Raw genomic sequence first — 115,343 nt, 5'->3', positions numbered from 1 at the left:
CGACGGGACGGGTCTGCGCAGCGGCGGCACCGACTCCGGTCCGGACGCCGCGGTCACCGGCGCCACCTGCATCTACGCCATCTACGACCCGGTGACCCGCCGCTGCACCATGGCCCGCGCCGGCCACCACCAGCCCGCGATACTGCGCCCCGACGGCACCGCGGAGTTCGCCGAGGTGCCGGGCGGCCCACCGCTCGGGCTCGGCGGAATGCCGTTCGAGACACTGGAGTTGGACCTGCCGGTGGGCAGCACGCTGGTGCTCTACACCGACGGGCTCGTGGAGGAGCGGCGCCGGGACATCGACGAGGGGCTGGACAAGCTCCGCGAGACGCTGGCCGGGCATCCCGACCGCACGCCCGAGGGCATCTGCGAATCGCTGCTCGGGGCGCTGCTCCCGGTCCGGCCCAAGGACGACGTGGCGCTGCTGGTCGGGCGCACCAAGGCGCTGGACTCCGACCGGGTGGCGAGCTGGGAGGTTCCGTCCGACCCCTCCGAGGTCGCCCGGGTCCGCTCGGAGGCGGTGCGCAAGCTCGCCGAATGGGGCCTGGAGGAGGAGGCGTTCGTCACCGAGCTGATCCTGAGCGAGCTGGTGACCAACTCGATCCGGTACGCGGCCGGCCCGGTCGGCGTCCGGCTGATCCGGGACCGGCAGCTGATCTGCGAGGTCTCCGACGACAGCAGCACCTCACCGCATCTGCGGCAGGCGGCGATGACCGACGAGGGCGGACGCGGCCTCTTCCTCGTCGCCCAGCTTGCGGAACGCTGGGGCACCCGCTACACCGAGGCCGGCAAGGTGATCTGGACCGAGCAGCCGCTGCCGGGGAACTGACTGCCGCACGCCGTACGGGAGTTGGAACGCACTCCCGTACGGCGCCGGCACGACCCCCGCACCGGGCCCGGTGGGCGGGGGCGGGGGTCAGCTCTCGGCGAGTTCGGCCAGCCGCGCGGTGAGGGTGTCGAGCGACTGGTACGTCGCGCCGAGGAGCGAGACGTGCTTCCAGCCGACCGTGCCGTCCGGAGTGAGCAGGAAGACCGCACGCCGCAGCCCGATGCCGGGCGCCGCGATCCCGTACTCGCGGGCGACCCGGCGGTCGACGTCAGCGAGCAGCGGGAAGCGCAGGTCGTGACGGCGGGCGAACGCCTCGTGGCTGTCGACGTCCTGCGGGCTGATCCCCCACACCTGCGCTCCGAGCCCGGTGAACGCCTCCAGCCCACTGGAGTAGGAGCAGAGCTGCTTGGTGCACACGGCGGTGTCGTCGCCGGGGTAGAAGGCCAGCACCAGCGGTGCGCCCCGGTGTTCGGCGGAGGCGTAGTCGGCGCGGACGAACTCGCCGTCCTTCAGGACACCGCCCGGGAGGGTGAAGTCCGGCGCGGGGCTGTCGAGTCGGGGCGAGGAAGGCACGGGTTCTCCCGGTGGAGTGAGGGGTGACGGACGGTGCGGCCGACGGGGCCGCGGGCGCCGGCGGAGCCGGAGCCGAGGGCAACCGTACGGACAACGGGTCTTCTCGGGTATTCGGAGCCGAACGCCGGACGGATCGCCGCGATTCTGCGGTTCCCGCGTTCCCGCGTTTCTGCGTGCCGCGATTGGTCGACAGCACCCCGCGCCCGTGACCATGTCGGCGCTTCCGGCGCCCGACCGCCCCGGAACAGGTGATTCCGGATCGACGGAACAGCAACTCCGGTGTCCGGTCAGCGAATTCGGTGGCACGCGCATCTGAATTGCCGCCCCGAGAAACAGCGGATTCGAAAATCTCTCACCGGCCCGTCGCCACTGGTTTCGACAACTGACGGAAACCGTGCGGCGCCGGCATCGCCCGTGCTCAGCCCTCACCCGCCCGCGGACAGCGACTCCGGACGGAGCGCCGGGTTTCCGCGCACTGGCACGCGACATGGAGTCAGATATGCCCAATTCCCCTTCTTTTACGGGCGCACAGGTCGTGATCTACGCGTGTTGACGTGCCGAAAAGCACGCTTGTACCGTCCGGTGCGCAAGATGCTCCACGTGGACACACCTCCCCCCATGCGGCCACATCCGCACGGCTTGGCCGCGGAACTGTCTAAGGAGATTTCTCATGGCGAAAATCAGGTCCGCCGGTGGAATCAAAAGACCCGCCATAGCTCTCGCGGCGGCACTTCTCACGGCCACCAGCCTCGGTGTGTCCGCGAGTTCGGCACAGGCGGCGGACGACAACCGCCACCGCGCCAACGCTGAACTGGGCATCAACTGCACCGTTCCGCCCCAGCACGACCCGAACATCATCCGCACCGTGTACGACATCGCGATGCAGCGCGGCGCCAACGAGAAGGTCCTCCTCTCCGCCTTCGAAGCCGGCTGGGTCGAGTCGCACATGCACAACCTCAACTGCGGCGACCGCGACTCCCTCGGCGTCTTCCAGCAGCGCCCGAGCCAGGGCTGGGGCACCCCCGAGCAGTGCATGGACCCGGTCCACGCCACCAACAAGTACCTGGACCAGGCCATCATCAACGACGGCAAGTACCCGGGGTACACCGCCGGTCAGCTGGCACAGAGCGTCCAGCGCTCCGCCTACCCCGAGCGCTACGACCAGGCCGAGGGCAAGGCTCTGGAGATGATCGCCGAGGTGCGCGGCTGACCCTCGCCGCCCCACCGTGCACCGTGCGAGGTGCGCCGTGACGACGGTGTCCGGGCGCCGGTCGGTCGGGAACCCGCCGATCGGCGCCCGCGTGCCGGGCCCCGCCCCCTCTCCCGGGCGGTGGCCCGGCACGCGCCGTGCGCCGGCCTCACACTCCGGTCGTGCCGTCGACGCCCTCGCGCAGCAGATCGGCGTGGCCGTTGTGGCGGGCGTACTCGAGCAGCACGTGCAGCATCACCAGCCGCAGCGAGACCTCTTCGCCGAGCCGCGGCGCGAAGACCACCAGATCCAGTGAATCCGCCTCCCCCTCGATCCGGCGGGAGTGCTCCACCTCCGCCCGCCAGGCGTCGAACGCCTCGGCACGGGTGGACCCGCGCGCGTCGTAGGCCGCCTGGAAGTCGAAATCCTCGGACCAGACCAGCGGAACGTCCTCCCCGTTCACGGTCCGGCGGAACCAGGCCCGCTCAACCTCCGCCAGGTGTCTGACCAGGCCCAGCAGCGAGAGCGTCGAGGACGGCACCGCGGTGCGCCGCCACTGTTCGTCGTCCAGGCCCCCGCACTTGAGCGCGAGAGTGGCGCGGTGGTACTCCAGGTATCCGCGCAGCATCTCCCGCTCCCCGGCCTTCAGTCCGGGACTCCGACGCTCGTCGGCCATCTCGCTCCTCCGTCCTCCCCGGCCCGTACGGGTGCGCGTCCGCGGCCCGCGCCGTACGCACCCCCGTGCCCGTGCCTGTGCGCGTCCCGCGGACCCGTACCGGGACGCGTCCGCGGGGCTTCGCCGGGGCGGATTCCGGTACGCGTTGGGAGGCTGTCGGAGGTGGCGCCTAGGGTGGCTCGCATGGCTTCCCAGGGTTCTTCCGCGCCGCCCCCCTCCTCCGAGCCGTACGCCCCGTACGAGGCAGGGTACGAGCCGTACGACCCGTACGACGAGCCCGGGTTCGAGCCGCCGCCGGACCCGGAGTACGACGCTCCCCCGCCGGACTTCGACGGCCCGCGGGAGGGATGGAGCGCCGCCGGGCCCGACGCCGGGCCCGCTCCCGAGGAGCGGGAGCTGCCCACCGACCCCCGCGAGGTGCTGAGCCGGGTCTTCGGGTACGACGAGTTCCGCGGCGAGCAGGCGGAGATCGTCGAGCACGTGGTCGGCGGCGGGGACGCCCTGGTGCTGATGCCGACCGGCGGCGGAAAGTCCCTGTGCTACCAGATCCCCGCGCTGGTGCGGGACGGCGTCGGCGTGGTGATCTCGCCGCTGATCGCGCTGATGCAGGACCAGGTGGACGCGCTGCGCGCGCTCGGTGTCCGGGCGGGCTTCCTCAACTCCACCCAGGACCTGGACGAACAGCGCCTGGTGCAGGCGGAGTTCGTCGCGGGACGGCTCGACGTCCTCTATCTGGCCCCCGAGCGGCTGCGCAACGAGGCGACGCTCTCGCTGCTCGGCCGCGGCCGGATCTCGCTCTTCGCGATCGACGAGGCGCACTGCGTCGCCCAGTGGGGCCACGACTTCCGGCCGGACTACCTGGAGCTGTCCCGGCTGCACGAGCGCTGGCCGGACGTGCCGCGCATCGCCCTGACCGCGACGGCCACCGAGGCGACCAGGACGGAGATCGCCGAACGGCTGCAACTGACCGCGGCGCGGCACTTCGTCGCCAGCTTCGACCGCCCCAACATCCAGTACCGCATCGTGCCGAAGGTCGACCCGAGGAAGCAGCTGCTGCGGCTGCTGAGCGAGGAGCACAAGGGCGACGCGGGGATCGTCTACTGCCTCTCCCGTGCCTCGGTGGAGAAGACCGCCGAGTTCCTTACCGCCCAGGGGATCGAGGCGCTGCCGTACCACGCGGGGCTGGAGGCCCGGACCAGAGCCGCGCACCAGTCGCGCTTCCTGCGCGAGGACGGGCTCGTGATGGTCGCCACCATCGCCTTCGGCATGGGCATCGACAAACCGGACGTGCGCTTCGTCGCGCATCTGGACCTGCCCAAGTCGGTGGAGGGCTACTACCAGGAGACCGGCCGCGCGGGCCGGGACGGCGAACCCTCGACCGCCTGGCTGGCGTACGGGCTCCAGGACGTGGTCCAGCAGCGGAAGTTGATCAACGGATCGGACGGCGACCAGGCCCACCGGCGGCGGCTGCTCTCCCATCTGGACGCGATGCTGGCGCTCTGCGAGACGGTGGAGTGCCGCAGGGCGAGGCTGCTCGCGTACTTCGGCCAGGCCCCGGCGGCGAGCGGCTGCGGCAACTGCGACACCTGCCTGTCGCCGCCCGAGGACTGGGACGGCACGGTCGCCGCGCAGAAGCTGCTCTCGACGGTGGTGCGGCTCAAGCGCGAGCGGCGCCAGAAGTTCGGGGCCGGCCAGATCATCGACATCCTGCTCGGCCGCAAAACGGCCAAGGTCATCCAGTTCGACCACGACACGCTGTCCGTGTTCGGTGTCGGCAGCGATCTGGCCGAGGCCGAATGGCGCAGCGTGGTGCGGCAGTTGCTCGCCCGGCAGCTGCTCGCCGTCGAGGGCGAGTACGGCACGCTGGTGCTGAGCGCGACCAGCGAGGACGTACTGCGCGGGGAGCAGCAGGTGCGGCTGCGCCGCGACCCGGTACCGGCCAGGGCGCCGCGTGCGCGCGGAGGTTCGGGCGGCGGGGAGCGGGCGGCCAAGGCGCCGGTGGAGCTGCCGGCGGAGCTGGCGCCGCTCTTCGAGCGGCTGCGCGCCTGGCGGGCCGGAGCCGCCAGGGAGCAGGAGATCCCGCCGTACATGGTCTTCCACGACGCGACGCTGCGGCAGATCGCCGTCACCGCGCCGACGGACCTGTCGCAGCTGGGCGGCATCAGCGGGATCGGCGAGAGCAAGCTGGCGAAGTACGGCGAGCAGATTCTGGAGCTGCTCGCCGAGGAGGCACCGGTGGGCGGAGGCGCGGAGCAGTAGTCCGGCGACGGCCGCACGTCCCCCGACCGCCGCCGGGCGGTGGTCGGGGGCCCGGGCACACGCGGCGGGGTCGGGCGGCTGCGCGATCAGCGCAGGGCGGTGAAGACCACACCCGCGACCGCGCCGCCCAGCACTGTGCCCACCAGCACCTGCGCCGGGGTGTGGTCCCGCAGCGACACCCGCGACCAGCCGACCAGGGCCACCAGCACGAACCCGGCCCAGAGCAACGGCCCGCAGGTCAGGGCGAGTACGACGACGCTGCCGGAGGAGACCGCCGAGTGGACGGAGACCTTCCACCACACGGTGATCACCAGCAGCACCGCCATCGCCGCCACCATCGAGGCGATCAGCGCGGTCAGCTCGGGCGGGGCGTCGAACGCCCGCATCAGCAGCGTCGCCAGGAGCACCGAGGCGACGATGAACGGCATCACCACCAGTCGGTGCTGCCGCGCGCCCAGATGCCGGTCCGCCCAACTGCCGCGCCGGATCCCGTACTTGATGAACAGCACCGGCAGCACCGCGGCGAACACCACGCCGAACGCGCCCCAGGCCAGACCCGCGGGGCCGTCGGCCCACCAGCCGACGACCAGAGTGACCGCGACGATCCAGTTCTTCGGCTCCAGCCCGTCGGTGACCCGTCGCGCGAACGACCGCTCGGCGGACGGCGACCCGCCGCCCCCGTCCGCGCCGCCGTCAGGCCCGCCCGGCTTGTCCGGCCCGTCTTGCCCGTCCGACCCGTCCGACACATCCCACTCGTCAGGCCCGTCAGGCCCGTCGGCCCCGTCCGGGTTCGGAGCCGCTGCCGAGCCCGTCCGGTGGTCCGCGGCGGGTCCCGTTCCGGCGCTGTTGCCGGCGGCCGGGACGGATGCGGCGCCGGACGAGCCGTCGGTGCCGGACGAGCCGTCGGTGCCGGACGCCGCGACGGACGGGCTCCCGGTGCCGGGCGCGGGTTCCGGCGTGGAGCCCGTGGCGGAGTGTGGCGTGGTCGTCACGGCTGCGTCGCCTCCTGGTCGGTGTGCTCGCGCACGAACTCCCGTACGGTCGCGCGGTGTCGGGCGTGTTCCAGCCGGATGAGCAGCCGCGCCTCGCTCTCCAGATCGTCCAGGCTGCCCCACACCGGCGTCGCACCGTCGTCGGGCTCCCTGGCGGGTGCGCTGCCGGGTTCGCGGCCGGCCAGCTTGGCGTGCCGGGCGACCTCCACCCAGCAGGCGTCGGCGAGAATCCGCCGCTCCGACTCCTCGGTCTCGGCGTCCGCCGCGGCCTCGCGGGCCGCCGCCCTGCGGTCCGGATCGATGTACGGCTGAAGGGCGAGCAGCGCGTCACGGATCTCCACGACGCGGCGGTGCAGCCGCAGCCGCAGCTCGTGCCGGCGCAGGCCCTCGTCGAGCACGACCTCGGGCACGGCGGCCGTCAGCTCGGCCCAGAGCGGCCGCAGCCGCCGCAGGTGCCGCCACTGCTGCCAGCCGCGCCAGGCGACGCCGGCGGCCGGGATGGAGGTGCCGAGGAGGATCAGCACGATCGCCGCGTGCTTGAGCAGGTCGGTGACCTCGGCGACCTGCGCGTCGGTGCCCGCGTCGGCGGTCCCGACCAGCCGCACCAGCAGATAGCCGGCGCGCAGCAGCGAGTAGAGCACCCCTGCGGCGCAGCCCAGCCCGAGCAGCCGCAGTCCGGTGCGCAGCCACCCGGCGGCGGCCTGTCGGCCGGCTCCCCAGAACAGCGCGGTGGCGGTCGCCATCGCGGTGCCCAGGCAGCCGAACCAGACCATCAGATACGCGGTCGCGGCGCCGGAACCGACGTTGGCCTCGAAGAAGTCCTCGGCCTGGCTCTCTCTGGGCATCAGGAAGAAGAAGAGTGTCAGCGCGACCAGTGCGACCAGCGTCGCGACGAGGCGTCGTCTGCGGCCGTCCGCGCTGTCCGGGCGGGTGATGCTGTGCACGAACTCCAGCAGCGCCGCGGCGGCGGTGATCCCGAGGAAGTGCTTGAAGAGGGTCGAGAGGTTGTTCACGCCGGTGCCGCCGTCGACGACGTCCATCACCGCCGGCAGCCGGAGCGTCATCGCCAGGGTCAGGGCGGCGAACGTCACCCACAGGGCGCGCTGGCGCGGAATGCGCCGAGCCGCGGGCGCCCGCCACAGCACCATGCTCCAGAGCAGGCACAGTACGGCGTACTCGACGAACTGCCGGGTGTCCACGTTGGTCCTCACCGTCTCGCCGGGGGTGTGCGGACCGCTCGGGCACGGTGCCGCTGGAGGTCGGGCCGGGTGGGCCCGGCCGCTCGGGGTCAGCCGCGCAGCGGGTGGCCGAACGCGTCGTTGAGCCGGTCCAGCACACCCGCGTGCCCGTCCGGGCCGCCGTCGGCGGCGCGGGTGGCGGCGTCGGGGCGCAGCACCCGGTCGCTCAGCAGGGTGGCGAGCAGCTCGGCGTCGCGCTCCTCCTCGTCGGTGTAGCTGGTGCGGCCGAGGACGTGCAGCAGCTGGTCGAGGTCGAGTTCGTCGTCGGCGTCGAGCTCGTCGCCCAGCTCCGCGCCGAGTCCCGTGGAGCCCACGGTGCCGCCGGCCGTCGGGGGGTCGGTCGGGTGCGCGGCCCGGGCCGGGTGCGCGAGGTCGGTGCGGGGGACGGCGCCGTCGGGCGAGCCGGTGTCCGTCGAGGGGCGCGGGGCCTTCGCGGGGGCCGCGTACGGTGCGAGCCCGCCCCGTACGGGGTCGGCGGCGCGGGAACGCTGCAGCAGGCGGCTGACGTAGCTCGGACGCTCCCGGTCGGTCGCGCCGTGGCCGAGCAGGAGGTGGGCCAGCTCGTGCAGAACGATCTGGAGCTTGTGGACCGGGCTCGTCGCGGGCTCGTAGAAGATCAGGTCGCTGGTGGTGGTGGCCACCCAGACTCCGCAGGGCGTGGCGGCGTCCGGCACTCCTTCGAGCGGGACGAGGCGCAGCGGGCGGTTGCGCCGAGCGGCGATACGCGCGCACAACTCGTCGAGGTCGAACGGCCGGGGTATGTCGACCTCGTTGGCGGTGGACTCGCAGCGGGCACGGCGACTGGTCTTGGACATACGGTCTCCTTCGGAGCCGTAGTTTAGGCAGCTAACCGGGCAACTCCCCAAACGCCCGGTTGGATTCAGTCACTGACGCTTGTTCTGTCGCCGCGGCCGGGCGAAGCGGTGTCGCTCCCCTCGACGGAGTCCACCGCGCCTCGTCGAACTCCGGAGGAATTCCCGGTGAAATCGGCGACTCGGATTTCACCCGCCTCAGTCGTGGCCGGCGGCCACCCCCGGCGCACCGGCCGCGGGCGCCTCGCCGGGCGGGCTCTCCGGCAGGCCCTCCAGACGCCTGGCCTGGTCGATCACTCCGCGGATCGCGTGCAGGCTCGCCACCGAGAGGCCGTTCATCCGGACCGCGACATCGCGCACGTCGTTGTCCCCGAGCGCGGCGACCAGATCGCGTTCGGCCCTGCTGAGTTCGATGCGCTTCTTCACCTTGTCGATCTTCGCGTCCACCCGCTCGGTGACGCTGTCGTCGATGAAGTACGCCACCGGCACTCCGAAGAATCCGGCGATCACGGTGAGGGTGCTGATCTTCGGGTCGGTGATCTCGCCCTTGCGGATCTTCTGGATGGTGGCGTGGGAGACGGTGGGCCCTTCCGCGCCGGCCTTCTCCTTGATCGCCTCGGCGATCTCCATGTAGCTCAGCGGTCCTCGCCCCGACGGATGCACCACCCTGATCAGATGGTCTAGCTTGTCGGCGATCGTGCGTCGAGCACCGTTCGCACCGCTGGCCATCCGCTCACCCCCTGACGTCTGCGCCGCGACTGGTCGACCGCGGCGGCTCTCAACTCAAGTTTACGCCCGCGCGGCGCAGGCGCCTCACCATAAAACCATCTTGACAAGAGGGCCCCACTTCGCCGTACCCTCTGCATGGCACGTAAAACGAAATAGTAGGCACATGCGTACGGCCACGGGGGTTCGTACGAAGTGCTTTCGTTTACGAGGAAGTTGGCCCGGTTCGGTCGTGAAGACCCTGCCGGGCCTTCATCGTTCCGCATCCGCCACCGAGCCCTCCCGGTCCCGCTCCGCCGCCCTCGGCCGCGGCTCCCCGGGCTCCCGCGGCTCTGCGGTCTCCCGCCCGTCCTCGTCCGCGGACGGCCCCTCGTCGGCGCTCCCGCGGACGCCGGGCCGCCGCCACAGCCGGACCGCGAGCACGCCCGCCAGGAGCAGCGCGAGAGCCAGCAGCACGCCGACGTCGGAGACCGCGGCCCCGGCGTCGCGCACCCACTCCTCCAGCCGCGCCTCCTGGTCCACGCCCAGGGGCCCGGAGAGCGCCGAAGTGCCCTGGAACCGCAGGAAGACGAAGCCGATCACCAGGAACATCCCGCCGGACAGCAGGGAGGTGGTGTGCAGCCTGAGCCGGCCGAGCCGCACCTCGCGACCGCGCAGCCAGCGGCGCCGACCGAGCCCGAAGCGTTCCCAGAGCAGCGCCAGCAGGAAGAGCGGCGCCGCCATGCCGAGCGCGTACACCGCCAGCAGCGCCCCGCCGTACACCGGCGAACCGTGCAGCGCCGAGATGGTGAGGATGCCGCCGAGAATCGGCCCGGCGCAGAAGCCGGCCAGTCCGTAGACCGCACCGAGCAGCAGGACCGAGAGCAACGAGGAGGGACGGATGCCGGCCGCGGCCTGCTGCATCCGCCGGGAGGCGAATCCCAGACCGAGGATCTGCGCCACACCGAGCGCGATCACCGTCCAGCCGCCGACCGCGACCAGGGCGTCCCGGTTACCGTAGAAGAGGCGGCCGGCGAACGAACCGGCGACTCCGAGCGGCACCAGGGTCAGACACAGCCCGACGAAGAAGGCGGCGGTGCGGGTCAGCAGCCTGGTCGGCGTACCGAAGGCGTAGGCGAAGAACGCCGGCAGCAGCAGGGCGCTGCACGGGCTCAGCAGCGACAGCAGGCCACCGAGGAGCGCGGTGAGATAGCCGATCTCCCCCATCAGGGCGCCCCGCCGGCGTCGGGCTCATCGGCGTCGCGCTCGTCGGAGTCGCGTTCGTCGGAGTCGGGTTCGTCGGCAGGGGGTGTGGTGGGGGCGTCCGCGCGTTCCGCCTGCTTCCGGGCTCGCTCGACGGTCTGCTCGAAGTACTCGGCGGACTGGGCTCCGAGCACCGGAGTGCCGTTGACCAGGAACGCGGGGGTGCTGGAGACGCCGAGGCCGTAACCCTCGTTCATGTCCTCGCGCAGTGCGGCGGTGGCGTCGGCGCTCTTCATGTCCTCGGCGAACTTCGCCAGGTCCTCGACGCCCGCCTCCTTCGCCATCTGCTCGACTCCGTCCCGGGAGAAGGCCCCGCTGTTCTTCTTCCGCTCCTCGCCGAACGCCACATCGTGGAACTGCCAGAACTTCCCCTGCCGGCCCGCGGCCCAGGAGGCCCGCGCGGCGTTCTCCGACTCCTTGCCGAAGATCGGGAACTGCCGCCACTCGATCCGCAGTACGCCCTCGTCCACGTACTTCCGCACCAGCGAGGGCTTGGTGTCCCTGGCGAACTTCCCGCAGAACGGGCACTGGAAGTCGGAGTACTCGATCATCACCACCGGGGCGTCGGCGGCGCCGCGCGCATACGGGTCGCTCTTGTCGCGGCGGGCGAGCGCGAGCAGCTCGGCGTCCGGCTCCGGCTGCTCGCCGGCCGCCTCGTTCCCCGAGCCGCTCGGCGCGGAGTCGGAGCTGTCGGAGTCGGACAGCAGGGACACGGCGGCGAGGGCCAGCACACCCACCAACGCCACCACCAGGAGCGAGAGCGAGAGCTTCCGCCCGCCTCCACCGCCACCGTCGCCGGTGGAGGGGCGGGACTTCGCCGAGGACTTCGACGCCGCAGCCGTACGGGGCTTCGACGCGGCAGCCGTGCGGGAGGCAGCTGTTTTCCCGGGCTTCCCGGGTTTCCTGGCTGGTTGAGACATCACTGGCGCTCCAAGGCCGCGCACGAGAGCGCAGCGGGCTGGGGCGGGAACGCGCGCGGCGGCCGTGCGCGGGGAGGTGCGCACGGGCGGCAGCGTCACGGCCCGAGGGGCAGATGGACTGGCGGGGCTGTGAACTGGACAAGCGACGGGCGTACGGGCCTACGGGGCGTACGGGGATCGACGCCGCGCCGGCGGGCGCACCGGTGCGTGCAGCTGCGAGGCGCGGGGAGAAGCCCCGCGGAGCAGCGGTGGCTGACGACAACGCGGCAGCGGCGCGAGCCGGGCGCCGTGTGCCCGGCGAGGACCCGAACGCCGAGCCCTAGATGCGCAGTACGGAGAGCTGGCTCAGTGTCGCGGCCGGCCGGTCCCGCCAGCCGTTGGCACGGGCTCGGTCGCCCGCCGCGGAGTCGGCGGCGCCGGCTTCCTGCGAGGACGAGCAGGAGGGCGCGTGGCCGTACTCGGAGGTGGGCGCGGGGGCCAGCGCAGGCTCCGGTTCGGGGAGCAGTCCGGAGCAGCGGCTCGGCGCCCCGGGGGGCTGCTCGGCGCTGGTGTCGCGGACGTCGGCCCGCTGCGCCGCCCGCTCTTCGTCGTGCTGCTCCTCGGCGTGCTGTTCCTCGGCGTCCTGCAACGCGGCTGCCGGGGCGGCGGGGCGGCCTTCGGCGGCGGTCGGGGCGGCGGCCCCGGGCCACGCGGAGAACGGGCCCGTCAGAAGGATCGCCGCCAACGACAGCAGCAGCGCGCACAGTGCCGGAAGCCTGTGCGCGCTGCTGCCGCCGCGCCGGAAAGTCATGGGCGACAGGATACGCATCCCCGGTCCTTGAGCCCTTCTGCGGGCCGCGGGGTGCGCGAGCGGTCCCGGCGGCACACCGCCACGAGCCGGGCGCACGACGCGGCGCAGGCGCGCACCAGCGGCGCGGGAAGACGTACGGGAGCGGGCCGGGCGCCGGACGCACGGGCGTGGGCCCGGGCGGGCACCGGGCGCGAGGGCCGGGCCGGCGCGGGGCGCGTGGGACGGGCGTACGGCCCGCCTGGGCGGCGCGGGGGCCGGGAGCGCGGGGGCCGGGCGTACCGGCGTGGGGCGAGCCACGGGCGCCGGGACCGGCGGGTGCGGGGAAGCGGGCGGCCCTCTCGGCCGGGACGGCGGTCTGGTCGAGAGGGCCGGGTGCGCGGCGCCCGCCGCCGGGGACGGGCGCGCTGGGGTTGCTCAGGAACGGTGGAGGTCACCGGTCTCGACGGCGCCGACGAACGTGCTCCAGGCTGCCGGCTCGAAGCCGATCGACGGACCGGCCGGGACCTTGGAGTCCCGTACCGCCACCGCCCGAACCGTCGGCGATTTCACCTCGACGCAGGCGCCGTTGCCGCCGGAGTAGGACGACTTCACCCAACTGTTGGTCCTGCCCTGCTGAATAGCCATGTTTGCTCCGGTCTTCCTGTGCGTTCCCAGGAGGGATCTACGGGGAGAGCACCAGCGGTCTGACTGGCACAACCCGACGCTACTGGGATCGGCACGCTCTCAGGACGGTCGTTCACTCGACCGGATGGCATATTCCCCGTGACTCTTCCAACCGACTTCCCACGGGTGTACCTTGGCCCGCCCACACCTCGGGCAGGCCTCGACGGCCGTCTCAACTCCCTCCGGAACCAAGGGAGTAGAGCGCTCCACAGCCGGCGGTCGGCCGGCCGGGAGGCTCACTGCTTCGCATAGTCCTTCGCCACGGCGCCGATGAAGTCCCTGCTCTGGTCCGCGTTGAGGGCCTGGGCGCGCAGATGCTCGTACATCACGCCGTAGCTGTGCACGTCGTTGGCCTTCTCCAGATAGAGGTCGCTGGTCACGCCCTCCAGATAGACCACCGTGGAGTCAGCGGTGTCGGGGAACTCCAGGATCGCGTACTGCCCGTTCACGCCGGGGTGCGCGCCGAGCGCGAACGGCATCACCTGCACGGTGACGTGCGGGAGTTGGGACAGCTCCAGCAGATGTTCCAACTGCTCGATCATGGTCTGCCGACCGCCCACCACCCGCCGCAGGGCCGACTCGTCCAGCACCACCCACAGTCGCAGCGGAGCCTTCGAGACCTGGATGCGCTGCTGGCGCCGCATCCGCACCTTGACGCGCTTCTCCACCTCCGCCGGCGAAGCCTCCGGCAGCGCACCCGCGATGACGGCCTCGGCGTAGCCCTGGGTCTGCAGGAGACCGGGCACGATCTGCGGCTCGTAGATGCGCAACGAGGCCGCGTCCGTCTCCAGGCCGATGTAGACGCTGTACGGGATGTCGCCGAACGCGTGCCACCAGCCCTGCTGCCGCGACTCCTTGGCCATCTGCATCAGGGACTCCACCACCCGGTGGTCCCCGACCTCGTACACCCCGCAGAGGTCGCGCACATCGCGCTGGCTGATGCTGCGGCGGCCGTTCTCCAGCCGGCTGATCTTCGACTGGGAGACCAGCAGACGTTCGGCGACCTCCTCGGCCGTCATGCCGCGCTCCTCACGAAGCTTGCGCAGCTCCTGTCCCAGTCGGCGCCTTCTGACGGTGGGGTTGATGTGGGCCGCCACTTGACGCGCACCTCCACTGAAGTGGGTTGATTACTGTTCAGCAGGGTGCCAGTAACTGTCCGGACTCGAAGGCGCTTTGGTAAAGAATCCGCTCGCGGTCGGTCAACTCCCGCGCAAGCGTACGAACTTGGCGTACGACCGCCTTCCGGGACACCGACGGCGCCTGGCGTACGGCCGCTCGTACTTGTGTCACGACTCCGGAGCGCACCGCTGCCACGCCCGCACCCGGGCCGACCGACGGTGTCGCCGGCCCGGCGCGCTCGACGGCGTCGCACGGCCGCCCGTACGCGTGTACGGCGAACACCGGAACGGAGGGCGCAGGGCGTGCGCCGGATCGCACAGGGGGCGCCCGACGGCACCCGTACGCACTCCCGGGCTCGGGCGCACGCCCGCACCTGCCCACGTACGGGCTCGGGCGCACGTACGGGCTCGGGCGCACGTACGGGCTCGGGCGCACGTACGGGGTGGCGGGCCGGTCGCTGTCCTGCGACCGGCCGCCACCCCGTACGCCTCGCGGCTCCCGGAGGTACCGGGCAATGCGCCTGGCGCGCTGCTCAGCGGGCGCCGGCCCGCACCATCGGCCCGTGCCGATATGCCTGGCCCGGCATTGCGCGTGCGGTGGCCGCGGGCGCGGCGGCCGGTGGTGCCGGACGCCCTCCGCCGCCGTTCACCGGCGCGCGCCGCGGCTGTGCGCCGACGCCGTTCTGCACGTCCATCACCGCGTGGGCGACGAGGCCGCCCATCGGGTCGTGACGGATCAGGTCCCGCAGCCGCGAGCGGCAGGAACGCCCCTCGTTGCCCGGGTAGAGATGTTTGCCGAGCCCGACCGCGTGGGCCAGGGCGGCGAGTGCTGCCGTCCGTGGGTCCGGCGGCACACCGGTGCGGATCGCCGCATCGAGCCGGGCCCTGATCTCCCGGCTGATGGCCGTCTCCGTCGCCTGGTAGCGCGTCGTCGGCAGCACTCCGCACATCTGGCTGCTCACGGCATGAACCATGCCGCACCGCTCCAGATGCGAAAGATAGGTCTGGCGCAGGCCGAGCCTCGGCCCGCCTATCCAGTGGACGGCGCGCACCGGGCTGCCACGACGGCGCAGCAACTCGAGCGCGGAGTCCAGGGTTGGATCTCCGGTCGGCCGTGGCATCACCACGGCAATGCGGTCCCCATCTGGGGCTATCCGTCCCGCCAGAGCCAGCTCCACTAGCTGCGCTCCCGCGAGACCGAGGTCGAGCGACTGCGGCTGCGCCGTGGTACCCGTGGCTGGGTCCAGGGCGAGCAACAGAAGCTCCTCCGGAATTGTTCTGCGGCTCCTGCCCATCCATGCCTCCCCGCGTGGATGAGTGACAGGGTGACCCCTCTCACAATGTTCTGTCGAGAGTGCCTGGTCGAAATGTGGGGAACCGCCAGTTATGTCGTTACCGTCTGGCAACCATGAGGCGGTACATAACGCCCGTTAGCACCCGCCACCCGGGTCGGGGCAACGGACACTGTTAACTGGTTACGCGTACGGCAGGCACTTCAGGAGGCACGGTGGCGGGCGAGTCCCCCGACAGGTCGAAGCAGCAGCAGTCGTCGGGGGAGACGACGCGACAGGGCGACACGGTTCCGCCCGAACCGTCCACACCTCCACAACCTGCGAAATCCCCCTCGGACCCACGCACGCTGCTGGGTCGGGAGGGCGACCGGGGCACCGACGAGGAACGCGGGAGCACCCCCTCCGCCGCCCCGACGGACACCGAAACGGACGCCGTAACGGACGCCGAGCCGGACGCCGACGCCGTGGACGCCCGCGAGAGCGCGAGTGCGGCGGACTCCGCAGGCAGCCCGGTGGACCAGCCGACGACGGCGTTCACCTTCCGGGCCCGGGATGCCGAGCGCGCGAAGGGCTCCGAGAGCCCGAACGAGTCGAAGGGCGCCGGAAACGCAAAGGGCGCAGAGGACTCGACGGACACCAAGAGCACGACGGACACCAAGAGCACGACGGGCACCAAGGGCGCGAAGAGCACGAAGAGCGAGAAGAGCGCGGCGGGTTCGAAAAGCTCGAAGAGTTCGAAGAGTTCGAAGCCGGCCGGGAGCGCCGCGAAGAGCGCCGCGGACGACTCGACCGACGCCGAGGGCGCGAACGGTCCGGCGGCGGCCAAGGGGTCGAAGCGCACCGCGAGCAGCAGCGGCAAGAAGCCGAAGGCAGCGGCGAGTTCGGGCTCGGGGTCCGGCTCCGGAGCCAAGGCCGACAAGCCGCGCGGCGCGGACACCGACACCGCCGACACCGACGGTTCCGGTGGCGACGAGGGCACGGCCCGCAAGCGCGACGAGCGCACGACCATGCTGCGCATACCGACGTCTGCCGCGTCCGCGGCAGCCGCGAAGTCCGAGGACACGGACGGCAGCGACGCACCCGCTGCCGAGCCGGAGGAGAGCGCGCCGCAGGAGACCGAGTCGTCCGGCGCGGCAGCTGCGTTCGACGCCCTGTCCCCCGAGCCGGAGAACGAGCCCGCCTCGGATTCCGCGTCCGAGGCATCTCCCGAGCCCAAGGCATCGCCCGAGCCCGAGGCGGACGCCGAGACCGGAGAGTCGGAGGGTTCGGGAGTTGAGCCCGAACGCGACCCCAACTCCGAGTCGGACGCGGAGACTGACACCGCATCAGGCGTCAAGTCCGCCGACGCGGCGGCCGAGCCGAAGCTCGCGGCCAAGTCCGAGGCCGAGACCGGGACGAAGGCCGAGCACGGTTCGAAGGCCGAGCCCGGGACGAAGTCCAAGGCCGGCTCCGAGCCCGAAGCCGCGTCGGAGACGGACAGCGAGAAGGAGAGCGACGAGGACAGCGACGAGTCCGGTACGGCGAAGCCGGCCGCGGCGGACGACGCCGAGAAGACGGCGACCGCGACTGCGGCGAAGGGGCCTGCTCCCGCCGCGAAGTCGGAGCCCGCAGAGCCCGACGCCACCGACACCGACGCGGCCCGCCCGGCGGACGCCGAACCGGACGCCGACGCCTCGCGCGCCGAGCCCGCTGCGGACGAGCCCGCCAAACCCGACGCCAAGCCCGCCTCCAAGCCCGACGCCAGGTCGGTGGAGAAGTCGACGGACAAGTCGACGGACGAGTCGGAGCGGGCCAGTCGCTTCGTACCGCTGCGGTCGCCCGACGAGCCGCCGCGGCCCCCTGCGGCGCCCGCGCAGCCGCCCGCGCCGCCCGCCGGTGCGCCGCTGCCGCCGGCCGAGCCGCCGGAGCCCGCGGAGGCCGAACGGACCCGTCAGCAGCCGCTGCCGCCGGTGCCGGGGCAGCGTCCGCTGGATCTGCTCGCCCAGCTGACGAACAAGCCCGCGCCGCCCGAGACCCCGATGCGGACCCTGGTACGCCGGGTCAAGATCTGGACTCCGCTGCTGGGCCTGCTGGTGCTCGTCGTCATAGGGGCGCAGTTGCTGCGTCCGCTGCCGGACCCCGAGTTGAAGCTGACGACGCAGGCGACGCACACCTTCGACGGTGAGAAGCCGGCCATCGCCTGGCCGGAGCGCGGCCAGGCGGCGCTGGAGGTGGAGGGGCTCGGTTCGCTCGGCACCTCGGGCGAGCAGAAGCCCGTTCCGATCGCAAGTGTCGCCAAGACGATGACGGCCTATCTGCTGCTGCGCGACCACCCGATGAAGGCGGGCGCGGACGGCAAGAAGATCCCCGTGGACAAGCAGGCCGAGGACGATGCGGGGCTGAGCGCGCAGGGCGAGTCGACGGTCGACGTCAAGGAGGGCGAGACGCTCACCCAGCGGGAGGCGCTGAACGCCGTGATGATCGCGTCCGCGAACAACGTCGCGCGTCTGGTGGCCCGTTGGGACGCCGGTACGGAGAAGGCGTTCGTCGAGAAGATGAACAAGACCGCCGAAGAGCTGGGGATGAAGAACACCACCTACACCGACCCCAGCGGGCTCCGGAAGGAGACGGTCAGCACCGCCCAGGACCAGGTGAAGCTCGGCAAGGCGGCGATGAAGCACGAGGCGTTCCGCGAGTCGGTGCGGCTGCCCTCGTACAAGGACCGCAACGGCAAGCAGCAGAGCAACTGGAACCGGCTGGTGCCCGAGTTCGGCACGGTCGGCATCAAGACCGGTACGACCACGGCAGCCGGCGGCAACCTGCTGTTCGCCGCGGAGAAGGAGATCGGCGGCACCCGACAGCTGATCATCGGTGCGGTGCTCACGCAGCACCAACCGCCCATCATCGACTCGGTGTTGGCGGCCGGGAAGGATCTGATCCTCTCCGCCCAGGACGCTCTGGAGTCGGAGGTCATCCTCAAGAAGGGTGCGGTGGTCGGAGCGGTCGACGACGGGCTGGGCGGCACCACGCCGCTGGTCACCGCCGAGGAGGTCACGGCCGTCGGCTGGCCGGGGTTGAAGGTCGAACTCGGCCTGGCCGAGGGCGAGAAGGGCCTTCCCCGCGAGGCGGAGGCCGGCACCGCGGTCGGCAGGGTGACGGTCGGCAGCGGGCCGGGGCAGGTCAAGGTCCCTGTGAGGCTGGCCGAGGAGCTGACCGAGCCGGGCACGGGAGCGCGCCTGACCCGCGTCTTCTGACGACTCGCGGTTCGGCCCGCAGCCGCCCGCCGCAGCCACTCACGGCGGGCGAGCGCCGGCGCTCGCGGCAGCCGCCCGCGGACGCCCGCAGCCGCCCGCCGACGCTCGCGGACGCTCGCGGGCGCTCGCCGACGCTCGCCGACGCTCGCTGACACCGAACTCCTCGCCGCCGCGCGGGAGTTCCGGAGCACAGAACGCCGGCCCGCCCCGGAGCACAGAACGCCGTCCGGTCCCGAAGGCACGGGGCCGGACGGCGTTCCCGCTTCTCAGGAACCGGCGGCGGGAGCCTGCTCCTCGGCGAGCTTCCCGCCGGGGCCCAGGGCCAGCTTCGCGAACCGTTCGCCCAGATGCTCGTGGGTGGCGGCGTCGGGGTGGAGCTTGTCCGGGAGCGGCAGCCGCTCGTGGTCCTGCTCGCCGTAGAGCTCGCGGCCGTCGAGGTAGTGCAGATGCGGGTCCTCGGCGGCGCGCTGCTCGACGATCCGGGCCAGTTCGGCGCGGATGACGTTCAGGGTGAGCTTTCCGCTCTCCACCTCGGCCGGGTCGCCGGTGGCCAGGAAGGAGAGCCGGCCCTCGTCGATCGCTTCGGGGTCGGGCGCCAGCGGGCCCGGGGTGTCCTCGTGGATCGGGCACAGGATCGGCGAGACGACCAGAATCGGGGTGTGCGGATGGCCGTCCCGCACGGTGTCGAGGAAGCCGTGCACGGCCGGGCCGAAGGCACGCAGCCGCATCAGGTCCTTGTTGACGATGTTGATGCCGATCTTGATGCTGATCACGTCCGCCGGTGTGTCGCGCATCGCCCGGGCGGTGCACGGGTCCAGCAGGGCGTTGCCGCTGAAGCCCAGGTTGGTGAGCCGGACGCCGGCGCTGCGGGCGGCGAGTGCCGGCCAGATCGTGGCGGCGCTCGTCGCGTTGGAGCCGTGGCTGATGGAGCTGCCGTGGTGCAGCCAGTGGCGCCCCCTCGCGGGGACGGGGTGCACGGGTGCGTCGGTGCGCAGCTCGACGAGGTCGGTGATCTCGTTGTACGGCAGCCAGATCTCGACGGTCTTGGGGCCGGGCGGCAGCGTGGCGAAGCGGACGGTGCCGGCCGGTCCCGGGATGAGGTCGGGGGTCCGGCCGCTCAGGTCGGTCAGGAGGACGTTGCCGCCCGTGGTGGACGCCGTGTCGTGCGGCACGCCGTCGACCAGCAGGTCGTACCGGCCGGCCGGACGCGGCGGTGCGCCCTCGTACGCCATGCCGGTGCGGACCGTGTCCAGTTCGACGGCGGACGCCTCGGTGCCGAAAACCAGGCGGACGCCCGAGGGTTGGGACTCGGCGACGCTGAGATAGCCGTCGTTGGCCTGCGCCCGCGCGCGGGCGGGGAGCCGGTGGGGACGCAGTCCCTGCGCGGTCCGCTCCAGTTCCAGGGCTCCGTGCAGATAGGTCTCGTCGGGGACCGTGCTGATCCAGCCGGCCTGCGGCGCGGCGCCGGGTGCTTCGTGCTCGTCGGTCATGGGCACAGCCTGCCAAGCCGGCGGGCGGGGCGCACTCGGGTATCCCGGGGGCGCACGCCCGGCTCACGTGTCCCGGTGCTCGACTTCCGGTCGTCGCACCGGCGTTGTTCCAGGTGGGCGGCGTGCCACGTACGCTCGAACCATGACCTCACACGCGCAGGTACCAACCGCCAACGCGATGCGCCGCGCGCTGCGCAGGGCCAGGGACGGCGTGGCTCTGGACACCACCGAGGCCGCGGTGCTGCTCCGGGCGAGGGGAGAGGATCTGACCGCGCTGAGCGCCATCGCCGCCCGGGTGCGGGACGCGGGGCTGGCGGCCGTCGGCCGTCCCGGTGTGCTCACGTACTCGCGCAAGGTCTTCGTGCCGCTGACGCGGTTGTGCCGGGACCGCTGCCACTACTGCACCTTCGCCACCGTGCCGGGCAAGCTGCGCAAGGAGGGCGAGGACATGTTCCTCTCCCCCGACCGCGTACTGGCCATCGCCCGTCAGGGCGCCGAACTCGGTTGCAAGGAAGCGCTGTTCACGCTCGGGGACCGACCCGAGGACCGCTGGCCGCAGGCGCGGGAGTGGCTGGAGTCGCGCGGCTACGACGACACCCTCGCCTATGTGCGGGCCGTCTCGATCATGGTGCTGGAGGAGACGGGCCTGCTCCCCCATCTCAACCCCGGTGTGCTGAGCTGGTCGGACTTCCAGCGGCTGAAGCCGGTTTCGGGGTCGATGGGCATGATGCTGGAGACCACCGCGACCCGGCTGTGGTCCGAGCCGGGCGGCCCGCACCACGGCTCGCCGGACAAGGAGCCGGCGGTGCGGCTGCGGGCGATCGAGGACGCCGGCCGGTCCAACGTCCCCTTCACCACCGGCATTCTGATCGGAATCGGCGAGACCCACGAGGAGCGGGCCGAGTCGATCTTCGCGATGCGGCGCATCCAGCGCTCGTACCAGGGTCTGCAGGAGATCATCGTCCAGAACTTCCGGGCCAAGCCGGACACCGCGATGCGGGGCACCGCGGACGCGGAGCTGACGGAGCTGGCCGCCACGATCGCGGTCGTCCGGCTGATCCTCGGCCCGTCGATGCGGGTGCAGGCGCCGCCCAACCTGGTGGGCCGCGAGTACGCGATGATGATCGACGCCGGTATCGACGACTGGGGCGGCGTCTCACCGCTCACTCCCGACCATGTGAACCCCGAGCGCCCGTGGCCGGTGATCGAGGACCTGGCCGAGCGCACCGCCGAGTCGGGTTTCGAGCTGCGCGAGCGGCTGACGGTCTACCCCGAGTTCCTGCGTCGCGGTGAGCCCTGGCTGGACCCCCGACTCACGCCGCACGTACGGGCGTTGGCCGATCCGCAGACCGGGCTGGCCCGGGAGGGGGTGAGTCCGAGCGGGCTGCCGTGGCAGGAGCCGGACGAGGTGTTCACCGGTGACGGGCGCACCGAGCTGCACCGCACCATCGACACCGAGGGCCGTACCGGCGACCGCCGGGAGGACTTCGACGAGGTCTACGGCGACTGGGAGGCGCTGCGCGAGCAGGCCGCGCCCGGAATGGTGCCCGAGCGGGTCGACTCGGACGTGCGGGAGGCGCTCGGTCGCGCCGCCGACGACCCCGAACGCCTCAGCGACGCCCAGGCGTTGGCGCTGCTGCACGCGGAGGGTCCGGCGCTGGAGGCGCTCTGCCGGATCGCGGACGAGCTGCGCGCGGACACCGTGGGCGAGGACGTGACCTACGTCGTCACCCGGAACATCAACTTCACCAACGTCTGCTACACCGGCTGCCGCTTCTGCGCCTTCGCCCAGCGCCGCACCGACGCGGACGCCTACACGCTCTCGCTGGACCAGGTCGCCGACCGGGCCGCGCAGGCGTGGGAGGTGGGCGCCGTCGAAGTCTGCATGCAGGGCGGCATCCACCCGGACCTGCCGGGCACGGCGTACTTCGACATCGTCCGGGCGGTCAAGCAGCGGGTGCCGGACATCCATGTGCACGCCTTCTCGCCGATGGAGATCGTCAACGGCGCGACCCGCACCGGGATGTCGATCGAGGACTGGCTCGCGGCGGCGCAGGAGGCGGGCCTGGACTCCGTCCCGGGCACGGCGGCGGAGATCCTGGACGACGAGGTGCGCTGGGTGCTCACCAAGGGCAAGCTGCCGGCCGCCACCTGGATCGAGGTGGTCAGCGCCGCGCACCGGCTCGGTCTGCGCTCCTCCTCCACGATGATGTACGGCCACGTCGACCAACCCCGCCACTGGCTGGGCCACTTGAGGACGCTGGCGCGGGTGCAGCAGGAGACCGGCGGATTCACCGAGTTCGTCACGCTGCCGTTCATCCACACCAACGCGCCGGTCTATCTGGCCGGGATCGCCCGTCCGGGACCGACGATGCGGGACAACCTGGCAGTGACCGCGATGGCCCGGCTGCTGCTCCACCCGCACGTGCCCAACATCCAGACGAGCTGGGTCAAGCTCGGCGCCGAGGGCGCGGCGCGGATGCTGCGCGCGGGGGCGAACGACCTGGGCGGCACGCTGATGGAGGAGACCATCTCCCGGATGGCGGGCTCCTCCTACGGCTCGTACCGCTCGGTGCGCGGGCTGGAGGAGATCGCGGAGCTGGCGGGCCGCCCTGCGGTTCCCCGCACCACGCTGTACGGCCGGGTGCCCGAGGAGCGGGTGGCCGCGGCCCGGGCGCGGGACGGGCAGTTGCCCGAGCTGCTGCCACTGGTGGAGGAGTAAGTTCCGGTTGTTCCCGAGGTGGCCGGATGTGCGCCGGAAACGCACGGCGCGGGCGAATGTTTCCCCATTTGCCAGAAGAAACTGACGGAACGTCTGCCATCACCGGCACCGCTCGCAGAAGTGCCGGTCTGCGCTCAGCCCTGTGCCCGGCTCCGCACTCGGCTCCGTTCCGCTCTGCGGTCGGCCCTGCGGTCGGCCCGGTGCTCAGCCCGGTGGTCGGCCCGGTGGTCGGCCCGGTGGTCGGCTCGGTGGTCGGCTCTGCACTCGGCCACCTGCTCGGCTCGGTGCTCACGGCCGGTGCTCACGGCCGCGTTCGCCGCCGGGCGCGGCGCCTACCGCCACTGCTGGACGACGCCCCCGAGAGCGGACACGATCCGTGACCGCAGAGCCGGGTCGCGGCGGCTGTCCCGGTTGAACTCGACGTGGACGAAGGGGACTTCGTACCGCTCCGCCACGATGCCCTGCTCGTTGGTGCGGCCCTCCAGGCGACACTTCTGCGACCAGGCGCGACAGACCGCGAACCCCTGCCGCGACAGGTCCGCGACCAGCGACTTCGCGGCCTTCTCGCCGTGATCGCCGCTCCCGGACGAGACGAGCGCGTCGAACTCGGGAACGCTGTCGTCGGCGAACCCGTGCAACTGGACACCGGGCAGCCCGCGCCGGACCGTCTCCCGCACGATCCGGTGGAAGACGGTGTCGGTGCGGTGCGCGACGTCCGCCGCGTCCGGCCCACCCGCGTCCCGGTGCGCTCCGGCGAGGATCAGGACCCCGCCGGGCGTGCCGCGCAGCACCTGCGCACCGAGCAGTTCGGTGTCCAGATCGGCCACCGGGTGCGGCACCTGCACCGTCCAGGCCGGAGCCCGGTCGAGGTCCAGATAGACCCTCCCCCAGCCGCGGGTGCCGCTGCCGTCCGCCTCCTCCCGCGCGTCGGCGACCTCCAGGCAACTCCGGCCGCTCTCCCGGTCCTTGAGCTCGGAGACGGCGTAGTCGACCTCCCGCAGCCGCTGCTCGGCGCGCTCGCGCTCGCCGGCCAGCAGCAGCCCGACCCCGTCCGCCAACGCGCCCCGTTCGGCGCGGGTCGGGTCGCGGTGGACTCGGCGTTCGGCGATGCCGGCGGCGAACTCCCGCACCCGCTCCGGCAGATCGACCGTGGTGGCGGCACTGCCGTTTCGCGCACTGTCCGCATCGCGGGACTCTCCGGTTGTGAGGATCATCACCGTCAGCGCCGCCGCGAGTGCCACCGCAGCCGCGATCACGACCCGTACGCGCATGAGTTGTCCGTACATATCGCTCAGACGGTACTTCCCCTCCGGGCTGCATCCAAGGTGGAAGCGTTCGCAAATGTGCTGTGGTTGTGAACCACATGTTCGGTTCATGGGGACGTCGTGCGGCAGTCACAACTGTCGAAGATCCTGTCAGCGAACACGGCGGCGAAATCCGCACCGTCGTTCGGTCAGTTCCCCCAGTTCCGTCCGCCCCACCGGTACCGGACCACCGGCTCACACCCTCCGACAGGCATGTCTGCACACACCGCACCCAGGCACGGGGACCCCCACCCCCACGCCCGCCCCCACGCCCGTGAATCGCCCGAACACCCCGCCCGACGCGCGGATCCCGACTCCACCCGACCCTCCCCGCCCGTCCCTCGGCCCAAGCGGCGGCACCGCATCCGCCGACGGGCCGACATGTCCCTGCTGGGCGGCATACGCCCTCCCATAGCGGCGCTCTCGGCCCTGCTCCTGGCCCTGGCCGGCACCACCGCGCTCAGCCTCGGCTCGGTCGAGGACAAGGCGCTGCCCGAAGCCGTCCTCACCTCGCAGCAGCACATCGCCGAGGACGCGGCCGTCTCGCTGCGCTCCTCGCTCGACGAGACCGTCACCGATCTGCGGCGCGTCACCGGACACTTGAGCTCCGGGCGGCAGGTCTCGGCGGACGAAGTGCTCGACGCCGTCGGCGAGACCAACCAGCGGCGCCGCGGCAGTGCCGTCGTCGACCTGGGCTCCGGCCGTCTGCTGGCCGCACGGGGCGAGGCCGTACCGCTGAACTCCTTCGACGCCCGTGAACTCGCCGAGCGGGACGAGTGGCAGCCGAAGCTCGTCGAACTGGCGGGCGGCGAACACCGGTTGCTCTCCTTCGGCCTCCTGGCCGGGCCCGGCCAGGAGCCGAGGCTCGCCGTCACCACCAACAGCCTCCGGCTGCCCGACAGTTACGCGGGCGGCGGCACCGGGGGCGAGCGGAGCGCCCGGGTGCTCACCGTCGTCGACGAACGGGGCGAGACGGTGGGTGCCGCCCGCGACCGGGACGCCCGCTCCGAACACCGCCAGAACGCCCGCGCGTTCGCCCCGGCCCCGAAGGACCCGCAGGCCCCGCACTCCCCGCAGGACCCGCGTCAGGACCCGGAGGACGGCTCCGACGCCGTCACCGCGGCACACGCCGCGGACCCGGTCCGGGCGAGCGGGAAGGACCCGTCGCCCTCCGCGGACCAACTGGCCTCCTTCTCCCGGCAGGCGGTGGAACGCACCGCGGGCCCCGCGTCGGGCGAGTCCGGGGCGGGGGTCGGCTTCCCCGGCCCCAGCGGCCATCTGCTGGGCGAGCGGACCGGCGGCGAACGGGGCGATCGCGCGGTCGCCGGCTACGCCCGGCTCACCGCCCCGCCGGACGGCCCGAAGTCGCCGGCCGGTGAACTCGGCCTGACCGTCCTCGCGATGACCGCCGTCGGCGAGACGGCCTCCGCCGGGATCGACCCGCTGTACGGGCTGTTCGCCGCCGGGGCGCTGCTCGGTGTCGGCGCACTGACCATCTGGCTGCTGGTGGCTCTGGTGCAGCGTCCGCTGCTGGGCCTGTTCCTGGAGAGCCGCAGGCTCGCCCGCGGCGAGCTCGGCCGCCCGGTAGCCGTTCCGCGCTTCGGCGAGGCGGCCCGGGTGGGGCGGGCGCTGGAGAGTCTGCGCCGCCAACTCCTCGGTGATCGCGACCGGGACGGCGACCAGGACGGCGACGGCGACGAGAACGGCCGAGGCGACCGGGACGGCCGTCGCGACGCGACCCGGACCCGTACGCCGCGCCGCCGCCCCGGCGCCCGCGCGCTGCTGGTGCTGTGCGGTGTGCTGATGCTCGTCTGGTGCGCACCGCTGGCGGCTCTCGTCAACCGGGCCGACACCGACGGCGTACCGCCGCAGCTCGTCAGCGACCAGCGCGATCGCACCGGCACCGTGAGCGACCGGGTGCGCCGTGCGCTCAACGAGGGCCACTCCGATCTGGCCTCGGTCGCCCGGCTGGTCGACGGCCGTGCGCCGCAGAGCCGGTTGGTGCCGCTGCTGGAGCGCACCATGCACGAGCACCAGCGTTACGAGTCGCTCTACGTGCTCGACGCCCGCGGCAACACCGTGGCGCACACCGGCAGTTCGCCCACCCATCCGGAGGGACGTCGACCCGCGCCGTCCGGCCTGGCCGTGCTCGGCGAGGGCGGCAGGGTGCCGGTGGTCGCCGGCTACGCCCCGGTGTCCGGCGCGCGCGGCCTGACGGTGGTCGGGGAGTTCCGGATCGCCCATCTGAACGCGCTGCTGACCCAACCCGGCCTCGGCCAAGTGAGGCTGGTCGACGAGCGGGAACGGGTCATCGGCGGCAGTTCCGGCTTCGTGGCCTTCGAGCAGTTGGACGACAGCCGGCTCAGCGCCCTGATGGCCGAGTCGAGAACTCCGAAGTCCGGTGCGGAGAACGGGCGTTCCACCGCCCACGAGCCGTCCGCGGACTCACCCGCGGGCGAGAACCGCAGCACGGCGGCCGACCCGGCGGCGCGGCCCGCCGCCGACGCCCGGGGGCCGGGCGGCGATCGCAGGATCGCCGCAGCCGCTCCGGTGCTCGGCGGCGGCCCCGCCGACAACCTCGGCTGGTCCACGGTGAGTTGGCAGGCCCCGGACGGACTGGCGCTGCCCGCCTACCAGTTGGAGAACCGTACGGTGCTGGTCGGCCTGCTCGGCCTCACCGCCACGGTGGCGTGCCTGGGCTGGCTGCACATCGTCGTCGTCCGCCCGCTGCGCGAACTGGTGGGCCGTGCGGAGGCGTTGGCCGACGGCGACCGTCGCACCGTGCTCTTCCCCCGCCACCACGACGAGGTCGGCGCGATCACCCGAAGTCTGGAGATCGTCCGACAGCGGCTCCAGGAACAGCACAAGCGGGGCGGCGCGGCTGCCGTCCCGGCCGGAAGGAACTGATCGCCCGTGCTCTTCCTCTACACGGTGCTCGTGGTGTGCTGCGCCGTCCTGCTGGTCGCCGGAGTCATCGAGCAGCGCCGCCACTTCGCCAACCTCGAACACATCCCCGTGCGGGTGCTGGTCAACGGAATCCGCGGCAAGAGCTCCATCACCCGGCTGTGCGCGGGCGCGCTGCGCGGCGGGGAGCTCGTCACCGTCGCCAAGACCACCGGCACCGCGGCGCGTTTCATCCATCCCGACGCCACCGAGGAGCCCGTCCACCGCAAGTTCGGCATCGCCAACGTCGTCGAGCAGATCGGGATCGTCCGCCGGGCCGCCTCCTGCGATCCGGACGCCCTGGTCATCGAGTGCATGGCGGTGATGCCCGCGCTCCAGGAGATCAACCAGAGCAAGCTGATCCGCTCCACCATCGGTGTGCTGTGCAATGTGCGCGAGGACCATCTGGAGGAGATGGGACCCACCCTGGACGACGTGGCGCGCTCGCTGTGCCGTTCGATGCCCGAGGACGGCATCTGCGTCACCGCGGAGAAGGACCGCTTCGCGATCCTCCAGCAGGAGGCGGACGCACGACGCTGCCAACTCCTGTACGCCGACCCGGAGTCGGTGAGCGACGAGGAGCTGCGCGGCTTCAGCTGGTTCACCTTCAAGGAGAACGTCGCCATCGCGCTCAAGGTCGCCGAACTGCTGGGGGTCGACCGCGCCACCGCGCTGCGGGGCATGTACGACGCGCCCCCGGACCCCGGCGTGCTCTCCGTCGAGCGCTACCGCACCCCCGAGGGCAAACGGCTGCGCTTCGCGAACGTCTTCGCGGCCAACGACCCCGAGTCCACTCTGATGAACATCAACCAGCTGCTCGAACTCGGCGCGATCCAGCGGCCGTTGAGCGTGGTCGTCAACTGCCGTCCGGACCGGGTCGAGCGCAACGGGCAGATGGGGGAGCTGGTTCCCGAGCTCGCTCCCGACTCCGTCTTCCTCATCGGCCACCCGACCAGGTCCGCCCTGGACGCCGTGCCCGCCGACTGGCGGCACCTCGTCGTCGATCTGGGCGGAGACCGGCGGGAGGCCGCGGAGTTCGTGCCCGCGCTGCTCGAACAGCTCCCCGACGGCGCCTCGTTGGCCTCGATCGGCAACATCCACGGACAGGGCGAGGCGCTGCTGGAGCACCTCCACGACCTCCCCTCCGACGAAAGCACCCCCGACACCCCGGCCCGGAGCACGCCCTCCGGGCCCGGGCCGCGTCCGTACGACCATCCCCCCACCGGTCCAGGAGAACCCCGTTGATCCCCGCAGTGCTCACCCCGGAGATAGCCGCCGTCGGCATCGCTCTGGGCCTGATGTTCTCCCTGGTCTGCTATCTGACCACCAACCTCTCCCCCGGCGGCATGATCACGCCGGGCTGGCTGGCCCTCACGCTCGCCGAGGACCTCCAGCACGCGGCGATGGTCGTCGGTGTCACCGCGCTCACCTATCTGTGCACGGTGCTCGTCCAGCGCTGGGTGATCCTCTAAGGCAAACGGCTCTTCGCCGGAGTCGTGCTGATCGGCGTCATCCTCCAGGCGACCCTGACCCTGGTGCTGCGGCACGAGTTCCCGCTGATGTTCTCCAACCAGACCCTGGGCTTCATCGTCCCGGGACTGATCGCCTACCAGCTGGTGCGACAGCCCAAGCTCCCCACCGTCATCGCCACCGGCTCGGTGACGCTGATGACCTATGTGGTCCTCACCGCCGGAATCCTGCTCGGTGTGATGCCGACCGCCTGACGCACGGCGTGCGGGCGCCCGCCCGCACGCCCGCGCAGACGCGCTCGCGCACGCCCGTACCCGCCCGCACGACCGCACCGCACGACCACGCCGTCTCGATCCACGGACCCCACGCCCTCGGAACAGACCGGAGCGAACCCGCATGACCACCAGGATGACCGTCAAGCCGCGCCCCGTACTGCACAGCGTCACCGCGCTGGCGCTCCTCGCGGCGGCCGCCTGCTTCACCCTCGAACTCCGCAGGACGGAGGCGGGGAACGCGCCCACCGCCCCCACGCTCACCGAGAACGCCCTCGCCGCGCCGCTCGCCGCGAACGGCGCGGCCGACCGCGAACCGCTCGACCGCAGCTGGCAGCGGCTGCGCAACCCCGACCGTTCCGTACTGCGCGGCGCCGACGGGGAGTTGCTGGCGACCTTCACCGACGGCGCCCGCACGGCCACGCTCACCGGACCGAGCCGCACCTTCACCGAGCCGGAGCACACCGGCGCCCGGATCGTCACCACCGACTGGGTACGGCTGCTGCCGCGGGCCTGGGAGCGTGGCGCCGAGCGGCAGCGGTGGTTCACCGACTGGCTGCGTCGGCAGCTCGGCAGCACGGAGGACGACCTCTTCGCGACCGCCTTCCAGTACACCGCGGGCGCCCCGGTCCGCAAGGACCGCAACGGGGTCCCGTACGCCGGCGACGCCTCGTTCGGACCGCTGCCGAAGGGCTCGCGGGACGCCTCGGACCGGCTGAAGCAGTCCGACTTCCCCGACTACCTCGGCGTCCCGCACACCTTCCCGGACGGCACCACCGTCCGGCCCGACCCGCGGCGCCACCGCTCGCTGGACTGCAGCGGCTATCTGCGCGCCGTCCTCGGCCACCGCGGCGGATACCCGCTGGCGCCGAACGACGAGGCGGGCGGCGGACTGCCGCGCACCGCCGACGCGATGGCGCGCTCCGGGCTCGGCACCGAGGTGGTTCCGCGGTCCGGCGGCAGCGCAGAAGGCACCGGTCGACCGGCTTCGCTCGACACTCTCCACCCCGGTGACCTGGTCTTCTTCGAACTGAAGCGCAACGGCGGGCGCCTGGACCACGCGGGGCTCTATCTGGGCCGGGACACCGACGGCCACCAGGTCTTCATCTCCAGCCGGTCCGAGGCCGACGGCCCGACCGTCGGCGACACCGGCGGCGCCTCCCGGCTCGACGGCGAGGGCTACTACGCACAGGCGTTCCGGACCGCCAGGCGCCTGTGACTCCGGTCCGCACGGCGGCCCGCACATGGTGGCGGCGATGTGACGCATCGCGCACATCAGTCACAAGCTGGTGAATTCCCCCGCCCCCGTGTTCCGACATCCGAACGTGTGTGCTTGGCTGACCGGCGTTCACTTGCCCGATGCAAGGAACCGATGTCGGGCAACTTGGCAGAAGGAGAACGCCGGTGCGGGGGAAACGGGGCCGCCGCGCCCTCTGGATCACAGTGCTGTGCATGGTCGTGCTCGCCGCAGCCGGTTTCACCGGCCGTCAACTGCTCGCGAAGAGCGAGGAGTCCGACCCGATCGTGGTGGGCTCGGGCGCGTACCCGACCTCGCTCGACCCGGCAGCCGCCTACGACGACGGCTCCTGGGCGCTGTACAGCAACATCTACCAGGGCCTGCTGACCTTCTCCCCGGGCTCCGCGCAGCCGGTGCCGGACGCCGCCGAGCGCTGCGGGTTCGTCGGCCGGGAGTCGACGGTCTACCGCTGCACGCTCCGCAAGGACCTGAGGTTCAGCAACGGCGACCGGCTCACCACCCACGACGTGCGCCACTCCATCGAGCGCATCACCAGGATCAAGCACGAGCAGGGCCCCGCGCAGCTCTTCGACACCCTCGACACCATCAGGACGCGGGGCCAGGACATCGAGTTCCGGCTGAAGACCGGGGACGCGACGTTCCCGTTCAAGCTGGCGGGCGCCGCCGGTTCCATCGTGCCCAGCGGCAGCTACCCCGAGGACGGCCTGCTCAGAGGAGACCGGGCGATCGGTTCCGGCCCCTTCGAACTGGCCGACTACCGGGCGAAGAAGCACGCCGAACTCGTCCCGAACGACAGCTACCGGGGAGCCCAGGACAAGGCGCCCGGACCGGTGGAGCTGCGCTGGTTCACCGAGGCCGGCGCGCTCAAGAAGGCGTGGGAGCAGCGCGAGATCGACGTCAACGACGGAGGTCTGCCGCCGGCCGAGCTGGCCGAGCTCAGCCCGTCCGACCCGGACATCACCCTCACCGAGCACTCCGGCACCGACATCCAGATGACGGTGTTCAACACCCGCGAGGACTCGGCCACGGCCGAGCGGCCGGTGCGCCAGGCGATCGCCACGGCGCTGGACCGGCAGCGGCTGGCCCGGAAGGTGCACGTGGGCACGGTGGAACCGCTGTACTCGCTCATCCCGCAGGGCATGACCGGCCACGGGACCCCGTTCTTCGACCGCTACCCCGAGCCCGACACCGCTGCCGCGAGAAAGCTGCTGGAGGAGGCCGACGTCACCACCCCGGTCGAGTTCGACCTCGCGTACAGCAAGGGACCGACAGCGACGCGGGAAGCAACCGAGATCAAGCGGCAGTTGGAGGCCACCAAGCTGTTCGAGGTCGACGTCCGCGGCTACGAGTGGGACGACTTCCTCAAGGGCATGGCCAAGGGCACCTACGACGCCTACAACCTCGGCTGGGTCGCCGACTACCCCGACCCGGACACCTACACCGGCTCGCTGGTCACCTCGGGCAACGCGACGCAGAACGGCTTCAGCAGCGAGGAGATCGACGGCCTGGTGGCGGAGGTCCAGCGCAAGCCCGAGCGCGACCAGACCGTGGCGGACTACCGGAAGATCCACGAGCGGATCGCCCAGCAGGTGCCGATGCTGCCGCTGTGGCAGGCCAAGGACTACGTGCTCACCCGGCCCGGGATCGGGGGCAGCCAGCACCTCTCCGACAACAGCGGCATCTGGCGCCTTTGGAAGCTGGAGCGGCTGTAGTGTCCGGACGGGGCTGCCGGGGCGACGGCGCGCGGCCCGCCGATCCGTCGGCTGGGCTAAGACGTCGCCCGGTGGTGCCAGTCGTTCACCCTGCGGGCACTCCCACGGTCCCCAACTGCCCTTGCACGCGGTACTTTCTCACCGTGCGCCAGATTCTTCATACTGTCTATCGGGTGGTCACCCGCCCCTCCCGACCAGCCGCCGTCGCCGCCGCAGCGCTACCCCTGCTGCTGGTCGGCGCGGTGCCCGCGCAGGCCGACGACGCGAAGCCGCCAGCCGAGATGTCCATCGTCGGCGGCGAGAGACTCGGTCAACCGGGCACCCAGATCGCCCCTCGAAAGGGTGCTCCTTCGCTGCCGAAGAAGAAGCTCAGCGCACGTGCCTGGGTGGTGGCCGACGCGGAGTCGGGCGAGATCCTCGCCGCGCACAACGCGCACTGGCGACTGGCCCCCGCCTCCACGCTGAAGATGCTCTTCGCCGACACCCTGCTCCCGAAGTTCGACAAGAAGACGAAGTACACCGTGCGCCAGGAGGACCTGGCCGGCATGGGCGCGGGCAGCAGCGCAGTCGGCGTCAAGGAGGACCACCCCTACGAGGTCGACGACTTCTGGAACGGCGTCTTCCTCGCCTCGGGCAACGACGCGGTCCACGCCCTGGTCGCCATGAACGGCGGGATGGCCAAGACCGTCCGCGAGATGAACGAGCGCGCCCACGAACTCGGCGCGGAGGACACCCACGTCGTCAGCCCCGACGGCTACGACGCCAAGGGCCAGACCTCCTCCGCCTACGACCTCACCCTCATCGCCCGCGCCGCCATGCAGAACCCGGACTTCCGGGACTACGCCGCCACCGTCCGCGCCAAGTTCCCCGGCGAGTACGGCAAGAAGGGCAAGCGCGAGCACTTCGTCGTCGAGACCACCAACCGGCTGATGCGCGGCGACTACGGCCTCGACCCGTACGAGGGACTGGCCGGCATCAAGAACGGCTACACCACCAACGCCGGCTACACCTTCACCGGCATCGCCCAACGCGGCGACCGCAAGCTGCTGGTGACGGTCATGAACCCGGACAAGGAGAAGAAGGGCGCCGACCGCAACGAGGTCTACCGCGAGACCGCGGCGCTCTTCGACTGGGGCTTCGAGGCCGCCGAGAAGGTGGACGCCGTCGGCGAGTTGGTGCCGCCGCGCGCCGAGCGGGAGAAGCAGGACGGAGAGCCCGGCGACGGCAAGGAACCCCTGAACGGCGAGCAGGTCGCCACGGACGCCGACCGCGCCTCCGGTGGTGTGGGGGTCGCGATCGGCGTCACCGGCGCCTCACTGGTGGTGCTGGGCCTCACGGGCTACGTCGTTCACCGTCGCTGGCCGCTCCAGGCCGACCGCTCCTCCTCGACCGGTCAGGCGACGAGCCTGCGGGACTGAGCGGGTCCGGACCGGCCGAGGAGGCTCCCGCAGCCGGGCCCGGGTCCGGGTCCGGGTCCGAAGAGGCGGGAGAGGCCGGAGCAGCGGGAGAGGTCGGCGAGGCGTACGAGGCCGGGGAGGCGGTGCCCTTCCCGGCCTCCGGCACGTCCGAGCCCTCGCCCGGTTCCGTCCCGCCCGGTTCCGGGCGCGCGCCGGGGCGCGCTCCCGACGGCGGCTCCGCGCCCGCGTCGCGACCGGCTGCTTCGACCGCCTCGATGGCCCGTGCCGCCTCCGCCGTCTCGGCGGCTTCCTCCGCCTCGGCCTCCGCCCGCTCTCTGGCCAGCTGCGGTCCGGCCGTCGCCGTCCAGGCCGTGCAGAAGAGCGTCAGCTTCGCCATCAGGCTGATCCAGATCAGCAGGGCGATCGGGATGCCGAACGCCCCGTACATGCTCTTGGCCGCGACCCCGCTGAGGTAGCCGCCGAGCAGCAGCTTCAGCAGCTCGAAGCCGACCGCGCCCAGCAGCGCCGCCCGCCAGACCGAGCCGCGCTCGGGCCGTACACCCGGTACCTCGGTCAGGACGTACCGCAGCAGCAGCACGTCGACCAGTACGGCGGCGAGCACCGGGGTGATCCGCAGCAGCCAGGTCACCACCGCGGACTCCACGCCCAGCAGGTCCACGGCCCAGTCCACGGCGCTGACCGCGAACGCCGAACCGGCGACGGACAGCACGCCGACGAGACCGAGGCCGACCAGGACGAGCAGGTCCTTCACCTTGCCCGCGAGGAACCCGACCTCCTCCTCGGGCAGCTGCCAGACCTCGCGCAGGCACTCCCGCAGCGCCCGCACCCAGCCCAGCCCGGTGAAGAGCAGCAGCAGCGCCGCGACCGAGCCGACGGCGCCCGCGTTGTCCACGAAGCTCTGGATGTCGATCCGGTCCGAGATGCCGGGCACCTGGTCGCCCATCCACTGCTCCAGGCGTCCCATCCGGTCCTCGCTCAGCGTCGCGGCACCCACCGCTGCCGCCAGGGCGATCATCGGGAAGAGCGCGAGGAAGCTGGTGAAGGTCATCGCGGCGGCGAGCCGGGTCCAGTGCGTGGCTTCCAGCCGCTCGTACGCGCGCCAGGGGTGGGTGCGCATCAGTCGAGCGAGGTGGGGTCCGACCAGGGGAAGTCGTGTCAGCCAATCCATGGCTGAGTGTCTACCCGATTCGCCGGCTCCCGGGGGTCAGCAACCTGCGCCGACGCACCCGCGGGCGGACGGGGCCCGCTCTCGGGCTCGACCGGCCCGCTCTGCGCGGGGACGCCGCCGGGCAGGCCCTCGGTGCCTCCGCCGCCCGGACTGCGGGCTCCCGGCAGCGCGCCGCGGTGGCCCTCCTCGGAGGGCTCGGTGCGACCCGCCCCGGCGGTCGGCCGGGGACGGCGCTTGCGGCGGTCCGCCCCGCTGGCTCGGTTGGCCCGCTCGACGGTGGTCAGGCCCGCGCCGGCGTCGGGCTCGTCCGGGGTGGGTCCGGTGTGCACCGCTCCACGGCTCGCGGGCGCGTCGGCCGCGTCGTGGAACCGGAACTCCCGCTGGAGCCGCCAGACTCCGTCGGCGCCCTGCTCGTAGAGGGCGAAGCCGGTCGCCGTCCAGGACGCCTCGAAATCGGCCAGCTCCTCGTACGCCTTGTCCATCGCCTCCTCGGCGATGCCGTGCGCGACGGTCACGTGCGGGTGGTACGGAAAGCTCAGCTCGCGGTCGAGCGGCCCGCCGGGGCTGCGCACCTGCTCCTGGAGCCAGGCGCACGCCGAGCCGCCCTCGACCACCTGGACGAAGACGACGGGCGACATGGGGCGGAAGGTGTCCGTGCCGGCCAGCCGCATCGGGAAGGAACGCCCCGCCTCGGCGATCGCCGAGAGATGCGCCTCGATCCGGGAACGCCCCTCGTCGTCCACCTCCGTGGGGGGCAGCAGGGTGACGTGGGTGGGGATGCCGTGCGCCGCGGTGTCGCCGTAGCTGACCCGCCGCTCCTGCAGCAGGCTGCCGTACGGCTCGGGAACGGCGATGGACACGCCGAGCGTGTGTGTCCCCACGGTGTCTCCCTTCTCGCTCCGGGTCCTGTGCCGGGGCCGGTCCTCTGCTGGCCAGTGTCCGCGATCGAGCGCCCCGGAGGGCACCGGTCGGTTGTGATTCACACGACGGTCACGCGATTCCCGCCGCCGTGGTACACGACCGGCACGCGACCGCGGTGCCGCCCCGGGGCCGCCACCGCGGTGGACGGCGCCGGGGCGGCGGGGTCAGGAGACGGGCGGCAGAAAACCGACCCGGTCGTACGCCCGGGCGAGGGTCTCCCCCGCCACCGCGCGCGCCTTCTCGGCGCCCTTGGCCAGAACGGCGTCCAGGGCGGCCGGATCGTCCAGGTACTCCAACGCCTTCGCGCGGAACGGTGCCACCCACTCGGTCACCACCTCAGCCAGGTCGGTCTTGAGCGCACCATAGCCCTTGCCCTCGTAGCTCTTCTCCAGGTCCGCGACAGTGCTACCCGTGAGAGTGGCGCACAGCGAGAGCAGGTTGCTCACGCCCGGCTTCTTCTCCGGGTCGTAGCGGATCTCCGAGTCGGTGTCGGTGACCGCGCTCTTGATCTTCTTGGCCGTCTTCTTCGGCTCGTCGAGGAGCCAGACGATGCCCTTCTCCGAGGACGCCGACTTGCTCATCTTCGACGAGGGGTCCTGGAGGTCGTAGATCTTGGCGGTGTCCTTCAGGATGTACGGCGCCGGCAGGGTGAAGCTCTCCCCGAACCGGTGGTTGAAGCGGGCCGCGACATCACGGGTGAGCTCGACGTGCTGGCGCTGGTCCTCACCGACCGGGACCTGGTCGGCCTGGTAGAGCAGGATGTCGGCGACCTGGAGGATCGGGTAGGTGAAGAGCCCGACGGTGGTGCCCTCGGCGCCCTGCTTGGCCGACTTGTCCTTGAACTGCGTCATCCGCGAAGCCTCGCCGAAGCCGGTGAGGCAGTTCATCACCCAGGCCAGCTGGGTGTGCTCGGGCACGTGGCTCTGGAGGAAGAGCGTGCAGCGCTCGGGGTCCAGACCCGCCGCCAGCAGCTGCGCCACGGCCAGCCGGCTGGACTGCCGGAGGGTGGCCGGGTCCTGGGGAATCGTGATCGCGTGCAGGTCGACCACCATGTAGAAGGCGTCGTGGGTCTCCTGCAACTGCTGCCACTGACGCACCGCACCCAGGTAGTTGCCGAGGTGGAACGAGCCAGCGGTGGGCTGGATGCCGGAGAGCACGCGAGGACGATTGTCAGCCATGGGGGACATTCTCTCAGAGCCCCGCGGCCGGTTGCCCCGGCCCGGGACCGTACCGGCGACGGGCGACGCGCGGCGTCAACCGGCCGTGGGGCGGCGGCGGTTGGGCGACGGGGCGCAGTTCCGCGGCGACGGCGGGTGCGGCGGGGCGACGGCGGTTCGAGGGGCGCGGGCGTTCGGGGGTCGCGCCGGGGTTCGGGGCGAATACGACATCCGGCGCGACCCTCCGCTTCCGCGACCTCCGGTGGTCGGTACAACTCCCGCGCGGGGTGCCGCTGGGACGTCCGCGCACGGTAGAAAGAGCACACCGCCTGCACGCCTGACGAGTAGGAGCAACACCATGCGTTCGAACGGCACCGACGCCACCCTGTCGGGCTCCGCCGCCCAGGGAGCCACCGCTCCGCGCGGCACCACCGAACAGCTGATCGCCACCGCCGACCAGCACAGCGCGCACAACTACCACCCGTTGCCGGTCGTCGTGGCCTCCGCCGAGGGCGCCTGGATGACCGACGTCGAGGACCGCCGCTATCTCGATCTACTCGCCGGCTACTCGGCGCTGAACTTCGGCCACGGCCACCCCCGGCTGATCGCCACCGCCAAGGAGCAGCTGGACCGGCTGACGCTCACCTCGCGCGCCTTCCACCACGACCGGTTCGCGGAGTTCTGCACCCAGCTCGCGGAGCTGTGCGGAATGGAATCGGTGCTTCCGATGAACACCGGCGCCGAGGCCGTGGAGACAGCGGTCAAGACCGCCCGCAAGTGGGGCTACCAGGTCAAGGGGGTGCCGGACGGCCGAGCGAAGATCATCGTCGCCTCCGGAAACTTCCACGGCCGCACCACCACCGTGATCAGCTTCTCCACCGACGAGGACGCCCGGGCGAACTTCGGCCCGTACACCCCCGGCTTCGAGATCGTGCCCTACGGCGATCTGGCCGCGCTGGAGGCAGCCCTCGACGAGCACGGCGAGGACGTGGTCGCCGTCATGCTGGAGCCCATCCAGGGCGAGGCGGGCGTGCTCATCCCGCCGGCCGAATACCTGCCGGGCGTACGGGAGTTGACGCGCGCGCGGAACGTACTGTTCATCGCCGACGAGATCCAGTCCGGGCTGGGGCGCACGGGCCGCACCTTCGCCTGCGAGCACGAGGGCGTGGTGCCGGACATCTATCTGCTGGGCAAGGCGCTCGGCGGCGGTGTCGTGCCGGTCTCCGCCGTCGTCTCCTCGCGCGAGATCATGAGCGTCTACCGGCCCGGCGAGCACGGTTCCACCTTCGGCGGCAACCCGCTCGCCTGCGCGGTCGCGCTCGAGGTCGTGGCGATGCTGCGGTCCGGCGAATACCAGGAGCGGGCAAGGGAGTTGGGCGACCACCTCCACCGCGAGCTGCAACTGCTCACCGGCACGGGCAAGGTCGAGGCGGTGCGGGTGCGCGGCCTGTGGGCCGGCGTCGACATCGCGCCGTCGTTCGGCACCGGCCGGGAGATCTCGGAGAAGCTGATGGCCCGGGGCGTCCTGGTCAAGGACACCCACGGCTCGACGATCCGGATCGCGCCCCCGCTGGTGATCAGCAAGGAGGACCTCGACTGGGGCCTCGACCAGCTGCGCGAGGTGCTGGCCGGCTGACCCCGGCCCCGTACACCCCGCGGGGCGTGTGCCCGGTAGGGCTGCACGCCCGGTAGCGCCGCACGGCGACGGGCTCCGCATCCGAAGAGGTGCGGAGCCCGTCGGCGTACGCGGGTGTCGGCGTACGGAGGCGTACGAGCCGGCCGACGTCGAGCCCGTCGGCGTGCGCGGGTGTCAGTCCTCCAGGTCCCAGAGCCAGCGGCTCCAGATGGCCTCGTTCTCCGCCGCCCATTTGGCGCCCGCGGCCTCCAGCGACATCTCGTCGTCGGCGATCAGGCGTGCCACCTCGTTCTGGTCCTCCTGGCCCCAGGTGAAGTTGCGCAGGAAGGCCGCGGCCTTGCCGCCGTTGCGGTCGAAGTCCGCGTTGTGGAACTTCTCCAGGTCCGTCTCCGGGTAGCCGCAGGCGACCTTCTTCGGGTCGGCGTCGCAGCCTTCGTAGTGCTCGGGGAGTTTGACCTCGGCGAGCTCGACCTCGGACTCCAGCCAGTGCGGGGTCCACCAGTAGGTGAGGAAAGGTTTCTCGTCCTTGGCGGCCTCGCGCATGAACTCCAGCTGCTTGTCCTCGCTGCCGAGATGTTCGAGTTCCAGGTCAAGTCCGAGGTTGTCGATGATCGCCTGGTCGTGCGACTTGTAGGAGGGGTCGCCCTGGAGAAGCAGGCCCTTCCCGCTCTCGCCGTCGCCGGTGGCGCCCGGACCTTCGGTGCCGGTGCTGTCGGGACCGCCGCTCTCGGCTTCGCCCGTGGCGGTGTCCTGGGGGCCGCCGTCGCCCGGGCCGCCTTCGCTGTCCTTGCCGCCGCCGTCGGCCGAGAAGAGCTCGGCCTTTTCGTTGAGCTTCTGCCAACTCGTCACATCGCGGTCGGAGTTGGCGAGATAGCGGGGCACGTACCAGCCGATCCGGCCCTTGATGCCCAACTCCCCCGCGGAGACGACGGACTTGCGCTTGCGCACGTAGGTGTCGCGGCGACCCGGGTGGTCCCAGTCCTCCAGCATGGCGTCCGCCTTGCCGGAGTCCAGCGCCTTCCACGCCTGCGGGTCGGCCAGCTCGGTGATCTCGACGTCGTAGCCGAGCTCCTTCTTCAGGATGTGGGCGGCCACCGCGACGTTGGCCTGACCACCCACCCACTTCGAGGCGATGAGGGTGACCTTCTCCCCGTCCTCGCTCGGTCCGCCGGAGGAGGTGCCCGCCCCGCAGGCGGTGAGCGCCACCAGTACCAGGGCGGTCGTGCCCGCTGCCAGCGCGGTGCGCACGCGAGGTGCGCGAAAGGGCCTGTGCGAATCGCGTATACCAGACATAGGTGTAGTCACCCAGGAGTGAGGGGTTGGCGAGCCCGAAGACTTTAGCAGGGCAGTACGTCGCACAGGGCGTCCAGTGCCCCTGGAAACGCGCGGTCGGTGGGCGCTCCGTACCCGACCACCAGAGCGTCGCGCGGCAGCGAGGGGTCGCCGGCGTCCGGCGGGAGGTCCGGGTGGCGGTAGGGGCCGAGTCCCTCCAGCTCCACCTCGCGCCAGCGTGCCGCCGCGACGACCGACTGCTCGGTGCCGGGCGGGAGTTGGACGACTGCGTGCAGTCCGGCGGCGATCCCGGAGACCCGGCAGTCGGGTGCCCGACGGGCCAGGGTATCGACCAGCAGATCGCGCCGGCGCCGGTAGCGCAGGCGGGCGGCGCGCACATGGCGGTCGTACCCGCCGGTCTCCAGCAGGTCGGCGAGGGTGAGCTGGTCGAGCACCGAGGAGCGGGACTCGCGTTTGACGGCGCGCACCGCGTCGAGCAGTCGGCGCGGCACGGCCATCCAGGAGAGCCGCAGCCCCGGCGCGAGCGCCTTGCTGGCCGTACCCAGGTAGACCACCCGGTCGGGGTCCAACCCCTGTACGGCGCCGACCGGTTGGCGGTCGTAGCGGAACTCGCCGTCGTAGTCGTCCTCCAGTACGAGTCCGCCGGCGGCACGCGCCCAGCCCACCGCCGCGGACCGGCGGCCGGGGTGCAGCGCGGCGCCGGTGGGGAACTGGTGGGCCGGAGTCAGCAGCACCGCCCTCGCCCCGGTCTGCGCCAACTCCCCGACGCAGGCGCCGTGTCGGTCCACCGGAAGCGGAAGGGTGCGGACACCGCCGCGCTCCAGCGCCTCCCGGTGCAGCCACAGCCCGTACGCCTCCACGGCGATCGGTGCGGCGATCAACTCGCCCAGTACGCCCAGCACTTCGGAGAACCCGGCACACACCACCACGCACTCGGCCTCGGTGCGCACACCGCGCACCCGGGAGAGGTAGCCGGCCAGCGCACGCCGCAGCTCCGGTCTGCCGAGCGGATCGCCGTAGGCCAGGGAGCCGGCCGGAGCGGCGGAGACGGCCCGGCGGGCGGCGGCGAGCCACGCCGCGCGGGGGAAGGACGACACATCGGGGCGGCCGGGACGCAGATCGTGCCGCCCGACCGGCGGGGGTGCGGGCTGCCCGCGGTCCACCGGCTTCGGCGGCACCGGCGCGGCGCCCGCCCCGTGCTGCTCGGCGACCCGGGTGGCCGCGCCCTGCCGCGCGGTCAGCCACCCCTCGGCGACGAGGTCCCCGTACGCCTCCACGACGGTGTTGCGGGCGATTCCCAGATCGGCGGCCAGATGCCGGGAGGAGGGCAGCCGGGTGCCGGGGGCCAGCCGTCCGCCGCGCACGGCCTCGCGCAGGGAACGGGTGAGGCCGGCCCGCAGTCCGCCCGCGCCGTCCAGATCGAGGTGCAGGTCCACTCCGAGCCCCGAAGTGGCCCGCCCGGCAGCGTGACTGGCCCGATTTTCCCGCACGGAAGTGGACCATACCGGCCGCCTCCGCGGGCACTAGCGTCGACGTCATGACCACACACCAGCACGGCCCCAGAATGGACTTCTTCGCCCACGCACCGAAGTTCTACAAGGCGATGGTGGCGCTGGACGCAGCCGCCGGAGCCGGGCTCGACCCCGCGCTCAAGGAACTCGTCAAGATCCGCGCCTCCCAGCTCAACCACTGCGCCTACTGCCTCGACATGCACGTGCGGGACGCCCGCTCGCAGGGCGAGCGCGAGGAGCGCGTCTACCTGCTGAGCGCCTGGGAGGAGGCCGGAACGCTCTACACCGAACGCGAGCAGGCGGCGCTGGCGCTGACCGAGGCGATCACGGTGCTGACCGACGGCTTCGTGCCGGACGAGGTGTACGAGCGGGCGGCGAAGCACTTCGAGGAGGGCGAACTGGCCCAGGTGATCGCGCTGATCATCACGATCAACAGCTGGAACCGGATCGCCGTCACCACCCGCAAGACCCCGGCGCTGGGCTGAACCGGCGCCGCGGGCAGGGCAGTTCGGCCCGCCCGCCGCGCCGCGGTGCGCGGCGGGCCGGTGCGGGGCTGGGCGCGGCGGGCCGGTGCGGTGCGCGCCGGGCCGTCGGCTCACGGGCGCGCCCGCGGGTGGACCCGTGAGCCGGGCTCAGGACCCGGGCAGCCAGGGGCGCCAGGTCTCGCGGTTCTCCCGCGCCCAACGGGCTGCGGCCTCGGGGCCCTTGAGATCGTCCGAGGCCATCATCCTGGCGACCTGGTTCTGGTCGTCGTCGGACCAGCGGAAGTTGCGCAGCAGTTCCGCCGCGGGTCCGCCGTACTGCTCGAAGTCCGCGTTGAAGAACTTCTGCAGGGGCGTGTTGAAGTACGCGCAGTCGGTGAACTCCGCCGGGACGTTGCAGCCCTCGGTGTACTCGGGCAACTCGACCTCGACCAGGTCCAGTTCGAGGTTCTTCCAGTGCGGCTCCTGCCAGTAGGTCAGGAACGGCTCTCCGGCCTCGTAGTGCTTCTCCAGCGTGGCGACGAGATCCTCCTCGCTCTCGGCCGGCTGGATCACGTACTCCAGGTCGAGGTTCTTGACCAGGTGCTTGTCGTAGGAGGTCCAGCTCTTCTCGGCGCCGATCAGTCGGCCCTTGTCGCCGGTGCCGGGCGCCCCGAACTCCTCGGTGTAGTCGTTGAGGTTCTCCCAGTCGACGACGTCCGGGTTGCTGTCGGCGAAGTACTTCGGCACGAACCAGCCGATGCGGCCGGTCACGCCCAGATCGCCGCCCTCGACGACGGTGCCGGTCCTGCCGATGTACTCGTCCTCCCTGGCCTGGTTGCCGAGCCAGTCCTCCAGGAAGGCGTGCACCGTACCGGCGTCCATCGCGTCCCACGCCTCGCGGGTCTCCATCTCCACGACCTCGACGGTGACGTCGAGTTCCTCGCGGAGCAGATGCGCCGCCACCGCGCCGTTGGCCCGGGCTCCGGCCCACGGGGCCACGGCGATGACCACCTTGTCGTAGTCGGCGCCGTCCTTCTCCTTCTTCCCGTCGGTGCACCCGCTCGCCAGCAGCGCCGCGACGACCACCACCGCGCCGCCTGTTCGTGTTCGCCGGTCGGCTCTCATCCCGTTCGTCGCTCCTCGGCTCCCCCGGCCGTCCCCCGCAGGACAGCGCTCACGTCTGGCCTCCGGTTCACCGTGCGTACCGGAGACCTTTCAGTGTGCGTCAGAACTCGCGTACGCGGCAGCCCTGTTGACGCTCGCCGTCGGATCGCGGGCGCCGGCCCCGGTCGACCGCGAGGGCGGGGCGGGCGGCGTCCGCGAACGGCGAACGGCGGTGACCCGCTCCCGCCGGCAGGGCCGGAGGAAGGCGGGTCACCGCCGTGTGATGCCGCTTCGGACCGGACGGACCGGGCCGGGCGCCGCGATCAGAGCAGGCCGAGACCGCGCACCGCGTCGCGCTCCTCGACCAGCTCCTGGACGGAGGCGTCGATGCGCGCACGGGAGAACTCGTTGACCTCCAGGCCCTGGACGATCTCGTAGCTGCCGCCCGAAGTGGTCACCGGGAAGGAGGAGATGATGCCCTCGGGCACGCCGTACGAGCCGTCGGACGGGATGCCCATGGAGGTCCAGTCGCCCTCGGGGGTGCCGTTGACCCAGGTGTGGATGTGGTCGATGGCCGCGTTGGCGGCGGAGGCGGCGGAGGAGGCGCCGCGGGCCTCGATGATCGCCGCGCCGCGCTTGGCGACGGTGGGGATGAAGTCGTCGGCCAGCCAGGCCTGGTCGCCCACGACCTCGGCCGCGTTCTTGCCCGCGACCTCCGCGTGGAAGATGTCCGGGTACTGGGTCGCCGAGTGGTTGCCCCAGATCGTGAGCCGGCGGATCTCCGAGACCGGGGTGCCGGTCTTCTTGGAGAGCTGCGAGAGCGCGCGGTTGTGGTCGAGGCGGGTCATCGCGGTGAAGCGCTCGGCCGGTACGTCCGGCGCGGCGGCCTGGGCGATCAGGGCGTTGGTGTTGGCCGGGTTGCCCACCACCAGGACCTTGACGTCGTCGGCGGCGTGGTCGTTGATGGCCTTGCCCTGGGGCTTGAAGATGCCGCCGTTGGCCTCCAGGAGGTCACCGCGCTCCATCCCCTTGGTGCGCGGACGGGCGCCGACGAGCAGCGCGACGTTGGAACCGTCGAAGGCGACGTTGGGGTCGTCGGTGATCTCGATGCCCTGGAGCAGCGGGAAGGCGCAGTCGTCCAGCTCCATCGCGGTGCCCTCGGCCGCGCCCAGGGCCGGGGTGATCTCCAGCAGGCGCAGCTTGACCGGGACGTCCGGGCCGAGCAGATGACCAGAGGCGATGCGGAACAGCAGCGCGTAGCCGATCTGCCCTGCGGCGCCGGTGACGGTGACATTGACGGGAGTGCGAGTCATGACGGTCTCCGTTGAACCTGACGATGGCGGCTGGATCACGATGATCCCTTGAAATCTCTCTACATCAAGAGATCCGCCCGTCAGGCTACCGTGCCGCGAACCGCGCCCGAACGCTGGGCGGCGGTGCGCTCACGACCTGCGGTTGTCGCCGGGCCCTGCGGTGGATTCCACGCCGTCGGCGCCGGACGGGAACCGGGTCCTACGCCCGGCAGCCGCCTGCCAAGGAGGGGGGAGCAGGCGGCTGCCATGGCGTGGGTGCCGCACCCGTGGGGGGTGTTATGCACATGCCCAGCCCCTGGGGTTCCATGCCTGCCAACTCCGCGATCTCCCTCGGAACAGTGAGTCCCGAGCCTCCCCCAACTCCGGGCGGGCAACGGGAACTTGCAGGTCGGGGCAGGTGTCGGGAGATCGCACGGCGCCACCGCGCGGTCGCCGGGACACAGCGAAGCGGCCCGGCGAAGGACCGGGCCGCTGTCATATTCACTCGTCGTCGTCGCGCTACGGGGTCGGCGTGGTACAGCCCGTGAGTCCGCCGGCGGTCTCCACGCACGCCTCGACCGCCTGCGCGCTCTTGGCCGCGACCATCTTGGTGTAGGCGCTGTTGGAGTCGGTCACCTCGTCGTCCTGCGACGAACCGCCCGCCTCCACCGTCACCGTCGTACCCGGGGTCGCGGTGCCGACGCGGGCCCAGGCCGCGTTGCAGACCTTGCTGTAGCGGACCTCGACATAGGCGTTGCCGACCATCGCCTCGGAGGTGGTCTCCGCGTACTGGCCGCCGCAGCCCATCAGCTCCGGATCCTCGCCCGCGCAGTCCTCGCCGACGCATTTGACGCCCTCGGGCAGCTCGGGCCGCTTCTCGCTCGGCGAGGCACTCGTATCGGGCTTCGCCTTGTCGTCACCGCCGCCGAGGTCCAGGAGGAACACCGCACCGGCGATCACCGCGAGCGCACCCACCGCACCCGCCAGCATCATCGCCGTACGACGCCCCTTGGACGGCGGCCGTCCCCCGTCCGACGCGGGCGTCGGCGGCCCCGGCGGACCGGGAGGCGCGGGGCTGCCGGCGACAGGGGAAGCCGCGGCAGGTGCGTACATCCCCGCCTCCGCACCGCCACCGGAACCGCCGACGCCGGAACGACGCAGAACCGTCGTGCTCTCGTACCCCTCGGGCGGCCTCGCGGGCACCCCGGACAGCCGCGCGGACCACTCGGGGCGGCTCGGCCTGGCGTCGGCGGGCGAACCGGCGGGGCGGCCGTCCTCGGATTCGGCCGGCCGTCCGTCCCGTACGCCCGCAGGGCCCGCGTCGTCGAAGGCGCCGGGGCGCCCGAAGTTCGCGAAGGCCGGGTCGGGGCGGTCCGCCGCCGCTCCGGGCCGGGAGTCGGCGTCGGACGCAGCCGTACGCGCCGCGCCGGTACGGACGGGCCCGCGCTCGTCGTCCTCGGGCACCGGCCAGCTCTCCGGCCACTCGGGACGGCCGGGCCGCTTGCGCAGATCCGCGGGGCCGGTGTTGGTCATGCTCAGCGGACCGCCCTCGGTCCCGCCCTCCTCCTCGGCAGCGCGCACGGACGCGTCGTCCGCCGGAGCAGCGTCGGCGTCGGCGGGAGCGGGAGCGGTGGGGACGGGCGGGGCGACGGGCTCGGCGCGGTCCTCGGCGCGGTCCCGGTCCTCGGCGCGGTCCCGGTCCTGCTTCTCGGCGGGGTCGGGTGTGGCGGGCGGCTCGGTGCTCGCCGCGGAGGCGTCGCGGTCACCGGCGGTCGCGTCGGCCTGCTCGGCGCGCTCGCTCTCCTGCGTACGCACGCCTGCGCCCGTACGGTCGCGGGGCGGCCGGACCGCGTCGAACGGCGACAGCAGCGCGTCGCGTTCGGCGCTGGAGGACCTCACTCGGGGAATGCGCACGGTCGCCGACGCACGCTCGCCGCCCGAATCGGCCTCGGAGGTCCGCACGGTCGGCCAGGGGGCCTTGGCTGCCCCGGGCCGACCGCCCTCGCCGGGCCCCTCGGAACCGCTCGCGCCGCGCCCCTCGGACCCGCTCGCACTGCGAGACGCTTCGCCGAGCCGCTCGGAGGCGTCCGCCTGTCCCGGCGCGGCCGACGGCCCCGCCCCGGTCGCCGCCGGGCCGCCGGCCGACTGCGAGGACGCGGCGGCGGTGGACGTCCGTGCCGCGGGAGGTGCCGGCGAAGGGGCCGCGGGGGGCGCCGAGTTCGCGGGCTTGGTGACGCTGACCGCCTTGCGGCCGGGCTTCACGGGCTTCTCCCTGCCCGACGCCCAGGACCGCTTACGGCCCTCGCCCTCGGCGCTCGCCTTGGCCAGCGCCTCTCTGGCCTGGGAGATGCGGATGGCCTCCATGGTCATGTCGTGCCGCATCTCGGCCCGGCTCCACGCACGTTCGGCCAGCTCCCACATGGTGGCGAGATGGCGCACGTCGGTGCCCGTGACCTCGGCGAGAGCCGAGACTGCACCCTGGGGCGGCAGCAGTCGCCCGTTGAGGTAGCGCTCCCAAGACGTCTTGCTGTAGCCGGTCTTGTCGGAGACGGCGGCCAGACTCAGCCCGCCGCGGTCCACGAGCTGCCGCATCTGTCCGGCGAACTCGCGGATTTCCGGGTCCAGCTCTTCAGGTAGCGCCTTCCAACGAGGCATCTGCTCCCCTCGCCCCCTACGTGCGGTTGTCACTGCCCCTCACGTCACTCGGCCAGGCGACCTGTTCGACGCCTGGCACGGAAGAGGGATGCTTGGCCCAAGTGTGCCACTAGGGACGACGGGACTCGTGCCCACTCGGTTGTATCCGGGTGCGTAACAACTCCGCACGCCCGCGCCCCGACTTGATCTGATAGTCGTGCACACGACAACACACCGGGTCGGGGTCCGCAACTCCCCCGCGGCACACCCGCTGTGGCCCGCCGCTCCGAGTCGGAGCAGCGGGCCACAGCGGTGTACGTCGAGCCGTCCGAGTCAGGCGGCGGCCATCTTCTTGCGGAGGTTCTCGTCCAGGGCGGCGAGGAACTCCTCCGTGGTCAGCCACGGGGTGTCGGCACCGATGAGCAGCGCGAGGTCCTTGGTCATCTGACCGCCCTCGACGGTCTCGATGCAGACCTGCTCCAGCGTCTCGGCGAACTCGGTGACCGCGGGGGTGTTGTCGAGCTTGCCGCGGTGGGCCAGGCCACGGGTCCAGGCGAAGATCGACGCGATCGGGTTGGTCGAGGTCGCCTTGCCCTGCTGGTGCTGGCGGTAGTGACGGGTCACCGTGCCGTGCGCGGCCTCGGCCTCGACGGTCTTGCCGTCGGGGGACATCAGGACCGAGGTCATCAGGCCGAGCGAGCCGAAGCCCTGGGCCACGGTGTCGGACTGGACGTCACCGTCGTAGTTCTTGCAGGCCCAGACGTAGCCGCCCTCCCACTTCATGGCGGCGGCGACCATGTCGTCGATCAGGCGGTGCTCGTAGGTGAGGCCGGCCTTCTCGAACTCGTCCTTGAACTCCGCGTCGAAGACCTCCTGGAACAGGTCCTTGAAGCGGCCGTCGTAGGCCTTGAGGATCGTGTTCTTGGTGGACATGTAGACGGGGTAGTTGCGGGCCAGGCCGTAACGGAAGGACGCCCGCGCGAAGTCGCGGATCGACTCGTCCAGGTTGTACATGCCCATCGCCACGCCGGAGCCCGGGAACTCGTAGACCTCGAGCTCCACCGGCTCGGAGCCGTCCTTGGGGGTGAAGGTCATGGTGAGGGTGCCCTCGCCGGGGACCTTCAGGTCCGTGGCGCGGTACTGGTCGCCGAAGGCGTGACGGCCGATAATGATCGGCTGCGTCCAACCCGGCACCAGGCGGGGCACGTTGCTCATGATGATCGGCTCACGGAAGACGACGCCGCCGAGGATGTTGCGGATCGTGCCGTTCGGCGAGCGCCACATCTTCTTCAGGCCGAACTCCTCGACGCGGGCCTCGTCGGGAGTGATGGTGGCGCACTTGACGCCGACCCCGTACTCCTTGATCGCGTTGGCGGCGTCGATGGTGACCTGGTCGTCCGTGGCGTCGCGGTGCTCCACGCCCAGGTCGTAGTACTTCAGCTCGACGTCGAGGTACGGCAGGATCAGCTTGTCCTTGATGAACTGCCAGATGATGCGCGTCATCTCGTCGCCGTCGAGCTCGACGACCGGGTTGGCTACCTTGATCTTGGACATGAGTGTGGTGTGTCCCTCTCGCGCGCGTCCTTCAGAGGTTTTCTGAATATCTCGCCATCAAGATACTCCAGCCGTCGCCGTGCCATGCAACCCATACCGGCCGGTTCTTCTGAAACGAACGACGTCTTCGCAGGTCAGACGCCATGCATCAGTTTGATCGGTGATCGATCACCCATCCGAAGCCGCCCGCGGAGGGCAGACACCGCCGACTCGTGCTTCACGGACCAGGCGCACTACCGCACCGTGAAGCGGATGATCTCCTCCAGGAACGGCAGTTCCAGCCAGGGGTCGGGCTGCGCCATCAGCGCCAGCAGCACGATCGCGGTGCCGAGCACCCCGTAGGTGACCAGGTCGGTGAAGCGCGAGCGCACCGCCAACATGCCGACCGACGGCATGAACCAGCGCAGCGCCACCGCGAGCAGCAGGAACGCGCCCACCAGCAGGATGCCGATGCGCGCCTCGACGAGCGTCAGCAACAGGCCGAGCGTCACCCCGCCGAGCACGGTGAGGATCGGCCACTGCCGGTACGGCGCCGGCGCGTCCCCGCCGACGACCCGACCACCGCCCTCCGGCCTGGCGGTGTCCCGGGTGAAAGTCGGAAAGCGCCGCGAACGCCTCGCCGGCGAAGCCGACTTGGCGGCCTTGGCAGGCTTGGCAGGCTTGGACTGCTTGGACTGCGTGCCGGGCTCGGGCTGCTTGTCCGGCTTGGACGGCTTGCCGGCCTCGGGCTGCTCGGCGGGCTCTGCCTGCTCGGCCTGCTCGGCGGGCGGGGTCGGCTGCTCGGTCGACTTCGCGGGCGCGGGCGGCTGCTGCGGGGCGGCGGGGTCCGTTGTCGCGCGGGCGGTGTCGGGGTCGTCGGGTGAGGTGGCGGCCATCGCTCAGCCCGCGTTCCGCTCGGCTGCCTCGACGACGTTCGCGAGCAGCATGGCGCGGGTCATCGGGCCGACGCCGCCCGGATTCGGTGCCACCCAGCCGGCGACCTCGGCGGCGCCCGGGTGGACGTCACCGACGATCTTGCCGTTCTCGTCCCGGCTGACACCGACGTCCAGCAGCGCCGCGCCGGGCTTGATGTCCTCCGGCTTGATCAGGTGCGGCACGCCCGCCGCCGCGACGACGATGTCCGCCCGGCGCAGCTGAGCGGCGAGGTCACGGGTTCCGGTGTGGCACTGGGTGACGGTCGCGTTCTCCGAGCGGCGGGTGAGCAGCAGCGGGAGGGAACGCCCGACCGTCACGCCCCGACCGACCACCACGACCTCCGCGCCCGCGATCTCCACGTCGTGGCGGCGCAGCAGCGCGATGATGCCGTTGGGCGTGCAGGGCAGCGGGGCCGGCTCGTTCAGCACCAGGCGTCCGAGGTTGACGGGGTGCAGACCGTCCGCGTCCTTGGCCGGGTCCATCAGCTCCAGGACGCGGTTGGTGTCGATCCCCTTCGGCAGCGGCAGCTGCACGATGTACCCGGTGCACGCCGGGTCCTCGTTCAACTCCCGTACGACGGCCTCGATCTCCGTCTGGCTCGCGGACGCGGGCAGTTCGCGCTGGATGGAGGCGATGCCGACCTGGGCGCAGTCGCGGTGCTTGCCGGCGACGTACTTCTGACTGGGGGCGTCGTCCCCGACGAGGACCGTACCGAGGCCCGGTACGACACCGCGGGCCTTCAGTGCCTCGACCCGGGTGGTGAGTTCGGTCTTGATCGCGGCAGCGGTGGCCCTGCCGTCGAGAATCTTGGCGCTCATGTGCCCATCCTCGCGGATGCGGGGCCCGCGACTCCACTCAAGGGTCCGCGGACGGCGGCGGGACCGCGGACACACCTCGAACGGGGCGCGGCCGACGTACCCGCGAAGGCCGTGTGTTGGCCGTGCGAAGGCCGTGCGTTGCGGCTCTGCCACGGTTCCCGGAGCCGGCTGGACACTGTTTGCCCGGCGGACGGATGATGAATCCCACTGCCGCGCTTGACGGGGGAAGGCGCGGCGACGATCGACGTTCACTCCCCGCACATGCCCGGCGGCGTCCGGGGCCGCACGGCCCGTGGACACGCCAACCATCGCCTGGAGGGACGAAGTTGAGCAACCACGACCAGAACCCGTACGGTCCGCCGCCGCAGAGCGGCCCGCCCGGCTCCTCGCCGTACGGGCCGCCGCACCAGGACCCGTACGGCGCGCCGCCCGCGTACGGGCAGTCGCCGTACGCCCAGCAGCCCGGGCAGTCGCCGTACGGCCAGCAGCCGTACGGCCCGCCCGGTCACGGCTACCCGCCGCACGGACCGATGGCGCCCGCGTCCATGCCGGGCACGGTGATCACGGCGCGGGTGCTGCTCTTCGTCGCGGGCGGACTGTGGGCGATCCTGGCGCTGTTCATGATCGGCTTCGCCCTGCTCGCGGGCGACATCGACGCCGAGGAGGAGTTCAAGGACCTCGCCGATGTCGCGGCCGGCATCGGACTGCTCTTCTTCGTGATCTTCGGTGGGCTCGCCGCCCTGCACATCGTGCCCGCCTCGCTCTTCGGCAAGGGCGGCACCGCCACCCGGGTGGTGGCCATCGTGGCCGCGTCGATCAACGGGCTGGTGGCTCTGCTGAGCCTGGCCGGTTCGCTCACCGATGTCGGCTCCGGCTCCAACTCCCCCGGCAGCCCGCTGATCTCGCTGGTGTGGCTGGCAACGGCGGTGGTCACCCTGGTCTTCTGCGCGGGGCCGCAGGCGAGTCAGTGGTTCAACCGTCCGAAGCTGTGAGCCTCGCCGGTGCGGGCGCGGCCGGCCTCCGGTGGCCGCGCCCGCACTCCGGCCGCGGCGGGGGCACGCGGCCGACCGGGGGCGCACGACGGCGGCCGGCGGCGTCGATCGGGGTGCGCGATCGTCGCGGGCGGAGTGGTCGCCAGCCGTCCGACTCGTCCTGAATCATCTGGCTGTTGGCTGAATCCCACGAGCTTTCGTACGACTTTCCCGGCTGTTCCGCAGCAACCGCTTCCCCTTGTGCTGTTCATCCCTACTCTGCGAAGTGAACGCCCCGACAAGGGCGACTCTCGGGGGAGGGGAAAGCATGATCAGCATCATCGTGGTTCCGGGGGGAAAATCGGAACCTCGCGACCAGATCCGTCTCGCACCCGGCCAGCGTCTGGACTTCGGCCGTGAACCGGGCCCCGCACGGGGCCACACCTCATCCGCGTCGTTCCGGCCGTCCGCACCGCTCACCGGCGGGACCGGCCGACCGGGACACACCGACGACCGCACAGCCGACGACCGTCGAACCGACCGCACCGACCGCACCGACCGCCAACGGAGCGGTCCGGAGCCGGAACGTCCGGGACCGGACCGCAGTCGGCTGGCTCTCGACCACGAGGGCGTCTCCCGGCTCGCGGGCACCATCACCGCCACCGGCTCCTTCTGGTCGCTGAGCAACCTCAGCCGCCACCAGACGTATGTGGTGGAGAACCCGGAGGGTGCGGGCGAGCACATCAAGATTCCGCCCGGCCGTCTCGAGGCGCCGGTGCCGTTCGAGTTCTCGCGCGTGGTGGTGCCCGCTCGCGACAGGCTCGTCACACTCGACGTCTGGGCGCCGCGGCACGAGTACGCCGACAGCTCCGCGGAACCGCTGCCCGGCGGCCAACTCACCGCACCCGCCTTTCCGTTGGACCGCAGCAAGCGGTACTTCCTGGTGCTCGTCGCACTCTGCGAGCAGCGGCTGAGGGGCGCACCGCACGCTCCGCTGCCGACCACCGGGCAGGTCGCCGAACGTCTGGGCACCGTCTGGCCGGCGGCGGGCCGCACCTCCGTGCAGTGGAACATCGACTACCTCGCCGTGAAGCTGCGGATCAAGCCCGGGCCCGAATCCGTCGACGGCGGCGGGCGGTTGAACGGCAAGAAGGAGACGCTGGTGTCACTGGCGCTCCGCTTCGACCTGGTGCGCGAGGACGATCTGGCGCTGCTCGGCCGGAAGGAGGCCGGGTGAACGCCTCGTGTGTGCCTGCCGGTTACCGAATCGGCAGATGGGTCGTCGAGGCACCCGTGGCGGAAGGAGCGTTCGGCAGCGTCTACGCCGCACAGCGCGCCGAAGAGGCCTCGGGTGGGGACTCCGCGGAACGGGCTGCGTCGGGCGGCGGGGACGCGGCTGTCGAGTACCCGGCGCGGGCGGCGCTCAAGATCCTGCCGACCGGCACCAGTACGCCCCGCCGGCTGCGTCATCTGCGTGAACTGGTGGCGCGCGAGGTCGAGTTGTTGAGCCGCGTCCGGCATCCACGGCTGATCCGGATGTACGAGACCCTGACCGTCGACGATCCGCACCGTCCCGAGCTGGACGGATCTGCGGTGCTCGTACTGGAGTTGGCGGCCCGCTCGCTCGGGGACGCGCTCGACGCCTCCGGGGGCACGGCGCCGCCCGGAGCGGCCCGGCTGCTGGCCGAGGTCTGCGAGGGCATGGCCCAACTGCACCGTGAGGGTTGGGTGCACGGAGACATCAAGCCCAGCAACGTCCTGCTGATGGACGACGGCGGCGTACGCCTGTCCGACTTCAACCTCGCCGCCGAGATGGAGGGCAGCCACGCCTACTCGCCCGCGTTCTCCACACCGGACTACAGCCCGCCGGAGCTGATCTGGTCGGAGTTCAGCGCGCGCGGCCAGCAGATCAGACCGACCGCCGACATCTGGGCGTACGGCGTGCTCTGCCATGTCGTGCTCACCGGCACGTATCCGATGCCCGGCGGTACCGCGAGCGCACGCCGGGAGGCGGCGGCCCGCTACGCGCGCGGCGAGGAGGAGCTGCGCCTGTGCCCGCTGCTGCCGGAGGACTGGGCGGCACTGATCGGCGACTGCCTGGCCCGTACGCACCAGGAACGCGCACGGTACGGGGCGGCCGAACTCGCCGCGCGGGTGGCCCGGTTGGGCGGCGGGCGGAGGGTGCGCACCGGACGCCGGCCGCGGCTGCGGCTGCCGCCCGGCCGCCGGACCCGGCTGGTCGCGCTCACCGCGACCGTCGCCACAGCCGTCACCGCGGGAACCGGGGCCGCGCTGGTCTACGAGCGCTCCGGCAGCTCCGAGCCCCAGGGCTACGAACGCTGCCTGGAGGGCAACGTCTGCTTCTTCACCGAGCCCCACGGCAAGGGCGACATGTGCGCATGGTGGGGCGACGACACGGACTGGTACCAGGGCGAGATCAAGTGCGGCTGGCACCCGGACACGAAAGTGGCGTCGGTGTACAACAACGGCAAGGACGTCGACCAGGGCGAGCAGTACGTCGACGTCTTCTACTTCGGCGAACGGGAGTTCGGCGAACAGGAGGGGTGCATCAGGATCGGCACCCGCAGAAACCTCGACGGCGAGCGGTCGTTCGCCTCCCACCGCTGGCAGGTCACCTGCGCCGACCCGTACGAGAAAGGACGCAACGCGCCACGCTGACAGCCGAGTCGGGGCACGGGACCGCCCAACTGCGTTCCCGCGCACGGGGCTTCACCGCGCCGCGGCTCTGCGCACCGCAGCGCGGGCCGGGCAACAGCCCGCCGGGGCGCGCCGGACCAGGCGCGCCCCGGCTCTGTCTCAGTGGAAGAAGTGGCGCGTCCCGGTCAGGTACATCGTCACTCCGGCCGCCTTCGCCGCCTCGACCACCTGCTCGTCGCGGACCGAACCGCCGGGCTGCACCACGGCCCTGACGCCCGCGGCGGTCAGCACCTCCAGCCCGTCCGGGAACGGGAAGAAGGCGTCGGACGCGGCGTAGGCACCGGCCGCACGCTCCTCGCCGGCGCGCTGGACGGCGAGCCGTGCGGAGTCGACACGGTTGACCTGGCCCATGCCCACACCGACCGTCGCCAGATCCCTGGAGAGCAGGATCGCGTTGGACTTCACCGCGCGGCAGGCGCGCCAGGCGAAGGCGAGCTCGGCCAGCTCCGCGGCCGGCAGCGCCTCGCCGGCGGCCAGCGTCCAGCTCGCCGGGTCGTCGCCCGCCGCCTGGAGCCGGTCCCGCACCTGGAGCAGCGCGCCGCCGTCGATCGGCTTGAACTCCGGCCTGTCGGCGGGGGCTTCGGGACAGCGCAGCACCCGGATGTTCTTCTTGCGCGCCAGGATCTCGACCGCGCCGGGCTCGTAGTCGGGAGCCACGACGACCTCGGTGAAGATCTCCGCGATCTGCTCGGCCAGCTCGGTGGTGACCGGGCGGTTGACCGCGATCACGCCGCCGAAGGCCGAGAGCGGGTCGCAGGCGTGCGCCTTGCGGTGCGCCTGCGCCACGTCCGAACCCACCGCGATACCGCAGGGGTTGGCGTGCTTGATGATGGCCACGCACGGCTCGTCGTGGTCGTGGGCGGCACGGCGCGCGGCGTCGGTGTCCGTGTAGTTGTTGAAGGACATCTCCTTGCCGTGCAGCTGCTCCGCCTCGGCCAGACCACCGGTGCCGTCGGTGTACAGCGCGGCGCCCTGATGGGGGTTCTCGCCGTAGCGGAGCACTCCGGCGCGGGTGTAGGTGTGCCCGTGGAAGTCGGGGAAACCGGACTCCTCACCCGCGGAGTCGGCCGCGTAGCCGACCGACGGCTCGGCGAACCACTCCGCCACCGCCACGTCGTAGGCCGCGGTGTGCTGGAAGGCCTCCGCCGCGAGCCGCTTGCGGTCGCCGAGCGCGAACCCGCCGCCCTCCGCCGCCGCCAGCACGTCCGCGTACCGCTGCGGGTTGACCACCACCGCGACCGAGGGGTGGTTCTTGGCCGCCGCGCGGACCATCGACGGGCCGCCGATGTCGATCTGCTCGACGCACTCGTCGGGGCCGGCGCCGGAGGCGACCGTGTCGCTGAAGGGGTAGAGGTTCACCACGACCAGGTCGAACGGCTCCACCTCCAGCTCGGCGAGCTGGGCGCGGTGGCTCTCCAGGCGCAGGTCGGCCAGGATCCCGGCGTGCACCCGCGGGTGGAGCGTCTTGACCCGGCCGTCCAGGCACTCGGGGAAACCGGTCAGCTCCTCCACCCTCGTCACCGGCACACCGGCGTCGGCGATCCTGCCCGCCGTCGAACCGGTGGAGACGAGCCGGACGCCGGACGCGTGCAGACCGCGCGCCAGCTCCTCCAGACCCGTCTTGTCGTAGACGCTGATCAGCGCGCGGCGGATCGGCCGCTGTGTCGCTTCGGCACTCATGCCGGAACCCGTACCTTTCGTCCCTCAATGCGATAGCCGTCGCGGGCGAGGCGACCCACGACATCGACGAGCAGGCGACGCTCGACTTCCTTGATCCGCTCGTGCAGCGCGGACTCGTCGTCCTCATCCCGGACCTCGACCACGCCCTGGGCGATGATCGGGCCGGTGTCGACGCCGTCGTCGACGAAGTGGACGGTGCAGCCGGTGGCCTTCACGCCGTACGCGAGCGCGTCGCGCACCCCGTGGGCCCCGGGAAAACTGGGCAGCAGCGCCGGGTGGGTGTTCACCAGCCGCCCGCCGAAACGGGCCAGGAACGCGCTGCCCACGATCTTCATGAACCCGGCGGAGACCACCAGATCCGGTGCGTGCGCGGCGGTCGCCTCCGCCAGCGCGGCGTCCCAACCGGCCCGGTCCGCATGGTCCTTCACCCGGCAGACGAACGTCGGCAGCCCGGCCCGGCGGGCCCGCTCCAGGCCGGCGACGCCGTCCCGGTCGGCACCCACCGCGACGATCCGCGCTCCGTACGCCTCCTCGCCGACCTGCTCGATCGCGTCGAGCAGCGCCTGGAGGTTCGTCCCGGAGCCGGAGACGAGGACGACGAGCCGGGCGGGGCCCGCTGAGGGCACGTAAGCAGCCACGACTAAGGCTCTTTCCGGCAGCTGGAACAGTAACTGTGCGATCGAACGAACGAAGCGGGTGCGTCCATACGGTTGACCCTACGAAGCCGCCGACCACCGGCAACGATACCGGGAACAGCTGTAGCCCCCATGGGACGGGTCCACCGACGCAACGGGTAGCGTCTGGCGTACAGCTCCGTGGCCCGATCGCTGCCGTTGCGCGCCCTTTGCCGCTCCGGCGGGCTCGGCGGTCGCGGGACACTCGAAGGGGAAGACACACACCACATGACGGACCGACGTCCCGCTCAAGGTCAGGCCGCGCAGGAGGACAACCCCTGGGCGCCGCCGCCCACGGACCGCCCCGACCAGCCGTGGCAGCCCAGGCAGCAGATGGGCCACGGAGGCCGGGGCGAGGGGCGCGACGAATCGGGCCACGACGGCTCCGGCCGGGACTCCTCGGGCCGGGACTCCTCCGATCGGGACGGCGACGGGCAGCGCGAGGAGTCCGGCCGCGCCAAGTGGGGAAGCCAGTGGAGCTCCCGTCAACCCGGCCGCGGAAACGGCGCCTTCGGCAGCAGCCGCGGCAGCGGCGACGACGGGGGGCGCGGCGACCGCAACGGCGGCCGACTGCGCTGGGACCCCAGGGACCCGGCCCAGCGCCACGCGCGCTACGCACTGATCTCCAGCATGTGGTCGGTCTTCTTCGCCCTCTTCAACATTCCGCCGGTCGCCCTGCTCCTCGGCGCCCTCGCGCTGTACTGGGGCATCAGTTCACTGCGCGGCGCACCGGGCGCCCAGTCCCGCCGGAACGCGGAGGACGGAGCGGGCGACGACCGCGGCGACAACCGGTTCGGCTTCGGGGACCGGACCCCGGCAACTCCCCACGAACCGCCCCCCGGTGGCGGCACACGGCACCGTCCGCAGCTCGCCGCCGCGATCGTGGGCATCGTCGTCGGATCGATCGGGCTGCTCTTCGTGATGAGCGCCTTCACGGTCCAGGTGGTCTACAAGGACTACTACGTCTGCGTCGACAACGCCCTGACCACACCGACCCGTCAGGCCTGCGACGAGCACCTGCCGAAGCAGCTGCGCCCCATCCTCGGCGAAGGCGACTGAGCCACCGACTCCACGTTCGCCGCGGGGCCGCGGCCGTCGGTTCGTATGCGCGGGTCCGTACGCGCGGGTCCGTACGCGCGGCCGGTCGGCGGTTCGTTTCCGCGGGGTGGGGTTCGCGGCTCGGTGCGGGTGGCGCGGGTCCGTTCCGCGCAACGGTGAGCGTCCCGCCCGCCCCGGCGCAGGGTGGGACGGCCCTGGTTCTCGGCGCGGTTCAGCCTGCCGCGCGAGGTTCGGCGATCCTCCGGAGTGCGGTGGACGGCCCCCGGACGCGACCACGGACAGCCGTCCCGCGCGACGGCCGCGCACGGCTGTCCCCGGCTGAACCGAGCGGCTGCGGGCGGTCGTTCAGGGCGACTGGTGGGTGAGCGGCGGCGGCTCCGGCGGCGGAACAGGGCGTACCGGCACCGGCTCCGGTACGGGCGGCAGGGGCGCCGGCGGTACGAGCGGCACGGCCGGCGGCACCGGCTCGACCGGCATCGCGGCTCCGTCCGACGACCCGGCGGACGTTGGTACCGCCCCCGCCCCGGACTCGACCGGCTCCGTCGACGCCGCCGTTCCCGTCGACCCCGCTGGGACTGCCGGCGCCGCCGAGGCTGCCGGCTCCGATCCCACCGGCGCTGTGGGCGACGTCGATTCCCGTGCACCGTCGGCGGGTTGAGCCGCCCCCGCGGCGCTCCCGAGATCGGGCATCAGACCGCCGGACCCGTCCTTCAACGCCGCCCAGCGGGTGCGCCGGCTGCGGGTCTCGTGCCACTCGCCGGACGCCTTCCGGCGCGTACGGCCGAGGCGGCGCCACCACGGGATCGTCGAGTCACCGGCGTCGGCCCCGTCCGCGCCCGCATCCCCGCCCGCGCCCGCGCTCCCGTCCGGGCCCGCATCCCCGTCCGGGCCCGCACTCCCCGGGCGCCGAGCACCCGCCGTACCCGCAGCGGCCGTGGCGTCCGTCGCGTCCGGGCCGCCGTGCGTACTCCCGCTCTCCCAGGCCCCGTTGACGGCGAGGCCGTCCGTGCGCGGCACACGTCGCGGTACGAGACCGGCCAGTGCGGCGAGGGCCCGGCGGCGGGCGAGGGCCAGGGCGAGCAGCGGATGCGGCTCGCGGATGCGCCACCAGCGGACCGCGTACGCCGTCGGCAGCGCGCCGAGGCAGACCCAGCCCAGGGCGGCGGCGCCCACCGCCCACCAGGTCGGCCCGAAGTCCGCGAGCAGTCCCGTGCCCAGCGGGCCGCCGGCCAGCGCGGCGAGCGCCGCGACGCCGAGTCCGCAGCCGACTCCCACCAGCAGCACCGCTCCGGCCGTACCGAGCGCTCCGTCGGCGCCGTGGCGGCTGCCGCGCACCGGCGAGGAGCCGCGCCCCACGGACAGTCCGGCGACCACTCCGGCGACCAGCGGAATCGCACCGACGCCGAGCAGCGCCCAGGTCACACCCGCGTTCTGTCCGGGAAGTGCCGCCAGCAGCGGGAAGTTCGGCAGCTGCGCGGGGGCGGCGGTGGCCAGCGGCGCCACACCGTGTCCGACGCCGGCGGTGAAGCCCGGGCCGAGGGCGTATGCGGTGCCCCAGACCGCCGCGTTGGGCGCGAGCAGCAGGCACAGCAGCGCCACCGCCGTACGTCCCGACCAGGAACCCGCGAGCTGGGCACCGGCCTCGGTCGCGGCGCTCCACTGCAGTACCAGCGGCACCGCTGCCAGCACCGCGCCGCCGACGACCAGCGCCGCGGAGGCCAGCACCGCGGCCCGCAGCGCGGTGAACAGCCGTTGCCACGGCAGCCATCCGGGCAGCAGTCCGGACGGCGGGCCCGGCCATCCGCGCCCGGCCCACACCCCCGCACCCACGCACAGCAACGTCAGCAGCGGTACGCACACCGCGGCGCTCCACGGCTGGGCCCGGAACGGACCGCCCTGGGTGTACCAGGTCGCGAGGGCCGCGACCAGCAGGTACCCGGCGCCCGTCCAGGCGACGATCCGCGGGCCCGGGCCCTCCAAGGCACGTACACAGCGGTAGAGCAGCACCGCGGGCAGGGCGGTGAGCAGCAGCGGAGTGAGACCGAGCGGGGCGGCGCCACCGGAGAGGGTCTCCGGACGCACCAGTTCGACGCCGTGGGCGAGCAGCCAGAGCCCGGCCGCCACCCGGAGTGCGTCGTCGGGCCCGCCGTGGGCGTGGGGAGAGCTGATCCACAGCATCAGCACCAGCATGGCGAGTGCCGCCACTCCGAGGGCGGCGGCGAGTACGCCCTCCGCCCACCAGGTCACGGGCCGCAGCCGGCCCAGATTTCTGAGGTGGCGTTGCATCGTTTGGCTCACATCGACATGCTGCCAACAACACCCGTTTCGCCCTGGTAGCGGGCAATTACTCGCTGTGTCGTTGAATATTCCGATATGCACTTTATTCGGACGGGCGGTAAGCGCCCGGCACCACGACGACCGCATCCGGCGGCCGTCGATGCACGCGACGGCGAGGGGCAGGCATGACGCTCGACGACCGCACGGAACCGCCCGCACCGGCGGACAGGCGGCAGTCCACAGGCCCGGACCGGCAGGTCAAGGCACGCAAGGCGAAGAAGCAGGCCCGGAAGCAGGCGAAACAGAACGCGAAACGGCGGGCCGAGCCGGACGCGAGCGCGGGCAAGCGCGCCGCGGACGCCGCCGGGCCCTCCGTACGCATCGGCTTCGAGGGACCGCGTACCAGCGCGCCCGACCCCGACCGCCTCGTGGGAGCGGGCACCCCGCGGTGGGCACGCCGCACGGATCCCGACCCGAAGGCCGACACCCACAGCACGCCGACGGACCGCGCTTCGAGAGGCCGCGTTCCGAACGACGGGGGCTCGAACGACGGGGGCCCGAACGGCAGCGACGGAAAGGCCGCCGACCGCGAGGACGTCCCTCCGAGGGCCGGGTCCGACCGGGACCCCGCGGGCGGAGCACCGAACGTCCCGGCCCCGGCCGACTCCCCGGCCCCAGCCGACACGACCGGACCGGCCCTCGTACCCGCGGCGGCGAACACCGGCACCGAGCCGCCCGCCGCATCGCGGCCCGCGCCGTCCGGGCCCGCCGAGCCGTCCGAGCCCGCCGAAACGGGCCCCGAGGACCGGAAGGTGCCGGTGAAGTCCGAGGCCACGGCAGCCGAACCCGATCCGGCGGCGCGGGCGTTCGACCTTCTGCACATCACCCACTCCCCCGCCCTCACCCGGCAGGCGTACCTCCTCACCGGCAACCGCGAGGTGGCCCGCTGGGCAGTCGAACGCGCCTTCCACACCGCCTGGGAACGGTGGCCCGAGGTGGCCCGGGACCCCGACCCGGCAGGTTGGACGAGAGCCGCGACCCACGAGTACGCGCTCTCGCCGTGGCTGCGCTTCTGGCCGGGCCACGGTGCACCGGACCCGTACGACGGTGCTCCCGAACACCGCGCCGTGCTCGAGGCGTTCTGGGGCCTGCCGCGCAACTACCGGCGGACCGTACTGCTGCACGACGGGATCGGGCTGAGCCTGGCCGAGACCGCGGCGGAGACGGAGGCCAGCACCGGCGCCACGCTCGGCAGGCTCCGGCACGGGCGGGAGGCGATGGCCGTACTGGTGCAGGAGATCGCGGACGCCGGCACGGCGAGCGGCGGAGACGGCGAAGACGGGCCGGGCGGCGGGTCGGACGGCGATCTCGGTTCCGAGCTGCGTGGTGCCGCCCTGGGCGAACTGCTGCGCCGGGCGGCGGCGGCGCACCGGGTGGGGCCGGACCGGACCCCGGCGGTACGGCCGGCCAGCGAGCACGTCACCCGCCGCGGCACTCTGGCCGCCGCCGGGCTGACCGCGGTGCTGGTGCTGACCACCTCGTTCAGCATCGCCACCGGTGAGAGCGGCGATCTGCTCCCCACCGGGCTGCCCGCCGCGGTCGCCCAACTCGCCCGCTGACCCGGGCGGTTGCGCGACCGCCGCGTCCGGACGACAGGCCCGGGCACGCACGCCGCGGCGCACCCGAAACGCGACGACGGCCCGTCCCCGAAATGGGGACGGGCCGTCGTCGTGGTGTCACTGCCGCGTGCACCGGCATCCGCCCGGAACGGACGGACGCACGATCAGCGCGTGATTCAGCCGCCGAGGATCTCGCGCGCGAGGCGGGCGGTCTCCGACGGGGTCTTGCCGACCTTGACTCCGGCGGCCTCCAGGGCCTCCTTCTTCGCCTGGGCGGTGCCCGAGGAGCCGGAGACGATGGCGCCGGCGTGGCCCATGGTCTTGCCCTCCGGCGCGGTGAAGCCCGCGACGTAGCCGACGACCGGCTTGGTGACGTTGGCCTTGACGAAGTCGGCCGCACGCTCCTCGGCGTCGCCGCCGATCTCGCCGATCATCACGATCAGGTCGGTCTCCGGGTCGGCCTCGAAGGCCTCCAGCGCGTCGATGTGGGTGGTGCCGATGATCGGGTCACCGCCGATGCCGACACAGCTGGAGAAGCCGATGTCGCGCAGCTCGTACATCATCTGGTACGTCAGCGTGCCCGACTTCGAGACCAGACCGATGCGGCCGGGCTTGGTGATGTCGGCCGGGATGATGCCGGCGTTGGACTGACCGGGGGTGATCAGACCCGGGCAGTTCGGACCGACGATGCGGGTCTTGTTGCCCTTCTTGCCGGCGTACGCCCAGAAGGCGGCGGAGTCGTGCACCGCGATGCCCTCGGTGATGACGACGGCGAGCGGGATCTCGGCGTCGATCGCCTCGATGACCGCGCTCTTGGTGAACTTCTCCGGAACGAAGATCACGGTCACGTCGGCGCCGGTGGCCTCGATGGCCTCCTTGACGCCGCCGAAGACCGGCACCTCGGTGCCGTCGAAGTCAACGGTCTGACCGGCCTTGCGGGGGTTCACACCGCCGACGATGTTGGTGCCGGAAGCAAGCATGCGCTTGGTGTGCTTCTGGCCCTCGGAGCCGGTCATCCCCTGGACGATGACCTTGCTTTCCTTGGTGAGGAAGATAGCCATTTTTGTGTCGGTTCCTCGTCTGTCCTCTTGGGTCCTCGTCTGGAATTACTTGGCAGCAAGCTCGGCGGCGCGGTCAGCGGCGCCGTCCATGGTGTCGACCTGCTCAACCAGCGGGTGGTTGGCGTCGGTCAGGATCTTGCGACCGAGCTCGGCGTTGTTGCCGTCCAGACGGACGACCAGCGGCTTGCTGACGTCCTCGCCCTTGGACTTGAGCAGCTCCAGGGCCTGCACGATGCCGTTGGCGACCGCGTCGCACGCGGTGATGCCGCCGAAGACGTTCACGAAGACGGACTTGACCTCGGGGTCGCCCAGGATGATCTCCAGGCCGTTGGCCATGACCTCGGCAGAGGCACCGCCACCGATGTCGAGGAAGTTCGCTGGCTTGACGCCCGCGTGCTTCTCACCGGCGTACGCGACGACGTCCAGCGTCGACATGACCAGACCGGCACCGTTTCCGATGATGCCGACCTCGCCCTCGAGCTTGACGTAGTTCAGGCCCTTGGCCTTGGCGGCGGCCTCGAGCGGGTTGGCCGCGGCCTTGTCCTCGAGCGCAGCGTGGTCGGCCTGGCGGAACTCCGCGTTGGCGTCCAGCGACACCTTGCCGTCCAGCGCGATGATCCGGCCCTCGCCGGTCTTGACCAGCGGGTTCACCTCGACCAGGAGGGCGTCCTCCTTGATGAAGACGTCCCACAGCTTCTGCAGGGCGTCGACGATCTGGTCCTTGACCTCCGCCGGGAAGGCAGCGGCCTCGACGATCTCGCGGGCCTTCTCCTCGGTGACGCCGTCGATCGCGTCCACGGCGATCTTGGCGAGCGCCTCGGGCTTGGTGGCGGCCACCTCTTCGATGTCGACACCGCCCTCGACGGACGCCATCGCCAGGAAGGTGCGATTGGTGCGGTCCAGCAGGAAGGAGACGTAGTACTCCTCCGCGATGTCCGCGGTCTGGGCGAGCATCACCTTGTGGACCGTGTGGCCCTTGATGTCCATGCCCAGAATCGCGCCGGCCTTCTCCACGGCGTCGGCCGGGTCGGCGGCCAGCTTCACACCGCCGGCCTTGCCACGACCACCGACCTTCACCTGCGCCTTGACGACCGCGCGACCGCCAAGCCGCTCAGTCACCTCGCGCGCCGCCTCGGGCGTGTCGATGACTTCACCGGCCAGCACCGGTACGTCATGCTTGGCGAAGAGATCCCTCGCCTGGTACTCGAACAGGTCCACGCGCGTCCGTCCCTTAATCAGTTGTCGCGGTCGTTGAGAGCGTGGGCGTGCCGCGTGGCCGCGACAGCGTCGACGCGGCATGTCCGTCTCGCAGGGTAGCCCGGTGCACGAGGTGGACATAAATCTCAGCTCGCCCACACACGGTGAGTCCTGTCACAGGGCCGCGGTCCGGATCGCGACGCGCACCCGGCGGCGAGGGCGCGCCGCCGGGTGAACTCGCAGCTGCGAAGGCTCAGTTCGCCGCGGGTATCGGCAGCGGTCGTCGCTCGATCGCCGCCGCCATCACCTCCGGAAAGTGGTCCGGCGTGCAGGCGAAGGCGGGCGCTCCCAGCTCCGCGAGCGCGGCGGCGTGCTCGCGGTCGTACGCGGGTGCTCCCTCGTCGGACAGTGCGAGCAGCGTGACGAACTGGACGCCTGCGCTCTTCATCGCCGCGACCCGCCGCAGCATCTCGTTCCTGATGCCGCCCTCGTAGAGGTCGCTGATCAGCACCACCACGGTCTCGTTCGGCCGGCTGATCTTGCTCTGGCAGTACGCCAGCGCACCGTTGATGTCGGTGCCGCCGCCGAGCTGCGTGCCGAACAGCACGTCGACCGGGTCGTCGAGGGCGTCCGTGAGGTCGGCGACCTTGGTGTCGAAGACCACCAGCCGGGTGCTGATCGACCGCATGGAGGCCAACACCGCGCCGAACACCGAGGCGTAGACGACCGAGGCGGCCATCGAACCCGACTGGTCGATGCAGAGGATGACGTCCTTCTTCACCGAACGGGACGCCCGGCCGTAGCCGATCAGCCGCTCCGGAACCACGGTGCCGTACTCGGGCAGGTAGTTCTTGAGGTTGGCGCGGATGGTGCGGTCCCAGTCGATGTCCTGGTGGCGCGGGCGCTGGATGCGGGCGGAGCGGTCGAGCGCGCCGTTGAGCGTCGTCCGGGTGCGGCTGGCGAGCTGCTTCTCCAGCTGCTCGACGACCTTGCGCACCACGGCTCTTGCCGTCTCCTTGCTGGATTCCGGGATGGCCCGGCCCAGCGAGAGCAGGGTGCCGACCAGATGGACGTCCGCCTCCACCGCCTCCAGCATCTCGGGCTCGGCGAGGAGCGAGGTGAGGCCGAGCCGTTGGATGGCGTCCCGCTGCATCACCCGCACCACGGAGGAGGGGAAGTACGTCCTGATGTCGCCGAGCCAGCGGGCCACCCTCGGGGCGCTGCCGCCGAGACCGGCCGAGCGCGGCTCGTCGTAGACGGCGGCCAGCGTGCGGTCCATCTCCACGTCGCGGTCGGCGAGTTGGAACCCGGTGCCCTCCTCGGCCGGGTCGCCGAGGACCAGACGCCAGCGGCGCAGCCGCTCCTCCCGCTCCTCCGCCGTGGGCGCGGGAGCGGTGGTGCCGGAGGTCGTGTCGGTGTCGGCGGTGTCGGTGTCGGGGCCGGTGTCGGGGCCGGTGTCGGTGTCGGGGCCGGTGTCGGTCCGGGTGCTGGTGTCGGTCATCGGGACGCCCCCACTGGGTCTTGGACTGGCGTTGCTGCGGCGGGAGTCGGCCCGCCCACGGCGAGGGAGTCGCCCAGCAGATGTCGCAGTGTCGGCAGCACCGCGGCCGACCGGTCGGCGTCCGGCTCGGACCCGAACCCGGGGTACGCCGTGTCGTCGGCGGGTGCGCCGCGGCCCCCCGTGCCGCGGCGCACGATCTGGCCCAGATTGCTCCGGACACCCGGCTCGAAAGCGGAGAACGTCCGCCGCAGCAGCGGCAGCACGTCCTCGAACGCGGTCGGCGACACGCTCGCGAGCCAGCCGTCGATCAGGGCGAGCAGCCGCTCATCGTGCAGCAGCAGCATTCCGCCGCCGGAGAGGAAACCCTCCACCCAGCCCGCCGCGTCCGCCGGCTCGGCGCCGGTGGACAGCGCCAGGCGCAGCAGCCGCTCCGCGTCGTCGGCCGCCAACTCGCCCTCGTCCAGCAGGAGTCGGGCGCAACGGCCGCGCAGCAGCGCAGCGACGCTCTCCCGGGCCGACAGCGAGCGCAGCACCGCACGCCAACGGCTGGTCAGGCCCTCGTCGGCGAGCATCGCAACGGAGTGCTGGACGGCGTCGAGATGCTCGCGCAGCGCTGCCGCGCCGTCGGCGTCGAGGCCCGTGCAAGCGGGAGGAAGACCGACGCATATCCGCTCGGCCAGCCCCTCGGCGACCCGACGCAACATGGCCGAGTCGGTGCCGCGCACATCCCCGTACCGGACCGAACGCACCAGCGCCGGAAGGGCTTTGGCGAGCCGGCCCACGTCCGAGTCGAGGGCGGCGCGGTCGGCCAGCTCCCGCATCACCTGCGGCAACGCGTCGTCGAGGCCGGCGAGCAGACAGCGCTCGGCCCAGAGCGTCACCTCTCCGAGCTCCTGCGCCTCGCTCGCCCTGGTGATCGCCTTGGCACCCGCCGCGGTCGCCAGCGTGGTGCCCCAGATGCCCGCCTCTGCGGTGCGCACCGACAGCTCGGGCTCCCAGGAGAGCCGCCAACTCTCGCGGAACGTGCCGGTGTTGCGGCTGCGGTGGGAGTCGAGCGTGCCCCAGGCGATACCGAGCAGGGACAACCGGTGCAGCATCAGACTGCGGGCCGCGTCGGTCTCCTTGCGCAGATCGAGGTCCAGGGCGCGCTCGGCGGCCTCGGGCTTCAGCCGCAGCGAACGCTGGAGCCTGGTGAGGTCGCGCTGGAGCGGAACCGCCGGCGCCTCGTCCGGCACCTCGCCCAGCGCGTCACCGACGATCAGGCGGTCCTCGATGAGCGCGAGAGGCACCTGGGAGCCCTCGCACATCACGGCCCGCACCGCTTCCAGGGTCTCGGTCAGCCCGGCGAGCGGCCGACCGCGCAGCGCGGCGAGGCTCTCGGCGAGACGGACGGACTCGATGACGTGCGCCGAGGAGACCGGGTGGTCCTCGGCCCGCAGCAGCTCGGCGACCCTGGTCATCCAGCGCACCAGCGGACGGTCGGCGGTCTCGAAGAGATGGCCGTACCAGCCGGGCGAGGTGATGCCCGCGCCGTAACCGCTGTGTCTGGCCAGTCGGCGATGCGTCCAGGGCACCCAGGTGACATCGACCTTGAGCTTGGGCAGCCCCTTGAGCAGCCCTCGGTCGGCGGTGACGGCGTGCTTCTCCCGCAGCGCCGGCACGTGCCAGGCACCGCAGACGACAGCGACGGCGTCGTCCCCGAACTCCTTGCGCGCCTCCCGCAGCCGCAGCCGCATATGGGCCTCGCGCACCAGGTCCCGACTGTGGCCGCCGTCGTCGTGGGTCTCGCGCAGCGCGGTCATCGCCTCCTCCAGCGCGGTGAAGGGGGCCAGCGTCTGCTCCCGGGCGTCCGGCTCGGCGTCCGGGCCCTGCCGGTCGGCTGCGCCACGGTGCTCGACGACGTCCTCCCACCAGCGCTCGGGGTCGTCGTAACCGGCGGTGCGCGCCAGCACGGCGAGCGGGTCGATCCGCAGATCGGAGGCGGCTCCTCCGCCGCAGGAGGACTCCTCGCCCTCCTCGCCGTCGGGGTCACCCACCGCCTCGGCGTCGGCGGCACGGCCCTCGTGCTCCGCCTCCGGCTTCAACTCCGGCTCGGCCTCGGGCTGTCGGGGCAGGGCGAGCGAGTGGGCCGCCGGCAGGTCCACGAAACGGACCTCGACGCCCTGCTCCATCGCCCAGCTGATCGCCACCCACTCCGGGGAGAACGCGGCGAAGGGCCAGAACGCGGCCCGACCCGGCTCGTCCACGGCGTGCGCCAGGAGCGCGACCGGCGGGACCATGGTCCTCTCCCCCGCCAGCCGCACCACCGCGTCCGCCTCCGGGGGCCCCTCCACCAACAGGACCTTCGGCTCGTGCGCGACCAGCGCGGCACGCACCGCACGGGCCGAACCGGGGCCGTGGTGCCGGACCCCGAGCAGCAGCGGACGGTCGCTCACGCGCTCACCTCGCGGCATGCGCGGTAGAAGTCCTTCCAGCCGTCGCGCTCGCGAACGACGGTCTCCAGGTACTCCTGCCAGATCACCGAGTCCGCGGCCGGGTCGCGCACCACGGCACCGAGGATTCCGGCCGCCACGTCCGCGGCACGCAACTGCCCGTCACCGAAGTGCGCGGACAGCGCGAGGCCGCCGGTCACCACCGAGATCGCCTCCGCCGTGGAGAGCGTGCCGGAAGGGGACTTGACCTTGGTGCGGCCGTCGACGGTCGCGCCGTCCCGCAGCTCGCGGAAGACGGTGACCACACGGCGGATCTCCTCCAGGCCCTCCGGCGCCGGCGGCAGATCCAGCGAGCGGCCTATCTGCTCGACCCGGCGGGAGACGATCTCCACCTCCGCCTCCGAGCTCGCGGGCAGCGGCAGCACCACCGTGTTGAAGCGGCGGCGCAGCGCGCTGGAGAGCTCGTTGACCCCGCGGTCGCGGTCGTTGGCCGTGGCGATGAGGTTGAAGCCGCGCACGGCCTGCACCTCGTCCCCCAGCTCCGGAACCGGGAGCGTCTTCTCCGAGAGAATGGTGATGAGGCTGTCCTGCACGTCTGCCGGGATACGGGTCAACTCCTCGACCCGGGCGATCATTCCTTCGGACATCGCCCGCATGACGGGGCTGTGCACCATCGCCTGACGGCTGGGTCCGTTGGTGAGGAGCTGGGCGTAGTTCCAGCCGTAGCGCACCGCTTCCTCCGCGGTGCCCGCGGTGCCCTGCACGAGCAGCGTGGAGTCGCCGCTGACGGCAGCCGCCAGGTGCTCGGAGACCCAGGTCTTGGCGGTGCCGGGCACTCCGAGGAGCAGCAGCGCGCGGTCCGTGGCCAGGGTCGTCACGGCCACCTCGATGATGCGGCGCGGTCCGACGTACTTGGGGCTGATCACCGTGCCGTCCGGCAGGGTCCCGCCCATGAGGTAGAGCGAGACCGCCCACGGCGACATCTTCCAGCGCTCGGGACGCGGCCTGTCGTCGGCGGCGGCCAGCGCCCGCAGCTCGCCCGCGAAGGCGTCCTCGGCGTGCGGACGCAGTGCCTGCGCGCCCTGCTCGGCGGAGCTCCGGTCCGCCTTCTCGTCCGCCGCGCTCGTCTTGCTCACTCGCCATCCCCCTCGTTCCGATGGGCCATCGACGACAGTCGTCGAACGGCAGCCTTCAGCAGCACCAATTCCCGCTGGTGATCGGCTGGTTCACACTCTGCACCCTGCCACTGACATTCGATCCCCGGATCGGCGTCCGCCCGCCGACCGCCCTCCCGACCGGGCCCGACGGGCTGTCGGCGGACGGCCGGTCGCGGGGCAGCAGCGTCTGCTGAGGCGGGCGCCGCGGGACTCGTGCGCCGCTGTCAGTGGCTGGTTCTACTGTTCGATCCATGACGGGACAACAGGTCCGCTGGACAGCGGAACAGGTGCTGGCGCTCGCGCCCGACGCGGCGTCACGCAAGGCGGGCGGCAAGCTCGCCACTCCGGGCCCCTGGTCCCGGGCGGCACAGGGCGAGGGGGCGCTGTGGGGGCTGTGCAGGGGCAGCGGCAGCAAGCCGTACCAGACCGTGGTCGATCTGGTCGGCGCCGGCTACAAGTGCAGTTGCCCGAGCCGGAAGTTCCCCTGCAAGCACGCGCTCGCGCTGCTGCTGCTCTGGGCGGAGAAGGACCCGGTGGTCGCGGACGGCGCAGGTCCGGAGAGCGTGCCGGACTGGGCCGAGAAGTGGCTCAGCGGCCGACGTGAGCGTGCCGAGGCCAAGGCGGCCCGGCCGGCGGGGGAGGCGCCTGCCGACCCGGAGGCCGCACGTCGCAGAGCCGAGCGGCGCGCGCAGCGGATCACCGCGGGCGCCGAGGAGTTGGAGCAGCGGCTCGCCGACCTGCTGCGCACCGGCCTCGCCGGCGCCGAGCACCTCGGCTATGCCGAGTGGGACGAGACGGCGGCCCGCATGGTCGACGCCCAGGCGCCCGGACTCGCCACCCGGGTCCGGGAGTTGGCCTCGATACCCGGGTCGGGGCCGGGCTGGCCCGGCAGGCTGCTCGCGGACTGCGCACTGCTGCGCCTGCTGACCCAGGGATATCTGCGCCGGGATCAGCTGCCGCAGGAGCTGGCGGCCACCGTGCGGGCCCAGGTGGGTCTCAGCACCGACGCCGCCACACTGCTGGCCGACGAGAACGCCCGGCTGGCGGGCGACTGGCTGGTGCTCGGTCAGCGCGACAGCCAGGAGGGGCGGTTGACGGTGCGCCGCGTGTGGCTCATGGAGAAGGGTTCGGGGCGGTTCGCCCTGGTGCTCTCCTTCGGTGCGGCCGGGCAGGCGCCGGAGCTGGTGCTGCCGGTGGGCACCGTGTTCGAGGCCTCCCTGGCGTACTACCCGGGCGGCAGCCCGTTGCGGGCGGTGCTCGGCGAGGGGCGCAGCGCTCCGGTTCCGGCGTCGGCACCCGAAGGAGTGGGAGTGGAGGCGGCGTTGACGCGCTACGGCGAGGCCCTGCGCAGTGATCCCTGGATCGAGGCGTGGCCCGCGGTGCTGCACGACGTGGTGCCGCTGCCGCCCCAGGAGGGCGCGGCGGACGGCTGGCGGCTCGCCGACAGCGCGAGCGACGCGGCCGTACCGCTCAGCTTCCCTTCCGAGAGCGCCCGTTGGCAGCTCGCGGCGATATCGGGCGGCACACCGATCACCGTGTTCGGCGAGTGCGGCCACGGCGGGTTCCTCCCGCAGACGGTCTGGTCCGACGGAGAGGCGATCACGCTGTGACGACAGAGAAGCAGACACCGATCGGCGCGGTTCCCGAGGTCGCGTGGGAGGAGTTGGTGACGGCGGCCCTGCTCGGTGAGGAGCGCCGTCCCCCGCCCGGAGGTTCGGCGGCGGCCCTGCTCGACCTCGCGGCGGTATCGACGGTCCGGCAGCGCGCCGGGCTGCGACCGGCGCAGGCCGGACCGCGGCCCGAGCCCGCCCCGCACGATCCGCGGAGCAAGCTGCCACCGGCCGCCGCACGCAGGCTGGGCCAGTTCCTCTCCCGTTCCTCGCGAGGCGGGTACCGGGCGGCGTCCGGCGCCGGTTCGCACGGTGCGACGCGTCAGAGTCCGGATCTGGGCGAGCTGCTGCCGGAGTGGCTGGCGATCGCCAACTCGCGCGGCTTCGGCGCCCCTTCGGCGCTGCTGCCGCAGCTGCTCGACGCCGCCCGGGCACGGACCGACCTGCGCAGCGAGGTGCTGACCTTCGCGGGGCCGCGCGCCCCATGGCTGGCCGGGCTCAACCCGGACTGGAGGTTCGCGCTGCGCGGCGGCGCCCTCCCCCGGGACCCGCGAGCGATGCCGGACGGCCCGGAGCCGACCGATGAGGTCGCCTGCCCGGAGCCCGCGGTGGACGAGCAGAGCGTGCGGCAGCTCTGGGAGGAAGGGCTGTTCGCCGAGCGGGTTTCGCTGCTGACCGCGGTGCGGCGTCGCGATCCGGCGGCCGGGCGCGAGCTGCTCCTGACCACCTGGTCCACCGAGCGGGCCGAGGACCGGCTGATGTTCCTGGACTCCCTGCGGCGCGGGCTGTCCACGGCGGACGAGCCCTTCCTCGACCGGGCGCTCGGCGATCGCAGCAAGAACGTCAGAACCACCGCGGCCGAGCTGCTGGCGACGCTGCCGGAGTCGGCGCTGGCCCGCCGCATGTGGGAGCGCGCGAGCGGCTGCGTGGGCCTCGGACCGGCGGACGGGGCTGCGGCAGAGGGAGCGGTAGACGGGGTGGCAGACGGGTCTTCGGCCCGGTTGGCCGTGGAACCGCCGCGGGAGTGCGACGCGGCGATGGTGCGGGACGGTGTGGTGGCGACGCCCCCCAAGGGCCGCGGCAAGCGCTCCTGGTGGCTGGTGCAGACGGTGGAGTCGGCCCCGCTCTCGCGGTGGACGGCGCACCTGGGCGGCCGGAGCCCGGCGGAGATCCTCGCGCTGCCGGTAGCCGACGGCTGGCGGGACGAGCTCCACGCGGCCTGGGCGTGGGCAGCGGTGCGCCAGCGCGACACGGCGTGGGCCGAGGCGCTGCTCGGCCTTCCGGTGCGTCCCGGCGGCGAGATTCCGGGCGACCCCGCGCGGCTGCTCGCGGTGCTGCCGCAGCAGGACCGCGCGCGGTGGGCCGCCGGTTTCGTCTCCGCGCACGGCCTCGCCGATGCCTTCCGGGTGCTGGGCACCTGCTCGGTGCCGTGGCCCGCGGAGCTGGCCAAGGCCGTGATGGACGCCTTGGAGATCGCCCGCGAGGCCGGCAGCTACCCGTGGAGCTTCAGCGGTGTGCTGGGTCTGGCCGAGCGCTCGCTCGACCCCTCTCTGGCCGAGCAGTTCGTGCCGCTGGCGACCCGCCGGGGCGGCAGCGAGGCCGAGGACGGCGCGCGTCCCGGAGCCGCGGCGTACTGGTCGGACGCCTTCGACCGGCTGGTCCTGACGCTGCGGATACGCGCCACCATGCGGGAGGAGCTGGAGCAGCCCGGGCCGTCACCGGCAGGCTGACGGCCACCGGTGCGGGTGGCGGGACGACTGCCGCCCGCACCGGCCGACGCCTGCCGCCCGGTGCGGGCGCGATGCGGACCCGCCATCGGTCGCTCGCGGGCAGCACGTACGAACCGGCGATCTTTCGGCTGCGAGCCGTCCCGGAGCGCCTGGAGCCGAGTCGAACGAGGCGGGGCGGGGCCGGCAGGGCGTGGACTGCCGGGGATCCGGATCGGGGCAGAAAGCGCGAGGGCCGACGGGCGGCGCGGAAGCCGGGCGGGACCGGATGGGTTGAGCCAGCAGGGGCAGGGCGGGCCCGGAGAATTCAGGCGATCACGGGCCGTACATGGGCGCGTACCCACTCCACGACCTCGCCGGTCGGAGCGCCGGGCGTGAAGATCGCCGCGACTCCGAGCTCCCGGAGCGGGCCGATGTCCTCCTCCGGGATGATGCCGCCACCGAAGACCTTGATGTCCTCGGCCTCCCGTTCGCGGAGCAGCTCCAGCACACCGGCGAAGAGGGTGTTGTGGGCGCCGGAGAGGATGGAGAGCCCGATCGCGTGGGCGTCCTCCTGGATCGCGGTGTCCACGATCTGCTCGGGCGTCTGGTGCAGCCCGGTGTAGACGACCTCCATGCCCGCGTCCCGCAGCGCGCGGGCGATGACCTTCGCTCCCCGGTCGTGCCCGTCCAGACCGGGTTTGGCCACCACCACTCGAATCGGACCCGACACCGTCATCGCCGCCTCTCCTCGCCCGCGTCGCTGGGTCGGACCGGGCCTTCTCGGCTCCGTCCCGACGCACAGCCCGAAGGACAGCTAACCCTCCGCGGTCGCCTACCCGTCAGTTTCGCCACAGCGCCGAACGGGGACATTCAGGATTGGGACGTTCGGCGGACTTCCCGCCCGCGTTCCGGTCGGGACAGTGTCGTTCCAGGTCGTCGAGCTGCACCACCACCGCGCCTCGCGGACCGTGTGACCGAGGGTCCGCAGTCGCCGATCCGGGGACAGGGCCGGGCGGTGGAGCGTGACGGGGGTTGCCGTGCGGGTTCCGATGCCGAGATCGCCCAGCGATCTGCTCAGCGTGCTGGGCACCACCGTGCTGGAGGCGACCGCGCTCGCAGGTCACCTCGTTCTCTATCCGAGCGGCATGGCGGCCGACGCGCCGGTGGAGACGAGGGCGGACCGCTTCCCCGGCCGACGCCCTGTGGTGCTGGTGCACGGCTTCATCGACAACCGCAGCGTCTTCGCCCTGATGCGCCGCTCGCTGCGCCGGCACGACTGGCCGGTTGTGACGGGTTTCAACTACTCCCCGTTCGCGGGTGATGTGCCGGCGACGGCCCGGCAGCTCGCCGATCTGATCGAGGACGTCTGCACGCGGACCGGCCATCACGAGGTCGATCTGGTCTGCCACAGCCTGGGCGGGCTCGTCGCCCGCTACTGCGTGCAGCGGCTGGGCGGCGACTCCCGGGTGCACACCGTGGTGACGCTCGGGACCCCGCATCTGGGCACATCCGCCGCGCCGCTTCTTTCGCTTCACCCGATCGTGCGGCAGATCCGACCGGATTCACGGGTGATGGCCGAGCTGGCTGAGCCGGTCCCGGAGTGCCGCACCCGCTTCATCAGCTTTCACAGCGATCTCGATCCGGTGATGTCGCCCCCGCAGACCGCCCGTCTCGACCGTGCCGATCTGCGGGTGCGGGAGGTGCCGGTACGGGGAATCGGACATCTGGCCATGCCCGCGCACTGGGCCGTGATCGCCCGTGTCCGTGAGGAGTTGGTCACGGCGGACACCGCGCCCGGCGGCGAGGCGGAGGATCTCGACGCGCCCGCGGCCTCGTCCGGCGATGTGCCCGCGAAGCTGCCCGCGGTCCAACGCGCCGCCCGCGGCCGGGCGGCCGGGGGCGCGGCCTGACCTGCGGCACGATCCGCCCGGGGGCCGTGGAGCTCTCTCGCTCCCGCTGCCCGACCTCAACCCGCGCCGGACGACGAACAGTTGTCGAACAGCGCGTCAACTACCGGTCCGTAGTCCGCCGAAAGGCGGCCTTCTGCCCGGGTTCGGTGAGGACAAAACACAGGGAAGATTGTCGTCCCCGCATACCGCCGGGTACAGTCGCCGCACTGCTCCGCCAGCCCGCTTGTCTCCGAGGTGAAAGAGAAGTTGGTGGTGAACGACCCTTCCCCGTCGGGGCCTAATGGCTCACACGACAGCCCTCACGGCACCTCGTTCGCGGGGTACCCGGGCTACACGTCGTACGACGAGACCACCGGCTACGCCGCACCGCCGGAGCAGCACTACGGCACGGACAACGGGTATTTCGAGCCTTCCTACGGCGTCGACCCCCTCTTCGGCACGATGCCGGGCCAGGAACAACAGCCCGCCCCGATGTACGGAAACGGCGCGTACGACAACGGCGCCACCATGTACGACACCGGGACCCACGCCGCGTATTCCCCCTATGACACCGGCGCCCACCCGACGACCGCGTACGGCGACGACACCGGTCTCCACGGCGCGGGAGTCCCCGATGCCGGCGGCGCGTACGGGAGCGGAGCCCATCAGGCCGGCGGGTACGACACGGGCGCCTACGACACCACCGCGTACGACACCGGTGCCTACGACACCGGCACGTACGACGCCGGCGCGCACGCCGGGGGCCTGTACGAGCACACCGGTTACGCGTCCGCCGACAGCGGCGTCCACCCCAACGACCCCATGGGCGCGGCCGGTCACGACACCGGCCAGGCCGGCGCGCAGTGGGGCAGCGGAACGTACTCGCCTCTCGACATTCCCGCCCAGACCGGCCCGGAGTGGGCGGCGGACGCCGACAACGGACACTGGAACCACGGCGGTCAACCGCAGATGTCGGGCGACGCCCAGGGCTGGGCTCCGAACGCGGGCCACGCCTACGACACCGGCGCCTACGACACCGGTGCCTACGACCTCGGCTCCTTCGCTCCGGAGGCGCTTCACGACGCGGGCCATCCGGACGCCACCGTCGGGCAGTTCGACGCCGGTCTCCACGACACCGGCCGGTTCGGCACCGTCGGCCCGTACGGGACCGGGCTCCACGACACCGGCCAGTTCGGGACCGGGCTGTACGACACCGGCCAGTTCGAGGCCGGCCAGTACGACACGGGCCAGTACGACACCGGTCGGTTCGGTGTCGGGCAGTACGAGTCCGGCAGTTGGGACCTCGGCGACTACGGCCCCGGCGCGCCGGTGACCGGCCACCACCCGTCCGACCTCGCCGACTCCGGTTCCGCCGGCTCCACCATCAGCGGCACCGGCGAATGGGACACCGGCGGCTGGCAGGTCTCCGACCTCGCCGCGGCCGGCTCCGCCCGGCAGGCCGAACAGGCGGCGCAGGCCGAGCAGTTGGCGGCCGAGCAGCAGCCGCACCTCGCCGGCGTCCCGCACCTCGGCGACCAGTCGCAGCCGAACGGCCATCCGCAGGGCACCGAGAGGGAGCAACCGGCGGACGCCCCGGACAGCCGCGCGGGATCCGTCGACTCGGACACTCTCGGCGACATCCCGCTCCACGAGCTCCGCGCCCACGACGACGGCGCCCCCTTCGACAGCTCCGAGCCCGGCCGGCACACACCTCGCGACGACAACGCGGGCGACTGGGCGCCGGACATCTCCCCGGACGTCCCCGCGTCCCTCGCCGGTGCTGCCAGCCGGCGCCGGCGCCGGGCGGCGAAGCCCAGGCGCTCCGCACTGCTGACCGTCGCCGTGCCGTCCGTCGCCGTGATGGGTGTCGCCGGTATCGCCGCCGCCTCGGTGGGCAACCTCGGCGACGAGAGCAAGGACAAGGGCGAGCAGGCCGCACCGGACCCGGCATCGGTCAAACCGTCCGACGCCAACAGCAAGTTGGACATCCAGCTCGACGGCGTACGCGCGGATGCGGGCGACTTCGCCGGCCGTGCCAGCCGCACCCAGGAGCGACTCGACCTCAAGGAGCGCCAGGAGGCCGAGCGCAAGCGCAAGGAGGCGGAGGCCGCCCGCAAGGAGGCCGAGCGCCCCAAGTTCGCCCTGCCCGTGACCCAGCCGGGGCTGAGCGCGTACTACGGCCAGGCCGGCGTCAACTGGCTCTCGCTGCACACCGGTATCGACTTCCCCGTCAGCTACGGAACGCCGGTGAAGGCGTCGGCCGACGGGATGATCTCGACCAAGTACGACATCTCGTACGGCAACATGATCATACTGACCACCGCGGACGGTACCGAGCTCTGGTACTGCCACCTCAGCAGCAGCAAGATCCGCAGCGGACCGGTCAAGGCCGGCGACACGATCGGCTACGCGGGCAGCTCCGGCAACTCCACCGGTCCGCACCTGCACTTCGAGGTGCGCCCCGGGGGCGGCTCGGCGATCGACCCGCTCGGCTGGTTCCGCGGCAAGGGCCTGGACCCGACGTAACACGTCCCGCGGGGTGGGCCGACGGCCCGCTGCGCACGCACCCGTCGACACACAGCACACGGTCGGCGCCGCCGTGCAGTGTTTCTGCCGTCAGCAGGCTCCGCGCGTCCACGTACCGCGCCAACACCCGGCAGCGCCCGGACCGGGCACACCTCGCCGCGCCGCCGCGGCCCACCACACCAGTGAGGCGCGGCGGTACGCACCAACACGACGCGCACCTCGACGGATTCGCCGAGGGGTCACAGCGATCAGCCACGGCAGATCCCGCCCCGGGCCCGGGGCGGGACCGATCCACGACCGGCCCCGCTTCTCCCCCAGAACCCTCGGCTAGAGCTTCTCGACCGGGGCGTAGCGCAGCAGCAGTCGCTTGGGCTTCGGGTCACCGAAGTCGACGGTCGCCTCGGCGCTGTCGCCGCTGCCCTTGACCCCGACCACTCGGCCGAGCCCGAAGCTGTCGTGGGTGACGCGGTCGCCGACCGAGAGCGCGACCACCGGCCGGCCTCCCGCTCTGCGCTGGGTGGCGAAGCCGCCGGTGCCGCGTCGCGGTGCGGAGGCCCCGCCGGACATTCCGCCGGGCAGCCCGCCCACCGGCGCCAGCGGTGAACCACCGCCCGCCGCGCGGCCACCGGTGCGCCGCCAGTCCAGGAACTCGGCCGGCACCTCCTCCAGAAAACGCGACGGCGGGTTGTACGAGGGCTGGCCCCAGACGCTGCGCATCGCGGCCCGACTCAGATAGAGCCGCTCGCGGGCGCGGGTGATGCCCACGTAGGCGAGTCGGCGCTCCTCCTCCAGCTCCTTGCTGTCGCCGAGCGCCCGCATGTGGGGAAAGACGCCGTCCTCCATGCCGGTCAGGAAGACGACGGGGAACTCCAGTCCCTTGGCGGTGTGCAGGGTCATCAGGGTGATGACGCCCGTCTCCTCGCCGCCCTCGCCCTCGTCGGGGATCTGGTCGGAGTCGGCGACCAGGGCGACCTGCTCGAGGAAGTCGGCGAGGGTGCCCGGGTCGTCCTCTCCGCGGTCCTGCTCGAACTCCAGGGCCACGGCGGCGAGTTCCTGGAGGTTCTCCACCCGGGTCTCGTCCTGCGGATCGGTGGACGCCTGGAGCTCTGCGAGGTAGCCGGTGCGCTCGAGTATGGCCTCCAGCACCGTCGCCGGGCCGGCTCCGGACTCCACGATCGTGCGCAACTCCTCCAGCAGGGAGTTGAATCGCTTGACCGCGTTGACCGAGCGGGAGGCCATGCCGTACGCCTCGTCGACCCGGCGGAGTGCGGCGGCGAAGCTGATCCGCTCGCGGGAGGCCAGCGCCTCCAGCATCGCCTCGGCCCGGTCGCCGATGCCGCGCTTGGGGACGTTGAGGATGCGGCGCAGCGGGACGGTGTCCTCCGGGTTGGCGAGGACCCGCAGGTAGGCGAGTACGTCCCGGACCTCCCTGCGCTCGTAGAAGCGCACACCGCCGACGACCTTGTAGGGCAGGCCGACCCGGATGAAGATCTCCTCGAAGACGCGGGACTGGGCGTTGGTGCGGTAGAAGACGGCGACGTCGCCGCTCCTCGCGGTGCCCGCGTCGGTGAGCCGGTCGATCTCCTCGGCGACGAACTGCGCCTCGTCGTGCTCGGTGTCGGCGACGTAGCCGGTGATGCGCGCGCCGTCGCCGGCCTGGGTCCAGAGGTTCTTCGGGCGGCGGTTCTCGTTGCGCTCGATGACGGCGTTGGCGGCGGTGAGGATCGTCTGCGTGGAGCGGTAGTTCTGCTCCAGCAGGATGGTGGTGGCGTCCGGGTAGTCCTCCTCGAACTGGAGGATGTTGCGGATGGTGGCGCCGCGGAAGGCGTAGATGCTCTGGTCGGCGTCGCCGACGACGCACAGCTCGGCCCGCTCCGGCGCCTCGGCGCCGCCCGGCTCCACCTCCGCACCCGACCCCGCACCCGCGGGCCCGGCACCCGCGGCGCCCGCCTTCGCGGCACCGACACCGACGAGCTGCCGAATGAGCGTGTACTGCGCGTGGTTGGTGTCCTGGTACTCGTCGACCAGCACGTGCCGGAAGCGCCGGCGGTAGTGGTCGGCGACGTCCGGGAACGCCTGGAGCAGGTGCACCGTGGTCATGATGATGTCGTCGAAGTCCAGCGCGTTCGCCTCGCGCAGCCGCGACTGGTAGAGCGTGTACGCCTCGGCGAGCGTCTTCTCCCAGCCGTCGGACGCCCGACCGGCGAAGTCCTCCTCGTCGATCAGCTCGTTCTTCAGATTGGAGATCTTCGCGGTGAAGGACTTCGGCGGGAAACGCTTGGGGTCCAGATCCAGATCGCGGCAGACCAGCGCCATCAACCGCTTGGCGTCGGCGCCGTCGTAGATCGAGAAGGATGAGGTGAAGCCGAGCTTCTTGCTCTCCCGCCGCAGGATCCGCACACATGCGCTGTGGAAGGTGGAGACCCACATCGACTGCGCGCGCGGGCCGACCAGCTCCTCCACCCGCTCCTTCATCTCACCCGCGGCCTTGTTGGTGAAGGTGATCGCCAGGACCTGGCCGGGGTGGACACCGCGGGCACCGAGCAGATGGGCGATGCGGTGCGTCAGCACTCTGGTCTTCCCCGAACCGGCGCCGGCGACGATCAGCAGCGGGCTGCCGCGGTGCTCGACGGCCGCGCGCTGCTGGTCGTTGAGCCCCTCCAGCAGTGCTGCGGGGTCGGCCGGGAGGCGCGCGGCGTGCTGCTGCGCACCGCGCGCGTCCTCCCTCAGGTGGGGCGCCGCGAAGAACCCGGGCGGAAGCTCCTCGTCCGGCGGCGCGAGGTCGTCCTCGGGTGGCGGCGGGGGCTCCTCCTCGGAGGGTTCGAGGCGGGCCAGGAAGCTGTCGTCGAAGAGGCTGCTCATCGTTGACCGAGTCTAGGCGGCACCTACGACAACGCGAGCCTCTCCTAGACTTGCCCGTATGACGGACTCCTCTTCCGCGCCCGCCCCCCGCCCTCGACGTGACGCGGATCTCCGTGCGTCGCACTCGGACCGGGAGGCCGTCGCGGAGCGCCTGCGCGAAGCCGCCGGCGACGGCCGTATCGATCTGGAGGAGTTGGAGGAGCGGCTGGAGAAGGCGTTCACGGCGAAGACGTACGGCGAGTTGGAGCCGCTCACCGCGGATCTGCCGGCCACCCACCAGCAGCAGAAGAAGGCGGCAGCCGCTCAGCAGCCGCTGGAGCTGAAGACCGGCGCCGGGGACATCGTCCAGGACGGGTACTGGGTCGTGCCGCCGCGGATCAACGCCATCTCCCGACTCGGCGACATCAAGATCGACTTCAGCCAGGCGGAGTGCCATCAGAGCGAGGTCGTGCTGGACGTCAACGCCGGCATCGGGAACGTCACCGTCATCGTCCCGCACGGCTGGTCGGCGCGTACCCACTCGCTCAAGGTGAGCGTCGGATCGGTGCGCAACCGGGCCACCGAGCCGCCCACGCCCGGCTCGCCGACCCTGGAGCTCACCGGCAGGGCCGCGATGGGCGACGTGCGCATCCGCTACCCCAACCGCTGGGAGAACTGGCTCCGCAGCAGCTGATCCCGGCAGGCGCGGCGACGCCGGTGGAGCCGAGACACGGGCGGGTACGGCGACGCCGGTGCAGCCGAGGCACCGGGCCGCAGCCGACGCCTCGGGCGCGGCCCGGGGGAAGATCGGCGGCAAGAGGCGCTGTGTGCGCGACAGTTCACGACATTCGATGGCCAACTCGGGCGAACGGCCGCCGACTCGGAAGTGGTTTCCCGACACATCGGACACCGGTCTTCCCAACAGCCGCGGCCACTCACTACGGTGCTCCTCCAAGCAGCCCGTCACCGCCGGTGAAAGCGCCGGCCCGGACTGCTCCGCCGAGTCCGGCCCAGCCGGAGCCGGGGACCCACCTGAGCACCACCGGGGTGAATCGGGCGCAGGCGCGAGCCGAGCCCGTAGGGCAGCCTTCCGACGCCCGAACCCGACAGCTAACCCGGTAGGCGGTCCACGGAAGGAGTTGCGGATCGTGGCCCCACGACACCGCCCCCGGCACCGCAAACCACGCACCTCGGCACTGTCCCCGGCGGCCCGGCGCGGCTCGATCGGCGCGACGGCGGCAGCGCTCGCGTCCGTCACCCTGCTCTCGCAGCAGGCAGGCGCTGATCCGAACGACGACCGCGAGGGCGACCGGCCCACGCTGGAGCAGACCCGTTCCGAGGTCGACGCGCTCTACCGCGACGCGGGCGCCGCGACCCAGCGCTACAACGCCGCCAAGGAGCGAACCGACAGTCGCCGCAAGCAGGTCGACCGGCTGCTCGACGAGGCGGCCCGACGGGCGGACGACCTCAACAAGGCCCGCCGTGTGCTCGGCAGTTACGCCGCCGCCCAGTACCGGGACGGCGGGATGTCGGACACCGCCACCCTGCTGCTCTCCCGGGACCCGCAGGGCTACTTCAACCAGACGCACGTCATGGAGCGGATGTCGGCCCGGCAGCAGCACGCCGTCACCACGTTCCGGGACAAGCAGCGCAGCGTCGCCAAGCAGCGGGTGGCAGCAGCCGGAAAGCTGGCCGAACTCACCGAGGCACAGCGGGAGTTGGCGGCCGACAAGAGCACCGTGCAGACCAAGCTGACCGAGGCCAGGAAGCTGCTGTCCAAGCTCACCGCGCAGGAGCGCGCACGGTTGGCCGCCGCCGAGCGCGAGCGGCAGGAGGAGGCACGCAAACGCGCCGCCGCGGCCGAACGGCGCGCGGAGGAAGCGCGCAAGCAGCAGGAGCAGGCCGAACGCGAGCGCCGCGAACGCGAGAAGGAGAAGGAACAGCCGGCTCCCGAGAAGCCGTCCGACGGCGGCTCCTACGGCGCGAAGGCGCAGAAGGTGCTCGCCTTCGCCAAGAAGGAGCTCGGCAAGCCGTACGTGTGGGGCGCCACCGGGCCCAACTCCTACGACTGCTCGGGCTTCACCCAGGCCGCGTGGCGGACGGGCGGCCTGGAGCTGCCCCGTACGACGTTCGACCAGGTGAAGGTGGGCACCAAGGTGGCCAAGTCGGACATGCGCCCCGGGGATCTGATCTTCTTCTACGCGGACGTCACCCATGTGGGGATCTACGTGGGCGGCGGCCAGATGATCCACGCCTCCAAGCCGGGCGACGACGTGAAGTACGAGTCCGTCGACTACATGCCCTTCCACAGCGCGATGCGCCCGACCTGACCGTCCGCGACCCGGCCCGCCTCCGCGTTTCGCGGGGCGGGCCGGGTCGGCTGCGGGTTCAGGTCCTGGCCCCGCGCGGCACGTCAGGGCTGCGGGCGCCGGGCGGCAGGTACGGGTGGCGGGTCCGGGCTGCGGGTCAGACCCAGACGGTGGCGAGGAAGATGTTCAGCGTCGTCAGCGCGCCTACGGCGCCCAGCATTCCGGCGGGCACCCGCTCCTCGTCCCGTTTGACGTAGACCAGGCCCAGCACCACCACCAGCACGGCGAGCTTCAGGCCGATCTTGACGTGGTTGACCTCGGCGCCGTCCGCCTCGTTCAGCCCGACCAGGATCATTCCGGTGACCAGCATGGTGAGCGCGCCGTGCAGCATCCCCGGCGTCATCCGGCCCTCGCCGGCGCTCATGGCCTTCATCTGCGCGAAGAAGCCGCCCAGCAGAGCGGCGATACCGATGATGTGCAGCGCGACGACGAGGTTGATGACTGTGCTCATGGGCCGGAGCGTAACGGGGCCGGGTGCGGCCGGATCGGCCGGGTGCGCTTCCGCCTGCGCACCCCGACCCGCCCCCGCGCGCACGGCCGTACGACCCGATCCGACCTGGCCCGACCCGACCCGCAGCCGCAGCCGCAGCCGCAGCCGCAGGACCCGCGTACGCGATCCGCGCACGCTCGGCCCGCGTGCAGCAGCACGCGCGGCGCACAACGCGCGGCACACGCGACGCGCGGCGCACGGCGCGACGGCCGGGCGGCGCCTCAGCCGAGCGGGTTGACCGGGTCGCGCAGCAGCGCCAACGCGGGGGCGTAGAGCCGGGACTTGATCGTGCCCAGGGTGTCGCCGACCTTGCCCACCTGGGCGGCCGCTCGCTCCACGGCGGTGGCCAGCACGTCGTCCGCCCCGACGGCCTCGTCGACGACGCCGTGCGCCGCCGCGTCCGTGCCTCCGTAACGGCGCGCGGTCGCCATCGCCTCGTGTGCGGTCTGCGGCGCGAGGCGGCTCTGCACCAGGGCGGACATCCCCGGAGTGAACGGGATGTTGATGTCGGCCTCCGGCAGGCACCAGAAGCCGCGGTCCGCCCGCATCACCCGGAAGTCGTGCGCCAGCGAGAACATCGCGCCGGCCGCGAAGGTGTGCCCCTGGAGCGCCGCCACGGTGACCAGCGGCAGAGCCAGCATGCGCGCGAACAGGGCGTGCACCGAGACGACGTACTCTTCGTGCTGGTCGGCGTGGGCGAACAGCCACTCCAGATCGAGCCCGTTGGACCAGAACTTACCGGTCGCCGCCGTCACCAGGGCGCGCGGGCCGTCGGCGTGCTCCACCTCGTCCAGGGCCGCGTTCACGGAGGCGATCCACTCCGGGTGGAAGCGGTTCTCGCCGTCGCCGAGATCGAGTACGTACACCGCGTCCTGGCGGTCGAGTACGGGCATGGCTGCTCCTTGGGGGTGGGCGGAGAGGTGGGCGGCGCGGTGCGGCGCACGGGCTCCGCGGTCAGGCCCGCGCGAGTGCGCCCGGCCGCGCGCTTCGCCGGGACGGTTCACGCGGGGCGGGTGCGGCGGTGGACGCCTGCCGCGGGCCGGACGCCCGCGCGGCTCCGCGTCCGTACGGCGGTACGGCGGTTCCGGTGGCGACACGCGCGCGGCGGTCGCTGCCGCGTTGCACCATCACGCACTCCTCCCGGCACCGCTCGGACCTCGGCAAACCTGCCGAACCCGATGCTACTCATTGGTAAGTTAGGGCAGGTGCCTGGGATAGGCAAGGGATCGGGCGGCCTGCGCCGTTCGTTGCCGCACCCCTACACGGTGAACACAGAACCCACCGCGTTCGTACACCCATGCGGGAGCGTCGCGCGGGAAGGCTCCCTTCGGCGGACCGGAGCACAGCAGGCGGAAAGGGACAGGGGACGCGATGGGCCTCACTGATCACACAGGCGGTACCCGCATGGACCCCGGCGAGGGCGGACAACCGGCACCGACCACGTCGCAGCTCGCACTGCTGCCGCTGCGTCTCTTCCTCGGCGTGACGTTCGCCTACGCGGGCATCGACAAACTCACCGATCCCGACTTCCCCGCCTCGATGAGCGACCTGCTCCACTCCATCCCCAACGCGGCGGCGCCCTGGCTGCTCGACCTCGCACTGACCAACCCGGAGGCGTTCGGCTACGCCATCGCCTTCGGTGAACTGGCCGTGGGCATCGGGGCGTTGACCGGGCTGCTGATGCGGCTCGTGGCGTTCGGCGGCCTGCTGATCTCGCTGTCGTTCTGGCTCACCATCAGCTGGGACGTCGGCCCGTACTACTACAGCCAGGACGTGCCGTACCTGATGGCCTGGGTCCCGCTGCTCATCGCGGGCGCGCAGATCTACTCGCTCGACGCGGTCATCTGCAAACGCCGCAGGCGGTCCGGACGCCGACTCTACGGCTAGGAACCGTCGTCACCGCTGGGGACCGTCGTTCGGATCCTGCCGCGGCCCGGCCCTGGGCGTCCGGCGCCCGGAGCCGCGTCCGGACGCCCGGAAACTCGAGGCGCGCCCCAACTGGCTTGCGGGTCAGGGCAGTTCGCTGCTTCGCCCGCGGCGCACACGCAGCACCCGATCGGCCGCCGCGACCAGCCCGGACAGCAGCAGCGCCGCCGGTACGGCCAGGATGAGCAGCGCGTACGACAGGTCCCACTCGTCCAGCGTCCGCATCAGCAGCCCTCCGGCAACGGCCAGCAGCGCAAGGCCCAGCAGGAGCTTCGCGGGGTCGAAACGGTTGCGACTGTTCGTACGGCTCATGACCGCTCCTCCTGCCCGCGGCCGGCGAGAACCGGCCCGCCCCCGAAACCGTCCCCGAACCGGTCCCCGAGCCCGGCGACCGGACCCGCACTCGAAACCCGGGCCGCCTCCGCGCTCGGATCCGAGCCGGGTTCCGCGCTCGGGCCGCCGCTCGGTTCAGCGTCCGGGTCGGTGCCGGTCTCCTCGCCGGTGTCCGTGCCGCCGTCCCCTTCGCTGCCGGGCGTGCGGACCGGAGCGTCCATGTCGCGCTCGACGGTGACGCCGCCCGCGCCCACGTCGACCGTCAACTCGATGGTCCCTGCGGGCTCTTCGCCGTCCAGCGGCCCCATGGTGTAGCTCTCGGTGACGCGGAAACCGCCGCCGCTGACACCGCTGCCGTCCTGCCCGCTGCCGACACCCGGCAGGTCGTACCCGCCGAGGCCCACCCGTACGTCGACCTCCACCAGCGCGTTCGGCGGCACGACCACCCGCGCCTCGCCGGCGGCGACCCTGAGCGAGGTGACGACCGTGTCGTCCTCCTTCATCCGCAGCCCGCCCAGGTCGAGAGTGCCCTGGCCGGTGCCCACCCGATAGTGCTCGCGCACCTCCCCGGCAGCGGCCGGCCTCCAGAGCTGCTCGGAGAAGGTGGTGGTGAGGTCCTTCGGCAGGCTGGCGGCGCCGGCCAGCAACAGGGTGGTCAGTACGACGCTGACGATCGTGCCGCCCCCGATCCTGCCGGTGAACGCCCCGACGACCAGGCCGAGTCCGAAGGTCGCCAGCGCAGCGGTCAGCCCGACCACAAGCGCCGTACCCAGCGGCTGGCTCGACCAGACCGCCGCGCTGCCGCCCACCGCCGAGACGACCGCGGCGAGGAACACCCCGCCGCCCAGCGAGACCGGGCTCCGCCGGCCGCCGTCCTGCGGAGCGACCGGTGCCGCGCCGCCCGTGGGCTGCTGTTCGGTCCACGCGGCGCCGGGCGGCGTCTGCTCGGCGCCCGCCGGGCCCCAGAGGTACCCGTCGGTGTGGGAGGGCTCGCGCCACCAGGACGGGGCCAGCGGGGTGGGCGGCGCCTGCGGCTCGGGCGGCGCCTCGGGCCGTGCGTCCGCGCCGAGTTCGGGCTTCTCGCCGCGCGTCTTCTGCGACCAGTACGCGGCGGCACCCAGGGCCGCCGTCACCATCAGCGCGAAGGTGAGGAGCTTGCCGTTGTCGAGCGAGGCGAGCGCGACACCGCAACCGGCGAGCGCACACAGCACCGCGGCCAGCGCCCCGCCCTCGACCCGGCCGGAGAGCAGCCGCTTGGCCTCGTTCTCGTCCTCACCCTCCAGCGGGACGAGCAGCCAGGCGAAGGCGTAGAAGAGCAGTCCGAGTCCGCCCATCGCCGAGAGGACGGCGACCGGCACCCGGAAGAGCACGGGGTCCATGTCGAAGTGGCGGCCGAGCCCGCCGCAGACACCTGCGAGGACCTTGTGCTGCCGACTGCGCTCCAGGCGTTCCGCGCCGTCCACGCCGCCGGTGCCGAAGACGTCCGCGGCGCCCGTACCGGTACCGCCGCCACCGCCCGTGCCGCCCGTACCACCCGCGCCGCCCGTGCCGGAAGCGCCGTCCGTGCCGCGGCCGCTGCGGGACGCCCACATCCCGCCCTCTCCCCCGGTTCGCGGCCGACCGCCGACGTCGCCGCCGGCGCCGAGGCGCGCACCCGCACCCGTCGGCCCGCCGGTGTGCGCGGAGCCCGCGCCGCTCGCGCCCACCCCCGCGTGCGCGGAAGCGTCGCCGCGCCGGTCCTCGGCGCCGCCGGGAACCGCCGGGCCGTCCGACGGGCCGCCCGCCGAACTCCCGCCGGCGGGCCCGTCGTGGCCCCAGTGCTCCTGTGTCATGCGTCCATACTGTCGACTCGTCCCGCCCGGCGGTATCCGGGGCCACCCCGGAGGCTGCCCTGACATCTTTCGTCAGGGAGGGATTGGGGGGTAACCCGGATGTACCGCGTTCCTCCCGCGTGTGACGATCTAGCAATGACAACAGCTCCTCCCGCGCCGCCGACCCAGGCGCCCGCGGTACGCCCGCTGCGCAAGCTGTACCGCAGCTCCGAGGGAAGGCTCCTCGGCGGCGTGGCCCGCGGCCTGGCCGGCCACCTCGGGCTGCCGGTGGCCTGGGTGCGGGTGGTGTTCATCGTGCTCTTCTTCACCAGCGGTCTGGGCGCCCTGCTGTACGCGGTGTTCTGGTTCGTGGTGCCGCTCGGCGCGGGCGGTGTCGGGGAGGGCCACAAACCGGCACAGGGCAAACCGGACCGGGGCTACCTCTTCGCCGCGGTCGTGCTGATCGTCTCGCTCGTCGCGCTCGGCGAGAACCTCCAGTTCGGCACCGCCAACGCCTACGTCTGGCCGCTGCTACTCATGGGCGTCGGCGTGGCGGTCGTCTGGCGCCAGGTGGACAACGACCGCCGGGCCCACTGGACGGAGATGAGCCGCAGCAAGCGGCTGATCCCGCTCGCCCGCACCGCCGCCGGCGTCGTACTGGTGGGCGCGGGCGTGGCCGGATTCGCCGTGATCCAGGGCTCCGGACGGCAGTTGGGCGCCGTACTCCAGGCGTCGCTGGCCGTGGTCATCGGTATCGCGCTGATCGCCGGCCCGTACCTCGTACGAATGACGCAGGACCTCTCCGAGGAGCGTCTGATGCGCATCAGGGCGCAGGAGCGCGCCGAGGTCGCCGCCCATGTGCACGACTCGGTGCTGCACACCCTCACCCTGATCCAGCGCAACTCCGAGAACGCCCGCGAGGTCAGCCGCCTCGCCCGCGCCCAGGAGCGCGATCTGCGCGCCTGGCTCTACAAGGGCGCGCGCGGCGCGAGCGAGGAGGAGTCGGACGAGAGCCCGCGGACCTTCGCCGAGTCGGTGAAGTCGGTGGTCGCCGAGGTCGAGGACCACCACGGCGTACCGGTGGAGGTGGTGTGCGTCGGCGACTGCCCGATGGACGACCGGCTGACCGCCACCCTCCAGGCCGCGCGCGAGGCGATGGTCAACGCCGCGAAGTACGGCGGCGAGACCGGCCACGTCCAGGTCTTCGCCGAGGTCGAGGGCTCGACGATCTTCGTCTCGGTCCGGGACCGCGGGCCCGGATTCGATCTGGATTCCGTGCCCTCGGACAGAATGGGCGTACGGGAGTCAATCATCGGCCGGATGGAACGCAACAGCGGCACCGCCCGCATCAGGTCCACTCCTGGTGAGGGCACCGAGGTGGTGCTGGAGATGGAGAGGGCGGAATCATGAGCGCGGAGCAGGGCGAAGAGACCACCGGCGGCCGGCGCGCACGGGTCGTGCTCGTCGACGACCACCGGATGTTCCGGGCCGGGGTGCAGGCCGAGATCGGCGAGACCGCGTCCACCGGGGTCGAGGTCGTCGGCGAGGCCGGGGACGTCGACCAGGCGGTGAGCGTCATCTCGGCGACCCGTCCGGACGTCGTGCTGCTGGACGTGCACCTGCCCGGCGGCGGCGGAGTGGAGGTGCTGCGGCGCAGCTCCGCGCTGATGGCCGACCCCGAACAGCCGGTGCGCTTCCTGGCGTTGTCCGTCTCCGACGCCGCCGAGGACGTCATCGGCGTCATCCGCGGCGGCGCACGCGGCTACGTGACCAAGACCATCACCGGCCGCGACCTGGTCGACGCGATCTTCCAGGTCGCCGACGACGACGCCGTCTTCTCCCCCCGCCTGGCCGGCTTCGTGCTGGACGCCTTCGCCTCCACCGACGCCGCCCCGGTCGACGAGGACCTCGACCGCCTCACCCAGCGCGAACGCGAGGTGCTGCGGCTGATCGCACGCGGCTACGCGTACAAGGAGATCGCCAAGCAGCTCTTCATCTCCGTCAAGACGGTCGAGTCGCACGTCTCCGCGGTGCTCCGCAAGCTCCAGCTCTCCAACCGCCACGAACTCACCCGCTGGGCCACCGCCCGCCGGCTCGTCTGAGCAGGAGGGTCGGCCCCGCCCGCGGACAACTGCCCCGACCGCCTCGGCTCGGGGTGGGGTGGGGTGGGGCGCGGACGTCGTGCGGGCGGGCCGGGTGTCGGCGGTACTGCCGCAGGAGCGATCAGCCTGCCCCCGCCGACCCGAACTCCCCTCGGCCCACGGCCGGTTCGGCCCCGCGACGATTCGGCCCCGCGACGATTCGGGGGACGCTCGGTTCATCGCACGCCGTCCCTGCCGACGGTGAGCTGACCGCGCCCCGGCCCGAGGAACCGACTCCCCCGACTCGGCGCAACCACCGTGCACTTCGTGACGTGGCTGCCCACCCGCCTCGCGGGGCGGGCCCGTTCAGTGGCGGCGCCCGGTCGCGAAGTGACCCGAGGTCTCGAGGCCGGACGTCTTCGGACAAGGCCCCACCGCGGTCGTGCAGTTGTCGGTCGGACGCGGAGGGCTCTGCCCGCCCGGAGGCGGTCACCGCCCCGGCACCCGCATCGACCGACAGCCGTTCGCCCGGGCCTCTTCGAGCTTTCGACGTGCAGCGAGAAGGTCGTCTCGTCGCTTTCCCTGCAGGACCCCCGGAAACACGTCGCGGCACCGGCTTCCGCGATCGGGCTGCCGCCCATCGCCCTCGTACACCTCGCAGACGCGGGGCATCACCTCCTGACAGACGCCGCCCCCGTCACTCGCGGAGAACAGACCTGCGCCCGGCACGTACACCCACCGGCGAGCAGCTGGAGCGCCGTCACCGCGGTCAGGAGCACGGGACCTGGACGCGCGCACACGCACCGACCGTCCGCAGCACCGACTCGCTTCCCCACCGGTCGGACACCTCCGTCAACTCCCCGTGCACGCGTACCGGTCGACCACCAGTCCCGGGCGGCTCTCCCGCAGACACCGGAACACCCTGCTCCCCACCCAACGAAACCTTCCTCATGCCTGTTCGCGCCGTCGTCGCACGGTTGGGGACCGACGCCACACGCCCCCTGGGCAGGTCGCAGGTGGCAGGCGCGTCGGGACTGTGGAGCGCGTGCCGCCGACGCCGGCGCGTCGGTTTCCGGATGTGCTCGACGCTGCAGCGACGGGAAGGCCCCGCGCCGTGCGCCCCAAGCGACGACAGTCGCCCCGAAGCGTGATAGATGGCACACTAAACCTGAATGCGTACTTACTACCCATTTGGTTGTGTCTGGAATGAATAATCCCGAACACTCGGCCGGCCGGGACCACTTCGACGAAGACGCATACGAAGACGCTGACGCGTACGAGGAGGAGAACACCGACGGTGCGAACCGAACGGCGCTCCCGGCCCGGACGGACCGGGACGATCCGGCCGTCGAAGCCCCCGACGTACGGCTTGAGGTGCCGACGCTCCACGTCGACGAGATCAATCTCGAGGTCGAGGACCTCACCGCGAAGGTCTCCCTGAGCGCGGAAGTGCTCGACCTCCTCAAGCTCCACGTCGGCGCGGACGTACGCCTGGGCAGGGTCCAGTTGGACATCAAGGGCGTCGAGGCCGAGGCGGAGCTTGAGGTACGGCTGCGGCACGTCGCTGCGATCGTGGGACGCGTACTGACCACGATCGACCGAAACCCGCAGATCCTGGAGCACGTGACGCGCGGGGTCGAGTCCGCCACGGCGGAGCTGGGCAGCAGCGCGGGAACGGCGGTGGCCGAGCTGGGTCACGGCGCCGGCGAGGCGGCGGAGTCGGTCGGCGAAGGGGCCGGTCAGGCGGTCGAGGCCACCGGCGAGGGAGCCGGCGAGATCGCACGTAGCGCCGGAAAGGCGGTGCACACCACCGCCGACAGCGCGAGCCGCGCGGTCGAGGACACGGCCGAGGGAGCCGTGGAGAGCGCAGGCCACGCGGTCCACGCCGCCGAGGACGAGCTGGACACCGCCCCCGCAGTACTGGCCGACGAACCGGACGACGACGAACCGAACGACGAATCGGCCGAACCGGACGACGACGGGGCCGCCGACGAACCGGACGACGACGGGGCCGCAGCGGGCGACGCCGAGCCCGCTGCTCGCCGCGGCGAATCCGGGCGCCCGGCCCGCTCCACGCCGCGTGCCCGTCGCGACCCGGGCATCAACAGGCCCCGCGCGGTCGGCAAGGAGGCCGACGCGGTCCCCCGGAAACACCCCCGCCGGTCCGCTCGCGACGCCGGTACGCGCGAGGCCGACCGTAGCCCGACGAACAGTGTGCGGAAGCCGGCACATACACGCTCACCTCGCGCCGCACGCGGTCGCCCGCAGTGACCCCGTCGGCCGCGACGCCTCCACGAGGCCACGCGAACCACCGGTGACGCGAGCCGCCACCGACCTCGCCCTGAAACTCCGCCCGGCAGGCGGGCGGGACCGCTCGGGGACAAGGAAAGGGGCTCCGATGCAGACCGAGCAGTACAGGACGTCGCAGGTACAGCAGAACTCCGGCCCGGGCGGCCGGAACGTGAGCGGACGAACGAGGATCGCCGACGTCGTCGTGGAGTCCATCGCCGGCATCGCCGCCCGGGAGGCGGACGGCGTGTACTCCATGGGCGGCGGGGTGTCACGAGCGATGGGAGCGATGCGCGACCGCTTGCAGTCCGGCGAGGACAGCACACGCGGGGTGGACGCCGAGGTCGGCGAGACGCAGGCCGCCATCGACATCGCGCTCGTCGTCGAGTACGGCGCGATCATCACCGACACGGCGCACCAGATCAGGTCGAACGTCTGGAGGACCGTCAAGGAGATGACGGGTCTCGAGGTCGTCGAGATCAATATCGATGTGCGGGACGTACATGTCCCCGAGCCCTCGGAAGAGTCCGGGGACGCGCAGGGCGCGGAGGGTTCAGGTGGCTCCCGGCGCGACCGCCGCTCCGCGAGCGTGTCGGGCGACCGTTCGCACGTGCGATGAAGAGAGCGCGCGGCACGGCTCGATGCTGCCCGGGAGGCGCGGTGCGCCGAAGGAGCCGGCGCCGCTCTCCGCAGCCCTGATGGCTCTCCGGAGGTGGGACACCCATGGATGACACGACGAAGATTGGCCTTGCCACCGCGGTCGCGGGCGGCTACCTGCTCGGGCGTACGAAGAAGGGCCGCCTCGCGCTGAGCCTGGCGATGATGCTGGCCGGACGCGGGGCGAACGCCCAGCCCCGCCGGCTCGCCGCCCAGGTCACCGAGTGGCTGGGCGAGGTGCCGCAGGTCGCGCAGTTGCGGGAACAGCTGCGCGAGGAGGGCGCAGACGCCGCGCGCAACGTGGTGACCTCCCTCACCGAACGCGGAGCCGGCTCGCTGGCCGACGCGATCAGCAGCCGCACAGGCGACCCCGTCGGGCAGCCGAGCGGTGCGGTCGCGAACGACGAGGACGAGGACGAAGACGAAGACGAGGACGACGAGAACGAGCCGGACGACGGACGCGAGGACGCGGACGAGGAGGACGAAGCGGAGGAGACCGCGGAGGGAGCGGACGGAGAACACGTCGAGCCGCAGGACGAAGAGGACGGGCCAAACCGCTCGGGCGGACGCCGTACCGCCGCTCCGCGTGCCGAACGTGCCAAGCCGGCCCAGAAGACCTCTCCCGCCAGCAAGGCTGCTCCCGCGCGCAGGAGCAGGAGCACGGAGAAGACCGCCAAGTCGCCGCCGGCCGGGAAGGCGGCAGCCAAGAAGGCCGACTCGGCCAACAGCAGCCGCCGGAGGTAGCACCATGGGACAGCAGGCGTCGGACACTCAGCCTTCCGCGGTCGACCGGCTGCGCGGTGCGGTGGCCGGCTACGCGGCAGCAAGAATCGGCAGCGCCGCCGAAGGTCTCGGCAGACGCGTCTCCCGCACCACCCGGCGGCTGGGAGACCGCTTCGGGCCCGGTGACTCGGATACGGGGGGTCCGGAGCCGGGCGGTGCGGACTCGGCCCCCGGCGGCGCGGACTCCGGCTCCGGCTCCGGTGGCGAATCGGCTCTGACTCCGGGCGACCCCAAGGTGACGACCGTGATCGAGACCCTGGATGTGGGCGTACCGCTCAGAACGGCCTACGACCACTGGACTCGCTACGAGGAGTTCGGGACGTTCACCAAGGGCGTGCAGTCCGTCTCAAGGGACGACGACACTGTGAGCCAGTGGAACGCCAAGATCGCGGCGTCCTCGCGCAGCTTCGAGGCCACCGTTCAGGAGCAGATACCCGACGACCGGATCGTGTGGACGTCCCAGGGCCCGAAGGGCTCCACTCAGGGAGCGGTCAGCTTCCACGAGTTGGCGCCCACGCTGACCAGGGTGGTGCTCGTCGTGGAGTACCGCCCGTCCGGATTCTTCGAGAAGACCGGCAATCTGTGGCGCGCCCAGGGACGCCGCATCCGCCTGGACTTCAAGCACTTCCAGCGGTACGTGACCCTCGCCGACGAGCAGCCGGAGGGCTGGCGCGGTGAGATACGCGACGGCGAGGTGGTCCGCACCGACGAGGAGGTGAGGGCGGACGAGGAGGAGGACGCCGAAGAGCCGGATTCGGAAGGGGACGACGAGGAGTTCGACGAACAGGACGAGGACGACGGCGAGTTCGACGACGAGGCGGAGGACGACGAGCGCTGAGGGCGGCGGGCGCCACAGCGCCCCCGCCCCCGCCCCCGCCACCTCGCAACGCCGGTTCCACGCCCGACGGTTGGGTTCACCGGCGTCGGCGTCCGGGCGAGTCCTTCAGCGGCGCAGGGTCGCCCGGGTCACTCCCACTCGATGGTCCCCGGCGGCTTGCTGGTGATGTCGACGGCCACGCGGTTGACGTCCGCCACCTCGTTGGTGATGCGGGTGGAGATCTTCGCCAGCACGTCGTACGGGAGCCGGGACCAGTCGGCCGTCATGGCGTCCTCGGAGGAGACCGGACGCAGCACGATCGGGTGACCGTAGGTGCGGCCGTCGCCCTGGACGCCGACCGAGCGGACGTCGGCGAGCAGCACGACCGGGCACTGCCAGATGTCGCGGTCCAGGCCGGCCGCGGTCAGCTCCTCGCGCGCGATGGCGTCCGCCTCGCGCAGCAGGTCCAGCCGCTCCCTGGTGACCTCGCCGATGATCCGGATGCCGAGCCCCGGGCCGGGGAACGGCTGGCGCTGGACGATCTCCTCCGGGAGCCCCAGCTCCTGGCCGACCATCCGCACCTCGTCCTTGAACAGCTGACGCAGCGGCTCGACCAGTTCGAACTCCAGGTCCTCCGGGAGCCCGCCCACGTTGTGGTGGGACTTGATGTTGGCGGTGCCGGTGCCGCCGCCGGACTCGACGACGTCCGGGTAGAGCGTGCCCTGCACGAGGAACGCCACCTCGGCGCCCTCTTCGCCGGCCTCCGCGACCAGCTCGGCCTGCGCCTGCTCGAAGACCCGGATGAACTCGCGTCCGATGATCTTCCGCTTCTGCTCCGGGTCGCTGACCCCGGCCAGCGCGGCCAGGAAGCGCTCCTCGGCGTCGACGACCTTCAGCTGCACGCCGGTCGCGGCGACGAAGTCCTTCTCCACCTGCTCCGTCTCGCCCTTGCGCATCAGCCCGTGGTCGACGTACACGCAGGTCAGCTGGGAGCCGACGGCCTTCTGCACCAGAGCGGCGGCCACCGCGGAGTCCACTCCGCCGGACAGTCCGCAGATCGCGCGCTTGTCGCCCACCCGGGCCCGGATCGCGGCGACCTGCTCCTCGACGATGGAACCGGTCGTCCAGCTGGGCTCGATGCCCGCGCCGCGGTAGAGGAAGTGCTCCAGCACCTGCTGGCCGTGGGTGGAGTGCAGCACCTCGGGGTGGTACTGGACGCCGTACAGCTTCTTCTCGTCGTTCTCGAAGGCGGCGACGGGTACGACGTCGGTGGAGGCCGTCACCGCGAAGCCCTCGGGCGCGGCCGAGCAGGCGTCGCCGTGCGACATCCACACCTGCTGCTCGGTCGGCGTGCCCTCGAAGAGCGTCGAACCGGCCCGGCCGACGTGCAGTTCGGTACGGCCGTACTCGCGGGCGCCGCTGTTGTCCACGGTGCCGCCGAGGAGCTGGGCCATCAGCTGGAAGCCGTAGCACATGCCGAAGACGGGCACCCCGGCCTCGAAGAGCGCGCGGTCGAGCGTGGGCGCCTGCTCCGCGTACACCGAGGAGGGCCCGCCGGAGAGGATGATCGCCTTCGGCTTCTTCGCCAGCATCTCGGCGACCGGCATCGTCGAGGGGACGATCTCGCTGAAGACCCGGGCCTCACGGACGCGGCGGGCGATGAGCTGGGCGTACTGCGCCCCGAAGTCGACGACGAGGACCGTGTCGGGAGCGGAGGACGCGGCGGCGTTCGGTGCCACGGTGGAAGCCACTGAGCTGCCTTTCGGCGGTGGATCGGGAGGGCGCGCACCCGGCTGCGGCGCCGGGACGATGCGGTCGAGTCTACCGCCGTCGACTCTGCCGGTTCGCCCGACCGGGGCACACCGCCCGCCCCCGCCGAAGCACGCACCCGCCTCCGGTTCGCCGGTCGCACCGGGGCCGGACCGCGGTCGTGGCCGGGCCCGGCGGTCGTCGGCCGACGGCCGACGGCCGGAGACGCACCGGCCCGCGGCCGCACGACGGTCGGCTCCCCCTGTGGACGCGGCGGCGGGGCCTCCGGCCGACGCGGTACGGGGTCTCGGTCGACGCGGAGGCGGACCTCCTGCCGACGCGGCGGTGGGGCCTTGCCAGGGTGCACCGAGGAACGGGACGTCCCGGCTCGGGGCGGACGCGCGGATGTCTCGGTGACCGTTCCGGCGCAGCCGAGCCCACCGGTGGCGGGGAGGGCGGCGGGGCGTCTCTCACGAGCGGGCGGTCCACGCGAGCCGGCGGCGACCCGGGGCCGGGGCCCAACTCGACTGCCGGGCAAGGGAGTTGGCGGTCACGGTGAAGGAGCTCTCGCGCGGCCGCCGCTGGTTGCGCGGCCCACGCGCGCCGTACACGTACGAGGGGTGCGCAGGTCACGGGCGGACCTGCGCACGCCTCGTCACCCGTACGGCGCGTGACCAGCGGGTGTGCGCTTCGTTGGTCCTGGTAACCCAATGTCCGCCGGGGCCCGGCGATTTGGGGATCGCTGCCGAAGCGATGAGGCGCCGTTCCTCCCGAAGACGGGGAGGGACGCGCGTCGTGGGACCTCGCTTCGGTGCGGTGGCCGGAACGCAGGGGACAGCAGCCCGGTCACTACCCAGTGGCCGGTTCCCGGGACGCCGGGGGCCGGCCGCCCGCGGATCGGCGTCACCGCAGCCTAACCGAGACGGGCGTTCTCAGCCGAAACCCCAGCACAGCGCGCGGTGTTGAACGCCGATCGGTGCGCTCAGGACTCATTCCGCCGGAACGCGGACGCTGCGTCCACGCACTATTCGCGCGGCTCCCCGGACGCCTTCGACTCCTCCGCAGCCTTGGCCGCCTTGGCCGCCTTGGTCGCCTTCGCACCCTTGGCCGACTTCCCCGACTTGGCCGCGCTGCTCTTGGGTGACGTCTTCGTCCCGGTCTGCTCCGCAGACTCCTCCCGCGCTTCCGACCCGGCCTCCGCCGACCCGGCCTCCGCCGCGGGCTTGCGCCTCGGCACGACCGGCACCGGCAGTACGGGCAGCCGGAGCGCGCCGAACGCGTCCTCGGGGACCGCTGGGCTGTTCGGCGCGACGGCGGCGAGTCGTACGTACGCCTCGTCCTGGTTCGGACGCGGGTCGGTCTCGCCCTTGTTCGGCCAGAGCGAGGCGGCGCGTTCGGCCTGGGCCGTGATGGTGAGCGAGGGGTTCACCCCGAGGTTGGCCGAGACTGCCGCACCGTCGACGACCGAGACGCCGGGGTGGCCGTAGAGCCGGTGGTAGGGGTCGATGACGCCCTTCTCCGGATCGTCGCTGATCGGACAGCCGCCGAGGAAGTGGGCGGTGAGCGGGGTGCCCATCAGCTCGCCGACGTTGGAACCGGCGAAGCCGTTGATGTCCTCGGCCAGGTGTCGTGCCGCCTCGGCGCCCTCGGGCAGGTAGTCCGGGTTGGGTGCGCCGTGGCCCTGCCGGGCGGTGAGCATCCCCTTGCCGAGGCCCTTCTGCTTCCGGCTCGTGGTCAGCGAGTTGTCGAGCGACTGCATGACCAGTCCGATGATGACGCGTTCCGACCACTTGCGGCCGGAGAGCGACCGCAGGAAGAGGTTGGGGTGGCGCACACAGGTCACCAGGTGCGCGAGCAGCCGGGGCAGCCGGGAGGTGTGGTTGACCTGGAGCGTGGTCATCAGCGACATGGCGTTGGAGCCCTTGCCGTAACGGACCGGCTCGATGTGGGTGTTCGCGTCCGGGTGGATGGACGAGGTGATCGCCACGCCCTTGGTGAAGTCGAGCTCCGCGTCCTTGCCGTGCAGTTTGCGGTAGCGGCGCGGGACCGTCTGGGCGCCCACCAGCGCCTCGGAGTTGGTACGGGTCAGCAGGCCGAGCGCGGACGATATCCGCGGCAGGCCGCCCTCGTCGCGCATCCGGTGCAGCAGCGTCTGGGTGCCGTACGTGCCGGCGGCGACGATCACCCGCGGCACGGTGAAGGTGCGGCTGCGCGATTTGGCGCCCCGGCCGCGCTTGTTCGTGGGTACGGCGGTGACGCGGTAGGTGTCGTCGCCGAGGTCGGTGATGTCGGTGACGGTGGTCAGCGGGAAGACCTGTACGCCCGCCTTCTCCGCGAGGTAGAGGTAGTTCTCGTTGAGCGTGTTCTTGGCGCCCTTGCGGCAGCCGGTCATGCACTCGCCGCATTCGGTACAGGCCCTGCGCTCCGGGCCGGCGCCGCCGAAGTAGGGGTCGGCGGCGGTCGCGCCGGGCTCTGTCCGGGTGGCCCCGTCCGCGTCCTTGCCGTCGCCGAAGAAGACGCCGACCGGGGCGAAGTGGAAGCTGTCCCCCACGCCCATCTTCTCCGCCGCCACCTTCAGATGGACGTCGGCCGGGGTCAGCGTCGGGTTGAGCCGCACGCCGAGCATCCGCTGGGCCTGGTCGTAGAAGGGCTTCAACTCCTCCTGCCAGTCGGTGATGTGGGCCCACTGGCGGTCCTCGAAGAACGGCTGCGGCGGCACGTAGAGAGTGTTCGCGTAGTTGAGCGAACCACCGCCGACGCCCGCGCCGGCGAGGATCATCACCTTGTTCAGCAGATGGATGCGCTGGAGGCCGTAGAGGCCGAGAGCCGGGGCCCACAGGTAGTTCTTCAGGTCCCAGGAGCTCTTCGGCAGCGACTCGTCGCTGAAGCGGCGGCCGGCCTCCAGCACGGCGACGCGGTAGCCCTTCTCCGCCAGGCGCAGCGCGGAGACGGAGCCGCCGAAACCTGAGCCGACGATGACGACGTCGAACTCGTCGTCCTTGCGCGCCGCCTTCGGCGCGGAGTTCGACCGGGAATCGGATGCTTCCGGGGACACGGGGACCTCCGAAGTGAGGGTGCGGCTCAAAAGCCCCACAGTTGGGTGAAGTCGGGGGTGGGCGCCGGGACGTGACCGGCGCCCACCGGTCAGCGCAGGCGCAGTGCCTTCATCGCCTTCAGCGAGCGGGACATGAACGCCGCGTACCGCCGGTCGTCCATGCCCATCGACGGCGCCATCGGCAGCAGCCGCTGGTGGGCGACCGTCTGCACCTCGGTGTACTTGAGGATGCCCTCGGAGCCGTGACGACGGCCGAGACCGGAGTCGCCCATGCCGCCCATCGGCGCCCTGACGCTGCCGTAGGCAGAGGAGTACCCCTCGTTGACGTTGACGGTGCCGGTGCGCAGCCGGGCGGCGATTTCGCGGGCACGGCGCCCGTTGGTCGACCAGACGCTGGAGTTGAGACCGTACGGAGTGGAGTTGGCCAGCTCGACGGCGTCCTCCACGTCCTGGAAGCGGTAGACGGAGACGACCGGGCCGAAGGTCTCCTCGGTGCAGACGGTCATCGGCCCGGTGACGCCGTCCAGGATCGTCGGCTCGTAGAAGAGCGGGCCGAGGTCGGGCCGGGCCCGGCCGCCGGCGAGCACGGTCGCGCCCTGCTCGACGGCGTCGGCCACGTGCCGGGTGACGTTGCTCAGCTGCTGCTCGGAGACGAGCGAGCCCATGTCGGCGCCGTAGGCGAGGGCGGAACCGAGCCGCATCGCCTTCGTACGGGCGACGAAGCGCTCCAGGAAGGCGTCCGCGATCGAGTCGTGCACATAGAGCCGCTCGATGGAGATGCAGAGCTGTCCCGCGGAGGAGAACGCGCCCCGCACGGCGCCGGCGGCGGCCTTGTCCAGATCGGCGTCGGGCAGCACGATCATCGCGTTCTTGCCGCCGAGTTCGAGCGAGCAGCCGACGAGCCGGGCGGCGGCCTGCTGCGCGACCCGGCGGCCGGTGGCGGTGGAGCCGGTGAAGGAGACGTAGTCACCGCGGTTCACCACCTCGGGGCCGATCACCGGGCCCTCGCCGAGGACTATCTGCCAGACGTCCTCGGGCAGTCCGGCCTCGATGAGCAGCTGCCTGGCCCACATCGCGGTGAGCGAGGTCTCGGTGTCGGGCTTCATCACCACGGCGTTGCCGGCCACGAAGGCGGGCAGCGCGTCGCCGACGGACAGCTCGAAGGGGTAGTTCCACGGCGCGATCTGCCCGACCACACCGCGCGGGTGCCGCAGTTCGCTCACCCGGGTCAGCACCGGGATGGCGCCCTGGTGACGCTTGGGCGCGAGGTAGGAGGGCGCCTTGCGGCCGTAGTGCCGGGCGGCGACGCAGACCGCGAGGACCTCCTCGTGCGCGTGCAGCCGGGCCTTGCCGGTCTCCAGCTGGATCAGGTCGAGCACCTCGGACTGGCGCTCGAGCACCAGGTCGTGGAAGCGCAGCAGTACGGCCGCACGCCGCCGCACCGGCCAGTGCTGCCACTCGCACTGCGCCTTCCGGGCGCGCTCGAACGCCTCCTCGACGTCCTCGGCGGTGGCCTCCGGCAGGTCGGCCAGCTTCTCGCCGGTGAACGGGGTGTGCGAGACGGTCTTGCCGCTGCCGGCCACACCGCGGGTCAGGCGCGCGAGGAGTTCGGGCGTGACGACGTCGGCGGCGTCGCGCGTGCCGGCGGGGGCCGTGGCGGCCGGATTCCTGTCCTGCGTCTGCGTCATAGGCAGAGAGTAGAGCCCGGGAAAACCAATGGGTACCCGCGGGTAACACTTTTCCAGAAAATCTGCCAGCGATTACTGGCGCATTACGTCCCGAGCCGCCGCGTCCGCCCGTAACGCCCGGGATGCGGGATGCGGGATGCGGGAGAACGCCCGGAGCGCGGGAGGGGCGTCGGGCGCGGGTGCCGCGTACGGGCCCGGCGGGGCGCGCCCACCGCGACGGCGGGTGTCCCGGGTCAGCCGCCGGCGCGGTAGGTGTCGACGACTGCGGTGAAGTGCTCGTCGATCTCCGCACGACTGCCCTGCGGCCCCTTGACCAGCACCACGTGGTACTTGCCGCCCAGCAGCATCGCGCGGTTGCGCACCACCGTCTGCTTGCCGCCGGACTCCCAGCCGAACTCGCCCTCGGCCATGGCGGTGTCCCCGACCGTGATGGTCCGGACCCCGCTGCTGGTCTTCCAGCCGGTGGCGTCGCGGTAGTCGGCCAGCTCCGGCTGGTCGGAGAGCTGGTAGTTCCGCGGATCCTTGCCGAACCTGTCGGCGCTGTCCCGGCCGGGCACGACGACCAGCTCCATCGCGCCCTTGCGGAACCGGACCTGGCCGTCCGAGGTCTGGCCACGCGCCCAGCCCTGGGGCACCGCGATCCGGAAGCCCGCCGGATCGTCCTGAACCCGGTAGCCCTCGGGGGCGGCGGGCTCGTCGGAGTCGTCGGCGCCGCCGCTGGGCTCGGGGCTGTCGCCCTTCCCGCCGTCGCTGCTCTCGCCCGGCTTCTCGTCCTCGCCGCCGCTGCCGCCCTCGCCGGTCTCCGAGGGAGCGGGCCTCGAACCGTCCACCGAACCGCGCTGGTTGGAGTCGCCCTCCGACTTCGGCATCAGCAGCGCCGCACCCACCATCACGGCGACCACCAGCACGAACACACCGAGAACTATCAGCCGGCCGAGCTTGCGCGGATCGCCACCGGTACGGGCAGCGGGCTTCGCGCTCTGCTTGCGGTGCCGCCGGCGCTCCGCCGGAACCGGCTCACGCGTCGCACGGCGTCGCCGTACCAGCTCCCCGCGCCGCCGTATGATCGGCAGCCGCCTGGGGTCCGAACGCCGTCCGCCGGGCGGCAGTCCGGCGCTGACCACCCGTCGGCCCGCGTCCGGCTCGGGCGCGGACCTGATCAGCGAACGCAGCCAGCCGCTGAGCTCCTCGTAGCTCGGACGCTCGGTCGGGTCCTGGCGCAGCAGCGACTCGATCACCGGCCGCAGCGGGCCGCACTCCTCGGCGAACGCCGGCGGCTCGGCACAGACCAGCTGCACCAGCTCCGCGGTGTTCTCCTCCGGATAGGGCGCATGGCCCTGGACCGTACGGAAGAGCAGCGCGCCCAGCGCCCACAGATCGGCGGGCGGCCCGACCGGCGGGGCGAGCCGCCAGTTCTCGTAGACCGGCCCGGCCTGCTCGGGCGCCCAGCGCTCGGTGACGGGGCCGACCATCGTCATCCGCGCCTGCCGCGCCCGCTCGGCGGCGAGCGAGGTGACCGGCCCGCGGTACGGGCCGGCGGCGCTCTCACCGCCGCCCCACCGCTCCGCGTCGCCGGCGTACGGCTCGGCCTCGGCGTACGCGTCCGGTGCGTCGTACGTCTCCGGTGTTCCGTACGCGTCCGGTGCGTCGGTTGGTGCGTCCGGTGCGTCGGCGGGGGGCGGGTGTTCGGTCGCCCAGGCGTCCTGCCCGTGGGGGTGCGGGCCGAAGCGGCCGTCGCCGCCCTCGTGCCCTGCCTGCGGATGCGGCGCCTTCTCGAAGTCCAGCGGGCCCAACTCGTCCTCGCCGGGCGGGAGTTGTCCGCTGTCCGTACCGCCGCGCACGCCGCCGCCCGGTTCCTCGGCAGAGCCGTCGCCGGTCGAGCCCTCGTCCGTGGTGTGTCGGGGGCGGTAGCCGAGCTGCACCGGAATCGCCATCGGCGGGCCCGGCTTGTCGCCGCCCCACGGGCCGTGAGCCTCCTTCGGGGCGGGCCCCTCGTCGGCCAGATCGCCGTCGTCCGCCTCCCGGGACGCCTCCTCGGAACGCGCCTCGGGCCGAGTCTCGACCTCGGGGACCGGCCACTCCTCGGCGAACTCCGCCTCCGCGTCCACCACCGCGTCGTCGCCCGGATCGCCGTACCCGGCACCGGCACCGCCGGCGTCCGCGCCGTGCCCGGACTCGCCCCGTCCGGAGGGCTGTTCGGGGTGCGGGTGCTCGGCCGGGCCGCGCAGTCCGCGCACCGGCGGGGAGGGGGCCATCGGGCCGTTCGTGGGCAACGGGTCGTAGCCGCTGAGCGCTTCCTCCGCGGCGCCCGAGGCGAGGCCGGTGAGCAGCGCCCGGCCGTCCTCGCAGATCAGCACCGTACGGGTGGTGATGTTGCGGTGGGTCCAGCTGTAGGTGTGCACTGCGCTGAGCGCGGCCAGCAGGTCCGCGGCGATCTCGGCCGCGCGGTGCGGGGTGAGCGGCGCCTCGGCGAGCACCGCGGCGAGCGGCCGGGCGGCGACCAACTCGCTGACGATCCACAGCCCGTCGTCCTCGACGAAGACGTCGAAGACCTGGTCCAGCCGCGGGTGGTCGGGGATGCGGCTGGCTTCGAGCGCGGCGTCGATCGCGCGCCGCACCGCAGGATCGTCCGGCGTCCTGGTGGCCCGTCCCAGCGAGCTGCGGCCGCCGAATCCCGGCTCGCCGAGCAGCTCGGCCTCGACCACCTCGGGCAACGGCACCTGGCGCACCAGGACTTCCTGCCCGCTGGCGGTGTCGTACGCGCGCGACTCGCGGAGCTCGTACTCCTCCGCGGGCGGAAGCGGCAGACGGTAGCGCTCGGCCAGAAGCCTCCCCGCATAAGCGTCCACAGCGCCTCCCCACAGCGTGCGAAACAGTCAGATCCGCTCTTCCGCCGCCACGTTGCGGCGGAGAACGTCCACAGCTCAGTACCTCACGATACGTGCCCCCGCGGCGACGTGCTGCCGCAACCTGTCAGTCGGTGCCAGGTACCCGTGTCGCCGACATCCGCTCAACTCCCCTGCGGGCGGAAGGAGTCGAAGGCGGTTTCGCGCATCGTCGTGCACTCCTCGCCCTCCCACTCCGAAGCCTTGCAGGTGATGACGATCGCGTAGCCGTTGTCGTCGTCGACCTTGAATCCGCGGTTGAGCACCCGCACCCGCTCGCCGTTCTCCTCGCGCTCGAAGTGCCAGTCGGAGACGGTCGGGTAGTCGCGCCACTCGACCTGCTGCATGTCGAGCTTGCGGTAGTCCTTGCTGCCGGTGGCCACCGCGGACTCCAGCAACTGCCAGGCGCGCAGGGCGCTCTTGGTCGGGCTGTCGGTGAAGTCGACCTGGATCTTGGGAACACTGCCGCGCGAAGTCGCGTAGATGCCGCCGGAGTTGCGGCCCGCGGTGGCGACCCGGGAGAAGTCCTCGGGCATCGCCATGCCGAAGCGGAAGGTGTTGTCGGTCAGCTCCTTGTAGCCCTGGGGCAGACCGTCCTCGCTCTCCTTCTCGTCCTTGTCGCCCTTCTTTCCGTCCGTGTCGCCACCGGCGGAGGAGCCCTCCTCGCCCTTGCCGGAGTCGCCGCCGCTGTCGGAGCCCTCTTCCTCGCCGCCGCCGGAGCCCTTGGCGTCCTCGCCGCCGCCACCGGCCGCGGCGCTGTCGCCCTTGTCGGGCGAACCACCGTCGTCACCACCGCTGTTGGCGAAGGCGATGACCGCGCCGAGGATGCCGAGCAGCACCACCGCGACCGCGGCGGCCATCAGCGCCACGGAGCGCCTGGAACCCGACTCGCCGCCGGCGCGTGCGGGCCGCGGCGCGGCCGGACCGCCGTCGGACGCGCCCGAGGAGGCGTGGGCGGCCGGTACGGCGGCGGGCTTGGCACTCGACGGCCTGTCCTCGCCGCGCTCCTCGCGCTTGGCGGAGTCGCTGCCCGCCGCGTCGTGCTCGGTGGTCCTGGCGTACTCGGCGGTCCTGGCGGCCTTGGCGCCCCGGGCGGGCAGCACCACGGTGGAGGACGAGTCCTGCTGCAACCGCTCGGAGTCCTCGGGACCGTCCAGCACGGCCTGGAGCAGCACCCGCGCCCCGGCCTCGTCCAGCCGCTTCTCCGGGTCCTTCAGCAGCAGCCCGTAGATGACCTCCTCCAACTCGCCCGCGCTCGTGGGCGGTTCGAGCGGATCGGTCATCACGGCGGTGAGTGTGGCGATCGCCGAGCCCTTGTCGTACGGCGGGTGTCCCTCGACCGCGCAGTACAGCAGTCCGCCGAGCGACCACAGGTCCGCCGGCGGCCCCGGCCGCTGGCCGCGCGCACGCTCGGGCGAGATGTAGGAGGGCGCGCCGACCAGCATGCCGGTGGAGGTGACCGAGGGGTCGCCCTCCACCTTGGCGATGCCGAAGTCGGTCAGGATGACACGGGCGGTGTCCTCCTCCACCAGGACGTTCGACGGCTTCACGTCGCGGTGGACGATGCCCTCGCGGTGGGCGGCACGCAGCACTCCGAGCACCGCGAGTCCGACCTCCGCCGCCCGGCGGGGCGTCAGCGGGCCGTCCTCCTTGATGATGTCGGCGATCGAGCGGCCCTCGATCAGCTCCATCACGATCCACGGGCGGCCGTCCTCGTCCACCACGTCGTAGACGGTGATGGCGCTGCCGTTGCGGATCCTCGCGATGGCCTTGGCCTCGCGCAGGGTGCGGGTGATCAGCCGCCGCTTCTCCTCCTCGTCGATGTCGGAGGGGAACCGCAGCTCCTTGACCGCGACCGTACGGCCCAGCACCTCGTCCCTGGCCCGCCACACGGTGCCCATACCGCCACGCCCGAGCACGTCCCCGAGGCGGTAGCGCCCACCCAGGAGCCGACCGGTCTCCTTGCCCTTGGCAGCATTTTCGGCGTTCTCGCCCATGCTTCCCCTCGCGTCAGCCCGCCCCAGCAGTCGGACCTATTGTCACCCATGCGGAGCGGAGCTGAGGTACGGGGCCAACGTGACCTCTGGTGCAGACCAGTGCGTTGCACCACACACGGCCGCGGGAGCCGGCCGCCGCGCGGTGCGCGGGGCCAACTCCCGTACGGGGGCGCCTTCTCAGCCCGCGGCGATGTCCGGCGCGCCCAGCCGGGCGGCGTCGGCGGTGAGGTCGTCGGGCTGCCGCTGGGACTCCCGCTCGGCCTCGACCCGCTTCTCGTAGTGCTTGACCTCGCGGGCGATCCGCTCCCTGTCCCAGCCGAGCACTCCGGCCATCAACTCGGCGCACTCCCGGGCGCTTCGGGTGCCGCGGTCGAAGGTCTCGATGGAGATGCGGGTGCGGCGGGTCAGCACGTCCTCCAGGTGGCGCGCACCCTCGTGCGTGCAGGCGTAGACGATCTCCGCCTTGAGGTAGTCGTCCGCCGCCGGCAGCGGCTTGCCCAACTCCGGCTCCCGGGCGATGAGTTCGAGCAGCTGCTCGGTCAACGAGCCGTAGCGGCCCAGCAGATGCTCGACGCGCACCACATGCAAGCCGGCCCTGGCCGCGAGCCTGGCGCGGGCGTTCCACAGCGCGTGGTAACCCTCCGCCCCGGCGAGCGGCACCTGCTCGGTGCAGCAGTCCGCGACCCGGTGGTCCAGCGCCCGCACGGCCTCGTCGATCGCGTCCTTGGCCATCACCCGGTACGTCGTGTACTTGCCGCCGGCGATCACCACGAGGCCGGGCACCGGGTGGGCGACGGTGTGCTCCCGGCTGAGCTTGCTCGTCGCGTCCGACTCCCCGGCCAGCAGCGGACGCAGACCGGCGTACACGCCCTCCACATCGTCCCTGGTCAGCGGGGTCGCCAGCACGGAGTTCACATGTTCCAGCAGGTAGTCGATGTCCGCGCTGGACGCGGCCGGGTGGGCCTTGTCCAGGTCCCAGGCGGTGTCGGTGGTGCCGACGATCCAGTGCCGCCCCCAGGGGATGACGAACAGCACGCTCTTCTCGGTGCGCAGGATCAGCCCGGTGGTGGAGTTGATGCGGTCCCGCGGCACGACCAGGTGGATGCCCTTGGACGCGCGCACATGGAACTGGCCGCGCTCGCTGATCAGCGCCTGGGTGTCGTCGGTCCACACGCCGGTGGCGTTGACCACCTGCCGGGCCCGCACCTCGTACTCGCCGCCGGACTCCACGTCCTGCACCCGCGCACCGACGACCCGTTCGCCCTCGCGCAGAAAGCCGACGACCTTGGCCTGGTTGGCCGCCAGCGCGCCGTAGGAGGACGCGGTGCGCACCAGGGTGTGCACGAAGCGGGCGTCGTCCACCTGCGCGTCGTAGTACTGGAGGGCTCCGGTCAGGGCGTCCTTGCGCAGGCACGGCGCGACCCGCCGCGCGTGCTTGCGCGAGAGGTGCCGGTGCACCGGCAGCCCGCGGCCGTGCCCGGAGGAGATCGACATCGCGTCGTACAGCGCCACCCCGGAACCGGCGTACAGCCGCTCCCAGCCCTTGTGCTGCAACGGGTAGAGGAAGGGCACCGGCTTGACCAGATGCGGCGCGAGCCGCTCCAGCAGCAGGCCGCGTTCCTTGAGCGCCTCCCGCACCAGGGCGAAGTCCAGCATCTCCAGGTAACGCAGCCCGCCGTGGATGAGCTTGCTGGAGCGGCTGGAGGTGCCCGAGGCCCAGTCGCGCGCCTCGATGATGCCGGTGGACAGGCCGCGGGTCGCGGCGTCCAGTACGGCGCCCGCGCCGACGATGCCGCCGCCGACCACCAGTACGTCCAGCTCCCGTTCGGCCATCAGGGCGAGTGCCTCCGCCCGCTCCGCCGGTCCCAGTGTCGCTGTCCTCACCCTTTGCCTCCCGTGGTCGCGCGCCGTCGTCGATCCAGAGGCCGGCCTCCGCTGTGATGGGAGGGGCTCCTGGGCCGATGGTCCCCCATTTCCCGGGCCTTGACCCGGGGGTCGGCACGGTTCCGGAATCCACCATATCTGTCATATATGCGCTTAACCTGACGTAGCGCCCAGGGTGAGCGCTCCCTCGGGCCGTGCCGGGCCCGCCCCGCACCAGCCGCACCGTCGTCCCGGGAAGGACACCGCCCCCATGCCCGCAGACCTCGCAGTTCTCGGACTCGGCCATCTCGGTCTGCCGGCAGCCCAGGCAGCCACCGCCGCCGGTATCGGCACCGTCGGGTACGACCCCTGCCACGGGACCGTCGCCGAACTGCGCGCCGGACGCCCGCCCGCCGACGGCGCACTGTCCACCCCCGAGCTGCGCCGGATGCTGTCCGCCGGCTTCCACGCCACCTCCGAGCCCACCGAGCTCGGCCGCGTGCGCACGGCGCTGATCTGCGCCCCCACCCCGCTGGGCACCGACGGCGCGCTGGACCTCACCGCCGTCGAGGACGCCGCCCGTACGCTCGCCGGTCGCCTGCGGCCCCGTACGACCGTCATCGTCGAGTCGACCGTCTACCCCGGCACCACCGGCAAGCTGGTCCGCTCACTGCTGGAGGAGGGCTCCGGGCTGCGCGCCGGACGCGACTTCCACCTCGCCTGCGCCCCCGGCCGCCTCGACCCCGGCAACCGCCGCTACGGGTACGCCCGCACCCCGCGCGTCATCGGCGGCCTCACGCCCGCCTGCACCGAGGCCGCCGCGGCCTTCTACGGGCGGCTCACCGACAAGGTCGTACGCGCGCGGGGGCTGCGCGAGGCGGAGACCACCAAGCTCCTGGAGACCAACTTCCGGCACGTCAACACCGCGCTCGTCAACGAGATGGCCGTGCTCTGCCACGACCTCGGAGTCGACCTCTGGGACGTCATCCGCTGCGCGGAGACGAAGCCGTTCGGCTTCGAGTCCTTCCGGCCAGGCCCCGGAGTCGGCGGCCACGGCGTACCGATCGACCCCAACTACCTCGCCTGCCGCAGCCGTACGCTCGGCCACCCGCTGCGACTGGTGGAGCTCGCCCGCGAGGTCAACGACCGGATGCCGCGCTACGTCGTCCACCGCGCCACCTCGCTGCTGAACGAGCACGGGAAGTCCGCCCGGGGCTCGCGCATCCTGCTCCTCGGCGTCACCTACAAGCCCGACCTCCCCGACCAGGAGGGCGCACCGGCCCGGGAGATCGCCACCCGCCTCGCCGACCTCGGTGCCCAACTCAGCTACCACGACCCGTACGTACCGCAGTGGCGCGTCTCGGGGCGCCCGGTGCCGCGCGCCGACTCGCTGCACGAGGCCGCGGCGGGGGCCGATCTGACCCTGCTCCTCCAGCACCACACGGTGTACGACCTCCAGGGCCTGAGCGCCAAGGCGCAGCTGCTCCTGGACACCAGGGGCGCCAGCCCCACGGGCGCCGCGCACCGACTCTGACCCGCTCCGCGGGCACCCGGGGAGCACCGCGAACACCCGCTCGCGGCCCGGCCGTTGTCAGTGGTCGACGGTAGACTCGAACACAGTTCGAATGGTTCGCCGACGCCCTGGGAGGACGCCGATGACCGTCGTCACACCGCCTGCCCCAACCGCCCAGCCCGCCTCTCCCGCCTCGACCTCCTCGACCTCCTCGACCGCCCAGCCGGCTCTGATTCCCTGCAAGCGCCTGCCCGCGGGCCAGCCCCGCGAGTGGTACGAGTCGCACAACCGCAAGCTGAAGGCCATGCGCCTGGCCTCGGCTCTGCTCAACTCCGGGGTGTACCACCCCACTCAGGCATCCGACCGACGGATACGCGCCATCGCCCCTCTCGTCGGGGTCCATCCGCCGTCGACGGCGACCTGCCGGTTGGTGCGCCGGCTGATGCTGCACTGACGACACCCCGGCCGCGGCGGGGCGCACGCGACCGGGCCGAAGCCCGGCACCCGGCGCCGGACCGTCGCAGCCGGCGACGGGGCCGGCTATGGGGCCGCCATCGGCGGCCGAGGTGCCGCGCACGAGTGCGGGCCGGTCCCGGCGAACTCCTCGCCGGGACCGGCCCGTTCAGCACTGCACCGCTGCGGCGCCCTTCGCTCAGCGGCTGGGCGACACCGTCACCTCGACCCGCTGGAACTCCTTCAGCTCGGAGTAGCCCGTGGTCGCCATGGCCCGGCGCAGGGCGCCGAAGAAGTTCATCGAACCGTCCGGGGTGTGGGAGGGCCCGGTGAGGATCTCCTCCGTCGTGCCCACCGTGCCGAGCCGCACCTTCTTGCCACGCGGCACGTCCTCGTGCACGGCCTCCATGCCCCAGTGGTAGCCGCGGCCCGGCGCGTCCTCGGCGCGGGCCAGCGGCGAGCCCACCATCACGGCGTCCGCGCCGCAGGCGACGGCCTTGGGCAGGTCGCCGGACCAGCCGACCCCGCCGTCGGCGATGACGTGCACATACCGGCCGCCCGACTCGTCGAGGTAGTCGCGGCGAGCGGCGGCCACATCGGCCACCGCGGTCGCCATCGGCACCTGGATGCCCAGCACGTTCCGCGTGGTGTGCGCCGCGCCGCCGCCGAAGCCGACCAGCACACCGGCCGCGCCGGTGCGCATCAGATGCAGCGCCGCGGTGTACGTCGCGCAGCCGCCGACGATGACCGGCACGTCCAGCTCGTAGATGAACTGCTTGAGGTTGAGCGGCTCGGCGGCCGAGGAGACGTGCTCCGCGGAGACCGTGGTGCCGCGGATGACGAAGATGTCCACGCCCGCGTCGACCACTGCCTTGGAGAACTGCGCGGTGCGCTGCGGCGACAGCGCCGCCGCCGTCACCACGCCCGAATCGCGGACCTCCTTGAGCCGACGGCCGATCAGCTCCTCCTTGATCGGCTCCGCGTAGATCTCCTGGAGACGGCGGTTGGCCCGCTCCTCCTCCAGCTCGCCGATCTCGGCGAGCAGCGGCTCCGGGTCCTCGTAACGGGTCCACAGACCCTCGAGGTTGAGCACCCCGAGACCGCCGAGCCGACCGATCCTTATGGCGGTGGCCGGCGAGACGACCGAGTCCATGGGGGCGGCGAGGAAGGGCAGTTCGAAGCGGTAGGCGTCGATCTGCCAGGCGATCGAGACCTCCTTCGGGTCGCGCGTCCGCCGGCTCGGCACGACGGCGATGTCGTCGAAGGCGTACGCCTGCCGACCGCGCTTGCCGCGCCCGATCTCGATCTCACTCACGTGTCCACTGCCCTTTCGTACGGTGTGCCGACCTCAGTATCCCCGACCTCCCCGAAGCAGCGGGAGCCGGGCGAGGCAGAGCTGCCCGCCTCCCGCTCGCGCAGGCCGGGCGGCGGGTCAGCGGCGGCTGTAGTTCGGCGCCTCGGTGGTCATCTGGATGTCGTGCGGGTGGCTCTCCTTGAGACCCGCCGAGGTGATCCGCACGAACCGCCCGCGCTCCTTCATCTCCGGCACCGTGCTGCCGCCGACGTAGAACATCGACTGCCGCAGTCCGCCGGTGAGCTGGTGCACGACGGAGGCCAGCGGCCCGCGGTAGGGCACCTGGCCCTCGACACCCTCGGGAATGAGCTTGTCGTCCCCGCTGACCTCCTCCTGGAAGTAGCGGTCCTTGGAGAACGAACGCTGGTCGCCGCGCGTCTGCATCGCCGCCAGCGACCCCATGCCGCGGTAGGACTTGAACTGCTTGCCGTTGATGAACAGCAGCTCGCCCGGCGACTCCTCGCAGCCGGCCAGCAGGCTGCCGAGCATCACCGTGTCCGCACCGGCGACCAGCGCCTTGGCGATGTCGCCGCTGTACTGCAGACCGCCGTCGCCGATCACCGGAACACCCGCGTCCCTGGCCGCCTCCGCGGCCTCGTAGATCGCGGTGACCTGCGGTACGCCGACACCGGCGACGACCCGCGTGGTGCAGATGGAACCGGGCCCGACACCGACCTTGATGCCGTCCACGCCCGCGTCGACCAGCGCCTTGGCACCGTCCCTGGTCGCCACGTTGCCGCCGACGACGTCGATGCGGTGGTTGGACTTGATCTTCGCCGCCATCTCGCTGACCAGGCGCGAGTGGCCGTGCGCGGTGTCCACGACGACGAAGTCGACACCGGCCTCGATCAGCGCCTGCGCACGCTCGTACGCGTCACCGGCGACGCCCACCGCGGCACCGACCAGGAGCCTGCCGTCGGCGTCCTTGGCGGCGTTCGGGTACTTCTCCGCCTTGACGAAGTCCTTGACGGTGATCAGGCCCTTGATCCGGCCCTCGCCGTCGACCAGCGGAAGCTTCTCGATCTTGTGCCGCCGCAGCAGCTCCATCGCCTCGTCGCGCGCGATGCCCACCTTGCCGGTGACCAGCGGCATCGGCGTCATGACCTCGCGCACCTGGCGCTCGCGGTCGACCTCGAAGGCCATGTCGCGGTTGGTCACGATGCCCAGCAGCTTGCCGGAGCCGTCGGTGACCGGCACTCCGCTGATCCGGAAACGACCGCACAGTGCGTCCGCCTCCCGCAGCGTGGCGTCCGGGCGGATGGTGATCGGGTCGGTGACCATGCCGGACTCGGACCGCTTGACCCGGTCCACCTGCGCGGCCTGGTCCTCGATCGACAGATTGCGGTGGAGCACGCCCACACCGCCCTGGCGGGCCATCGCGATGGCCATCCGCGCCTCGGTGACCTTGTCCATCGCCGCCGAGAGCAGCGGGATGTTCACCCGCACGTTCCGGCTGACGTACGAGGCGGTGTCGATCTCGTGCGGGGCCATGTCGGACTCGCCGGGCAGCAACAGCACATCGTCATACGTCAGCCCAAGAGTCGCGAACTTCTCGGGTACGCCGCCGACGTCATCCCTCATGACACCTTCCCCAATGGTCTTGCTCCAGCACGGGCGACCATGCTAACGCCCAGCCGGACACCCACCGCACGATCGGCTGATCGCACGAACCCCGCACGGATCTCCCGTGCCTACTGCTCGGCCAGCGCGCGCAGCCGACTGAGCGCACGGTGCTGCGCGACCCGTACGGCCCCCGGCGACATGCCGAGCATCTGGCCGGTCTCCTCCGCGGTCAGACCGACCGCGACCCGCAGCAGGATCAACTCCCGCTGGTGCTCGGGGAGACTGGCGAGCAGCTTCTTGGCCCACTCGGTGTCGCTGCTGAGCAGCGCACGCTCCTCGGGACCGAGCGAGTCGTCCGGCTGCTCCGGCATCTCGTCCGAGGGAACCGCGGTCGAACCGGGCCTGCGCATCGCTGCGCGCTGCAGATCGGCGACCTTGTGCTGGGCGATGCCCACCACGAAGGCGTCAAACGGCTTCCCGGTGTCGCGGTAGCGCGGCAGCGCGCAGAGCACGGCGAGACAGACCTCCTGGGCGAGGTCGTCGACGAAGTGCCGCGCGTCCCCCGGGAGGCGACTCAACCGGGTACGGCAGTAGCGCAGCGCGAGCGGGTGCACGTGCGCGAGCAGGTCGTGCGTCGCCTGCTCGTCGCCGTCCGCCGCTCGCTGGACGAGTGCCCCGATGGCCGTCGCGGCCGTGGTCTCGTCGTCGCGCATCGGTCCATGGTGCACCGGAGCCGAAGCATCCGTTGCACCGAGTCCTTGGTTGTGCACTGAAGCGTTATGAGCGGGCGCACTGGATCCCATGTCCTGCGCCCTCCCCTCACGCCTGACTGACCGGTCCCCGAGGAACTCCATACTCCCAAGGATGCGGCACGCGCGGGATTGCGGCACCATCCTTGCTCTTCCGACCCGCCCACCGGGACCGATGGGCGGGGGTACGGGTCGAGGAACGGGACGTTCGCTAGCGCACCAGGCCCCAGCGGAAACCGAGCGCCACCGCATGCGCGCGGTCGGATGCGCCGAGCTTCTTGAAGAGCCGTCGCGCGTGCGTCTTCACGGTGTCCTCGGAGAGGAACAGCTCGCGGCCGATCTCCGCGTTGGACCTGCCGTGGCTCATGCCCTCCAGCACCTGGATCTCGCGCGCGGTGAGCGTCGGCGCGGCGCCCATGTCGGCGGAACGCAGCCGGCGCGGCGCGAGCCGCCAGGTCGGGTCGGCGAGAGCCTGGGTGACGGTCGCGCGCAGCTCCGCACGCGAGGCGTCCTTGTGCAGATAGCCGCGCGCTCCGGCGGCGACGGCGAGCGCCACACCGTCCAGGTCCTCCGCGACCGTCAGCATGATGATGCGCGCACCGGGGTCGGCCGACAGGAGCCGGCGCACGGTCTCGACACCACCGAGCCCGGGCATCCGGACATCCATCAGGACCAGGTCCGAGCGGTCGGCGCCCCAGCGGCGGAGCACCTCTTCGCCGTTGGCCGCGGTCGTCACCCGCTCGACGCCCGGCACGGTGGCCACCGCACGTCGCAGCGCCTCCCGGGCGAGTGGAGAGTCGTCGCAAACGAGAACGGAAGTCATGGCCGCCCCCCGCTGCTGATGCGCATCACCTTGTGCCTCCAGGCTGTTACGAGTCTTCACCTGTGCGGTTGACGCTGTCGGACATCTGCCCGAGTCGCTTGTCCGCCAACCGCCTCCGCACTCTCAACGACGGTCACCCAAAAGAGTTACGGGCTCGAAGACCCGCCTTCAACACCCAGCGTGATCGGCTCGCCACACCACAGGGCACCATCGTCCTTCTTCTGCCGCCCCACTGTGCCCTATTTGGTGGCTTTTGCTTCCTCTTTGTGGTCTCTGTAGCTAGATTCGCAAAGAGTCATATTTACATCTACTCACACCGTAGATGTACCGTCAGAGGTGACTTGATCCGCTCTGAACGGTTCCGGGTCCCACCGGGGCCCCTTCTGACCAGTTCAGACCAGTTCAGCAGCCGGCAGCAAAGCTCCGAGAGGAACGAGCAATGGCAGATTTCTCCCGCCTTCCGGGCCCCAACGCCGATCTGTGGGACTGGCAGCTTCTCGCTGCCTGCCGCGGCGTGGACAGCTCACTCTTCTTCCACCCCGAGGGAGAGCGCGGAGCAGCCCGCAGCGCGCGCGAGGCATCAGCGAAAGAGGTCTGCATGCGTTGTCCCGTGCGCGCCGAGTGCGCGGCACACGCCCTCACCGTCCGCGAGCCCTACGGGGTCTGGGGCGGCCTGACCGAGGACGAGCGCGAGGAGTTGATGGGCCGCGCCCGCAGCCGCCTGGTCACCGCCACGACCAGCACCCCCGGCTAGGGCCCGCCGGAAAGACGACCGAAGAAACGTATCTGCACACCCCCGTGCGCGCGGTGTCCCCGCGCGTCGGCACGTCTTGGCGCAGCTCCTGCGCCCGAACAGCCCCGCAGGAGCGTCAGCGGCGGCGCGGGGAGGTGGCGCCTCGCCAACTCCCCGCGCCGGTGCGGCAGTTCGAGCGTCGCGCTGCGGCCGTGAACACACAGCGCTGCGCGGCGGGCCGGGCCGCGAGGTGCCGGGCTACGCCTCGGACGCCTCGGCGAGCCGGTCGAGCATCGCCGCCACCGCGGGCACCCGCTCCAGATCGGGCAGCGTCAGGGCGACCACCTCGCGCCTGACCTCGGGCACCACGCGCACGGTGCACGTACCCCTCGGCCGTACGGACTCGACGGCCGGTGCGGGCAGCACCGCGACCCCGAGGCCCGCGCCCACCAGACCGACGACAGCGGGGTAGTCGTCGGTGGCGAAGTCGATCCGCGGGGTGAAACCCGCTGCTTCGCACACCTCCACCAGATGCCCGCGACAGCGCGGACAGCCGGCGATCCACGGCTCCTCGGCCAGCTCGGCGATGCCCACCTCCCCCGCGTCCGCGAAGCGGTGGCCCTCGGGCACCAGTCCGACGAGGCTGTCCGTGAAGAGTGGGCGGATCGCCAGATCGGACCACTCCGTGTCCGGGTCCGTGCCCGTGCCGGGGTAGCGGAAGGCGAGGGCGATGTCCGCCTCGCCGGCGCGCAGCATCTCCACCGAGCGCGGCGGCTCCGCCTCGACCAGCGAGACCCGGGTGCCCGGGTGGCCCGAGCGCAGCCGCGCCACGGCGGTGGGCACCAGCGTGGAGCTTCCGCTCGGGAACGAGACCAGCCGTACGCGTCCGGCCCGCAGCCCGGCGATCGCCGCGACCTCCTCCTCGGCCGCGGCGAGCCCGGCGAGTACGCCCGCCGCGTGCCGCATCAGCGCCGCGCCCGCGTCGGTCGGACGCGCCTCGCGGCCGATGCGGACCAACAGCGGTGTGCCGACGGACTGTTCGAGGGCTTTCATCTGCTGGCTGACCGCGGGTTGGGTGCAGCCGAGTTCCCGTGCCGCGCCCGAATAGGAGCCCGCGCGGACGACCGCGCGCAGCACTCGAAGGTGTCGAGCCTCAATCATGGCCCGACCATAAGACAGCCTTGGCGAGATAGCGAAATAATCGATTGCTGCTTTGGGTGGGGCGCTTCTAGCATGACCGCATGCGCATTCTCACGGTGAACGTCGGCACCTTCGAGCCCAGCGAGCACACCGGTGCCCCCGGTGGCAGGACCGGCATCGGCAAGAAGCCGGTCGACGCGCCGGTGCGGGTGAGCGCGCCCGGCCCCAAGGGCGTCGGCGGCAGCGGTCTGGCCGGGGACGCCATCGGCGACCTGCGGCACCACGGCGGCGACACCCAGGCGGTCTACGCGTACGCGCGGGAGGACCTGGACCGGTGGGAGCGCGAGCTCGACCGCGAGCTGCCGAACGGCCTGTTCGGCGAGAACCTCACCACGGAGGGGCTCGACATCAACGAGGCCCTGATCGGGGAGCGTTGGCGGATCGGGGAGCACCTGCTGCTGGAGGTCTGCTCGGTGCGCATCCCCTGCCGTACCTTCCAGGGCAAGCTCGGGGAGACCGGCTGGATCAAGCGCTTCACACAGGCCGCACGGCCGGGCGCCTATCTGCGCGTGCTCGAGCCCGGCGACGTACAGGCGTCGGACACCGTACGGGTGGAGCACCGCCCCGCCCACCGCGTCACGGTGAACCTGCTCTTCCGGGCGCTGCTCACCGAGTCGGAGCGGCTGCCGGAGATCCTCGAAGCGGGGAACGCGCTGGACCCCGAGGCACGCGAGCGCGCCCTCAAGCACCTGGGCTGAGGCACCGATCCGGACGCACACCGCGAGGGGACGGCTTCTCCGGGGTGCGCCCCGTCCGAACACGGTGCGGGCCGGCGTCCGCCCCGAACCGGGCGCGCCGGGCGGCCCGTTCGGGACTGCGAGTGCCGCTATACCGTTCGGACATGACGACTGCACTGATCACCGGAGCCACCGCGGGCCTCGGGGCCGCCTTCGCCCGGCGCCTCGCACGGGACGGCCACAACCTCGTACTCGTGGCTCGCGACGAGCGGCGGCTGAGCGACCACGCGACCGAACTGCACGACATGCACGGCGTCGAGGTCTCCGTACTCGCTGCCGACCTGTCCACGGACGAGGGCATCGCGGCCGTCGAGGAGCGGTTGTCGGACCGCAGGCACCCGGTCGATCTGCTCGTCAACAACGCGGGCTTCGGCAACAGGGGCGGCTACCTCGACGTACCGGTGGCCGACGAGCTGACGATGCTCAAGGTGCACTGCGAGGCCGTGTTGCGGCTGACCACCGCGGGAGTGCGGCAGATGCGCGAGCGCGGTCGCGGCGGAGTGGTCAACGTCGCCTCGGTGGCCGCCTTCCTGCCGCGCGGGACGTACGGGGCGAGCAAGGCGTGGGTGGTCCAGTTCACTCAGGGCGCGGCGCAGGATCTGGCGGGCTCGGGAGTCCGACTGCTCGCGCTGTGCCCGGGGTTCGTGCGAACCGAGTTCCACCAGCGGGCGGGGATGGGCACCGGCAACATCCCGAACTGGATGTGGCTGGAGGCGGATCGCGTGGTCGACGCGGCGCTGAAGGACCTGTCACGCGGCCGGACCCTGTCCGTGCCCGACCCCCGCTACAAGACGCTGATCGGGGCCAGCAAGCTGGTGCCGCGCAATCTGATGGGCCGGGTGTCGTCCAGATCCGGCCGCAAGTACGGCCCGACCCGTACGGGCGACGGCGACTGA

General features: G+C 72.2%; 83 protein-coding genes, 4 pseudogenes and 1 riboswitch (1 of these 88 running past the window's edge). Of the genes and pseudogenes, 36 read left to right on the top strand and 51 right to left on the bottom strand.

Annotated features, from left to right (window positions below):
* Positions 1-829: the 3' end of a SpoIIE family protein phosphatase/ATP-binding protein gene (locus MTQ01_RS06030; RefSeq protein WP_247487200.1), read on the top strand. It extends 1,922 nt beyond the left edge of the window; only the last 829 of its 2,751 coding nucleotides appear in the window; the start codon falls outside the window, past its left edge; its stop codon occupies positions 827-829.
* An 87-nt stretch (positions 830-916) separates the two neighbouring features.
* Here the strand turns inward: MTQ01_RS06030 and MTQ01_RS06025 are convergent, their stop codons facing one another.
* Entirely contained in the window at positions 917-1,402 is a 486-nt protein-coding gene (locus MTQ01_RS06025) for a peroxiredoxin (protein ID WP_247487199.1), read from the bottom strand.
* Positions 1,403-2,072: 670 nt separating this feature from the next.
* On the opposite strand from MTQ01_RS06025, the gene MTQ01_RS06020 reads away from it, so the two are divergent.
* On the top strand, positions 2,073-2,612 hold the full coding sequence (locus MTQ01_RS06020; protein WP_247487198.1) for a hypothetical protein: 540 nt from the start codon (positions 2,073-2,075) through the stop codon (positions 2,610-2,612).
* A gap of 148 nt (positions 2,613-2,760) precedes the next feature.
* On the opposite strand, the gene MTQ01_RS06015 is transcribed toward MTQ01_RS06020, so the two are convergent.
* Positions 2,761-3,267, bottom strand: a complete 507-nt coding sequence (locus tag MTQ01_RS06015) for a DinB family protein (RefSeq protein WP_247487197.1) — start codon at positions 3,265-3,267, stop codon at positions 2,761-2,763.
* A 183-nt stretch (positions 3,268-3,450) separates the two neighbouring features.
* Between MTQ01_RS06015 and recQ the strand changes: the two genes are divergently transcribed.
* On the top strand, positions 3,451-5,526 hold the full coding sequence (gene recQ / locus MTQ01_RS06010; RefSeq protein ID WP_247487196.1) for a DNA helicase RecQ: 2,076 nt from the start codon (positions 3,451-3,453) through the stop codon (positions 5,524-5,526).
* Positions 5,527-5,612: 86 nt separating this feature from the next.
* Here the strand turns inward: recQ and MTQ01_RS25145 are convergent, their stop codons facing one another.
* From MTQ01_RS25145 to MTQ01_RS05960, 10 genes are all read right to left on the bottom strand, one after another.
* A complete protein-coding gene (locus MTQ01_RS25145) occupies positions 5,613-6,518 on the bottom strand; it encodes a phosphatase PAP2 family protein (RefSeq protein ID WP_308294362.1) in 906 nt (301 codons plus the stop codon).
* Complete coding sequence (locus tag MTQ01_RS06000) at positions 6,515-7,717, bottom strand: MAB_1171c family putative transporter (protein ID WP_247487195.1); 1,203 nt, start codon at positions 7,715-7,717, stop codon at positions 6,515-6,517. Before MTQ01_RS06000 ends, MTQ01_RS25145 begins: the two co-directional genes overlap by 4 nt.
* Before the next feature lie 89 nt (positions 7,718-7,806).
* Positions 7,807-8,571 (bottom strand): hypothetical protein, encoded by a 765-nt coding sequence (locus MTQ01_RS05995; RefSeq protein ID WP_247487194.1) that lies wholly within the window; start codon positions 8,569-8,571, stop codon positions 7,807-7,809.
* 195 nt (positions 8,572-8,766) lie between these two features.
* Positions 8,767-9,297 carry an XRE family transcriptional regulator gene (locus tag MTQ01_RS05990; RefSeq protein ID WP_247487193.1) on the bottom strand — a complete coding sequence of 177 codons (531 nt, stop codon included), beginning with the start codon at positions 9,295-9,297 and terminating at the stop codon, positions 8,767-8,769.
* Positions 9,298-9,546: 249 nt separating this feature from the next.
* On the bottom strand, positions 9,547-10,500 hold the full coding sequence (locus MTQ01_RS05985) for a cytochrome c biogenesis CcdA family protein (RefSeq protein WP_247487192.1): 954 nt from the start codon (positions 10,498-10,500) through the stop codon (positions 9,547-9,549).
* Entirely contained in the window at positions 10,500-11,456 is a 957-nt protein-coding gene (locus MTQ01_RS05980; protein ID WP_282613146.1) for a thioredoxin domain-containing protein, read from the bottom strand. The genes MTQ01_RS05985 and MTQ01_RS05980 overlap by 1 nt, the downstream gene beginning before the upstream one ends.
* Before the next feature lie 319 nt (positions 11,457-11,775).
* Positions 11,776-12,246 carry a hypothetical protein gene (locus tag MTQ01_RS05975; protein ID WP_247487191.1) on the bottom strand — a complete coding sequence of 157 codons (471 nt, stop codon included), beginning with the start codon at positions 12,244-12,246 and terminating at the stop codon, positions 11,776-11,778.
* Between the two features lie 414 nt (positions 12,247-12,660).
* A complete protein-coding gene (locus tag MTQ01_RS05970; protein WP_247487190.1) occupies positions 12,661-12,870 on the bottom strand; it encodes a DUF397 domain-containing protein in 210 nt (69 codons plus the stop codon).
* A gap of 275 nt (positions 12,871-13,145) precedes the next feature.
* Entirely contained in the window at positions 13,146-14,006 is an 861-nt protein-coding gene (locus tag MTQ01_RS05965) for a helix-turn-helix transcriptional regulator (protein ID WP_211042327.1), read from the bottom strand.
* Positions 14,007-14,560: 554 nt separating this feature from the next.
* Complete coding sequence (locus MTQ01_RS05960; RefSeq protein WP_247487189.1) at positions 14,561-15,322, bottom strand: GPP34 family phosphoprotein; 762 nt, start codon at positions 15,320-15,322, stop codon at positions 14,561-14,563.
* Between the two features lie 212 nt (positions 15,323-15,534).
* Between MTQ01_RS05960 and MTQ01_RS25140 the strand changes: the two genes are divergently transcribed.
* A complete protein-coding gene (locus MTQ01_RS25140) occupies positions 15,535-18,552 on the top strand; it encodes a D-alanyl-D-alanine carboxypeptidase (protein WP_247487188.1) in 3,018 nt (1,005 codons plus the stop codon).
* Between the two features lie 266 nt (positions 18,553-18,818).
* Here the strand turns inward: MTQ01_RS25140 and MTQ01_RS05950 are convergent, their stop codons facing one another.
* On the bottom strand, positions 18,819-20,042 hold the full coding sequence (locus tag MTQ01_RS05950; RefSeq protein ID WP_247487187.1) for an SGNH/GDSL hydrolase family protein: 1,224 nt from the start codon (positions 20,040-20,042) through the stop codon (positions 18,819-18,821).
* Between the two features lie 142 nt (positions 20,043-20,184).
* Here MTQ01_RS05950 and MTQ01_RS05945 point away from each other — a divergent pair, with 142 nt between their 5' ends.
* Positions 20,185-22,764: a bifunctional FO biosynthesis protein CofGH gene (locus MTQ01_RS05945; protein ID WP_247487186.1), complete on the top strand. Its 2,580-nt coding sequence runs from the start codon at positions 20,185-20,187 to the stop codon at positions 22,762-22,764.
* A 332-nt stretch (positions 22,765-23,096) separates the two neighbouring features.
* Here the strand turns inward: MTQ01_RS05945 and MTQ01_RS05940 are convergent, their stop codons facing one another.
* Positions 23,097-24,050 carry a hypothetical protein gene (locus tag MTQ01_RS05940; RefSeq protein ID WP_247487185.1) on the bottom strand — a complete coding sequence of 318 codons (954 nt, stop codon included), beginning with the start codon at positions 24,048-24,050 and terminating at the stop codon, positions 23,097-23,099.
* 399 nt (positions 24,051-24,449) lie between these two features.
* Here MTQ01_RS05940 and MTQ01_RS05935 point away from each other — a divergent pair, with 399 nt between their 5' ends.
* The 6 genes and pseudogenes from MTQ01_RS05935 to MTQ01_RS05910 all read left to right on the top strand — a co-directional run bounded on the left by MTQ01_RS05935 (position 24,450) and on the right by MTQ01_RS05910 (position 33,141).
* Positions 24,450-26,975: a HAMP domain-containing protein gene (locus tag MTQ01_RS05935; RefSeq protein ID WP_247487184.1), complete on the top strand. Its 2,526-nt coding sequence runs from the start codon at positions 24,450-24,452 to the stop codon at positions 26,973-26,975.
* A gap of 6 nt (positions 26,976-26,981) precedes the next feature.
* Positions 26,982-28,217, top strand: a pseudogene (gene pgsB, locus MTQ01_RS05930) (poly-gamma-glutamate synthase PgsB); the annotation flags it as partial.
* Positions 28,218-28,252: 35 nt separating this feature from the next.
* Positions 28,253-28,735, top strand: a pseudogene (locus MTQ01_RS05925) (poly-gamma-glutamate biosynthesis protein PgsC/CapC).
* Positions 28,736-28,877: 142 nt separating this feature from the next.
* Positions 28,878-29,972, top strand: coding sequence for a C40 family peptidase (locus tag MTQ01_RS05920; RefSeq protein ID WP_247487183.1), 1,095 nt, complete (start codon positions 28,878-28,880; stop codon positions 29,970-29,972).
* Positions 29,973-30,205: 233 nt separating this feature from the next.
* Complete coding sequence (locus MTQ01_RS05915) at positions 30,206-31,723, top strand: ABC transporter substrate-binding protein (protein ID WP_247487182.1); 1,518 nt, start codon at positions 30,206-30,208, stop codon at positions 31,721-31,723.
* A gap of 143 nt (positions 31,724-31,866) precedes the next feature.
* Positions 31,867-33,141, top strand: coding sequence for a D-alanyl-D-alanine carboxypeptidase family protein (locus tag MTQ01_RS05910; RefSeq protein ID WP_374207611.1), 1,275 nt, complete (start codon positions 31,867-31,869; stop codon positions 33,139-33,141).
* On the opposite strand, the gene MTQ01_RS05905 is transcribed toward MTQ01_RS05910, so the two are convergent.
* From MTQ01_RS05905 to trpS, 3 genes and pseudogenes are all read right to left on the bottom strand, one after another.
* Positions 33,056-34,309 carry a YihY/virulence factor BrkB family protein gene (locus tag MTQ01_RS05905; RefSeq protein WP_247487181.1) on the bottom strand — a complete coding sequence of 418 codons (1,254 nt, stop codon included), beginning with the start codon at positions 34,307-34,309 and terminating at the stop codon, positions 33,056-33,058. The genes MTQ01_RS05910 and MTQ01_RS05905 overlap by 86 nt on opposite strands.
* Positions 34,310-34,617: 308 nt before the next feature.
* A pseudogene (locus tag MTQ01_RS05900) lies at positions 34,618-35,190 on the bottom strand (2'-5' RNA ligase family protein); the annotation flags it as partial.
* Positions 35,191-35,394: 204 nt separating this feature from the next.
* Positions 35,395-36,408: a tryptophan--tRNA ligase gene (gene trpS, locus MTQ01_RS05895; RefSeq protein WP_247487180.1), complete on the bottom strand. Its 1,014-nt coding sequence runs from the start codon at positions 36,406-36,408 to the stop codon at positions 35,395-35,397.
* A 337-nt stretch (positions 36,409-36,745) separates the two neighbouring features.
* Between trpS and rocD the strand changes: the two genes are divergently transcribed.
* Positions 36,746-38,023 carry an ornithine--oxo-acid transaminase gene (gene rocD, locus MTQ01_RS05890; RefSeq protein ID WP_247487179.1) on the top strand — a complete coding sequence of 426 codons (1,278 nt, stop codon included), beginning with the start codon at positions 36,746-36,748 and terminating at the stop codon, positions 38,021-38,023.
* 174 nt (positions 38,024-38,197) lie between these two features.
* Here the strand turns inward: rocD and MTQ01_RS05885 are convergent, their stop codons facing one another.
* Both MTQ01_RS05885 and MTQ01_RS05880 read right to left on the bottom strand, forming a co-directional pair.
* Positions 38,198-39,271: a glycine betaine ABC transporter substrate-binding protein gene (locus tag MTQ01_RS05885; RefSeq protein WP_247487178.1), complete on the bottom strand. Its 1,074-nt coding sequence runs from the start codon at positions 39,269-39,271 to the stop codon at positions 38,198-38,200.
* 89 nt (positions 39,272-39,360) lie between these two features.
* Positions 39,361-40,752, bottom strand: a complete 1,392-nt coding sequence (locus tag MTQ01_RS05880; RefSeq protein WP_247487177.1) for a PLP-dependent aminotransferase family protein — start codon at positions 40,750-40,752, stop codon at positions 39,361-39,363.
* A 101-nt stretch (positions 40,753-40,853) separates the two neighbouring features.
* Between MTQ01_RS05880 and MTQ01_RS05875 the strand changes: the two genes are divergently transcribed.
* Entirely contained in the window at positions 40,854-41,312 is a 459-nt protein-coding gene (locus tag MTQ01_RS05875) for a carboxymuconolactone decarboxylase family protein (RefSeq protein ID WP_247487176.1), read from the top strand.
* Between the two features lie 147 nt (positions 41,313-41,459).
* On the opposite strand, the gene MTQ01_RS05870 is transcribed toward MTQ01_RS05875, so the two are convergent.
* The 7 genes and pseudogenes from MTQ01_RS05870 to MTQ01_RS05840 form a co-directional block, all read right to left on the bottom strand.
* Positions 41,460-42,416, bottom strand: coding sequence for a glycine betaine ABC transporter substrate-binding protein (locus MTQ01_RS05870; RefSeq protein ID WP_247487175.1), 957 nt, complete (start codon positions 42,414-42,416; stop codon positions 41,460-41,462).
* A gap of 302 nt (positions 42,417-42,718) precedes the next feature.
* Complete coding sequence (locus tag MTQ01_RS05865) at positions 42,719-43,708, bottom strand: malate dehydrogenase (protein WP_247487174.1); 990 nt, start codon at positions 43,706-43,708, stop codon at positions 42,719-42,721.
* Positions 43,709-44,206: 498 nt separating this feature from the next.
* Positions 44,207-45,586: a DUF2690 domain-containing protein gene (locus MTQ01_RS25245; protein WP_374207639.1), complete on the bottom strand. Its 1,380-nt coding sequence runs from the start codon at positions 45,584-45,586 to the stop codon at positions 44,207-44,209.
* Between the two features lie 425 nt (positions 45,587-46,011).
* Positions 46,012-46,342, bottom strand: a pseudogene (locus tag MTQ01_RS05855) (helix-turn-helix domain-containing protein); the annotation flags it as partial.
* A 312-nt stretch (positions 46,343-46,654) separates the two neighbouring features.
* Entirely contained in the window at positions 46,655-47,875 is a 1,221-nt protein-coding gene (locus MTQ01_RS05850; protein WP_247487173.1) for an NADP-dependent isocitrate dehydrogenase, read from the bottom strand.
* A gap of 233 nt (positions 47,876-48,108) precedes the next feature.
* Positions 48,109-48,750: a DUF3017 domain-containing protein gene (locus MTQ01_RS05845; RefSeq protein ID WP_247487172.1), complete on the bottom strand. Its 642-nt coding sequence runs from the start codon at positions 48,748-48,750 to the stop codon at positions 48,109-48,111.
* Positions 48,751-48,753: 3 nt separating this feature from the next.
* Positions 48,754-49,608 (bottom strand): bifunctional methylenetetrahydrofolate dehydrogenase/methenyltetrahydrofolate cyclohydrolase, encoded by an 855-nt coding sequence (locus MTQ01_RS05840; RefSeq protein ID WP_247487171.1) that lies wholly within the window; start codon positions 49,606-49,608, stop codon positions 48,754-48,756.
* A 326-nt stretch (positions 49,609-49,934) separates the two neighbouring features.
* On the opposite strand from MTQ01_RS05840, the gene MTQ01_RS05835 reads away from it, so the two are divergent.
* The 3 genes from MTQ01_RS05835 (at position 49,935) to MTQ01_RS05825 (ending at position 53,258) form a co-directional block, all read left to right on the top strand.
* The gene (locus tag MTQ01_RS05835; RefSeq protein ID WP_247487170.1) at positions 49,935-50,600 is read left to right on the top strand and encodes a hypothetical protein; all 666 of its coding nucleotides are present in this window, start codon (positions 49,935-49,937) and stop codon (positions 50,598-50,600) included.
* Between the two features lie 307 nt (positions 50,601-50,907).
* Positions 50,908-51,816, top strand: coding sequence for an FHA domain-containing protein (locus MTQ01_RS05830; protein ID WP_247487169.1), 909 nt, complete (start codon positions 50,908-50,910; stop codon positions 51,814-51,816).
* Positions 51,813-53,258: a serine/threonine-protein kinase gene (locus tag MTQ01_RS05825; protein WP_247487168.1), complete on the top strand. Its 1,446-nt coding sequence runs from the start codon at positions 51,813-51,815 to the stop codon at positions 53,256-53,258. Before MTQ01_RS05830 ends, MTQ01_RS05825 begins: the two co-directional genes overlap by 4 nt.
* Positions 53,259-53,396: 138 nt before the next feature.
* Here the strand turns inward: MTQ01_RS05825 and purH are convergent, their stop codons facing one another.
* Entirely contained in the window at positions 53,397-54,977 is a 1,581-nt protein-coding gene (purH, locus tag MTQ01_RS05820; RefSeq protein WP_247487167.1) for a bifunctional phosphoribosylaminoimidazolecarboxamide formyltransferase/IMP cyclohydrolase, read from the bottom strand.
* Positions 54,974-55,615 carry a phosphoribosylglycinamide formyltransferase gene (purN, locus tag MTQ01_RS05815; RefSeq protein WP_247487166.1) on the bottom strand — a complete coding sequence of 214 codons (642 nt, stop codon included), beginning with the start codon at positions 55,613-55,615 and terminating at the stop codon, positions 54,974-54,976. The genes purH and purN overlap by 4 nt, the downstream gene beginning before the upstream one ends.
* Before the next feature lie 264 nt (positions 55,616-55,879).
* Between purN and MTQ01_RS05810 the strand changes: the two genes are divergently transcribed.
* The gene (locus tag MTQ01_RS05810) at positions 55,880-56,710 is read left to right on the top strand and encodes a hypothetical protein (RefSeq protein WP_247487165.1); all 831 of its coding nucleotides are present in this window, start codon (positions 55,880-55,882) and stop codon (positions 56,708-56,710) included.
* A 345-nt stretch (positions 56,711-57,055) separates the two neighbouring features.
* On the opposite strand, the gene MTQ01_RS05805 is transcribed toward MTQ01_RS05810, so the two are convergent.
* A complete protein-coding gene (locus MTQ01_RS05805) occupies positions 57,056-59,008 on the bottom strand; it encodes a DUF6350 family protein (protein ID WP_247487164.1) in 1,953 nt (650 codons plus the stop codon).
* Positions 59,009-59,172: 164 nt separating this feature from the next.
* Here MTQ01_RS05805 and MTQ01_RS05800 point away from each other — a divergent pair, with 164 nt between their 5' ends.
* Positions 59,173-60,606 carry a DNA-directed RNA polymerase sigma-70 factor gene (locus tag MTQ01_RS05800; RefSeq protein WP_247487163.1) on the top strand — a complete coding sequence of 478 codons (1,434 nt, stop codon included), beginning with the start codon at positions 59,173-59,175 and terminating at the stop codon, positions 60,604-60,606.
* 176 nt (positions 60,607-60,782) lie between these two features.
* Here MTQ01_RS05800 and sucD read toward each other — a convergent pair whose 3' ends face one another.
* The 5 genes from sucD to MTQ01_RS05775 all read right to left on the bottom strand — a co-directional run bounded on the left by sucD (position 60,783) and on the right by MTQ01_RS05775 (position 67,933).
* Positions 60,783-61,667: a succinate--CoA ligase subunit alpha gene (gene sucD, locus MTQ01_RS05795; RefSeq protein WP_247487162.1), complete on the bottom strand. Its 885-nt coding sequence runs from the start codon at positions 61,665-61,667 to the stop codon at positions 60,783-60,785.
* Between the two features lie 45 nt (positions 61,668-61,712).
* Positions 61,713-62,885, bottom strand: a complete 1,173-nt coding sequence (gene sucC, locus MTQ01_RS05790) for an ADP-forming succinate--CoA ligase subunit beta (RefSeq protein ID WP_247487161.1) — start codon at positions 62,883-62,885, stop codon at positions 61,713-61,715.
* A gap of 232 nt (positions 62,886-63,117) precedes the next feature.
* Positions 63,118-64,365, bottom strand: a complete 1,248-nt coding sequence (locus tag MTQ01_RS05785) for a VWA domain-containing protein (protein ID WP_247487160.1) — start codon at positions 64,363-64,365, stop codon at positions 63,118-63,120.
* Positions 64,362-66,818: a DUF5682 family protein gene (locus MTQ01_RS05780; protein WP_247487159.1), complete on the bottom strand. Its 2,457-nt coding sequence runs from the start codon at positions 66,816-66,818 to the stop codon at positions 64,362-64,364. Before MTQ01_RS05780 ends, MTQ01_RS05785 begins: the two co-directional genes overlap by 4 nt.
* Positions 66,797-67,933: an AAA family ATPase gene (locus MTQ01_RS05775; RefSeq protein ID WP_247487158.1), complete on the bottom strand. Its 1,137-nt coding sequence runs from the start codon at positions 67,931-67,933 to the stop codon at positions 66,797-66,799. Before MTQ01_RS05775 ends, MTQ01_RS05780 begins: the two co-directional genes overlap by 22 nt.
* Positions 67,934-68,205: 272 nt before the next feature.
* Between MTQ01_RS05775 and MTQ01_RS05770 the strand changes: the two genes are divergently transcribed.
* Both MTQ01_RS05770 and MTQ01_RS05765 read left to right on the top strand, forming a co-directional pair.
* On the top strand, positions 68,206-69,564 hold the full coding sequence (locus MTQ01_RS05770) for an SWIM zinc finger family protein (RefSeq protein WP_247487157.1): 1,359 nt from the start codon (positions 68,206-68,208) through the stop codon (positions 69,562-69,564).
* Positions 69,561-71,294: a DUF5691 domain-containing protein gene (locus MTQ01_RS05765; RefSeq protein WP_247487156.1), complete on the top strand. Its 1,734-nt coding sequence runs from the start codon at positions 69,561-69,563 to the stop codon at positions 71,292-71,294. The genes MTQ01_RS05770 and MTQ01_RS05765 overlap by 4 nt, the downstream gene beginning before the upstream one ends.
* Positions 71,295-71,598: 304 nt before the next feature.
* On the opposite strand, the gene MTQ01_RS05760 is transcribed toward MTQ01_RS05765, so the two are convergent.
* The gene (locus MTQ01_RS05760) at positions 71,599-72,009 is read right to left on the bottom strand and encodes a cobalamin B12-binding domain-containing protein (RefSeq protein ID WP_247487155.1); all 411 of its coding nucleotides are present in this window, start codon (positions 72,007-72,009) and stop codon (positions 71,599-71,601) included.
* 313 nt (positions 72,010-72,322) lie between these two features.
* Between MTQ01_RS05760 and MTQ01_RS05755 the strand changes: the two genes are divergently transcribed.
* Together MTQ01_RS05755 and MTQ01_RS05750 are read left to right on the top strand one after the other, a co-directional pair.
* A complete protein-coding gene (locus MTQ01_RS05755) occupies positions 72,323-73,183 on the top strand; it encodes a triacylglycerol lipase (RefSeq protein ID WP_247487154.1) in 861 nt (286 codons plus the stop codon).
* A 252-nt stretch (positions 73,184-73,435) separates the two neighbouring features.
* Positions 73,436-75,688, top strand: coding sequence for a M23 family metallopeptidase (locus MTQ01_RS05750; RefSeq protein WP_247487153.1), 2,253 nt, complete (start codon positions 73,436-73,438; stop codon positions 75,686-75,688).
* Between the two features lie 327 nt (positions 75,689-76,015).
* Here the strand turns inward: MTQ01_RS05750 and pcrA are convergent, their stop codons facing one another.
* A complete protein-coding gene (gene pcrA / locus MTQ01_RS05745; RefSeq protein ID WP_247487152.1) occupies positions 76,016-78,550 on the bottom strand; it encodes a DNA helicase PcrA in 2,535 nt (844 codons plus the stop codon).
* A 58-nt stretch (positions 78,551-78,608) separates the two neighbouring features.
* Between pcrA and MTQ01_RS05740 the strand changes: the two genes are divergently transcribed.
* Together MTQ01_RS05740 and MTQ01_RS05735 are read left to right on the top strand one after the other, a co-directional pair.
* Positions 78,609-79,223, top strand: a complete 615-nt coding sequence (locus tag MTQ01_RS05740; RefSeq protein WP_247487151.1) for a DUF1707 domain-containing protein — start codon at positions 78,609-78,611, stop codon at positions 79,221-79,223.
* 293 nt (positions 79,224-79,516) lie between these two features.
* Positions 79,517-79,670, top strand: a riboswitch (cyclic di-AMP (ydaO/yuaA leader).
* A gap of 7 nt (positions 79,671-79,677) precedes the next feature.
* Entirely contained in the window at positions 79,678-80,859 is a 1,182-nt protein-coding gene (locus MTQ01_RS05735; protein WP_247487150.1) for a C40 family peptidase, read from the top strand.
* Positions 80,860-80,995: 136 nt separating this feature from the next.
* Here the strand turns inward: MTQ01_RS05735 and MTQ01_RS05730 are convergent, their stop codons facing one another.
* The gene (locus tag MTQ01_RS05730) at positions 80,996-81,349 is read right to left on the bottom strand and encodes a hypothetical protein (protein WP_247487149.1); all 354 of its coding nucleotides are present in this window, start codon (positions 81,347-81,349) and stop codon (positions 80,996-80,998) included.
* Positions 81,350-81,609: 260 nt separating this feature from the next.
* Positions 81,610-82,281 carry an enoyl-CoA hydratase-related protein gene (locus tag MTQ01_RS05725; RefSeq protein WP_247487148.1) on the bottom strand — a complete coding sequence of 224 codons (672 nt, stop codon included), beginning with the start codon at positions 82,279-82,281 and terminating at the stop codon, positions 81,610-81,612.
* A 478-nt stretch (positions 82,282-82,759) separates the two neighbouring features.
* Here MTQ01_RS05725 and MTQ01_RS05720 point away from each other — a divergent pair, with 478 nt between their 5' ends.
* Entirely contained in the window at positions 82,760-83,275 is a 516-nt protein-coding gene (locus MTQ01_RS05720; protein ID WP_374207610.1) for a DoxX family protein, read from the top strand.
* 123 nt (positions 83,276-83,398) lie between these two features.
* On the opposite strand, the gene MTQ01_RS05715 is transcribed toward MTQ01_RS05720, so the two are convergent.
* Positions 83,399-83,626 (bottom strand): hypothetical protein, encoded by a 228-nt coding sequence (locus MTQ01_RS05715; RefSeq protein ID WP_247487147.1) that lies wholly within the window; start codon positions 83,624-83,626, stop codon positions 83,399-83,401.
* The gene (locus MTQ01_RS05710) at positions 83,623-85,479 is read right to left on the bottom strand and encodes a PspC domain-containing protein (protein ID WP_247487146.1); all 1,857 of its coding nucleotides are present in this window, start codon (positions 85,477-85,479) and stop codon (positions 83,623-83,625) included. The genes MTQ01_RS05715 and MTQ01_RS05710 overlap by 4 nt, the downstream gene beginning before the upstream one ends.
* A 135-nt stretch (positions 85,480-85,614) precedes the next feature.
* Here MTQ01_RS05710 and MTQ01_RS05705 point away from each other — a divergent pair, with 135 nt between their 5' ends.
* The 6 genes from MTQ01_RS05705 to MTQ01_RS05680 all read left to right on the top strand — a co-directional run bounded on the left by MTQ01_RS05705 (position 85,615) and on the right by MTQ01_RS05680 (position 92,106).
* Complete coding sequence (locus tag MTQ01_RS05705; protein ID WP_247487145.1) at positions 85,615-86,868, top strand: PspC domain-containing protein; 1,254 nt, start codon at positions 85,615-85,617, stop codon at positions 86,866-86,868.
* Positions 86,865-87,560 carry a response regulator transcription factor gene (locus MTQ01_RS05700; RefSeq protein WP_247487144.1) on the top strand — a complete coding sequence of 232 codons (696 nt, stop codon included), beginning with the start codon at positions 86,865-86,867 and terminating at the stop codon, positions 87,558-87,560. The genes MTQ01_RS05705 and MTQ01_RS05700 overlap by 4 nt, the downstream gene beginning before the upstream one ends.
* A 1,185-nt stretch (positions 87,561-88,745) precedes the next feature.
* Positions 88,746-89,810, top strand: a complete 1,065-nt coding sequence (locus tag MTQ01_RS05695; protein ID WP_247487143.1) for a hypothetical protein — start codon at positions 88,746-88,748, stop codon at positions 89,808-89,810.
* 127 nt (positions 89,811-89,937) lie between these two features.
* Positions 89,938-90,447 carry an Asp23/Gls24 family envelope stress response protein gene (locus tag MTQ01_RS05690; RefSeq protein WP_282613144.1) on the top strand — a complete coding sequence of 170 codons (510 nt, stop codon included), beginning with the start codon at positions 89,938-89,940 and terminating at the stop codon, positions 90,445-90,447.
* 104 nt (positions 90,448-90,551) lie between these two features.
* Entirely contained in the window at positions 90,552-91,229 is a 678-nt protein-coding gene (locus tag MTQ01_RS05685) for a histone protein (RefSeq protein ID WP_247487141.1), read from the top strand.
* Between the two features lie 4 nt (positions 91,230-91,233).
* Complete coding sequence (locus tag MTQ01_RS05680; protein ID WP_247487140.1) at positions 91,234-92,106, top strand: SRPBCC family protein; 873 nt, start codon at positions 91,234-91,236, stop codon at positions 92,104-92,106.
* 128 nt (positions 92,107-92,234) lie between these two features.
* Here MTQ01_RS05680 and guaA read toward each other — a convergent pair whose 3' ends face one another.
* The 6 genes from guaA to MTQ01_RS05650 all read right to left on the bottom strand — a co-directional run bounded on the left by guaA (position 92,235) and on the right by MTQ01_RS05650 (position 105,343).
* Positions 92,235-93,836: a glutamine-hydrolyzing GMP synthase gene (gene guaA, locus MTQ01_RS05675; protein ID WP_247487139.1), complete on the bottom strand. Its 1,602-nt coding sequence runs from the start codon at positions 93,834-93,836 to the stop codon at positions 92,235-92,237.
* 1,022 nt (positions 93,837-94,858) lie between these two features.
* A complete protein-coding gene (locus MTQ01_RS05670) occupies positions 94,859-96,889 on the bottom strand; it encodes a GMC oxidoreductase (protein ID WP_374207609.1) in 2,031 nt (676 codons plus the stop codon).
* 89 nt (positions 96,890-96,978) lie between these two features.
* Positions 96,979-98,577: a succinic semialdehyde dehydrogenase gene (locus MTQ01_RS05665; protein ID WP_247487138.1), complete on the bottom strand. Its 1,599-nt coding sequence runs from the start codon at positions 98,575-98,577 to the stop codon at positions 96,979-96,981.
* Positions 98,578-98,810: 233 nt separating this feature from the next.
* Complete coding sequence (locus tag MTQ01_RS05660) at positions 98,811-101,426, bottom strand: serine/threonine protein kinase (RefSeq protein ID WP_247487137.1); 2,616 nt, start codon at positions 101,424-101,426, stop codon at positions 98,811-98,813.
* Positions 101,427-101,587: 161 nt separating this feature from the next.
* Positions 101,588-103,459: a serine/threonine-protein kinase gene (locus MTQ01_RS05655; RefSeq protein ID WP_247487136.1), complete on the bottom strand. Its 1,872-nt coding sequence runs from the start codon at positions 103,457-103,459 to the stop codon at positions 101,588-101,590.
* Between the two features lie 177 nt (positions 103,460-103,636).
* Entirely contained in the window at positions 103,637-105,343 is a 1,707-nt protein-coding gene (locus MTQ01_RS05650) for a glycerol-3-phosphate dehydrogenase/oxidase (protein WP_247487135.1), read from the bottom strand.
* A gap of 250 nt (positions 105,344-105,593) precedes the next feature.
* On the opposite strand from MTQ01_RS05650, the gene MTQ01_RS05645 reads away from it, so the two are divergent.
* Together MTQ01_RS05645 and MTQ01_RS05640 are read left to right on the top strand one after the other, a co-directional pair.
* Positions 105,594-106,856 carry a nucleotide sugar dehydrogenase gene (locus MTQ01_RS05645; protein ID WP_247487134.1) on the top strand — a complete coding sequence of 421 codons (1,263 nt, stop codon included), beginning with the start codon at positions 105,594-105,596 and terminating at the stop codon, positions 106,854-106,856.
* Between the two features lie 121 nt (positions 106,857-106,977).
* Positions 106,978-107,289 (top strand): hypothetical protein, encoded by a 312-nt coding sequence (locus MTQ01_RS05640; protein WP_247487133.1) that lies wholly within the window; start codon positions 106,978-106,980, stop codon positions 107,287-107,289.
* 198 nt (positions 107,290-107,487) lie between these two features.
* On the opposite strand, the gene MTQ01_RS05635 is transcribed toward MTQ01_RS05640, so the two are convergent.
* The 4 genes from MTQ01_RS05635 to MTQ01_RS05620 form a co-directional block, all read right to left on the bottom strand.
* Complete coding sequence (locus MTQ01_RS05635) at positions 107,488-108,603, bottom strand: GuaB3 family IMP dehydrogenase-related protein (protein ID WP_247487132.1); 1,116 nt, start codon at positions 108,601-108,603, stop codon at positions 107,488-107,490.
* Positions 108,604-108,720: 117 nt separating this feature from the next.
* Complete coding sequence (gene guaB, locus MTQ01_RS05630; RefSeq protein ID WP_247487131.1) at positions 108,721-110,223, bottom strand: IMP dehydrogenase; 1,503 nt, start codon at positions 110,221-110,223, stop codon at positions 108,721-108,723.
* Positions 110,224-110,333: 110 nt separating this feature from the next.
* A complete protein-coding gene (locus MTQ01_RS05625; protein WP_282613143.1) occupies positions 110,334-110,918 on the bottom strand; it encodes a sigma-70 family RNA polymerase sigma factor in 585 nt (194 codons plus the stop codon).
* 247 nt (positions 110,919-111,165) lie between these two features.
* Positions 111,166-111,777 carry a response regulator transcription factor gene (locus MTQ01_RS05620; protein ID WP_211039212.1) on the bottom strand — a complete coding sequence of 204 codons (612 nt, stop codon included), beginning with the start codon at positions 111,775-111,777 and terminating at the stop codon, positions 111,166-111,168.
* 439 nt (positions 111,778-112,216) lie between these two features.
* On the opposite strand from MTQ01_RS05620, the gene MTQ01_RS05615 reads away from it, so the two are divergent.
* Positions 112,217-112,531 carry a WhiB family transcriptional regulator gene (locus tag MTQ01_RS05615; protein WP_211039211.1) on the top strand — a complete coding sequence of 105 codons (315 nt, stop codon included), beginning with the start codon at positions 112,217-112,219 and terminating at the stop codon, positions 112,529-112,531.
* 237 nt (positions 112,532-112,768) lie between these two features.
* Here the strand turns inward: MTQ01_RS05615 and MTQ01_RS05610 are convergent, their stop codons facing one another.
* Positions 112,769-113,671 (bottom strand): LysR family transcriptional regulator, encoded by a 903-nt coding sequence (locus MTQ01_RS05610; protein ID WP_247487129.1) that lies wholly within the window; start codon positions 113,669-113,671, stop codon positions 112,769-112,771.
* A gap of 80 nt (positions 113,672-113,751) precedes the next feature.
* Between MTQ01_RS05610 and MTQ01_RS05605 the strand changes: the two genes are divergently transcribed.
* Both MTQ01_RS05605 and MTQ01_RS05600 read left to right on the top strand, forming a co-directional pair.
* Positions 113,752-114,408 (top strand): MOSC domain-containing protein, encoded by a 657-nt coding sequence (locus MTQ01_RS05605; RefSeq protein ID WP_247487128.1) that lies wholly within the window; start codon positions 113,752-113,754, stop codon positions 114,406-114,408.
* Between the two features lie 143 nt (positions 114,409-114,551).
* Positions 114,552-115,343, top strand: coding sequence for an SDR family oxidoreductase (locus MTQ01_RS05600; RefSeq protein WP_247487127.1), 792 nt, complete (start codon positions 114,552-114,554; stop codon positions 115,341-115,343).

Origin of the sequence: Streptomyces sp. XM4193 (assembly GCF_023072595.1) — a bacterium.
GTDB lineage: Bacteria > Actinomycetota > Actinomycetes > Streptomycetales > Streptomycetaceae > Streptomyces.
This window is presented reverse-complemented; position numbering and strand designations above follow the sequence as displayed.

What these genes read in the sequence shown, in the direction of transcription:
- MTQ01_RS06020 (WP_247487198.1), top strand. Translation starts at nt 2,073, where the DNA reads ATGGCGAAAATCAGGTCCGCCGGTGGAATCAAAAGACCCGCCATAGCT.
- MTQ01_RS06015 (WP_247487197.1), bottom strand. Translation starts at nt 3,267, where the DNA reads ATGGCCGACGAGCGTCGGAGTCCCGGACTGAAGGCCGGGGAGCGGGAG.
- recQ (WP_247487196.1), top strand. Translation starts at nt 3,451, where the DNA reads ATGGCTTCCCAGGGTTCTTCCGCGCCGCCCCCCTCCTCCGAGCCGTAC.
- MTQ01_RS05995 (WP_247487194.1), bottom strand. Translation starts at nt 8,571, where the DNA reads ATGTCCAAGACCAGTCGCCGTGCCCGCTGCGAGTCCACCGCCAACGAG.
- MTQ01_RS05990 (WP_247487193.1), bottom strand. Translation starts at nt 9,297, where the DNA reads ATGGCCAGCGGTGCGAACGGTGCTCGACGCACGATCGCCGACAAGCTA.
- MTQ01_RS05985 (WP_247487192.1), bottom strand. Translation starts at nt 10,500, where the DNA reads ATGGGGGAGATCGGCTATCTCACCGCGCTCCTCGGTGGCCTGCTGTCG.
- MTQ01_RS05980 (WP_282613146.1), bottom strand. Translation starts at nt 11,456, where the DNA reads ATGTCTCAACCAGCCAGGAAACCCGGGAAGCCCGGGAAAACAGCTGCC.
- MTQ01_RS05975 (WP_247487191.1), bottom strand. Translation starts at nt 12,246, where the DNA reads ATGACTTTCCGGCGCGGCGGCAGCAGCGCGCACAGGCTTCCGGCACTG.
- MTQ01_RS05970 (WP_247487190.1), bottom strand. Translation starts at nt 12,870, where the DNA reads ATGGCTATTCAGCAGGGCAGGACCAACAGTTGGGTGAAGTCGTCCTAC.
- MTQ01_RS05960 (WP_247487189.1), bottom strand. Translation starts at nt 15,322, where the DNA reads ATGGGCAGGAGCCGCAGAACAATTCCGGAGGAGCTTCTGTTGCTCGCC.
- MTQ01_RS05950 (WP_247487187.1), bottom strand. Translation starts at nt 20,042, where the DNA reads ATGACCGACGAGCACGAAGCACCCGGCGCCGCGCCGCAGGCCGGCTGG.
- MTQ01_RS05945 (WP_247487186.1), top strand. Translation starts at nt 20,185, where the DNA reads ATGACCTCACACGCGCAGGTACCAACCGCCAACGCGATGCGCCGCGCG.
- MTQ01_RS05940 (WP_247487185.1), bottom strand. Translation starts at nt 24,050, where the DNA reads ATGTACGGACAACTCATGCGCGTACGGGTCGTGATCGCGGCTGCGGTG.
- MTQ01_RS05935 (WP_247487184.1), top strand. Translation starts at nt 24,450, where the DNA reads ATGTCCCTGCTGGGCGGCATACGCCCTCCCATAGCGGCGCTCTCGGCC.
- MTQ01_RS05920 (WP_247487183.1), top strand. Translation starts at nt 28,878, where the DNA reads ATGACCACCAGGATGACCGTCAAGCCGCGCCCCGTACTGCACAGCGTC.
- MTQ01_RS05915 (WP_247487182.1), top strand. Translation starts at nt 30,206, where the DNA reads ATGGTCGTGCTCGCCGCAGCCGGTTTCACCGGCCGTCAACTGCTCGCG.
- MTQ01_RS05905 (WP_247487181.1), bottom strand. Translation starts at nt 34,309, where the DNA reads ATGGATTGGCTGACACGACTTCCCCTGGTCGGACCCCACCTCGCTCGA.
- trpS (WP_247487180.1), bottom strand. Translation starts at nt 36,408, where the DNA reads ATGGCTGACAATCGTCCTCGCGTGCTCTCCGGCATCCAGCCCACCGCT.
- rocD (WP_247487179.1), top strand. Translation starts at nt 36,746, where the DNA reads ATGCGTTCGAACGGCACCGACGCCACCCTGTCGGGCTCCGCCGCCCAG.
- MTQ01_RS05875 (WP_247487176.1), top strand. Translation starts at nt 40,854, where the DNA reads ATGACCACACACCAGCACGGCCCCAGAATGGACTTCTTCGCCCACGCA.
- MTQ01_RS05870 (WP_247487175.1), bottom strand. Translation starts at nt 42,416, where the DNA reads ATGAGAGCCGACCGGCGAACACGAACAGGCGGCGCGGTGGTGGTCGTC.
- MTQ01_RS05865 (WP_247487174.1), bottom strand. Translation starts at nt 43,708, where the DNA reads ATGACTCGCACTCCCGTCAATGTCACCGTCACCGGCGCCGCAGGGCAG.
- MTQ01_RS05850 (WP_247487173.1), bottom strand. Translation starts at nt 47,875, where the DNA reads ATGTCCAAGATCAAGGTAGCCAACCCGGTCGTCGAGCTCGACGGCGAC.
- MTQ01_RS05845 (WP_247487172.1), bottom strand. Translation starts at nt 48,750, where the DNA reads ATGGCCGCCACCTCACCCGACGACCCCGACACCGCCCGCGCGACAACG.
- MTQ01_RS05840 (WP_247487171.1), bottom strand. Translation starts at nt 49,608, where the DNA reads ATGAGCGCCAAGATTCTCGACGGCAGGGCCACCGCTGCCGCGATCAAG.
- MTQ01_RS05830 (WP_247487169.1), top strand. Translation starts at nt 50,908, where the DNA reads ATGATCAGCATCATCGTGGTTCCGGGGGGAAAATCGGAACCTCGCGAC.
- purH (WP_247487167.1), bottom strand. Translation starts at nt 54,977, where the DNA reads ATGAGTGCCGAAGCGACACAGCGGCCGATCCGCCGCGCGCTGATCAGC.
- MTQ01_RS05810 (WP_247487165.1), top strand. Translation starts at nt 55,880, where the DNA reads ATGACGGACCGACGTCCCGCTCAAGGTCAGGCCGCGCAGGAGGACAAC.
- MTQ01_RS05800 (WP_247487163.1), top strand. Translation starts at nt 59,173, where the DNA reads ATGACGCTCGACGACCGCACGGAACCGCCCGCACCGGCGGACAGGCGG.
- sucD (WP_247487162.1), bottom strand. Translation starts at nt 61,667, where the DNA reads ATGGCTATCTTCCTCACCAAGGAAAGCAAGGTCATCGTCCAGGGGATG.
- MTQ01_RS05785 (WP_247487160.1), bottom strand. Translation starts at nt 64,365, where the DNA reads ATGACCGACACCAGCACCCGGACCGACACCGGCCCCGACACCGACACC.
- MTQ01_RS05780 (WP_247487159.1), bottom strand. Translation starts at nt 66,818, where the DNA reads ATGCCGCGAGGTGAGCGCGTGAGCGACCGTCCGCTGCTGCTCGGGGTC.
- MTQ01_RS05770 (WP_247487157.1), top strand. Translation starts at nt 68,206, where the DNA reads ATGACGGGACAACAGGTCCGCTGGACAGCGGAACAGGTGCTGGCGCTC.
- MTQ01_RS05760 (WP_247487155.1), bottom strand. Translation starts at nt 72,009, where the DNA reads ATGACGGTGTCGGGTCCGATTCGAGTGGTGGTGGCCAAACCCGGTCTG.
- MTQ01_RS05755 (WP_247487154.1), top strand. Translation starts at nt 72,323, where the DNA reads ATGCCGAGATCGCCCAGCGATCTGCTCAGCGTGCTGGGCACCACCGTG.
- pcrA (WP_247487152.1), bottom strand. Translation starts at nt 78,550, where the DNA reads ATGAGCAGCCTCTTCGACGACAGCTTCCTGGCCCGCCTCGAACCCTCC.
- MTQ01_RS05740 (WP_247487151.1), top strand. Translation starts at nt 78,609, where the DNA reads ATGACGGACTCCTCTTCCGCGCCCGCCCCCCGCCCTCGACGTGACGCG.
- MTQ01_RS05730 (WP_247487149.1), bottom strand. Translation starts at nt 81,349, where the DNA reads ATGAGCACAGTCATCAACCTCGTCGTCGCGCTGCACATCATCGGTATC.
- MTQ01_RS05725 (WP_247487148.1), bottom strand. Translation starts at nt 82,281, where the DNA reads ATGCCCGTACTCGACCGCCAGGACGCGGTGTACGTACTCGATCTCGGC.
- MTQ01_RS05720 (WP_374207610.1), top strand. Translation starts at nt 82,760, where the DNA reads ATGGGCCTCACTGATCACACAGGCGGTACCCGCATGGACCCCGGCGAG.
- MTQ01_RS05715 (WP_247487147.1), bottom strand. Translation starts at nt 83,626, where the DNA reads ATGAGCCGTACGAACAGTCGCAACCGTTTCGACCCCGCGAAGCTCCTG.
- MTQ01_RS05710 (WP_247487146.1), bottom strand. Translation starts at nt 85,479, where the DNA reads ATGACACAGGAGCACTGGGGCCACGACGGGCCCGCCGGCGGGAGTTCG.
- MTQ01_RS05705 (WP_247487145.1), top strand. Translation starts at nt 85,615, where the DNA reads ATGACAACAGCTCCTCCCGCGCCGCCGACCCAGGCGCCCGCGGTACGC.
- MTQ01_RS05700 (WP_247487144.1), top strand. Translation starts at nt 86,865, where the DNA reads ATGAGCGCGGAGCAGGGCGAAGAGACCACCGGCGGCCGGCGCGCACGG.
- MTQ01_RS05695 (WP_247487143.1), top strand. Translation starts at nt 88,746, where the DNA reads ATGAATAATCCCGAACACTCGGCCGGCCGGGACCACTTCGACGAAGAC.
- MTQ01_RS05690 (WP_282613144.1), top strand. Translation starts at nt 89,938, where the DNA reads ATGCAGACCGAGCAGTACAGGACGTCGCAGGTACAGCAGAACTCCGGC.
- MTQ01_RS05685 (WP_247487141.1), top strand. Translation starts at nt 90,552, where the DNA reads ATGGATGACACGACGAAGATTGGCCTTGCCACCGCGGTCGCGGGCGGC.
- MTQ01_RS05680 (WP_247487140.1), top strand. Translation starts at nt 91,234, where the DNA reads ATGGGACAGCAGGCGTCGGACACTCAGCCTTCCGCGGTCGACCGGCTG.
- MTQ01_RS05665 (WP_247487138.1), bottom strand. Translation starts at nt 98,577, where the DNA reads ATGACGCAGACGCAGGACAGGAATCCGGCCGCCACGGCCCCCGCCGGC.
- MTQ01_RS05655 (WP_247487136.1), bottom strand. Translation starts at nt 103,459, where the DNA reads ATGGGCGAGAACGCCGAAAATGCTGCCAAGGGCAAGGAGACCGGTCGG.
- MTQ01_RS05645 (WP_247487134.1), top strand. Translation starts at nt 105,594, where the DNA reads ATGCCCGCAGACCTCGCAGTTCTCGGACTCGGCCATCTCGGTCTGCCG.
- MTQ01_RS05640 (WP_247487133.1), top strand. Translation starts at nt 106,978, where the DNA reads ATGACCGTCGTCACACCGCCTGCCCCAACCGCCCAGCCCGCCTCTCCC.
- guaB (WP_247487131.1), bottom strand. Translation starts at nt 110,223, where the DNA reads ATGAGGGATGACGTCGGCGGCGTACCCGAGAAGTTCGCGACTCTTGGG.
- MTQ01_RS05625 (WP_282613143.1), bottom strand. Translation starts at nt 110,918, where the DNA reads ATGCGCGACGACGAGACCACGGCCGCGACGGCCATCGGGGCACTCGTC.
- MTQ01_RS05620 (WP_211039212.1), bottom strand. Translation starts at nt 111,777, where the DNA reads ATGACTTCCGTTCTCGTTTGCGACGACTCTCCACTCGCCCGGGAGGCG.
- MTQ01_RS05615 (WP_211039211.1), top strand. Translation starts at nt 112,217, where the DNA reads ATGGCAGATTTCTCCCGCCTTCCGGGCCCCAACGCCGATCTGTGGGAC.
- MTQ01_RS05610 (WP_247487129.1), bottom strand. Translation starts at nt 113,671, where the DNA reads ATGATTGAGGCTCGACACCTTCGAGTGCTGCGCGCGGTCGTCCGCGCG.
- MTQ01_RS05605 (WP_247487128.1), top strand. Translation starts at nt 113,752, where the DNA reads ATGCGCATTCTCACGGTGAACGTCGGCACCTTCGAGCCCAGCGAGCAC.
- MTQ01_RS05600 (WP_247487127.1), top strand. Translation starts at nt 114,552, where the DNA reads ATGACGACTGCACTGATCACCGGAGCCACCGCGGGCCTCGGGGCCGCC.